Source organism: Legionella erythra, from assembly GCF_001467615.1.
Classification (GTDB): domain Bacteria; phylum Pseudomonadota; class Gammaproteobacteria; order Legionellales; family Legionellaceae; genus Legionella_C; species Legionella_C erythra.
The window spans coordinates 163,085-277,894 of record NZ_LNYA01000034.1 but is presented as its reverse complement, the minus strand read 5'-3'; the positions used below and the strand labels follow the sequence as shown (position 1 = coordinate 277,894).

Genomic DNA, 114,810 nt, shown 5'->3' with positions numbered 1-114,810 from the left:
CATGGGCTTGCGTTATGATTAGCACTTTTGCACGGCTGTGCGTGGTGTCTTGTGTTAATCAAAAATTTAAACAAAATGTTATTTAAATCACCTACTTTAAGGAAGCGAAATTGATGAAAAGGACCTTATCAGGTTTGATTATGGGCGCGTTATTCACAACCAGCCTGCATGCCAGTTTTCAAAGCGGCGCGGACAGGATTATCAATCAGGTCGATCCCGCCATGAACATCGGTGTGGAAGTGGTGGACTTAACCAGCGGCACAACCATTTATCGTCGCAATCAGACCCGCTCGTTCATTCCCGCGAGTAACATGAAATTATTTTCAGATGCCGCGGCCCTGATGGTTCTTGGGCCGGATTATCGTTTTAAAAATCAGTTAAGCGCCGGGGTAGGCACATTACAAAACGGGGTATTGAATGGCACGCTTTATCTGCATTTACCCGGCGATCCCTCCTTCAGCCGGGAACGGTTGGCCAGTTTGCTGTCTTCTTTAAAAACCTGGCATATCGACCGTATTGTCGGCAATGTTGTGATTGACAGCAGCCATGCCAATGTCAATCCTTACCCGCCAGGCTGGATGGTTCAGGATCTGGTTTACAGTTATGGCGCGCCGCTGGCCCCGGTGGTTATTGATGCCAACCGCATGATTGTGACGGTGAATCCCGGCGATAAACCCGGAGCCCCTGCCATTGTGGAGGTGGAAGGCGACAAGGGCGGTATCGTCATTAATAATCAGGTTACAACGAAAGACAAAGCGTCGCGTTGCGGGGTTGATTTTTCCATGAACAAGCAAAATCAACTCACGGTTCGTGGTTGCGTCGGGGTTGGCCAGTGGGCGGTTCAGCAGAAAATGGCCATTCAAAATCCGCTGATTTACGCCCAGGGTTTGATTAAACAACAATTAAATCAATTGAATATCGTGCATGAAGGCACGGTAACTCTGGGCAGGGCCCCCGCTGGTTCGCTGCTGCTCGCGACCGACACATCCAAACCCATTGCCCAGTTGATGGCCGATACACTGAAACCGTCAGACAACCTGTACGCCGACAGCCTGTTCCTGCATGCCGCCGCCAAATTACAGGGCACACCGGTGAATTGGGCGGATGCGCAAAGCATCATTAAGAAATTTTTGCAGCAGCAAACCAATATTCCTTTGCAGAATGCTATCCTTACCGATGGTTCAGGATTGTCACGGCATGATTTGCTGACGCCGAATCAAACCGTGAGCCTGCTTAAATTTTTATATGAGCGTTTCCCCCTGTCCTATGAATACATCGCTGCCTTGCCGATCTCGGGACGGGATGGCACCCTGCAGCGTCGCTTTAAGCGCCCTGATCAGCAAGATCTGGTACGTGCCAAAACCGGCACCATGACCGGCGTAATCAGCTTATCCGGGTATCTTTATACCGCCAATGCCCACACCCTGGCTTTCGCAATCTACATAAACCGCTTACCGGGAACCAAACCATCGGTATCCGGCCGTTATCGTTATGTTGTGGATGCCCTGTGCGCTTACTTCCTGCAGCAAAAGCCGAGCAATAATTCCTGGGCGAAGGTCTTTTCCAAACACCCGCGTATCAAGTACCAGCAAAATCCAACCCAGACTGAGTTGCAGCGCAGCCGTCAGGCGAAATGGCGCCGTTTGGAAACAGTGGTTAAACAGGCGTTGCGCGGACAGGCGGTGACTATTCTCTACCGCGGCAATGAGCTGGTTCTTAAGGATAATCAGGCGGATGCCAATCGGGTCATGAACGCCTTGCAGAGCCTTCGGAAAAAATACCCGTTTGCCGTAGCCCTGGCTTCCAAAAGCAAGCCCGCATTGACCGGCAAACCCCTGGTGATGTGGATAGACGAGGCCCCGCTGGCCGCTCAGCGTGTCTGGACTATTCGTGAAGCCACCAGTTAATCGCGGTTTAAGCGCCTGGTTACCCGGGCGCTTAACAACGCTTGTCATGAACCGTTTGATTCTGATTATATTTCTGTTAATGGCCTCATTTGCCGGCCATGCCGCTATCCACTTCTTAACGATTTCCGACATTCATTATGGCGCTCTGAATACCGATGGCGATGGTCAGGATACCGGCCAGTCGCTATTGAAACTGGCGATGAAAAAATACGCCCAATTGTCGCGACAAGCTGATTTTATCATCACGCTCGGTGACCTCCCCACCCACTTATTGGGGTATGCACCGGTTAAGGCTGACTATGAAAAAGCAGTATTTCATGCCTTGTATGAAGCCAATAAAGGTAAAAAAACCTTGTTTTATGTCCCGGGGAATAATGACGCGCTGCAAGGAAATTACCAGCCGTTTAACGCCGCGCACAAAACTCCGCTGGATTTAGCCGCCGATTGGGAGGGGGCTTGTGCTTATTGTGAAGGCCTGCTGCTCGATGACAGCGCCATGGCACGCGATGGCTATTACGCAAGCTACGTCAAACCGGGTAATCACGATATTATCCTCATTGTGTTGAATACAACCCTGTTCAGCCACACGCCGTTTTTTCTGCCGTCCTATCCGCGTCAACAGGAAGCGGCAAACAGGCAATTGCACTGGCTAAAAAGGCAATTGTCCACTTATAAAGCCAGGCAATTGCTGATTGCCATGCATATTCCTCCGGGCAACAATTTCAAGGGCGAGCCCCTTTGGCATGACGCATACCAGCAGGCATTTATCCGCCTGCTGGATGCGGCCCAGCCGCGTTATGGGCAAATCTCGTTGTTGACATCCCATACCCATATGGATGAAATTCGGCAAATCAAGCTCTCTCAGTCGACGGTGTATGCCTATTCAACGCCTTCTATCAGCCGTGATCACCATAATTATTCGGGAATGAAGCTGTTTAAACTGAATGACAAGATCCTTCTTGCCGATTTTACCACGTACTATACCCGCGCTTCGAATGCCTGGAGAAATGATTGTTATGCCGCCCTTGACGGGCCGGATACGATATTTCCCCAGTGCGCTTCGCCCACGCTTGCCTCTTGTCTGGATGCATTAAGCACGCTCGAGGTATGCAATCGCCTGGAACAAGGCCATTATTATGGCGTAAAAAGTGATAAGGTGGCTTCCAAAGTCTGCGCCCATTTTTACCAGGTTAACCCCCGCAAGGGATAATGAAGCGACGTTCCGCGTCTTGTGCGCGCAATCCAGAAAGGTGCGTGATGAGAAATGAATGACTGCCCCGGCTTGTCTGGATGCCGCGAACAAGTCGCGGCACGTCGCAGAGGCAGCCTGTTGATGTTTTGATGCTATTTTAGGTCAGCATTCCAGGGGACGTTCGCCCCGTTCCACCCTGTACAGCCATTCAGAATAACGCGGCATGGTTTTCCCACACCGACCCTTGTGGATTATTTTTTGCTATAATTCAAAGTGTTCCTAATAAAAATTAGTCAACATTATGCTTTCAACAGCACGAATAAAATCAACTACGCTGTCGAATGAAGGGTGGTTTAACAGAAAAAGCCTGTTAAACCTCATAAATGAAGTCCTCTTGCTCCTTGCCCTCGTTGCCCGCAATGAGAGCAAGGCAAATAACCTATTGGTAGAGCAATGGCTGCAAAAAGTACTGGCTAAGGTCTCCTTGTGTTTTGACAGCGACTCCCCGGAGAGCATGGGGTGTCTGGCCAAATTTATCCGCAGTGATAAAGAGGGGTGGATTGATTTTGTCGATGAGGATTGGCTGGTGTTAGAGCGGATTCTGTTGCCGTTGAACAATGAAAAAACCGCTGATATTAAGCCACAATGCCTGGAACAGCTTCAGCACTTTATCACCGCCGCCAGCCTCAATAAAAAAAGCCCTAAACCGAACGACATCATGGCGGCGGGCATCCATCAGTTATTTTTTCAGGAACAGTTGACGGTTTACCTTAAGGCATTTCATAGAACACCTAAAAAAGTGGATGATGGGCTTGAATTAACCAAAGCGGTGACGGTTTTAGTGATTTATTTTTTGAAAGCGGTGGGGATGGCGCTGACGCCGCTTGCTGTATTAAGAAAAGACAATAAATATTATGCCCATTTAAAAAGCGGCAAGCTAATCCACACCGTCACCACTCGTCTGCGCGAGGCGGCTATGGATGTGGCTGACACCTGCCGGCAAGCCATTTTTCTTCGCCAAAATCAGGCTCAAATTGAGCGCCAGGTTTTGGCGGTAGTGAATGCTGCTTCCCAGTTGGCGATTGAATTCACCATGAAATCCTCGGAGCGCTCTTTAAGTCTGGTGAAGGAGCGTCTCGCGGCGAAGAAAAAAGCCTTGAGTGAGACATCCGAAAAAGCCGGCAACCTGCAAAAGGAAATTAAAAAACTGCGCAGTGAAAATCAGCAGCTCAAGCAGCAGCTTCAAATTGAAGCAAACCTGCTGGAAGCCTTAAGGCAGGAATTTGTCACGCGGAATCAGGAAGCGCTTCATTTAAGAGAAGAAATTCAACAGGTAAAAACCGAGACGAGCGGTGTAAAAAGTGAGTTGCTGCGTTTGCAGGCCCTCATGGAGCAGGAGCAGAGCCGGCAAAGCAAGGCGGCTCAGGTTAAAAATTTTGACAAGGATTTAACGCGTTACAGCAAAAGGGCGTCAAAGCGGCTTAAATCCTAACCTGTTTTTTTCGAATGCGATGATAATTTAAAATGCGCAAAAGGTTGCGTAATTTGTCCGAATGCATCCGTATAGCCCACACCAATCGCCGATGCGTTGAATCGCAGCGGTTTAAATTGCCGGTATTCTTTAATTATAGCCGCCATGTCGTCATGGAAAGCCGCGGCTTCCTCAGCCGTTTTAAATGCTTTGGCCATCAGGGTAATGTGGGGCGTGTATTCAAAAAACACATTGGGGCTCCCATACAGACTGAAGGCCTGACGTTTAACCGCATTATTCATGGCCCAATCAGGAATGGGGGCCTTATGGTCGCGCAGGGCATTCAATTGCAGTACGACCTCATCACTCATTTGCTGCAGGTAAGGGTTGCTGCCGTCCGGCTCAGGCGCCAGATCAATGCCGAGCATGACATAATTTCCCTCTGTGACGTAAAAGGACGTGGTTTTTAACGCCACCGCCTGCCAGAATTTGGCCAGAAAGGCAACGCGCTTGACCAATTGCGGGATGTTTTTATCCGGGTAATCCGTAAGATAAAGGGTAATATGCAGCGGGTAAGCGTGCAGAAAGGGTTCCATGTCGTATTTCTTAAAAATACCCTTGCTTTTTAAAAACTGGTTAAACTGTTCGATGGATTGATAGACAGCAAGGTTATCCAACTCGAGATACACATTGACGTTTCGGCTAAAGGCTTGCGGCATCAGTAAAAAAAGAAACAGACACAGCAGTGGTTTTAGGAGCGAATAGCGGGTATTTGTTTGCATCGTGAAACCTTTCCTAATGTACGGGAAAATCAAAATAAGTTCGGGGATAAGGCTCCTGTTTTAACGTAAAGTGCCACCATTCTTTTCTGTAGGGGCTAAATCCATGAGCCATCATCCATTGCCTGAGCAGCAGGCGGTTTCGCCGCTGACTGGCTGTCAATTCAGGATAAAAAACATGCGCGCTTTTATCCAGGCAGTCAAAGCGGGTACCGGTATTGATTGAATCATCATTAATATGCTGAGTGGTTTGACTGTAGCAGGCCGCACTGGCTTTTTGGGGGTAGCGACCGCGCTCAGTCAGCTTCACGAGACTTAAATCCACCGTGCTGCCGCGGCTGTGGCCTGAGGCTAAAGAAATGTAGCCTTTGGCAAAGAGGGTGTCTTTTGCCTCGCGGGGATAATAGTAGGGTTTGGTGCGGGTGTCATTGGATTGGCTCCATTGATAAAAGGCCTTTACGGCGCGGCGGGGGCGATAGCAATCATAGACTTTGAGCGTATACCCGTTTTTTAAGGCGGTTTGTTCAACCAGGGCCAGTTGCTCTGCTGCTTCCCGAGTCAGAATGCAGCGCCCGGCCTGATAACCCGGTACGCGCTGCCCGGTGAAATTATCGGCGCTGGCGTATCGTAATTCTTCGATGATGTCAGGCGACACCTGATTCAGGTAGACAAAACCCGACGGCAGAGCCGACACAGCGGTGGTCCATGCACAGGTCAACAGGATAATGAGTCGGGGCCGCATGGCGTCCTGCCAGTGATAACAAGAGAAGAATAACTATAATCAATCTTTTCAAGCTTTGGCAAGCGATGAAACGAGGTATAACAGTCAGAAAATAAAGCTAAAACGCTTGGTTTATTCTTGTAATTTTTTTCCAAATTGACTATTTTATGACATTTTTGATGGGCGGTATGATTATGAAAAAGACATTAAATGATAAGGGGTTTAAGGGGCTGCTTTTTACCAATACTCAAAAAGAGGGAAAAAAAGAAGAGTTGAAGTTTGGACAGAATCGTCTTGATGGAGCCCCGGAAGGGCTTGCTCCCTCCTTCGAGGAGTATTCAATTACCTCGCAGAAAGCCAGTGAAATGGCTGCTAAGGATGCAAGAAAATTATCCCACACGCAATCCTACACGTCAAACAGACTAAAAGAACTCTATAAAACAAACAACGTACCCAGCGAAATCTGTGAACAGTCCGAGTCGCCCTCCCAGCAAACACAAAGGGATGTTGTTGATAGAAGCGCAGTCCTTATACCAAGTAATTACGGGCCTGCAAGGATCAGTATCCTGCCACCCAAGTCGTCCTCCCAGCTTGCACCAGGCGATGCTTACGACAAAACAGCGGTCTCTATGCCAAACCATATACCCCGCAAAATCAGTGATGCGCCATCGTCGTTTTCCCGATTCACGCGAACCAATACGGTCGATAATGCGGTTACCCCCTATGATGTTGAAGCCATCAGTCGAAAAAATTCGCAAATGGACATGTTGATCGTTAACCCTTCAGAACCGAGTCATGTGCTGTCCCGACAGGTTTCTGTTGATGAAGTGGTCTGTAAGGCTTCCGCTGATTCGATACCCCCATCACGCAAGCCCCCGGCAGAGCCTGGCAAGGTGGGGCTTGATGAAGTGGGGACTGGATCGGAGCTGGAACCCCATGACAATGGATTGTTGCAGGATATGGAACGCCTGGATCCAACGAGGCTATCTAATTCCATAAAAAGTGAAGAGGATAAAGCCACTGACGATGTAAAATCAGGCAAAGAAGAGGTGGTGCTTTTAAAAGCATCGGTTACACTGCCTCACGTTCAAGACGCTGCCAGCGAGTCAATTATACAAATACTGTCAGAACCTAATAATGAGTTTAAAAATAATTCATTACTGAATGGGTATACCTGCTGGTATGACAACATGGATTTTATCCGCGATAATGTCACTTTGTATAAACAAAAATCAAAGCTTGAATCAATTAGGGAACTGCAAAAACTGCTTGGGTATTTACTGAATGACAGACGGTTTGAAAGCCTGAAGGGCATTGAAAAAACAGCTGTTAATTATGAAGAAGGCAAGAGTCGTTTACTGAACTGGGTATTGCTTTTAATTGAGATTAGTACGGTCATTCATTTGTTTAACACCAAGACCCGGGAAAATTTTGACAAACCCTTAGGCGGGGAACTGGCACTGGTGAGTATGAATGCATGGCTGCCTACACGGCAAATGGCCAAAGTAGCATCCAGCGTAACCAGTAAGGAGATTCAGGATAGGCTGCTGTTGTTTTTTGCCTTATTTGCCGATAAGGCGTCTAAGGAGTCGCCCGAAGAGCACGACATCAGAGCCTTGTTTATAAAACAGGTGCTTCAGGATTTTAAAAAAATTGAAGACGAACTGGTACAGTCTCATCTGAATCTTGACCAATTTGAACACATCAAATACTTAACCCTGGATTCTTTTATAGAAAACTCATCAAACCGTCATCTATTCGCACCGCATGGCTATTTTAATGAATTTGCTGATCTGCTGACCTGGTTGCGAAATCTTAAATTACCACGGCTTGAAAGCGTCATCATCGATGGATTTGTTGATAATCCCTTCAAGTCCAATTTTGTGTCGTTGGTGAGCTTTTTAGAGAAAAACAGCAACAGCTTAAAAAAAGTCGTTTTGGGTAAATGCTTTTCCGAGGAGGAAAGAGAAATCCTTAAGCATAAATTGCCGACATTAAAAATTGCGCTTCAATCGGAGGAAACGCCCAAAAAAACGCTTGGATTTTTCAAGAAAGAACCCAAGCCGACGTTGAGTCCTGCTACGACAGCTATGAAATTTACCTGAATGGCTAACTGACGGATTTATCCGTCACCCGGTTTTCCAGATAAGGGATGAATAGCCGCAGCGCCTGTTGGAACCAGGGTGTGAATTGCCCTGGTTCATCGTTGACCCATTGCTTTAAGTCCGCCAGGCTAATCCAGAGCACAGCCTGCACCTCATCCTGATTAAAGGGGATGACGTCGCTCTCGTAAGTGCCTGCCAGCACGTAATCAAGTTCGTTTTCAAATAAGCCGTTATTGAATACGGCCACATAATGAAATTTACCCACGGTATGAAGCGTGGCTTTAATGCCCATCTCTTCATAGAGCCGGCGTTCGGCGGCTGAAACCACGCTTTCGTTCGGCGTGGGGTGCGAACAGCAGGTATTGGTCCATAAACCGCCGGAATGGTATTTGCCCTGTTGGCGTTGCTGTAAAAGGATTTCAAACTGGTCTTGCCGCCTGCGGTAAATAAACACCGAAAAAGCACGGTGCAGCATAGCGAATTGATGTGCAGACAACTTGTCGATGGTTCCCAAAATGTCATCATCTGGTGTAATCAGCACCACATGAGGGTTATTCATTCAAATTTTCCTTATTAAACCACATGGGTACTAAGAGTATAGACCGTACATCGCGTTTTTTTGAATAAAATTTAATCAACTTCATGGTGCTGTGCTATAGTTAATTAGGTCCATTTTTAAAGAATGCTTATGGATTTCCATACCTCTGTCCCAGCCAAATGCATACTGGCAGGCGAGCATGTCATCGTCAATCGTGGTTTTGCCTTTGTAACCCCATTTACCAACTATAAACTTACCCTGGACTACACAAAGGATGCTGTTCGTACCATACAAACAATTTCCGCTGAAGGGAACAATTCGCTGTCGATTATGCTCTGGCCTGTCATCAGCCAGGCGCTGTTGCTGAGGGATAAAAACCCGGCGGAATTAACTGGTTTTTTCAAGATAGACTGCTCCATTCCCATTGGCGCAGGCCTTGGGTTTTCAGCCGCCATTTGCGTGGCAGTCGCCCGGTGGTGCCTGTATTACGGCTTAATCAGCCAGGCGGAACTCTTTGAGTTTGCCATTCAGCTTGAAAATGCCTTTCATGTCAAAAGCAGCGGCCTGGATATTGCCGGTGTCATGTCCAGCGGGGTGATCAAATACTCAACCAACCACGACATACAACCCATTCAACCGCGCTGGAAACCGCATCTTTATGTATCGTCATCCGGTGAAAAAAGCATTACCGACAGCTGCGTCAGGACGGTGAATGCGCTTCGCAAGAGCCATCCTGAGTTGGCAAGCGGTATTGATGATCAGATGCTTGAATCCTCAAGAGAAATTCAAATGGCCCTGGAAAGCGAGGCGACTGAAGGTTTTTTGCTGTTGGAAAGCGCTTTAAACAAGGGCAATCAATGTTTTTATGACTGGGGGCTTGTTTCGGAAAAACTGCACCGGCATGTGCAGGAATTAAAAAAACACGCCAAAGCCTGCAAAATTGTTGGTGCAGGGTATGGCGGCCACGTGATAAGCCTATGGGAGAAAGAGCCGGATGTTCATTTGCCCTTTAAATTGCATCGGTTGTTGTAATTGACAGAAATCAATAACACTCCACACGCGTTGTGGTTACATCCACCGGGGCGTCTTTGACAATGGTGATGGTTTGATGAGGCGGTACCACCATGACCTGCTGATATTGAACAAATTCGGTATTACTATAGTTGCAGCCAGTCAATAAAACGAAGGGTATTAAGGCCATCCATTTCATGTTGTTATTCCTTCTTCGTCATTTAGCTCAAATTGTAGTTTGATTGATTATTATTTGCCAATTAATCATCCCTGCTGATCGTCTTCCGTGTACCCCTTAGGCTTTTTATCATTCAGATAATAAAGGAAAGCCAGTAACTGAGCGACAGCCAGATAAAGCGATGGGGGAATCTCATCGTTTAATTTGACTTTGGATAACATCGCTGTCAACTCTGGATCTTTTTCCAGCGGAATGCCATTTTCCTGAGCAACCTTGATGATCTGCTCGGCAATAAAGCCCTCGCCCTTGGCCACGACCCGCGGGGCTGATTCACCATCGTATTGCAGGGCTACGGCCTGAGGCGGTGTCTTGTTCATACTTTTAAATCCAGTAAAGAAAAGCGGCTGCCGTCGATTTTGTTGTCTTCAAGCCCGAGATGCAGACCAAAGGCGCCTAAATTTAAGCCTAAGTCGTTGACCAGTTTTGAAAATTCATCATGATGATCCTGTAAGATATCCAGGGTGGCCGGTTTATCGGCGTTGATGTGGATATCGATGGTGTTTTGATGCAGGGTTACCGTGCCCTGCAAATCGCCCAGGTCGTTTAAGCTTAAGGCAAATGAAATACTAAAGCGCGGCGGCATAAGGTTATTCTGATGTTCCTCATTAATCAGGAGGGGGATGGCTTCCTGGCCATCGGGTGTTCGTACCGGTAAATCAAGCATCAGGCTGTAAGGTTGATCCGGGGTTTTCATCAGGTGTGAATATTGACTGGTATTAATGCGAGCGAGCGCATGTTCCGTGTGTTCGCTGAGCACGGACAGCAATTTCTCCACCGGCATGTCGGCCATGGATTGCAGGGATTTGGGTTCCATGCGGTGATGGGGTTGCGGTACCGCGCCTGGGAGAGGCAGGGAGTCATTTTCTACCATTTCATACCCTGTGGTGGCCATGGGTTTGGAGGGTGGGGTGATGCCTTGTTGCGCTAAGGTATTTAAAAGATTCAGGTATTGCGCTTTTAAGTCAGCGGTTAAAACCGCCGGCGGGACGGCGGCCGGGGTATGGGCCGCTGTCAGCAGATTCGCTTCCAGGAACAGGCCGCTTTGATTGACTGCCTGCATAATCTGTTTTGGCAATTGCGAAATGGTTGGAAGGCTTGCAAGAATGCTGTTTATCTGTTCTTTAATATTGGCCGGAAGGTTGGGATGTTCGGCTAAGGTATTTAGGGTAGCCAGTAAGGCGGTTGCCGGTGCCTGACGCGGCAGGTTTTGTGCCAGTGCTGTCTGGATGGGAGAGGGGGGCGCTTTATCGCTTAACACCTGTAAAATGGTTTCTTCTCCAATTTGCAACACCTTCACATCCAGCACTTCACCCGGGGCAAAATGATGCGCTGTTTTCGCATTGATGTTCTGGCCATTAATCTGGATGGTGACCTGATCATCCTTTAATGCACCGACGACTACGCTTTTAAGGATTTGGCCGACGTACAGATCCACAGCCGGTTTGGCCAGTTTAAGTTCCTGCACCGGATTTAAGCGTACGTTTTGCACCGCACCAATGTCAAAGGCCATGATGGCATCCTTAATCTGCGCTCACCACCAATTTTTCTTGTCTTTTCTAAAGTCATTTCACTATACTGATGCCTTTGTTATCGGCTGGTAAACCCTTTTCTTGATACTTGTCCACGAAAAGGCGTCATAGGGATACTAACAAACAGGGTGTGAACATGTTAGATAGAGCGAGTGTTGTTGACGAACAATTTATAAAACGCGTTCAGAAGGGTGATTTTCCTGCTCCCCGAAGCGTACTGACTCCCTCTCAGGCCGGCATGGATAAAAAAACAAGCATCGAGATTTTTGATTCGCAGATGAAATCGCGCCTGCTTGATTTAATTGCCCGTCAGCTTAAGGAAAAGGGGTTATCCTTTTACACCATTGGCAGTAGCGGCCATGAGGGCAATGCCGTGTTTGGCGAAGTCTTCTCACCGGCTGATATGGCGTTTCTGCACTACCGAAGCGGTGGTTTTTATCTGCAGCGGGCGAAGCAGGTGGCGGGATGTGATGGGGTGAGGGACATTCTTCTTTCGTTGGTGGCGGCGGCAGAAGAACCCATTTCAGGCGGGCGGCACAAGGTATTTGGCAGCGTGCCGTTGAACATCCCGCCGCAAACCTCCACCATTGCATCGCACCTGCCCAAGGCGCTTGGCGCGGCTTTATCGATCACTCGTGCAAAAGAATTGGCTATTCCGGCAAATTTGTTGCCTGACAGTATCATTCTCTGCTCCTTTGGCGATGCCTCAACCAATCATGCGTCAACTCAAACCACGTTAAATGCCTGCTCCTGGATTACCAGTCAGAACTACCCGCTGCCGATTGTTTTTATTTGCGAAGACAACGGCATCGGTATTTCCGTGCCCACGCCGGAAAGCTGGATTGAGTCCTCCGTGAAACAGCGTCCCGGCCTTCATTACCTGTGTTGCGACGGGTTAAATATGGCTGATATTTATCTTAAAGCCCGCCAGGCAGAGGCCATCGCCCGCCATAAAAAACAGCCTGTATTTCTGCATATGCGCTGCGTGCGCCTGCTCGGTCATGCGGGTTCAGATATCGAATCGCAATACCATAGTCAGAGTAAAATCGAACACCTTGAAAGCCAGGATCCGCTTCTGCATTCCGCCCGGATTTTGTACGATAGTGGTTGGATGTCGCAGAAAGCCATGATTGATTTGTACCGCGATAACCGTGCATTAATCGAAGCCAAAGCCACTGAAGCCATCCGTCTGCCGCGCATGACCAGCGCCAGGCAGATTATGGCCTCGATTACCCCGGTCATTAAGCCAAAGGCTGATTTCCCTCTGCCTGATGAGACTCAGCGCATGACCGTATTCGGGGCGGCGGCTAATCAGTTGAAGTTAAAACGCAACCTTTGCCAGCAGATTAATTTCGCCCTGACTGATTTGATGATGCAATACCCCAATATGCTGGTTTTTGGCGAGGATGTGGGTAAAAAAGGCGGCGTCTATCGGGTAACTGCCGATTTGCAGGCTCGCTTTGGCCAACGCCGCGTTTTTGACAGCCTGCTGGATGAAACAACCATTTTAGGTACCGCCATTGGTTTAGCGCATAATGGCTTTATTCCCGTGCCCGAGATCCAATTTTTAGCTTATCTGCACAATGCCGAAGATCAATTGCGAGGGGAAGCAGCTACTTTGTCGTTTTTCTCAAGCGGTCAATACCAGAATCCCATGGTTATCCGCATTGCCTCGCTGGCTTACCAGAAAGGGTTTGGCGGTCACTTCCATAATGACAATTCCATTTCGGTTCTTCGCGATTTACCCGGTGTTATCGTCGCCTGTCCCTCCAATGGGCCTGATGCGGCAAAAATGTTGCGCACGGCTATGCGTCTGGCTTACAAGGAAGGCCGTATTGTGGTTTTCCTGGAGCCTATCGCACTTTACATGACCAAGGATTTACACGAAAACGGCGATAACGGCTGGCTGTTTGATTACCCATCGCCCGAACAAACCATTGAACCCGGGGAAGTCGGCGTGCATGGGCAAGGCGATACCGTCATTCTAACCTATGCCAATGGTTACTATTTATCCCGGCAAGCCGCTAAACTATTAGAAGAACAGTACAACATTAAAACCAAAATTGTGGATCTGCGCTGGTTAAGCCCCTTGCCGGCGGCTGCCATTATCAAGGAAGTGGCTAAAGCCAAGCGGGTGCTTATTGTCGATGAAGGCCGACGCAGCGCCTCGGTCAGTGAGGGGTTAATGACGCTGTTGATGGAAGAAGCCCCCTCGCGGTTAAAAATCAAACGCATCACCGGGGAAGACTGCTTTATTCCGTTAGGTACCGCCTGGCAGTATTTATTGCCAAGCCGGGATTCAATTATTGCGGCCGTTTTGGCATTGCATTCAGTAAAAAGGGAGAAAGAAGGTGGACGACTTGTTATTTCTTGACGAACAATTGCACGATGATGAGCGCATGATTCGCGACAGTGTCGCACGTTTTGTCAACAACGATGTGATTCCCTTAATGGCTGAATCGTTCGAAAACGGGCAATTTCCCCGTCAATTGATTAAAAAATCAGCTGATTTGGGCTTGTTGGGTTTGACTCTGCCGGCGCAGTATGGTGGTGCGGAAGCGTCTTATGTGGCGTATGGCCTTGTTTGCCAGGAGTTGGAAAAAGGCGATAGCGGTTTGCGCAGTTTTGTCTCGGTACAAAGTTCGCTGTGCATGTATCCTATTTTTCGCTACGGGAATGAAGAACAAAAAATGCGCTTTTTACCGGCTATGGCTGCGGGTGAGATCATTGGCTGCTTTGGCCTGACTGAACCGGACTCCGGTTCTGATCCCGCCAGTATGCGCACCCAGGCGAAGAAAGTCGATGGCGGCTATCGTTTAAATGGCAGTAAAATGTGGATAACCAATGCCCCGATTGCTGATATCGCTATTGTCTGGGCAAAAACCGAGGCCGGCATCCGCGGATTTATCGTTGAAAAAGGCAGTAAAGGGTTCAGCGCCCCGGAAATCAAACACAAGATGTCATTACGCGCGTCCATCACCGGCGAATTGGTGTTTGAAGATGTGTTTGTTCCGGATGAAAATCTGTTGCCCGGCACCGAAAAAGGCTTGGGTGCGGCTTTAAGCTGTCTCAGTCAGGCGCGTTATGGCATTGCCTGGGGCGCGATGGGAGCTGCCATGGCTTGCTTCAATGAAACCCGCGATTATCTGTTGGAGCGTAAGCAATTTGATCGTCCCCTGGCTTCGTTTCAATTGATTCAGAAAGATTTAGCTGGCATGTACACGGAAATCATCAAAGCTCAGTGCCTGAACCTGCAAATTGGCCGGTTAAAAGACCAGCACCGTGAAACGCCGGTTATGATTTCGCTCGCCAAAGGCAATGCCTGTCGCGAGGCTCTTAAAATTGCCCGCCAATGCCGTAATTTATTAGGCGGCAACGGAATAAGCCTTGAATACAGCATCATTCGCCACATGCTGAATTTAGAATCCGTATTTACCTACGAAGGCACGGATAATGTGCATACTCTGGTGCTTGGCCGTCATATCACCGGCATCAATGCGTTCAGTTAATAGCCCTTCCATCACCTGTAGCAACCGCCGATGCGCTATTTCAAGGCGGCGGCTACGGGTCAAATCCTTCATGTTTTTTAAATTATTTTTCAGCAGTTTGCTGATGAAACGCAAGCAATTCACCCTGTTTTAGCTATACTTTTACATATATTCTGGCTTGGATAAGAACCACTGGTTCAGGATTGATTATGAAGGGAAGCAGGATGACTCACCACATAAGCCCTGATGGTTTAAAACCCTGTCATACCGGATTACTACACGCGATGAAACGGTTGCGTGCTAACCTTATTGGTGTAGGGAGTTAATTATGGAAATCCAGGTTTTATTGGCCGGTGATGATAAAAAGGAATTATCAGGCATTAAGAACCTGTTGAGCAAGATAAAAAAAAGCCGCTTCCGAGTCAATGTGGTTGTTAATTATGATTATGCGCTGGCAGCAACGTTAAGCGGTGATGTGGATGTTTGCCTAATTGATTACGTGGTTGAACCTCTGGATGGGTTTCATCTGGTGCGTCAGGCTATCAGCAAAGGCAGTGAGGTGCCCTTTATTATGTTAGCCTCCGAGGAGGACAGTATGGGCGCTGCGGATGCGGGAGCCAGCGACTGCCTTGATAAGCAGGAATTAAGCGGACAACTGCTTGAGCGGGTAATCCGTTATACCATTGAACGCAAAAAAATGAGGATCAGTTAACGAAAGTCAACCAGCAATTGCAATACCTCGCCAATTATGATTTGTTAACGGGTCTCGCCAATCGCAATCAGTTTAATAACCAGCTTCCCTTTATTATCGAACGCTGCCTGCGGCAAAAATTATCCTTAGCCGTGATATTTCTGGATTTGGATGAATTCAAACAAATCAATGATGCCTGGGGGCATAGTTACGGTGATTTGTTATTGCGGCAATTGGCTAAACGATTAAGAAAAAACCTGCGCAAAGGCGATAATATTTATCGCCTGGGCGGTGATGAATTCATTGTTGTTGTCGACGGCCATATCACTGAGGAGCAGGTGGGTTATCTCGCCGATAAAATCATTGCCATTCTGGCAGAACCGTTTATTCTCAATGAATACAAATGTCAGATGTCCACCAGCATAGGCATCAGTTTTGCTCATTTCGATACCATGCGTCCTGCAGAACAATTAAGTAAAGAAGCGGACATTGCCATGTACAATGCGAAAAAGAATGGCCGCAACACGTATCAATTTTATCGAGCCGAATACCAGGATGATGTGTTGCGCTACACCCATCTAACGCTCGATTTGTACGAAGCCTTGTCCAATAACCAGTTTAAACTGCAATACCAGCCTTTAATCAGCCTGGATGGCGATGTGATGATGGGGGTCGAGGCGCTCCTTCGCTGGTATCATCCGCAATGGGGTAATATTCCGCCGAAAGTTTTCATTCCCCTGGCGGAAAAAAATGGTTTGATTAATTCCATTGGGGAATGGGTCATGCGCCAGGCCTGTCAACAAAGCCGGCAATGGCAGGATCAAGGTTATGCACCCATTCGTATGGCCATTAACATTGCCATCAGCCAATTGCAGCACCCCCATTTTGTGGACACAATGAAGGCAATTATTGCGGAAACCCAGGTCGATCCATCCCGGCTCGAACTTGAAATTTCGGAGTCATCGATCACCACCAATTTCCATGAGTGTGCGCAGAAAATGAGTGAATTAAAGGCAACCGGCGTGCACTTTGTCATCGATGATTTTGGCACCGGCTATTCCAATCTCGGTTATTTAAAACATTTCCCCTTTGACAAGCTTAAAATTGATAAATTGTTTATTGATGAAATTACCTCCAATAATAATGAACAATACATTGTCGAAGCCATCATTAACCTGGCCAAACAAATGAATCTGGAAGTGCTTGCTGAAGGGGTGGAAACCCGAGAGCAGCTAAAGTACCTGCGCAAACATCACAGTGATCAGGTTCAGGGCTTTTATTACAGTGAACCGTTGGATGTTGGAGAGTGTACGGACTTACTGGCGCAGGGTAATAAATGGAATCCTCTGGTTAAGAAAAACAACAACAAAATGTACAATAAATTCGGTTAGCGGAGAGCGTTGATGAGTAATCTTGAGAAAGAGACCGTGGATACACTGGTTAAGCCCGAACCTGATTTTGCCGATGAGTTGGCGCTGGATGGCTCCTCTGACGAATTAAATCAAAACCAGTTTATCAGCGGTGACGAAGTCGATTTGTTAGGCGATGGGGTCCCGGGTTATGAAACCACGGGGGAATGTGATCCCCTGGATCAAATTGGCAATGATCAGTTAGTCAATAGCCCCAAATCATAAAGCAGGCCATGCCTTACCCTTCATTTTCAAATAATTTTTGCCAAATCCCTTGAAAATCAGGCGAAAACCCCTATGTTTAATATCACCCCATGAAACGTTCAGGAGACAATGATGAATATTCGTAGTTATTATCCCTTACAAAAAGATTTAAGCAATATTTTTGACCATTTCTTTCGCGATAACACGGCAGATTCTTCCTTTGTGGATACAGGAACCTGGGCTCCGGCGGTTGATATTAAAGAAGAAAAAGAAAAATTTTTAGTTGTGGCTGATATTCCCGGCGTTAATAAAGACGACATCCATATTTCTTTGGAAAATAATATTCTGACCATCAGCGGTGAAAGAAAATTTGAAAGCAAAGAAGAAAAGAATGGTTATTCTCGGGTAGAGCGCGTACAGGGGCAGTTTTATCGCCGATTTAGCCTGCCGCAAACAGCGGATGAGGCGCAAATCAGTGCGACCTATAAACACGGTGTTCTGGAAATATCCATTCCTAAAAAACCCATGGCTGTACAAAAGAAAATTGAAGTCAAAACTGAGGAATAAAGGCTTAAAGACCCGGATTAATCTGTGGGATAGGACAATCCGGGTTTAACTTAAATGGGCTTATCTTCGCGCGCAGTGGCATCATTGCACGAGCAGCGGGCTTTTTTCTTCTCTTTGTTCATCCTTTGTATGAACAAAATGACCCTTGGTGAGTAAATTCAGCAACTGATCACAACAGGTTTCATTATGTAGAGAAAACGCTTCATCAGCCATCAGCGTATAAAGCGCCTGCACGCCCTGATGACGTCCTTTACCAAAAAAATGAGACTTTGACCAACTGCTGTCTTTACGTGACATAGCGATTTCACGCATTTTAAGGCTGAGCATCGATAATTTTTCTGTTTTAGGCCATGCTGTTTTTTTCAGTTTTTCAATTTCCGCCATGATCGCTTTCACCCCGGCACTGTTGGTTCCCGTGCAGTGTTGTTGCAAGAGGATACCCCAGGTTTCAAGGCGCGGTATTGCGTTATTAGCACTCATAGCCGAGTGAGGTGGAATAGGGCTTTCAATCTTGGTTTGTAATTGATCCTTTAAACTCTGATTTTCAGCGGCCAGCTTTATATTATTCTTCTTGAGTGTATCTATTGTTTTGTCCGATTGCTGCACGGTCTGTTGAAGATGGCTTAATTGACTCAATAAACCTTTTATCCAGGTCTTAAACGTCATTTTTAATGGATTATTCTGGGGCGTCATCAGTGATTGGGCGTCCGCCAATTCCGTGGCTTTGTCGAGTAGACCTTTATTTTCCTGCATGAGCTTATCGCATTTTGTCTGAAGCTCTTCCATGGATTGCTTAAGTGATGGGTTAGGGGCTTGTTGCAGGAGTGTTTCAATGTCAGCCTGTTTGGCTTTGATTTCCTGACGCAAAATTTCCAGTTCAGCCAAAGTTTGGTCGTATTGTTTTTTAAAGTTCTGTTGCTTCAATTTCTCATAACTGGCTTGCCAGTGTTCGCCATAAGCTCGAATGCAATCCTCAAGGGTGGCTGTTTTAGGCAGCTCTGGTGACAGGGGGCGAATAAAGTTTTCCAGTTCCGCCTGTCCTTTTTGCAAGGCCTGGTATTTTTCTAACAGCGCCTGATAATTGGCCTGGGCTTCCAGACGGACATTTTCTATACCCAGGCAGGATTGGAAAATCTGTAAATCTTTTTCCATTTTGGCGGCTTGGGTCTGCAGCTTCGAGCTTATTGGCTTTTTAAAAGCGGATACGGATTTGGTTTTCAACTTAAAAAGGTTATCTACTGCTCCTTTTATGCCCTTTTGCATACTGCTCCACTGCAAATCAGTCCCAGAGGTGGTCTTTTTATGGACATCCGCTTCTTCAAAAAGAACAGCATAGGGGGTTGTAAGAAAATCAACCACCTTCAGAGCGGAAGTCAATAAATCATTAAGATCGCTGTCTTTTGGGACCAAAGGTTCTAAATCAGTAAATAGAATGGTACGGAGGAAGGCGCAGTGCGCGTCACTCCCACTTCGTTGTTCCGTAGTAAAACTTCGCAGATAGACAGAGCCGCTGGCTGTATGCCGGTAAGGTCCTAAAAGGGCATTTAAGCCGTCCTCATCCTTAGATGTCCAATCGATTAAGCCGTCTTTTTTAATGTGACGAAAATAGGCACCGGAAAGGGCCAGATAGTTAGCATTTTCACTGCAGATGTATTGCAGAATTTTGGCGGAAACCTGTGAAAAAATCACGAATTCTTTTGATTTCGGGTTTTTCAGTGCTTTGGGCGCGCTAATTTCAATTATAAATTCGGTAATATTGATTAAAAAAGTAGACAGCTCGCTGGGAGAAGAAGCCCAGGAACGGCGTTGATTGTCAGTTAATTGTATTGGCATGATTATCCCTCTGTGACTCAGTCATTCGGATGCACCATCATACCTGAGATTGTTAAGGCTTAAAAATGCAAAAGCAAAAAATTATCGCCATTGTCTATACTCAATTAAATCCAATGACAAGGAGGTGGGAAATGAATCAACCGCAAACCGGGGAATTCTGCTGGAATGAGCTGGCTGTTGCCGACAAAGAGACCGCCAAAGCGTTTTATGGTCAATTGCTGGGCTGGACATTCACCGATCATGACATGGGTGAGTAAACCTACACGATGATAGAAAAACGTGATCAGGCATTTGGCGGCATCTGGCAGATTCCTCGTGACATGCAAGAGCAGATTCCTCCGCACTGGATGGGATACATTCTGGTGGATGATCTCGAAAAGACATTGACGGAGGCTCAAAAACTCGGCGCAGAAGTCATTATGCCCATTACACAGGCAGGCGAGATGGGGCGTTTTATTATTCTAAAGGACCCAGCCGGCGCCCACATTGCTTTCTGGCAGTCTGGCAAGGAATAAAGAAACCTAACCATGCCACGCCTGTGGGCGGGCATTAATCACAAGAAGAGGCTTGTTATTTCTCGCCGGTCAAGTTATTATTGCCATCCAGTTCGGGGCGTAGCGCAGCCTGGTAGCGTACTAGCATGGGGTGCTAGTGGTCGAAGGTTCAAATCCTTCCGTCCCGACCAATCCCAGCAAGGGTTGTAATGAATCCCCATCCCCTAATAGATATTCTTGGCTACACTTCTGGCTACACTTTCCGAAATTTAGATATCCAACGGGTTAAGCAAATCGCATTAATGTTGCAGTATCAAGGGCCAATGTATGGCGGTTATTATTCTCCAGTATTGTTGGATTATGAACCAAATAACGTCGAACAAATCACTATGATGAATTTATTTTGCAAATTAGAAAGACTGACACTTTGTTTGATTGCAATGAAAACAAGTTATGAAATACATAATCATTTTGTGGTTTTGTATAGATCATAGTGTAAAAAATGTCACCTCAACTTAATTGCCTTGATGAGATAATAAATCTATAATCGGAATCTGTTTTACAAGTAATTAATAAGGAGATGTTATGAAAGTATATTATTCTAATAGAATTGATGCCGATGAAGATAAGGACGAATATATGCCTTGGTTATCAAAGGAGATATAAGTATCTCCTTTGATAGTTTTATATTGATATGAAATTAGTTTTAAACAATGATGTTCTTGCTGTAATTGATGACTTCATAGAGCTATCAGCCTTTAAAAAAATTTGGAATTTTATTCAAACTGAAAAATTCAAGTTTGTTCACTCTTCTAGATGGGTAAATGCTTTTAGTCTTGAGGATGGTTCTCCATTATGGGGCAGTGTTACTATTTCTCATTCTAGGCCTGAAGCTTGCACAACAGAGCAAATTTACCCTACTAACACAACCATCGATTTATTTATCAAGGAACTAATTGCGGAATCCGCTGACTATTCTCATTTAATAGGTTTCAAAGATAAAGATTGGGATTTTTTCTATGCTAGGCCCTATCTGTATCCCAGAGGCTCAGGGCTTTCTTGGCATACTGATGGTAAGTACAAGATTTCAGGTGCATATGTATATTACTGCCATCCTATTTGGGACATAAATTGGGGCGCAGAATTATTGATTAATCCTACACCTCAACTGGATTTCGATTACCCTGAAGTGATGTTAATCAATAATAAGAAGAAAAAAGTAGGATACCATCTTAATAGCGCTGAGTTGAATAAATATGCTGATGATGGAATAGGCTATTATATCGTACCAAAACCTAATAGGTTGGTTATTTTTAAAAATAATATTTTACATTGTATAAAAAAAGTAGAAACTGCAGCAGGAAATCATGTAAGGGCATCGATAACTGGTTTTTTTATGAGTAATGACAGAATAGATGAAGCGAAAGAAACTGAAAAAGAACATTCAATCTTATAATTATTAGTTTAGTCCCGCCAAATTATAGATAACTCCCAATCTTAATCTGCTTGGAATTAAAAATGAATTTAGTGCACGATATCCAACCTACACAGGCTCAAGAAAAAGTAAATTTTGTTATTTTGATACCCAATACTGATGAAGTTAGTTTATATAACTTTATACTTAGGGAAGAAGATGTTCCTTATAATGAACTACCAAGTCATTATCAATTTAAAAAGTGGTCTGCTTGGTGTTCTGCTCATTTTTCCTCTTATTACTTTTTCGTTAAATATAAAAATGCTCTCTTAAGATGCAAGCAATTTTTGTATGACTTTGGTCCTTTATCAACATTAGATAATGCTGCTTTATTCGATCATTGGGTTTGGGAAATGAAGCCCCATGTATTGAATCTGGAAAATATTTGTTGGATTGGTTATGATTATTCAAAATCAAAAACGTTAAGTTTTTTATCCTATGGGACTAATATTGAACTTCGTCTTCTTGAAGGAAATTTGAAGGATGAAGAATTTTTAGAGCTTTGTAAATCTTTTTCTCCTTTTTCATCATCAAGTGAAATATTAGAAAAGAGTTTTTTTGAACTATCTTATTGGTCACGTTACAACAACTGCATAGAAAATGCGTGCATTAACAGCAATGAATATAAACCACCCTCGAGTTTATGGAATTTAAGATGGCCAATGCATAATCTCCTTAGAGCTAGCAAGCCGAATTGCTATATCAAGTATTCAAACCAACTTAACTTAGACTTTATTCCAGATAGCCAAATTATTTATGGTAATGAAAATCAAATAGAAGAAATTCAATTTGTCCTGTTTCCGAAGAATGGAAAGAAAAACCAAATGGCATGGTTTCGTGTTTTCAATAAAGCCTCTTTTCCAATAAAGAAGCCAGCACTCTCTAGATTGCCTAGTATGAATTCATTTAGTGGCTATAGTAATTTTAATTTAACCGTCCTAGATCCGAAGAGTGGCATGATTGCGAGCAATATATACATTGCAAGTCTTAATAATTGTTTTGGGCCACATGATGCTCTTTGGTGGGATAATGAAAATGCTTATCTACTACAGCTAAGTGCTAGTGCATATAATTCTATAGAGTATTTTAAGGGAGTTTTTTGTCAACTTATGGATGACAAATGATTGTTTTACGGATAAGAAACGACAAGTTTAAATTAATGGTTATATAAACTGAAATTATGATCTAGCCAGTATATTATAAAAACTCTACCATCTCGTCGCCCTACCATTGGAGCTTTTCCATCAAACCGTAATGCAATTAGCTGAGTGTCAGGTGTTACATCATGAGGCAATGGGACTTTAATAGCATGTTGTTCAATATTTTCCTGTCCTAAGCCATGTCGTGGAGCTTGTATTATTTCATTCCAGGTCATTTGGCTACGTTTTCGAAGAGCTTCTGCAAAAGCAGCTTTTTGATCTTTAGTGCAGTTAGTTACACAATAATTCGCCTGTATATGCTCTAAGGAAAAAATTGGTTTTAAATGATTGGTTGACGAACTTTTAGGATTAACTGATAAATTTTTTCCTTGGTTAATATTAGGTTTTTTAATTGTTTGCTTAGACATAATCAATTTAATTGGGTTTTAAAATATTTTTTTAAGTCTTCATGAGAAATAAGGTTATTATTATCATTGTCTAAATTATCTTTCCAAGGTGCTTCTTCATGAGTTAAGTTTCTGAGTTTCCAAGCTGAAAATTGCCCATAAACTTCATAGATTTCATCTAGTAAATCTTTTTGTTCTTTTGAGAATACAGAAGCATCAAAATTGGTGTTTGGCTCCACTGCGCCATTTTTGTATTTCTTTTTATCATGATATAAGTCCGGGCACACAGGACCATGTGTCCATGCTTCTAAAGATTCTGTGTATAATGGTTGATTATACATAGCCAAGTGAAATCCTTGGGCATAATAAACCAATTTTTGTAATTTAAGATTTGAAATAATTTCGCCACCATCTTCTTCTTTAGATGCTTTGTTAAGAAAATAATCAGCTACTTGAAATACACTATTCATATACTCTCCCATTAAAGTCATTATAGCATAGTAAAAAATTATGCATAACAGCCAAATTTAGTTAATATTTTAACGACTTGTGCATATTCACTCTTTTATGTGTAAATGCAGTCAAGTATATACAACAGTGATTTATAAACAGTTAATCTAGAGAAGATAATAGTTTTATATTTTACCATTAGCTATTAAATTGAGTGTATTAAACCCCTTTAAGGGGTTTAATACCTTGAAAAAACATGCGTCTGTCCATCAACATCCACTGAATAATAATCACTGATGAAAAGATCACGAGCAAAAGCCTCATAATCAAAATAGCAGATCAAACTATCCGGTAATTGATGGGCATAACACTCATCAAACAACTGTCTGGCAAAATCAACCTCTGAATCATAACAACCTTGGTAATGATCCTCCAACATAGTTTGTGCATCATCTACTGAATAATCACAGAGAAGGGCTAATCCTAGCTCGCCGTGTTCTTGAATAAATGAGGCATACTCCACAATATTGGTTATTGCTTCGTACTCATGGATTTGGATGCTGCCGAATCCTTCATAATCGTGTATGGCGTATTCTTCAGCATTAGATTCAGGGCTGTTATCCAGCATTTCCCAAATTTCTTCCATGATTTCATCTTCGCTTTGTGTAGCATCTATCCAGATGCCATGCAAGAAGGCATTGTTATAGGATGCTAAACAAGCGACATAGATTGAAGGGGTATCCATGGGGATTATCTCCTTATGTGAAGGAAGCAATCCCGCACGGGAGTTGCTCCCGTGATAGGGTATGATTAAAACGGAATTTCTTCTGAATCGGTTTGCAACATTTCACGCATTTGCGCCATATGGTGTTCTGCGGTCTTGTTGTTTGATTCATCAGCTGATTTGGGTGGACTGAGAAGCTGAATATGGCTGACAACAACATTTAAGGCTTGACGTGCTTTACCTTCATTGTCAGTCCATTGATTAGAGCGTAGTTTGCCTTCAAGGTATACTTGCGCTCCTTTCTTTAAATATTCAGCGACTTTGATTAGCTTTCCAAAAAACACCAGCTGATGCCATTCCACTCTGCTTTGCCATTCATCATTTTGTTTGAATGATTCATTGGTAGCCAAAGTGGCTGTGACAAAAGATTGTCCATCTTTTCGGATGATGCTTTTAGGATCAGCACCGAGATTGCCGATTAATTGAATGCGGTTTAAAGATGCAGTCATTGTATTCTCCTGTTATTGTTAAATGTGAGCGCATATCAGAAAAACATCCGCATAGGCAGGTGATTTTCTGTTATGCAGATAAGACGTAGTTTGCTTCAATTAACAAGCAATTCGTTGAGTATCGAACTGTTTGACAAAGGAAATCAGAGATTCCAGTTTGTGCAAACTTAACTCTGCTTGCTGAATGTCATAGAGATTAATTTGCAGTCGGTGACGACTTAAATCATTGACACAACAATTCAGCTCAAACAGCAAATGTTCAATTTCAAGTTGTGCTGGTTCCTGTTGTTGCATGGTAGTCTCCTTGGAAATAGGGAGGATTAGCCCCAAAGGGACTATAAATCCCGATTGGGTTATGCAAAAAAGATCACCGAAACATCGGTTGATTTACCTGATTATTAATGATGATGTGCTTAAAGCACTCCTCGGGCGTAAAGCCGTAAAGACATCTCCTGATGGATGGGTTTCCCTGCTAAACGCTCTGCCATGGAATTAGGGAACAAGATGGCATATCACAAGACCTATAGGTTTCGTCAGAGTTGCACTGACTCTTCAGTTGTGTTGCTTTTAGATTATCAAGCCAGTTCTTGAAATCAAGGACTTTTTTCAATTGATAGTAAATGAACTTATTTGAAAATTCATTGATACATAGCTCCAAGATAAGTGATACAATTTTGGGATTAGTTTCCAACTATTTGGGTATAATTTGGATGATTAAAGTTACTAAAAATGAGTTTCGTTTTTGTTTCAAACCAGTGAATAAATCACAACATGAGCTTATTCTTGGGTGGATTCATCAGCCACATATTAATGAATGGCTTCATGGTGAAGGACTAAGTAATACCATTAAAGATATTGATCAATTTTTAAATGATGGGGAGCCGTGGGCTACTCATTGGATAGCCTATGATAATGAAACCCCATTCGCTTATTTAATTACTTCTGAAATAGAGAAATCAGAAGAATATCCTGATGATGCGGTTACACTAGATTTATTTATTTGCAGATTGGATTATATCGGTAAGGGATTATCAGTACAGATGATTCATGAATTTATCTTAAGTCAATTTTCTAATGCCAAAATAGTGCTTATTGATCCTGAGATCTCTAATGAGCGTGCAGTCCATGTTTATAAAAAAGCTGGTTTTGAAATTATTGGAGAATTTATAGCCTCATGGCATCCAGTGCCACACTATAAAATGCAATTGTGTATTGAAATGCTAAAAAATAAAAAGTGTTAGCCTAAATAACTTTTGGTTATGGATACTCTGGAATGACCGAGGTTTCTACTTATAATTTCACGGGCTTCACGATCTATTGCTTTTTCTGATTGAGACAAATATTTAGACGGTTTTCCCCCTTCAATGAAACATTTAAATGGCTGTTTATCAGGCGATAGTTGGCTTGTTATATCGTGATATCTTTTTTGAGCATAAGCATGACGCAGACCATGACAATTTTTCAATCCTAGCTTTTCTGTTTCAGTTTGATATTGTCTCAGATATTGTTTATATGTTTTATTTTTTGGGATCAATGAATGTCCATGCGGTATTTGTTTAATCGCTTTTTCTAGCCATTCCTTTTGTTCTTTGTTGGTAATATCAATGGCTCTTCCAATACCGCCTTTGGTCCAGCTGGGCTTCAATATGAGACGATCTCCTCTCCAAGCCTCACTAATAACCAATTTCATTGACTCCTCTCGACGCAAACCAAAGAGATATTGAGCTTCAAGAGACAGACGTATCATTGGCTCTTCGCATTTTGAGAAGTTTATGTCAGTAATGGCTTTATTATAAGTAGGTATATAATTCCGTTTGTCAATCTGGTAATGATCATTGCTAGGTTTGATCAATTCTGGTTTATTGAGCCAGATGGATAACTTCCTCAGTTTAGACATGTAATTTTTGATAGTGGCTGGGGTTTTACCCTGTTTTTTCCAGTATTGTACTAACACATAAATGTGTTTTGATTTTAGTCCCTTAATATGAGCTACCATAAAGCCTTGCTCGTGTAGATCCTTAATGCAGCGATTCAAGATATGGCGTGTGTCAGCTTTACTGGCATGGGAATATACATTTAGTTCTTTGATGCATTCGTTAATAGAAAATAGTGCGCTTTTCAGTTTTGATTTACTCATGTAGGTATGTCCATAGTGTGTTACGGGATTTTATTCCCAGCTCATCTTGTAAAACCAAGCAGGTTTGGTAGTTACCTAGTATTGGCAGTAAGTATTGATACATTTTCTTGGCATATAAATAACGCCAAGATTTTTTTATGGGTATGTCGAGTTCTATGAGGGCATGATTCCAGCTAAGTTTGAGCCGTTTATAGCTAAAAAATTGTACTAAGCTTTGTCTGTTGGTTAGTTTTTCTAAGTCAGACAAGATGATTTTTTGAATTTCATTTCTGAGGGGGATCGTTCTATCCACCGAGTTAAAAGTGATTTCTCTCGTGAGTGAAAGTTTATGCTCTTTGATATGGACACCTGGCTTAATATGTATTGCTTCACTAAAAGTCAGCCCAAATTCTGTTTGTAAGGCCATAATAATGCGTGATGTCATTTCAGAGAACGATTCCCAGAGGTTGGGTTGCCATTTTAATCGTTGGGGTTTTAGTTTTTTGCGATGCAATTGTAGAGACTTGTTGTCTATATTGGATATTGGACAATTAATATTGTGTAAATAATTTCTGATAATTGTCATGTAACGCATAATTGTTGCGTCTTTAACAAGGTTTCTTTTCCAATATTCAATTAGTTTTTGAATATGCTCTGATTTCATGTCTTGCCATGAAACAGGAACCTCTCCAATACGGAATAAATCATCAATCATCTTTTGTATGACGTATGCGCGTTTTTTCTTTTCTTGGTAGCTCCCTCGGTTATCAAGTTGGAAGTACCGATTTGCAGCTTGTCTTAAGGAATTTTTTCTCATCATCCAATCCGAAAATTCATTTGCCCTGTCTCTGGTTTAGTGTTGGTCGAGCGGCTCACTCAAAGATGAAACCTGGCAAAAGCCATAAAGCTCGAAGTTGGGGGGCAAAACAATCGTTATAAGGCAAACGATTTCGCCGATTTACAACAGTTTTTCTGGTTATTCCTCCTTGTGTTGTTGATTAATAAAAACGACAAAACAATGGGCTTTGTCACAAGTCCATGGTCAAATTGAAATAAATTGACTTAAACTCCCGAGGGAGTTGCCCTGTCGGATGACAGAGATTCCTAGATGGTTTTCCCGACTGAACGTCCAGCCACAGAGTTAGGGAATAAAGTGGCTTTGCACAAGACGTTGCATTACGTTTCGCTGGAATCACACCAGCTCTTCAGTTGTGCTTCATTAAAAAGTAACAAAGTGGTGCTTGCTGCGCAAGGGGTTGAAGGGAAGAATTTTGTCCTGACGCCAGACTGGCGCCAGGACAAAATGCGTTAATGGTTTGATTTTACTCGGTAAAATCATGGTTGGTTTTCTGCGTCACTGCACAAAATTGCAGTGACGCAGAAAAGAGGAGTAGAATACGATGCATTAATGATTGGGTTATTTGTCAAAAGATACCCTGAATCAGACTTACGTTCATTGCCCCTCAAAAATGACACTATAAAGCACTCAATTATCAGGAAAGATACTAAAATGACAATAAAATTCGCGGCAAAGTAAAATGGTTTAATGAAAGCAAGGGTTTTGGCTTTATTGGAAGCGGTGGCAAGGATTATTTTGTCCATTTCAGCGCCCGCCATACAAGGTAGTGGCTTTAAAACGCTTCCTGAAGGAGCAAATGTTCTATTTAAAGCAGGTAGAGGACAAAAAGGGCCGCAAGCAGAGGACGTTGAACTCGTTAAATAATTAAATAACCAAATCAAGGAGGAAGGAAGATGAATAAACGAATTGCTTTAGTGACGGGTGGAACAGGTGGCATTGGAACAGCCATATGCCAAGAGATGCAAAAACAGGATTACCAAGTTGTTGCCTGTTATTTCAAACAGGGCAATCATGATTTGGCAAGAGAATGGCAGACGAAGCAAGCTACTCAGGGATTTGATATCGACATTGTCTACGCGGATATTTCTTCCTTCAATGATTGTGAAAAATTGGTGGATTTGGTTTTAGAAAAATACGGCAAAATCGACGTTCTAGTCAACAACGCAGGTGTTACCAGCGATGCCACCTTGAAAAAGATGACTCCCGAACAATGGCAGGATGTGATCAATGCCAATTTAAATAGCGTTTTTAATATGACGAAAACCGCGCTATCTAATATGTTGGATAATGGTTATGGGCGTATTATCACAGTTTCCTCCATTAATGGACGCAAAGGTCAGTTTGGACAGTGTAATTATGCGGCCAGTAAATCAGCGCTGTACGGCTTCACCAAAAGTCTAGCGCAAGAAGTGGCAAAGAAAGGAATCACCGTGAATACAGTCTCTCCTGGCTACATTAGAACAGAGATGCTCGCCTCCCTGAGGGACGATATTTTAGAGTCGATTATTGCCCAAATTCCAGTTGGACGATTAGGGCACCCTGAAGAAATTGCTCGGACTGTCGCCTTCCTAGCTGATGAACAAAATGGCTTTATCACCGGCGCTAATTTTGACATTAATGGTGGCCAATACATGTAAATAACCAAGTGCCATTCTGGGGAGCAGAACTACTTTTAGTTTATTAGGCCTTGATATTATAGCCGCCATCCACATAAAGGACTTGTCCAGTAATGGATGAGGCTTTATCGGATACCAAGAAAGAAGCCGCTTCACCAATGGCCTCTATTGTAACCAGCTGATGCAAGGGTGCTTCCTTTGCCGCCTTTTCCATCAGCTTATCAAAATCGGATAAACCTGATGCCGCACGAGTATTGATTGGCCCTGGAGAAATGGCATTGACTCGAATTTTTTTACTGCCAAGTTCCATGGCGAGATAATGCACTGAGGTTTCCAAAGCGGCTTTGACTGGCCCCATTAGATTGTAATTTTTTACAACTTTTTCGGCCCCATAATAACTCATGGTAATGATACTCCCGCCATCTACCATCAATGGTTCAGCGGCTTTTGCCAACCGAATGAGCGAATGACAAGAAATATCCATCGCCATCATGAAGCCGTCTTTCGAGCAATCGACAACACGACCTTGTAAATCAGTTTTTGGTGCAAAGGCAATCGCATGGATAACAAAATCAAGACGACCCCAGCAGTCTTTTATTTTCTGAAATAGGCCATCAGATTGTGCCTTATCCGTCACGTCTAAGGGCATAACAATGGGAGATGACACTTTTTCAGCCAAAGGCTGCACATAACTCTTGGTTTTCTCATTCTGATAAGTGATAGCTAGTTCAGCCCCCGCTTCATGTAACACTTTGCCACAACCCCAAGCAATGGAGTGCTCGTTGGCAATGCCAACAATCAATCCTTTTTTATTCTCCATCAGTTTTTACTCCCGCTTGATGTTCAAGAAGCGACATGGCATGAAGTGCCATCATGCGCTCTTCATTGGCCGCAACAACTCGTGTTTCAAAAGGCTTAAGAAATTTCAAATGACGCAAGACAGTGCTTCGCACAAAGGCTGAATTCTCACCAATACCGCCCGTAAACACGATGCCATCAACCCCACCTAGGGTTACTGCCATCATCCCCATGAATTGGGAAGTTTTGAGGCAGAAATACTCTAGTGCAAATTGAGCCCTGACATCCGTACTGTCTTGCAAGGTTTTAACATCATTGCTTAAGCCTGATAAACCAAGAAGTCCAGATTCATTGTAAAGAAGATGCTCAACCTCATCAGAAGACAATCCTAAATGACGCATCATAAATGTCACAGCACCGGCATCAAGGCTCCCGCAACGAGTTCCCATGGGTAACCCATCCAAGGCTGTCATGCCCATCGTCGTATCAACGCTTATTCCATTGCGTATTGCACACAAACTCGCTCCATTGCCGAGATGAGCCGCAATAAGCCGTCCCTCAACTAATGACGGCTCATAGCGTTGCAAGGTGTGAACAATCCATTCATAAGATAATCCATGAAACCCATAGCGACGAATACCTTGCTCCCTTATTTTTTGTGGCAATGCATACTCGGTGAACAAAGCCTCATGATGGGCATGAAACGCTGTATCAAAACAAGCAATTTGAAGTACCTCTGGTTTCAGCGCGCTGATGAGCTCAATGGCTTTCAAATTATGTGGTTGGTGTAAAGGAGCTAATGGGGCTAATTCCCATAATTTCTGCATGACATTTGGGTTGATTACGATACTGTTTTTAAAGAGGGATCCACCATGGACAATGCGATGAGCAACCACAGTTACTTGCCATTGTTCACTCCAATCCTTAATCCAGTTCAAAATAAGACATAAAGCTTCTTCATGCGTACACTCGTCAGAAAGCCTTTTTTTATCAACCTCTGTATTGCCGAGACTTGGTATTGAATCGCTAGCTATAAAAGAAGGGCTCTCGCCAATATCAGAAACTTTTCCTTGAACTAAAAGCTGCGGGTTGGATTGCCTGGAGAAAAGCTGAAATTTGACGCTGGAAGAGCCCACATTAATCACAAGGATACTGGCTGCTTGTACTTGGGTCATTTGATTCGTCCTTTCTTTCGAGCTGCCGCCAGTTTAACAGCCAGTGAGCATGAAAAAAGCCTCGTTCGCAGTGAGTCGGCTCGGCTCACCAGAATGACTGGAACACGAGCACCCAAAACAATTCCGGCAGCATCCGCATGGCCTAGAAAAGTCAATTGTTTGGCCAAAATATTCCCAGATTCGATGTCAGGAACCAAAAGAATATCCGGGTCTCCTGCCACAGAAGAAAGGATTCCTTTTTCTTTGGCTGCCTCCTTGTTAATTGCATTATCAAAAGCCAAGGGACCGTCAAGAATGCCATCATTTATCTGTCCTCGGTCAGCCATTTTGCACAAAATAGAGGCATCTACGGTAGCTTGCATCTTAGGGTTGACGGTTTCGATAGCGGCAAGGATAGCTACTTTGGGCTTTTTATCCTCGCCAAATAATACTCGCCAAAGATTAATAGCGTTTTGGCAAATATCCGCTTTGTCGGTGGCAGTAGGGGCAATATTAATCGCTGCATCCGTAATGATGAGCGGTTTGTGGTAGGAAGGGATATCCATGACATAGGCGTGACTGATTCGATGTTGGGTACGTAAACCAGATGTCGTGGGCACAATAGCCGCCATTAATTCATGGGTGCTTAGTGAACCTTTCATAATGGCGTCAATTTCTCCAGAGGCTGCTAATTCAGCAGCTTTGTTTGCTGCTGCATCACTATGCTCCGTATCAATAACTTCCCACTGTGATAAATTAATATTGGCTTCACGGGCTGCTGTCTTCATTTTGGCCAAAGGCCCCACTAATATGGGATTAAGAAGCCCAGCTTTTGCCGCATCGTTCACTGCTTCCATTAAGCTAGCACTAACCGGATGCACAATGGCCGTGCGGATAGCACCCATGCAACGGCACGCTTTGATTATGGCCTCGAAACGATCATGTCTATGAATTTCAATATGGGGTAGTTGGGTCCGTGCCACCCGTATTTTTTCAGTTGGCGCAAGCACGGTTGCTAATCCCTCGATGACCGTTTCTCCGCGCTGATTAACACCCTTGCAATCAAAAATAGCAACGGGTTTATCAGTGTGCTTGTTTTTAACAATCACAGTAATGGTGATGGTATCGCCTAAACGCACTGGTTTTCTGAATTCAATATCCTGCTTTAGATAAATCGTGCCCGGCCCAGGTAAAACAGTGCCAAGGAGTGCGGAAATGAGTGAACCAGACCACATGCCATGACCGACGATGCCGTGGAAGATATCGCTTTTAGCAAACTTGAGATCCACGTGCGCCGGATTCACATCGCCAGACATGGCAGCAAATAAATTGATATCATCTTGAGTCAGAGTCTTGCTTAGGCTCGCTTGACGACCCACAGCAAGTTCATCAAAGACCACATTCTCCAGATACTCCTTGCCCATCCTTGTTTCCTTCTATTTCTGCAGCACATAAGTCCCTGGAGCAGCAGGTAGTGACATATCCAGTGTGAGTGGTGAAAAACGCTTTGTGGTGGATTGCTGCACTAACCAGTCATGCCATTCTCGCCACCAAGAGTCTTCTCGTTTTTCTGCAATCTCAAGCCAACTCGCGGGGTTGAGATAAGCATCCCCTTTCTTGTGCTCATGGACGCGGTAAGAGCGCCCAGGATGACCCGGTTCACTCACAATCCCTGCATTATGCCCACCACCTGTCAGGACAAACGTGACATCCCCTTCGGTCATGAGATGAATTTTATACACCGACTGCCAGGGTGCTACGTGGTCTTTTTCAGTACTCACCGCAAAAACGGGCAACTGAATATTTTCAGCAGCCACAGGCTTTCCTTCAACCGTAAAGCGCCCTTCGGCAAAATCGTTCTTTAAGAACAGTTTTTCAAGGTATTCACTGTGCATTTTATAAGGCATTCGGGTGGCATCCGCATTCCAAGCGGTTAAATCAATCATCCCACGCCGCATCCCTTTCATGTAGTCTTGAACCATTTTGGACCATATCAAATCGTAAGCGCGTAACATTTGAAACGAACCTGCCATTTGCTTGGTATCAAGATATCCTTGTTCTCCCATCATGTTTTTAAGGAAAGCCACTTGGCTTTCAGTAACAAAGAGCATTAATTCCCCTGCTTCAGTAAAATCCCCTTGAGCTGCAAGAAGGGTGAGGCTATTTAAGCGTTCATCCTTATCTCTTCCCATCGCTGCTGCCGTAATCAGGGCTAACGTGCCACCTAAACAATAACCCATCAGATTAATTTTTATTTTGGGTAGAATAGCTGACACGGCATCAATCGCAGCCATGGCCCCTTGGCGATAATAATTATCCATTCCTAAATCACGGTCTTCTTTATCTGGATTGCGCCAGGAAATGATGAATACGGTATGCCCTTGTCTAACAAGCCACTTCACCAAGGAATTATGGGGAGATAAATCAAGAATATAGTATTTCATAATCCAGGCAGGCAGGATTAATATCGGCTCTTTATACACGGTTTTAGTTTGAGCTTCGTATTGAATCAATTCAATTAAATGATTTTGAAATACCACCCGCCCTGGGGTAATAGCCACTTGTTTACCTGGGATAAAATGTTCAGAACCTGTAGGAAGCGCGCCTGTTAGCTTTTCTACCCAGTCTTCAAATGCAATTTGGCCGCCATGAATGAGATTAAGTCCCCCAGTGCGAATGGCTTCATGAAATAAATCAGGGTTAGAGCACACGAAATTGGAAGGGGATAGGGCATCAAGATATTGTCGTGCCCAGAATGAAACGGTGCGCTCCACCTGTTTGGGTAGACCAGGAACTTTGGTCGTGGCACGTCGCCACCAATCCTCCACCTGCAGGAACCCTTCCGCATATAAACGCCAAGGCATAGGCTGCCAGCTGTCTTTTTTAAAACGCACGTCTTTACCATCAGCAGCACGCTCGACACAAATGATATTATTAATGCAGTCATTGGCATGAAAGACAGGATAAAAGGCCAATTCCCATAATACTTCCGGGGATTGTGCTAATTGCCAAAGCCAGGTGGAATAAGAAGAACCTATCGCTGCAGGACTTATCCCCGCAGTCCATTTAGCAAGATTTGCTTGAAATAACTGACCAAAAAAAGCAAAGAAATTATCTGAAACACCCACATCACTGGGTACACAACAAGAATCTAAACCTTCTGGAGATTCTTCCTGCGGAGTTAATAGAATTTTCTTAGGACAGCATTCCTTTTCTAGTTCATTCATAGCCGATATCCTTGGCTTAAGCTTATATTCAATAAAATATAGTAAATCATAGCACAAAATTTAACCCGCCAATTCCATTTTCAAAGGGTTCTAACACCTTTATTATTACCAAAAAGATGTTTTATAGTTTCAATATCCGTTGAACCGATTAATTCGAAATTATATTAATCATTCTAGATTGTATTTAATCTAATTTATTGTTACAAAACTTTTCAGACGTACACATCAAGCCCCTCAAAAGAATTGAAAAGGAGTTGTCTTTAAATAGCAGGAATCCAATTGATCGAAAACTTTTGTAAAAGTCCCTCCGCTGGTCCAAAATAAATAAAGAGGTTGATTATTCAGGATGGTGGTAACGCATGGACAAGCAAAACATCGACTCGCCTTATCAAATGGGGCGTGATTTTTTTTCTTATCAACTGGATTGTTGGCAGCGTTCTATTTTGTTTTTGGATGCTTTGCGTGAACGTGCCAATAATATGATGGAGCACGAACAACAAGGGTTGCCACCACTGCTTAATTTTAAATACGAATTAGTCCTGGATGGGAAATCATTAGAGCCCAAAACGAATTATGCCTTAGTTAAAATTCTTGAAGTCGGCGATGTTTGTTTTGAAGAGTGTTTTGATCCTCATGCTCATCCGGTCATTATCATTGATCCCAGATCAGGCCATGGTCCAGGGATTGGTGGTTTCAAGCGGGACTCTGAAGTGGGCATTGCACTTCATAGTGGTCATCCCGTGTACTTTGTTATTTTTTATCCTAACCCTGTTCCGCATCAAGCGCTCGCTGATGTCCTGATTACTTTGCGCCATTTTGTTGAAAATGTCCAAACTTGGCATGAAGGCAAATCGCCCATTCTTTATGGTAATTGTCAAGCCGGTTGGATGCTTGCCTTATTGGCTTCTGATTGTGTAGGAACCGTTGATTTGACGGTCATGAATGGCTCACCGGTTTCTTATTGGTCAAACAGTGAAGAAGAAGCCAACCCCATGCAATTATTAGGGGGACTCTTGGGTGGTGCCTGGAGTGCCCGCTTTCTATCGGATTTAAAGGAGGGGGTATTGGATGGGGCGTGGTTGGTCTCTAATTTTGAATTGCTCAATCCAACCACAGCGATTTGGGATAAATATTATGGTTTATTTGATGAAATCGATGAGGGGCGGGAGCGATTTTTAGAATTTGAACGCTGGTGGAATGGTTTTTACCAATTTAGCCAAGAAGAGATAATGGCCACAGTGAATAATCTTTTTATTGGTAATCAACTAGAGCGCGGTGAAATGCAGATTCATAAAGGATGTGTTTACGATTTGAAACGCATTCAAAGTCCCATTGTTCTCTTTGCTTCCCAAGGTGATCAAATTACACCACCGAGGCAGGCTTTGCATTGGATAAGAACTATTTATCCTACTACGCAAGCATTGAAGGAAGCCAAACAGCGGATTGTTTATCTTCTTCACCCCTCCATAGGGCATTTAGGGATTTTTGTCTCAGTCAAAGTCGTTCGCTTGCACCATCGCGCTATTCTAGAGCATCGTGATGCCATTGAGCAATTGCAGCCAGGGCTTTATGAAATGATGATTATTAACCCAACGGGTGATCTCGATTGCAGTAAAGAACAATATCATGTGCGTTTTGAAGAGCGCGAACTCACAGAACTTTGCACAAGTCATTCCACCCAGCCGTTTGACAAGGTTCGTCAAACATCTGAAGCCAATGATTCGATTTACCAAAAAACAACGCAACCCTGGGTGCGAAGCTTAAGTAATCCTTTCTTATCCTGGTGGCTTGAGAAAACTCATCCCATGCGCATGAGTCGCTATGTTTTTTCTGAAAAAGTGAATCCGCTGATGAAAGCAATGGAACTATTAGCCCCACCCATTCATGCTAATCGCCGAATGGCAGCAGAGAACAATTACTTTAAAAAAACAGAGCATGCTTGGGCACAAATGATAAGGGATTCGTTGGAATCGGTCAGAATAATGCGTAATGATTTGATGGCAAATTGGTTTGATGCGCTCTATAAAGACCCCGATTAACGTGCGAGGACGTTAATTCACAGAGCGTATGGCATAAAATTCGTCATCAAGGTCAATCTTATTCTCTAATTCCATGATTTCATGACGTTTTTTCTCATCAAGAAGAGGGGTAGCCTCCCTTGTTTTTTCTTCGTGCTCCTTCTCTACAAAACTATCTTTCGCATTCATAGCCATTCCTTTAGAAACAATCTGGTTTATTGTTGCTATTTCCATAGCCAACCTTTAGCATGGCGCATAACCATTTAATTGACAAGAGTAAGGAATAAAAGAGGCATCCATAGCATGTCCATTAGAATGGGGTATTTTTTATAGGGAAATCAAGGGTGAGGGGGATGTTGGTTCCCCAAACTGGAATAAGGAAAGCATCGACCATGATAGAAATTATACCTAATTGGCACCCCATTTTTGTTCATTTTACAGTAGCTTTATTCACCGTTTCAGTGATTCTTTATGCCGTCATCTATTTGGCCTCTTATAGCCGATGGAACAGGAGTTTGTTTGTTGTCGAATTTGAAATAGTGGCTCGTTGGTGTTTATGGTTAGGCGCATTGAGCGTGATTACCACCGTGTCAGCTGGGTTTTATGCTTTTTATACGGTAAAACATGGCGCTCTGCTGCATGCAGCAAAAGTGATTCACCGCAACTGGGCACTCGCTACAGCGAGTGCTATTGTACTTATGGCTTTTTGGTCAATTTGGCGTTATATTAAAGGCCAAAAACCGACTCTGACCTTCTTAATGGCGTTGTTCATTCTCCAAGTGCTGTTACTCACAACGGCTTGGTATGGAGGGGAATTAGTCTATCGCTATGGGTATGGTGTTCTGCCTGTCAAAGCAGAAAAGACGGTATCGCCGCATTAATACGATTGTCATAGAAGGATGGAAACATGTTACAAAAGGACTTGCGTTGTTCAGTAAGGAACTATTTCTTTATTTTTTCCTTTTTATTGTTCAGTTCTTCTGCTTTGTTTGCCCAGCATAAGCAACACAATGTTTCAACACAAACACTCACCTCTCCCAAGGCAACACCGTCTCAACCCAAACCTGTGAAATACAAAACGGAACAACAACCGTCTAAAAAGCAACCCATTAGTACAGTGAAGCCCCTCACCATGACAGGCGGAGCAAAGCATATCGTCAATTTGGTGGTTGCTTATAAAACGGTAAATTTTGCAGGCAAACCCCGGCGTGCCATTGCCGTCAATGGGCAAATTCCGGCGCCTACGTTACATTTTAAAGAAGGAGATGATGTCACCATCAATGTGTATAACCATTTGGATGAGGGAACATCTATTCATTGGCATGGTCTTTTAGTCCCTTGGCAAATGGATGGGGTGGACGAGGTGAGTCAAAAGCCAATTCCCCCAGGAGGGGTGTTCCATTATCGCTTTAAGCTTTATCAAAGGGGGACCTATTGGTATCATGCCCATGCCAAGGTTCAAGAGCAAGAAGGTTTGTATGGGACTTTTATTATTGACCCACCACACCCACCAAGCTACCACTACACCAAAGATTATGTGGTGGTGTTATCCGATTGGAGCAACACACCCGCCGAACAAGTGCTTGCGAATTTAAAAAAAGACGGTGATTATTACGGTCCTCGATTTCCCCTACAACCCTCTCTTATGAAATTTCTTCATGATTATCGCAAAGCCTCTCCTGAAGAGCGCAAAAAGTTAATCGCTGATTACAAAATGATGCAACAAATGCGCATGAGCATCTATGATTTAAGTGACGTGGCGTACGATGCGTATTTATTAAATGGTCAGCCTAAATCTCATCCCTGGACAGCTCCTGTGAAGGTAGGGGATACTGTGCGTTTACGCTTCATTGGCGCGGGAGCAAGTACCATCTATCGTGTCAAAATTCCTGATGCCAAAGTGGAAATGGTGCACATCCAGGGAAATGATGTGACACCTTATCCCATTGAGGATTTTTGGATTGCACCGGGTGAAACCTATGATATCCTGGTTACAATTCAAAAAAACAAACCTTACATTATTTATGCCGAGTCGATTGACACCCTGGGCAAAGCCTATGGAGCCTTAGTGACCAACTCTAACCAAGCCGTCAACTATCAGCAGGTGACTCCTTTTCCTGAACCACTTCCTGTCACAAGAGAGATGATGGCCAACATGATGAAGTCTATGAATGGCGGGGCGATGGATAGAAACCAACCGCATGGTTTGATGAGCAAAAATAAATCATCAACGGCGATGAAACCATCAATGACCATGCCTTCGCATTCTAAAACAATGAGTTCGCAAAGTGCTAATCACTCCAGGGCCTCCATGACTTCCCAAAAGAAAATGGACAATTTATCAAATCATTCAGTTCACTCCTTACCCTCAATGAAATCCAAATCCTCATTGACCTCGATGAAGAGTATGGACATGCCGGGCATGAATCATGGCACAATGAACAACAATAAGAGGCCTAACTCTACTCAATCGTCTCATTCGATGCCAAAGCATTCTTCTTCAACACAAGGGTCCATGGGCAAAAAAATGGCTCACTCTGCTAATTACAGCGACATGTCTGCAGATATGAAAATGAAGCCTGATATGCCTATGGAGCATGGCATGTCGATGAATGATTCTATGAATATGCAGATGCCTATTGAGCCGACCATCATCGGCGATAAGATAGAGCCACCTGATTCTACAAAGGCCACTACTTTAGGAACCAAATATCAAGAGTTAAAAGGAGCAGTGAAAACCAACAATCCGAATAAACCCGTCGATGGGATTATTAAAATGGAATTGTTTGGTTACATGGACCGTTATATCTGGTTTATTAATGGCCTACCGGAATACAAGGCCAAACCGATTCTGATTGAGCCAGGAAAGCGCTATCGGATTATTTTTACCAATAATTCGATGATGCGTCACCCCATGCATATTCATGGCCATTGGTTTATTTTACGCAATGGCCATGGGGCTTACGATCCTTTATTGCATACTATTGAGGTCGCTCCAGGCGCCACTGCCGTTGCTGATTTTGATACGGAGGCCAGTGGCCAATGGTTTTTCCATTGCCATCATCTTTTGCACATGACGGCGGGTATGGCGCGGGTATTTCAATACACCACCATCATAGAGATTGCCAATGGGACTCGAAAGCCAGAGAATTACGCTTTTCAACAAGCCTATATCAATCGACCTATCGTAAGAGAAGACGAAGTCATGCCACTGGATGCGTCACTCATCAAACACCCTGCAGGGCATCATCAAGGCTTCTATCGCGCAAACTATATCGAACTGGGTGAAGACCCTTTTCATAATGCTCAGGAAATGTCTTTTAGAGGACTCTATGGCCCAGATTACAACAAGCTTCAGCTGTATACTGAGGATGCGGAAATTTATAAAGGAGCTGTTGAAAATGCAGACATCGATGTGTTCTATTGGCATTTGATCAGTCAATTTTGGGCCATTAAAGGTGGGGTCAATTATTTTTATCGCCCGGGAGGACCTTATTGGCAACCCGGTATTGGTATTGAAGGGGTGATGCCTTATTACATTGATACCAACATTAGAACCTATTACCGTGATGGTAGTGTTAAGTTTGACATTCAGTTAGCGCGAGCTACCCAGCTGACCAATAACTTCTTCTTCCTAACGGGGATCCGTAGCATTCTGGCCACTCACACCGTAGTTAAGAATGAGATTGGCAATGGTTTAAATCAAATGCGTTACATCATTAGACCTTATTATCGTCTTAAGCCAGGGCTTAGTATTTTTACAGAGTACGAGCATGATAAAGAGTATGGGACTCTTAAGAGGATTCTTCAAAGCCAGGGAGAGCCCACTACTCAAGACACCGTTACTTTAGGGGTTGCTGTTCTTTTTTAAGAAAGTAAAACCCATAAAAGTACTGATCAACTGTCTTATTTGGAATTCATAAGAATAATATAGTCTAATTCATGATATTAGTCCATCAAGGATGGACATTATCTCATATCAATGAACTGGCTTGTTGATTGGAATATTAGGCTTATTCTTCCCAAGGAAGAGGGCATCCCTCCTCCATCTTTATGACGGTGACTGACTTATATGGCTGGTTATATTTGGCACAACAAACCCTTCTTAACAAAATGCTAAGACCTTTACTCACTCATCAAGATTTGGGAGTGAACTTCCCACTCTTAATGCCCACCATGTCCACCATGTTGCCAGTTTTGTTGGTGCCAATTTTGTTGGTGCCAATTTTGATGCCAGTTATGATGCCAATTTTGGTGATATTGAATCCAATGCCATCGATGTCCATTCCAATGCCACCGGCCATGTCCACCATGAGGTGTCCAGTGAGGTGCATGAGGTACATTGGCAGCCAATATCATAGAACCTAATTGTGAATCATTTTTGATTGAGGTATCAAAGGCAGCAGTTACAGCAGTTGAACCTGCCAAAGCTGCTACAGCAACAAACAGCTTCAACATCTTTAAAGTCCACATACACTGCTCCTTGTAAAGGATGTGATTATGCCATTCTAAACTATTATAAATCTAACATTTATCGCTTTAATTATAGACAAGGCATAATAATTATTCAATTTTTGAACATGTTTTGAGGCATTTCGGGTTATACATTACTGGCGCAATCCTTTATAAGAATGGACTATACTAATTAGATTAATGAGTCAAAGGAGGACACATCATGTCGCCTGCATTTGGGCATCACCCGAGGCCACCAAAACCACAAAACGAGAAGCGCTTTTGGAGTTCTCCTTCTGGCTTGGTGGCCATCGTCATTATTGGGATTATTGGCTATTACTTGATTGTAGAGCATGGTGCGCACATAGCAAGCTTTCTAGGAGCTTCGCCTTTGGTGCTCCTAGTCTTACTCTGTCCATTGATGCATCTTTTTATGCACAAAGGACATGGAAAGCATGGAGAGGACCATCACCATAAATCGGATAACGAGGACAACGATTCTTCTGAGAATAAGGATTGATCGAAATGGAACATACTGCTTATGCTTATGGTTTTTGGTCATTAGTTATTGTTAATTCAGTCATTTTCATTCTGTTTGCCTATAGTTTTACCACCACATTTAAGGCAGGGCGAGATTGGCGCACATTTGGGGCTTTCTCTGCCTTTGTGGCTGCTTATTTTACTGAAATGTATGGTTTTCCTTTAACCATTTATTTATTGTCAGGATGGCTTTCTAAATATTATCCTGGAGTTGATTTGTACGGTCATGACAGTGGCCATTTACTACATACTCTATTTGGCTTGAAAGGAGATCCCCATTTTGATGTCTTTCATATCTTAAGTTTTGTGTTCATCATCGGTGGTCTTTGGGTGATTGCATCAGCCTGGGGTACTCTTTATCGCGCTCAAAAGAATCATCAATTAGCCACGACAGGACTTTATGCTAAAATTCGCCATCCGCAATACGATGGATTTATTCTGGTGATGATTGGTTTCTTACTGCAATGGCCAACCATTCTGACCTTAATCATGTTTCCTATACTGGTCATCATGTATGTGAAACTGGCGCATAAAGAAGAAGAGGAAACTCTTAGGGAGTTTGGGGAAGAATACCAACACTATGCACAGAAAACTCCGGCCTTTATTCCTAAACTGTTTTCAAGCTAGTTCTACAAAGAAAATTATCCTGGTTGAATTTCAGTGAATTAACTGCATTAGAACTTTAAGCCTATACCCATCAATGATGCTTATAAAACCCAACGCCTTTAATATCAGTCCACAAAGTGGTTTGATGACAAAGAAAACATTGATCAACACGAGCATGTGGCTTGCCAGCAACCACTTTTGAGATCATATGAAAATGCTCCATATAATGGCTTGGTGGGGCTTGATGGCATTGAGCACAATCCATTGAGCGAGGGGAAGGGTGTCTAAACTCAGGAATGCTCCAATGAGCCGTTTCGTGGCAAGCAGAACAATCGTCACCAAATAATTTAAAGTGCTTGTCTTTGTTTTGATGGCAAGAGGCACACCGTAAAGTAAGTTCTTGAGTCGATAAATGGGGGTTTGCCAGTAACGTTGGCTTTTTGGATTCATTCTGCTCTAGAAAGAGCGTAACCTGTTCAATAATCAATCGTTCTTCTTCATCATCTGAGTTTGAAAAAAATTGGATTTGCTGAAGTCCTAACGAAACCAGCGCATTATGATCCATGTGAGTTATGCGTGTCTTGCTACCCTGATGTTCTGTATGACACTCGACACAACTGCCAATGTTGGCATGAAATGAGGTGGGTTGGCGTTTTAAAAGAGACTCGTTGTTGGCGTGGCATGCAATACAGTTTACTGCCTCAACCCCTTTTACTGGAGTATGACACGCATTACAGTTGTGACTAAGAAAAGAGTGAGCCTTGGAAAGCTCTCCGGGACTAGCCATTCTTTGCCACTCTGTCACGCTAGTCAAGCTGCTGCTCTCATCCCCATGATAAGACGTATAATAGGCGACAAAAGACAGCGTCGCTAAAACAATAAGGGCAACCAGTGTAGCCCAGCTAAGCTTCATCGAAACCACCTTAATCCAAAATAAATTCCGGACCACACGTGTAGACCCAGCAGAACATACAATGCCAGTGCTGTAATAATGTGAAACGTTAACCATTTTTGAAATACGCGTTTGAAGTGCTCATGAAAACGGATGGCGTATTCAAGCTCAGATATGGTTTCTGCTAAAGACAAAGCACGTACCTCTGAAGATTTTATTAAATGACTATCAAATACGGTGTCTTCAAGCAACCATAGAAGGAAGCGCGCTCTCATAAGACTTAATTTCCCGATTTTCTGATTGGAGTATGTGCTCGATTTCAATTCTTGGGCAACGATTTGATATTGCCTTTGCAATCCCATCAGTATGGCCTTTTTTTCATCTATTTCATGAGTAATAAAGCCCATGAGATAACGACCAATAAAACCACTGATAGTGACGATGAGTGTCATTGCAGTAAGGGCTATACCCAGAGCGCCATTGAATTTATGCCCTGTATGAATCAAGACTAAAATAGAACCAATAATGCCTGTGTAAATATGCCAGGACAACAGGGTATTCATGGAGACATACTGCGTTACCCAATTCTTCAAAAATGAAATGCGCTTAATAAAGACATAGAATAGTGGAATCAGCATCAATATTGAGCCACTAACGCCAAAAACCCCACCCCAAAAACTCCCTGCAAATCGAGGAGACACATGGACTGTAAAGCCTAGCCACGTGATAAGCATTAACAATACCAAGCCTAAAACCATCATACGTCCTGGCGCGTTCATTAAGCATCCACCTCAATATTTTGGGTGGCTTTTGCCTGACAGGCCAAGATAAGCCCCTGTTGTTTGTCTTCCTTTGAAAGGGCATCTTCACAAGCCATGGTCACCTCTCCTGACAGCAATGTCACTTTACATAATCCGCATTGACCAGTTCTACAGGCATTATCAATAGCAATACTGTTTGCTTCGGCTATTTCAAGTAGTGTGTGGTTTGGCAAAATCGGAACTGTTTTGTTGGATTTTCTAAAAGAAACCATCGCACGAGCATCTGCTTTGATGAAGTCAAAGTCTGCCTGTGTTATTTCAGGTTTTCTTTCCGGCCCAAACGCTTCCGTTACAATCAAGTCGTTTGGTACGTTAAGTTCTTTCAAGATATCCAGTACCGCGTCCATCATGGCAGGAGGACCACAAACATGAATACGACGAGAGGCAATGTCGGGGACAAGATAGCTGATGATATTCTTGGTAAACATACCTTGTAAGCCCATCCAAATGGTTCCCTCTGAACGCAGCATCGAAGCATAAACATGGAGATTAGGGTATCTTTCCTGAAGATGTTCTAATTCTTCGCGAAAGATAAAATCAACGGTTGTGCGACAACAGTAAAGCAAATAAATCTCATTGTGCCACCCAATATCAGTAAGATAGCGTATGATACCCATCATCGGAGTAATGCCAACCCCTCCACAAATCAGTACGATGCTTTTTGCTTCTTCGCCAGTAAAAGTAAATTTACCATTGGGCCCCATCACATCAAGAAGATCGCCTTCCTTAATTTCATCATGCAAATAACGAGAAAACAAGCCTTGTTCTTCTCGCTTTACCGTGATGGCACAATAATGTAATTGGGTCGGTGTCGAGGCCATGGTATAACTGCGCCTTACTGTTTTATCATTAATCACTGCGGTGAGCGTAATGAACTGGCCAGGATAATAGGTAAATGGTAAAGCCACCTGATGTTGTGACGCCAAATGAAATGTTCTTATTCCTGGGGCTTCTTGAAAAATACGACAAACGCGGAGTTTTCCTTCCCACTTCTCTTCCGGTTCGGTTAATGATCTCATGACTGGAAATTTAGGAATGAGACATTTAGGAGGGGAGGTTGATGCGGTTTCCGACGGTGCTTCAGAAATTTGAGTTGTGCCGTTGGATTCAACTGATGCTAATGAAGATGTTGGTTCAGCTGCTTTTGCAGAGGGGTGTGATGCGTCCGAAGAAGTAGACGTATTTTGTCTTATTAAACGATCAAGCAATGCAGCGGACCTTTTCATTTTGAAAAAATACATCCAAATCATGACTAAAAAAAACAGGATAAATAGGCCTATAATCGTTAAATGAAAAAAAGGACCACCTAAGATATGATTGGCTTGAGGAGCACTTGGAAGGAGATTCATTTCCCGTTTAAACCACTGTAATGCGATGTAGTGCGGATTTTTTCCCTCAGCAAGCGCACGAAGTGCTGCCAGCCCACTTTCATATTGGGCAATCCCTTCACGTAATTTCTCTAGAGCATTCTGCATGTTAGAGTAATCGTTATTGCGAGACGCCAACACCAGATCGCCAAGTCCACCTTTCATGAGCGCAATACCCGATGTTATGCGTTGGTGTGCCATTTGTTGAATTGCAATGCGTTTTTCTGGGGATAGTGTGGGTAAATTCATCAAAGAGGGGTAAAGCTCCTGAGAGGGAGTACCTATGTTTTTCATCATGCCACTCATTCCTCCGCCTTCTTTCTCTTTTCCTCCTTGATGATGTGCGGCATGCTCTTCCGTTGAGGGTTGTGCAAAAGTAAGAAAGGTCACCGCCAACATGCAATAAACTAACCCTTTTTGAAAAAATCGAAGCGGAGCAAATCCTTTTTTAATGTATTGAAACGGCATCCTCTTCCTCCAAAGCTCACTTAAAATGTCAATTCATGAAATGGTTTAAGTGAAACAGTCCTCAAGAAAGTCTTTCTTATTCGCTAAAAGACATTCTGTATTTTGAACTGAAATTATTGTTTTCCAATCTAATATTAGTTTATCCCATATTCTGTAACAAATTTCCAATGACTCAAAAGGGATGACTATGAATTCATGTAGTAATTAATTCCATTGATTAGCCAAACTCAACCAAATCGCTCTCGAACTCATCGCGATTTCGGGCCAGGAAAAATATAAGGCTTTATGTCGTGGAGAAACGAAACTAGGGCAGTTGAAACTAATAGTCGTCTGTAACCTGTATAAGAAAACGACCTCATAAAGAGGCGGTGTTACTTGTTTACCTCGTATTTTTAAGTGAGTTCCTGGCCAATAATCGCTTCCGCGCTTTGCAAAATATTCTGAATTTCTTCAGTAATTTCTTCTTGGCGCAGTAAATTGAGACGATTGTTTAATGAATTTTTTTTATTTTCTAGGCGATCTAATGCCTGGTTTAAATGAAAAAGTCTTTGATGATTCTCCGCAAAAAACGATTGATAAAAAATCGAATAACACATGGCAAGTAAATAATGTTCTACCAAGTCAGAGAAAAACTGGTCTTGGGGTAAATTTAAAATGGGTGGTATAGAAAAATGATTCACAAGACTTGGATCAAATTCTTCAAAGGGTCGCCAGGTTTTTACTTGAATTTGATTTCGCTCTTCCTCATTGAAGAGAACATTCCAATGCAAAGAATGTAATGTCCTATGTCTTTGTAATAAGACTTTTTCTAACGTTTGTAATAAATTTAAAATCACGGCTGGAATTTCTTCAATAGCATTGGGTCCCTCTATTGTTGCCATGACACGAGGATCATTAGCCATTTTTAGCGTCAGTTTATTTCCTACAAGAATGAGTACTGGCTCCAATTCAGAATTTTGCTTTTTGAGAGCATCCAGCTGATGAATTAAATTATCGTTAAAAGGGCCACAAAAGCCTCGTTCTGAGCCGATAAGAATAGAAATTAACGGGTGATTCCCTTGTTGATTTATGAGGGAAATAGGATAGAAACTTAAAAAATCACTGCTCGCCTCATGAATTGTTCTAATGACATTGTCTTGCATGAAAAGAAATTTGGTGATTTTGCCAATTTCAATTAAAGAAAGATTTTTCATGGCCGTCATGATGTTGCCAATTTCCTCTAAGGTATGAAGGTGTTCTTTCAGTTTCGTTCGCTTAGTCATAAAACCATCCAAGTGGTAAATGATACTCATTACTTTACTTTGGAATGGATAATGAGTCAGTTCTATGCCATTAGCCATTCTTTTATAGCCTTTTTCCATTGTTCTCGGGTGCTGCCCAATGACCAATTGCTCTGTTTTATTTCTTCTTCTATTTTTTTGAGGTTTTTGGGGATGTCTTCTATATTCAATTCGTCAAAGAAACCCTCATTGTAAGCAACAAGCCATGCGAGTTGAAATTCAATAGGTAGTGGTGAAAATCGTTCTTGTTTCAGAATTTCTCTTAAAATTCGCCCTTTTTGAATTTGTTTTTGCATTTTGGCATCCAGCCTTGCCCCAAAGCGAGTGAACATTTCCAAATCAAGAAATTGCATGTAATCCAGTTTCATTCGACTGGCTTCTTTTTTAATTTGCAAATGCTGAGCTTTACCACCGACTCGTGAGACCGATTTGGTGATATCAATGGCTGGAAGAAATCCAGAAGAGAATAATGATTCATCAAAAAAGATTTGTCCATCGGTGATTGAGATAAGATTCGTAGGGATATAAGTCGCAATGTCACCTTCTTTGGTTTCGATAATAGGCAACGCAGTCATACTGCCGCCTCCCATAGCAGGGGAAAGACAGGTTGAGCGCTCTAATAAACGAGAATGCAGATAAAAAATGTCAGCAGGAAACGCTTCACGTCCAGGTGGTCTACGCAGTAAAAGGGAAAGCTCACGGTAACTATTGGCATGGGCACTCAAATCATCATAGACCACCAGGGTATCCAAGCCTTTTTTCATCCAGTGTTCGGCAATGGCGCACCCTGCAAAAGGGGCCAGATAAAGTAATCCAGGTAATGCCGTTGCAAGGGCCACCACAACAGTTGTGTAGTCCAATGCATTGGCTTTTTTTAATAATTGAATGGTAGTGCTCACTGTGGAACGCTTTTGTCCAATCAACACATAGACACAATACACCTGTTTATCTTTTTGATTCATCACAATATCAATGGCCAGAGAACTTTTACCAAGCCCATTGTCGCCAATAATTAATTCCCTCTGCCCTTTGCCAATAGGAATTAAATTATCAATAATCTTATTGCCCGTATAAAAGGGACGACTGACAAAGTCGCGGTGAATAATAGGTGGCGACAACCTATCAAGTAATCCTTGTTCATCACACGGAGGAATCTCGCCACCATCCAAGGGATTGCCTAATGGATCAATCACTCGTCCAAGCAGTTTATCGCCTACAGGAATACTCAATACTCGCTTTAGAGGAAAAATAGGAGTGCCTGCCTTTAATTTTTTGGTTTGTACCAACATAACGGCGCCTACAAGGTTTTCTGTGAGATGGAACACCATGGCGATACAACAATTATCCTCTGAAATAAGAATTTCATCGATAGCGGCTCCAGGTAATCCCTTAATCCAGATAATGCCATCTCCCACAGAAACCACCTCTCCCTGTTCTGATATCTTGACTTGAAACTGATAGTTCTCAAGGCGTTGTCGTTGCTTCTCAAGAAAAGAAGGGGTGTTAGGCCAGTTCATTTTTTGTCTCTGTAAAGAATTTTAATTCATCACGAAGATTGGCTTGCAAACACATCGGACCCATTTGAAGGGTTAATCCGGCTAGAAGCTTTGGATTTTCCGTAAAATGGATTTTAAGTGTTTGAGGTACTAATTGTTCAATGGCTTGTAGCAGTCGCTGCTTTTGGTGTTCCTTGATGGGGTAGGCACTTTGTATGGAAACGGTCTCTTCCTCAGAAATAATATTCCCCCATGGCCACTTTTCCACTGGGAAATGATGGAGCTCCTCAATGGTTTTTTCGATGATTTTCTCTTCAAGATGCGCATCAGCAAAAGGTATTAACAACTTTTCAGCAAATTTCCCAGCCAAAAGGAATGCTTCTTTAGCATTGTTTTCAATGATGGTTGAGGCTCGTTGCATTTCATGGGAAAAAATCCGCTCTTTCTCTTGACTCAATTGTGTTTCAAAGCGAAGCCTCTCTTCCAATTTCCATTGTTCCATTGCCTCATGCCACTCGTTTTGCAGGGTTGCTTTCTCTTGTTGCCAATCGGTAAGACGATTTTCATAGGTTGTTTGCAATTGCTTTGCTTCCTCGTGCAGTGTTGCAGCATTCGCTAATTGTTCTTGCACCCTTTTTTTTCGTTCTAACATGGTTTTTTGTATTGGCGCATAAAGAAAGCGTTTCAAAATCCAAAGGAGAATAAGAAAATTAATGATTTCTAATGAAAAAGTGGTCCAAGAGAGTTCCATTGGCTTTATCCCTGTTGCGTTACAAAATAAGACAATAATGGATTTCTAAAGAGAATAATCAAAACAATCACCAAACAATAAATGGCTAATGATTCGATCATGGCCAAACCAATGAATAAGGTTCTCGTGATGGATTTTTCAGCCTCAGGTTGCCTTGCTAAAGCATCCAGGGCGTGACTAATGGCGCGCCCCATGGCCAGTGCCGGTCCTATGGTTCCTATGGCAATGGCTATTGCTGCAATAACGGTTGACGCTAAACTAAACCAACTCATGTCATTCATAACGATTCTCCTCGGCTTTTAAGTTCATGAGCTTGAATGCCCCCGGCGATATAAATTAAAGCCAGCATGCCAAAAATATAAGCTTGGATGATGGCTTCAATAATATGTAAAATGAGGATTGGAATAGGGGCTAAAAATCCGGCAATCATGAGGACAATCAAGGCGGTTAATTGCAAGCTCATGATATTACCAAACAATCGGACTGCCAATGCGAATGTTCGAGATATTTCGCTTATCAAATGAAAAGGCAACAAAAAAGGAGTTGGCTTAATAAAATGTTTCAAATAATCTCGCCATCCTTCGGCACGAATTCCAAACCAGTGTACCGATAAAAAAGTAATCATCGCAAGTGACGCCGTCACAGATAAATCAGCCGTTGGTGAATAAAAACCTGGAATAACACCGATTAAATTGGAAACAAGGATAAAAATCCATAAGGTGGCTACAAAAGGAAATATCTGTTCAACGTGTTGAGGCAATACTTCGTTCATCGCATCATACATGGTGCTCAAAACGCCCTCCCAAATGACTTGATAAGTGCTTGGTTGTAGGAGAGAGTGTTTTCGAGTAGAACTCCATGCCAAAAGGAATAAGGCCATCATAATGAACCACGTGGTCAATACGCTCTGTGTGATGGGTAGCCCACCGATTGAAAAGGCGAAGTGCGCTAAGAATCCTTCTTCTCCCACAGTTAATCCTTAATTAAAAGATACACGTTAATGGCGCCAATAATCACACCGACGATGATTAAATTGATGGTCCAACTAATGGAATACCCTTTTATCTTTTCATCGAGCCAAACCCCGAGATAGGCTCCTGCAATGATGGGTAAAACAAAAACAAAGCCTAAAGTACCCAAGTAAACCGTTTGGGCTAATAAAGTAGATTTTCCCTTTTTTGCTTCATTGATTTTGTGGACATTCCGTTTCACTTGTTGTTCAAGCTCCTTTTTCGAATCTTTAAATCCCATAGGTATTCTGCCGTTTTAAGTCCCATAAACGCTTTAACATTTCTTCATCTAAACGATGTAAGCTTTCTTTGATACGTGATAGATTGTTTTCTTCCCAATGTAATTCTTCCTCTATCGCCATTTGTATGGCTTGGTAATCTTTATGGCGTACATAATGTCTAGTCGCGATATGCAATTGATTATCAATGAAATAAACCACCGCTCCTGGTAAGGCTAAGTATTCAGTCTCATCATTCTCATAACGAAACCAGGCCAAACCAAATTTTAAACACGTCATCATTCGGCCATGATGAGCTAAAATCCCAAATTGCCCAGAGTGGTCTTCGCCAACAAAACTAACTACCCTATCCCTTGTTTCATATTGTGTGGCACTCTTAAGATGGATAGTAAAAAGCTCCATGTCAGTCGTTATCTCCCTTTATTCATGGCACCTATCATGTAACACTCTTCTTCTGAAAACTCATCGTAATCGCCTCTTAGGAGCGATTCGCAATCGGTTAATGTTTGTTCTAATGAAACCGACTTCCCTTCAATGCCTGTTTGTTGCTTTGTGACATGAAAGGGTTGGCTAAGGTAGCGTTGCAGTTTGCGTGCTCTTAACACGATAGCACGGTCTTTAGGAGAAAGCTCTTCAATTCCCATCATAGAAATCATGTCTTCTAATTCTTGATAATATTCCAGGTGTTCTCGTACAGCTTGGGCAATGGAATAATGTCGCTCGCCCAATAGGATTTTATCCATAAATTGGCTCTTGGAAGCTAGGGGATCTACGGCAGGATAAATGCCTTTGCCTGCTTGTGAGCGAGAGAGTACTATGATGGAATCTAAATGAGTAATGATTCCAGTCACAGCCGGATCGCTCATATCATCGGCCGGAACGTAAACCGCTTGTACTGAAGTCACTGCTCCCTTGGCAGTAGACGTCATGCGCTCTTCAAGTTCTGCTATCTCAGTCATTAAGGTGGGTTGATAACCTACACTTGCCGGCATTCTGCCGAGTAACCCCGAAATTTCACTGCCAGCTTGCACAAAACGATAAATATTATCCACAAGAAAAAGGACCTCATGTTCCAGCGTATCACGCAAATATTCCGCATAAGTTAATGCGGATAATCCTGTGCGAAAACGAACTCCTGGCGATTCATCCATTTGACCAAATATCATGAGTGTTTTATCCATCACCCCAGCGGATTTCATCTCATGCCATAATTCATGTCCTTCCCGAATGCGTTCCCCAACACCAGCAAAAACGGAGGTTCCTTGATGTAATTGAATAATAGCATGCATCAATTCCATCAGTAGTACGGTTTTTCCAACTCCTGCACCACCAAACAATCCCGTTTTGCACCCTCTGACGAAAGGACAAAGTAAATCAATGACTTTAATTCCTGTCTCAAGAATGGTTTCTTGAGTGCTCGTCATTTCAAGTGGTTCGGGTTTTGCCAGAACATCACGATATTCATTGGTTTCTAATGGCGGGGCACCGTCTAAAGGTTCACCAAAAATATTTAAAAGGCGGCCCAAGCAATCTTTAGAAACGGGAATTTGTAAGGAAGTGCCTTGATCATAGACTACTAAACCTCTTTGCAATCCTGAGGCGCGATGTAGGGTAATGGCTTTGACATGATGCTCATCAAGATGCTGACACACTTCTAAAATGTATTCATCACTGTCCGTGTGGGTTTTAAGAGACTGATGTAAAGAAGGTAAACTATTACAACTTATTTTGACAACAGGACCATTGATTTCAACAATCCTGCCGATTGGTGTTCCATGACTTTGAGTAACAGCCGTGTTTTTATCCATCATTTTCCAGTTTTATTCGTGTCACATGATATTATATGCTAGGATGTTCCTCTATTGTTACATCACTTTATGGAACAGCTTCTCACAATCATTGAAGGAAGAAGTATCCACGTAGACAATGTCAATATCAAAGCCTTGCAAGGCTTGCTTTTTCTGCCACTGCTTTCAATAAAACCGAATCCCCTGTCTTTATTAAACCACTTTACTTTACCACGAATTTTATTGGTCATTTTTGTTTATTTCCTTATAATTAAGTGGATTACATGGTGTCATGCGACGTTACTCTCCATGCCAATAGTGGTTAATCGAATAGCTCATGGCCATTTAATCAGTGATCTCTTCAGTATCTCCCTTTAATTTTTTCAATGAAACCACTTTATCACACTGGACCTCAATGGTAGTTGTTTTAGCAGCGGATACCCCCCAACATCGTATTCTTTTTCCCTCTTTACTGATGAACAGGACATGTATAACCAAATTTTTTCCATAGGTGTTGTCGATGGTGATGTCTTGAGTATCATTCGTTTTTGCCAGGAGTCTTCCTAATGAATTGCCATTACGGTGGAACTCTATTAATATTTCAGTATTTGATAAGGACACATTATTTATTTTGGAATCCTTATGGTATTTAATATGGTAGGATTGCATGCCTGCATAGGTATTGAGTGCCATACAGGAAAAAATTGCCGCAAGAATAATTTTAATAAGGCCTGTTTTTTTTATTTTAAATGACTTGATATAGTTCATGTGATTCCTATCTCTATCCTTGCCTATTTACTTTTAGTATTTTTTCAAAAAATTTATAAATCCCAAAGGCTTTAACAGTATAATTCATTTTTGTCATAATATGGTTAAGTAAACAGAATAATTCATTATGAGGTTGGATACTCATTTTAGTTTTTATTAACAACTCTTAACAAGGATTAGTTTTGTATGCGCTTACGTCTTGTACCCTTAGTTTTAATCGCAATTATCATTGGCGTGAGCAATTATTCTGGAAGTGAATGTCATTAAAGAGCCTATAGAAAATGTGGTTGTGAGGTTTAAAGGCCCTTCAGCCTGGAATAATCGTGGTGTAGATTATGCGACTGGCAAAAGAGCATCACAAAATGACTCTGAAACGGTTAAGAGCCACCTGTGATTAAGTTATTGCACTATATTGTTTTATAATGAGAATTTATTGATTCTTCATCATTGGGCATCCCATCATTTTTCGATCCATCATCGTTTGCATCATTTCCATCATCATTTGCATCATCTTCATGCGTTGTTCCGTTATTTCTGGATTTTTTGCTGCATCATCACCCATATGTTGCATCATCTTCATACCTTTTTGCATCATTGGCATTTGAGTTTGCATCAATGATTTTTTTTCTTCTGTGGTTTGGGCGTTCATGAGTTTATTATGCATGTCTTGCATTTGTTTTATGGCTTCTTGCATTTGCTTCATTTCTTCTTGTAGCTGGGTTGACTGCTGATTGTTGCTTTGCATTCCCATGTTATTCGAATTAGTACTAGAAGGCATGTCTTCGGCAAAGAGTGTCGTGGTAACCAAACTGCAAGCGGCAAATAGAATTAATGCATTCCGTTTAAACATAATGAAATCTCCTTATTTATTTTTCAATGTATTATCCTAACTTAATATTCTAGCACAGTGGTGCCCATACGACCATAAAAAGCTAAAGACAGACTAGAGAATGAATATTAATGCCAGCCTATTCCTCCACTGTAGTGTCCTTCGTAAGTATGAGAAACACTATGTGAATTACTGGTTGTCTTGGATGTGGAACAAGAGATAATTAGAAGTGTTGAGCTTACTAGGGCTACTAACCCAATAACAGCTTTAAATAGTCTGAGTGTTGACATATCAATGTTCCTTATAATGTAAAATAAAGCGCTTGTTAAATAACGATAGAAACAAATTGTTTTATTATTTATCATTATTATAATAGCACTATTAAAAACACACGCCTTACTCATTGTCATTTTATGAAAGAAAAGATCGCGCTTATTATTCTATTAATGATAATACAGAACATAAGCAGCACCACAACTCACATCAACACTCCAGGAAGAAGGGACGTGATGCTTAATCCAATGATGTAGCAGCCGTAGAGAACTCTGCGACTGGGAAGATATCCGTGATAACCTGATTACTCAACGAATAAGTAGTGACAAAACTTAAGAAGAGTAAGTGGCGCGAATTTGTTCAAGAACCTTTGAATAGGAATGGCATGACTATACAGTTTGGAGATATTCAAAACTCCCCAATAAAATTAAGCATTTGTTTTGAATTTTTATTGATTCAATAATAAGATAGGTTTCCATTTGTCGCTGTTAACAAGGAACAGTATTGTATGCGATTACGTCTGTTAGCATTCTCTTTAGCCGGAATTATCGTTGGTGTGAGCATTTATTCTGGAATGATTAATACGATTAAAGAATATGTAGACAATTATGTTGTTCTGCACAAAGATCCAGCAGCTTGGAATAATCGCGGGATAGATTATATGATTGGCAAAAAGGTACCCCAAAATTACTCTGAGGCAGTAAAGTGGTTTCAAAAGGCAGCAGAGCAAGGTGACACCATGGCTCAACGCAACCTTGGTTTAACGTACACAACCGGTACAGGTGTTACTCAAAATCATAGCAAGGCCATGAAATGGTTTCGAAAAGCAGCTGAAAAAAATGATCCCGTCGCTGAATTTAATCTTGGTGTACTCTATATAGAAGGCATTGGCATTTCACATAATGATGGGGAAGCTGTTAAATGGATCCACAAAGCAGCTGAACAAGGATTTCCAGACGCGGAACGTACTCTGGGTATCCTATATTTAACTGGCAATGGTGTAAAACAAAATGATGGTGAGGCAATAATATGGTATCGTAAAGCAGGTGAACATGGCGATCTGGTGTCTCAGCGTACTCTCAGTGCAATGTATGCAGAAGGTAATCATACTCAGCAAAATGATTTTGAGGCGATGAAATGGTTTTATCTGGCTGCTAAGCAAGGAGATCCTATCGCTCAGTATAATATAGCTATCGGTTTTCTTGTAGGGAAAGGTATGAAGCAAAATAATATTGAAGCAATGAAATGGTTTCATCTCGCTGCTAATCAAGGATTGCCTCAAGCTCAATACGCGCTTGCTGCAATTTATCATGATGGCCAGGGGGTTCCTCAAAATCATGATGAAGCACTAAAGTGGCTTCAAAAAGCTGCTGAGCAGGGGTACCCAGCGGCTCAGCAGCACTTGCAGAATCTTAGGGGAGAGTGAATCATGTGACTGTAATCTCTGATGACTTACCACCAATTTCGCTTTTATTGCCTTAATTTTTCTTCTTAAATAGGAATGTAAAAAACTAGGAACTCTCGTTATTGTTTACTGGATACGAAGGTTGTACTAATGCCTTCGAGTATGACTGGCCCAAACACGCCCAATAGAAGGATTTTTATGCTTTAGACCACTGCTCTGATTTTTGCCATTATTTTGAGTTTTTTTAGTTGTTGGAGTCAAAGACGTGCATGCTGAGACACTAAAGAATAAAAAAAGTGCTATTAAAAGAATGGTGTTCCTTAATACTGTTACAATATTCATAGCAAATCCTTATAAAATTAAAGTGTTTATTCCCCCATTAAATTAAGATATAAAAATTGGCCCAATCTTACGGTTCGTGGCACTTGGTGACACGAACCGTAAGATTGGGCCACCATGGAGGCGGGCATCATAGTGGGCATTAAATCAATTGCCTTCTGTGATTCTTATGAATGAATCCGATTGCCTTTCTGGCGAATAGTCTTATCTTTTATCCCAAAGCAGAAAGGCAGATTGTACTATTAGGCAAGTTGATTGGCTGCGAATCAAGGAGTAGCCTAGGAGCCTGAAGGAGCGTAATTGGCTCGAATGAGCGTCAGTACCTTTTGCAATTTTTGCCAGTTCGCCACAGTGCCTTTTTTATCGTTAGCATCACCGGTTTTATCAAGTCGCTTTGCTAATTGCTCAGTATAACCGACGTTTAGCTGAAGATTTTTTAATTGTTCTTCAGACAAGTTTTTGCTTAAACCAGGCAATGTTTTAACCAAGTCCCGAATCGCAAAAGCATGTTGATGAATCGTACTCAACTGATTGTTAGCAAGCGCTTTATTAATTGCTGCCGCATGTTCATCTATTGCTTCCCAAATAGCAGGAATGGTAGTTGGGATTGTCTGAGCTTCCTCCTCATGATTAGCAGCAGCATAGGCAGGTGACAACAAGAAAAGCAAAACAACAAACAGGTTGAACAACCCTATTGCTTTTTTATTGAAATACTTCGTTATTTGATTCATCATGATTCTCCTTGAGAGTTTTCCTTTAAATACAAACGCTTTTCACGCCAAGCTTCCATCGCGTTATAAACCGTTGGCACTACAAACATATTTAAAAACGTAGATGTAAACAACCCTCCGAGCAATACTTGTGCCAAGGGACGCTCCAATTCTTTTCCAGAAGGTGAGCCCCACAACAAAGGAATTAAACCAAGTGCTGCGGTCGCCGCGGTCATAAGCACAGGCACCAAACGATCCAGAGTCCCTTGAATAACCACCTGTTCCCGAGATTGTCCCTGGGTACGTAATTGATTATAGTGGCTTACTAAAATTATCCCATTACGGGCTGCAATGCCAAATAAGGTGATAAAACCAATCATCGCAGCCACACTCATGTCCCCACTTGCTAGAAACAAAGAAATCACTCCACCAATCAAAGCCAAAGGCAAATTGAACATGACCAATAGCGCTTCACGGAAGGTCCCAAACGCTTTATGAAGAAGTATCAACATGATAAAAATAGTCAGTGCACCAAATACAATAATCACGCGGGAGGCTTGCTGTTGACTTTCAAACTGCCCGCCATACTGAATAAAATAGCCACTCGGCAATGAAACCTTTTCCTTAACTTGTTGTTGTACTTCTTGAATCACACTACCCAAATCTCTCCCTTGCACATTAAAGGCAATCACTAATAAGCGCTGGACGTTCTCACGGTTAATCGCAAAAGGCTGAGGCTCCAGCTGAATTTCTGCCACCGCACGCAAAGGAATTTTAGTTTCCTGATTCGCCAATCCATGGGCATCAATCAGCATGTTTTGAATGGCTTTAATACTGTCTCGCCCTGTTTCACCCATGCGCACATACAAATCAAACGTTCGTTGGCCTTCGAGAACACTTGATACTGTTACCCCATTAAGAAGGACTTGCACATCCTCTGAAATCTGCCCCACATTAACCCCGTAACGAGACGCCTTCTCTCGGTCAATGGTAATGACCAACTGGGCCACCTTGATTTGTTGTTCTTTGTTCACATCCACTACCCCTGGAACAGTCTTTAAAATAGCCTCAACCGATTGGCCTAACTCGTTAAGGGTAGTCAGGTTATCGCCAAAAAGTTTCACCGCCACTTGTGCTCTGACTCCTGAGAGTACTTCGTCCATACGATGGGCAATAAATTGCCCGACATTAAACACAGCACCTGGAATGTTCGCCAAATCTGCTCGAATGCGACGCAACAATTCATCCGGTGACATGGTTTTGTCTTTGCCAAAATCAAGGCGCACATCAAATTCACTGGCATTGGGCGGCATGGCATCTTCATCCAATTCACTGCGCCCTGCCCGTTGAGTTATGGAAATGACTTGCGGATACTTCAGCAAGGTTTTACTGACTTGTTGTCCTAATCGCATGGTCTCATCCAGGGAAGTCCCAGGAAGCGTGCTCATTGCGATAATAAAATTGCCTTCATGAAACTCAGGCAAGAACGAAGTCCCAAAAAAAGGAAGCAAGGCTAAAGCAAAAACAAATGCGCCAATGGCCATAGTCACAACCGTTTTACAGTGCGCCAATGACCAATTTAAACCCGTTAAAAAATGTTTTTTTAACCAAATCACAAAACGAGTTTCTGCTTGAGCGTGCTGGGCTATTTCTTCTTTAGTCAATTGATAGCGTTCGCTTTGGGATAAAGCATGCATCACGACTTGAGCATCTTGCTGTTTTTCCATTCTTCCTACTAAAAGAAGATAACAAAGGGCGGGCACCGTAGTAATAGAAACCACGAGTGAGCCCATGACCGACGCAATGTAAGCAATAGCTAAAGGACTAAAAATTCGCTCGGGAATTCCTGATAAAAAGAAAATCGGCAAAAACACCAGACTAATGATAATGGTCGCATAAACCACTGAGCTTCGAATTTCCAAAACCGCGTCAAAAACAATTTCAATAGCGGGTAGAGGTTTTTTGGCCAACCGATTAAGTCGTAGTCGATGCACCACGTTTTCAACGGTAATAATGCCATCATCCACCACCTCACCAATGGCAATGGCCATCCCGCCTAAAGTCATCGAGTTAATACCAAAACCAAAATAGTGAAGAACCAGGATACCGACGATAAAAGAAACAGGCATGGAAAGAAAGGTAATGAAAGAAGCCCTCCAATTCATTAAAAACAAAAACAACACCGCAATGACAATGATGGCTCCTTCAATCAAGGCTCTAGTCAGATTGTGAATCGCTGATTCAATAAAATTAGCTTGGCGAAATGCTTCACTAATTAATTCCACTCCAGCTGGCAAAGAGTGTTTAATCTCCTGTAATGCTTGCTCTACTTTATAGGTGGTGGTTAGAGTATCCGCCCCATAAATTTTGGAAATCGTGCCAATGACCGCGTTTTCTGCATTATAAGACGCATCGCCTCGTTTGATTTCACCACCGAAAGTGACGGTGGCTACGTTATTAATGGTAATAGGAACTCCATTACGAACTACAATCAATGTTTTTTTAATGTCATCCAGTGTTTTGATGCGACCCATGGTGCTCACCACAAACTCCGTACCCGCCTGATGCACAAAAGCACCAGGAACGTTTTGGTTCGCGGACGTTAAGGCTTGGCGTACTTCTTCAATGGTGATGCCATAAGCCACCATGCGCTGGGGGTCCAGAAGCACCTGATATTGCTTGACCTCCCCGCCAACGGAAACCACCGCAGCCACCCCACCTAAAGCCAAGACGCGAGGACGAATGGTCCAGTCGGAAATCGTACGCAACGTTTCAGGGCTTGAGGTGCGGCTAATAAGTGCGTATTTAACAAGCCATCCCACCGCAGAAGTAACAGGCAACATCACTGGTGCATTGGCCCCCGGGGGAAGTCGATCGACTGCTTGCTGAAGGCGCTCATTAACCAATTGACGATTGCGGTAAATGTCCGTTTTGTCATCAAACACTACCGTAATGGTGGATAATCCCACCGAAGTTTTTGAGCGAACACTGACCACACCCGGTGTTCCATTGATGACACTTTCTAAAGGGTAAGTCACCAGAGTTTCCATGTCCTGGGTAGCCATACCAGGCGCTTGAGTTTGTACCACCACTTGGGGTGGTGCAAATTCGGGAAACACATCCACTGGCATTTGTTGTAGGGTATAGCCGCCTAGCAAGCAGAGGATAATGGTCAAGGCTAAAATTAAGGGGCGATTACGTAATGACCAGGCAATTAAATAAGTAAACATTTAATGAGGCTCCTCTTGGCCTGTTTTCGTTTTACTGCCCCCACTCAACCACAGAGTATAAAGCTCACGATTACCCTGAGTCACCACAAGGTCGCCAGGAACTAAGCCATCAGTAATTTCTGAAAACTCATCGTCCACCGCACCTACTTTCACTACAACGCGATCATAGATGTCGTCGTTTTGCACAAAAACAAAGGACTCCTTATCCGCTTGCAACAAAGCCTCATTAGGTACAGCAAGTGCTGCCTCATTATGAGCTAAAATAACGTTAGCACGCACAAACATGCCCGGTTTGAGAAACCCCTCCTTATTGTCTAAAGTAATTCTGACATTCACAGTACGAGTCAACGGGTCAAGATTCGGTTCAATTAACGTCACTTGACCTGGAAAGATTTGCTTGGGATAACTTAAAGCATGAATATTCACTTCTTGTCCGACCTTAATCTTGCCTAAATCTTCCTCATACACTTGAGCAATGACTAATAATTTATCGCGATTGCTGATGTGAAAAAGAACCGTATTCGGCTCCACCGCTTGACCTAAATTGATGTTCCTCGCATCAATGAGGCCTGCAATGGGGGCTGTGACTGCAACGCTCGGCGGAGGATTACCTACTAATCTTGATTGTACTGTGGCTAAGCGTTGCCCTTGCTTGACCCTGTCTCCTAAATTCACATCAATAGCAGTCACACTGCCACTAATCCGAATACTGACATCGGCTTGCGCATCCGGTAGGAGTTGGATTTGGCCGTTTAAACTCAATATTTGCGCCATAGGGCGATTGGCTGCTTCCACAACCTTAATTTCAAGCATTTTGGTTTGTTGCGGTGTTAAATGAACCGGACCTTTGGCTCCTCCTTCACTCACTTCAATTTCTTCGCCATGGGCAAAACATCCTTGCATAGAAAGGAATAAGCTCAAAAAAACACCAATGAAGATAATGCTTCTACTTCTTTGTCGTATTATCATGACCATCACCATTCCTTTGATAAGCTAAATAAGGGCAAAATTCTTGCGTATTTCCAGGGCCGATGGCTGTACACAAAGCCACATATACTTGTAAATATTTTTCTAGCGTCGCAAGATACGTCATTTGCAAATCATTTTGTTGCTTTTGCACTTGCAGCACATTTAAAAGCGAAATTTGCCCGTTTTCATAAGAGTCACGCGCCAGTTTGACGTTTTCAACCCCTAACTTAAGTGAAGTACTTTGCGTTTCCCTAAGGCTCATTCCAAGTGCTTTCAATTGACCATGGTTACTTGTGATTTCCGTCTCAATGCTTAAATCCAACGCACGTAATGCCATCACGGCTTGAGTTCCTGTGCGACTTGCCTCTAAGATTCGTCCCTGATTCCGATTTAAAAGAGGAAGTGGCACAGAAAGGGTAATGCCTAAGGTGCGATCGGAGGGTTGCGGTGGTCCCTCTTCCACCACAATTTTATCTTGTTGCACACCAAGCCCCACCGTCCAATCCGCAAAACGCTCGGCCTTCGCCAAACGGCGATCGGCCTGTGCACGACTCATTGATAACACAACAGCTTGGCGATCGGGTCGATTTTTAAGTGCCCATGTTTTTAGGAGGTTTAATTCTGGAAGTCTTCGCCCCGTGATGAAATCACTCTTGAGAAATAAAGGAGAATTCGCAGGGCGTCCCATCAATTGATTCAGCAAGGCATTTTGACTGATGAGAAAACTATGCAATAAATGTTTTTCTTGAGCGATGCGCAGATATTCAATGCGTGCGGCATTCTCATCCAATTTTGAAATTTCAGCGGCATGATAACGATTATGGATGACATCAACCAATTCTTTATTGATTTTTAATAAATAATTCAGTTGTTGCAGTCGACGCTCAGTAATCACCGCCGCATAAAAAGCATTAGCTGCTTTGGCACTTAATTGACGCTCTGCTTCCTTAATTTCGGCAATGGCTTTCAACACATCAAGACGTGCCACTGTTTTTTGTTTGGCAATACGCCCCGAGATAGGAAAGGCTTGACTAAAACCAGCGCTGCGTGAATACTCTCCTTCATCATTGAATAAGCGATCGTCATTGTTTGACAAATTAAGGCTTGGATTGGGCCAAAGGCCAGCTTGGATTAAGCGAGCCTCTGCAATAGCGACATTATAGCGAGCCGCTTTTAAATCCTTGTTGTTTGCTAACGCAATTGGGGTAATTTCTCGAAGAGTCAATGCCTTCTCCGCTGTCGCCAAAGAGGAATACAGCAACAGAAGCACTACCCAACAAGAAAAAAGCCAAGCTCTATTGTTTTCCATGACTGTAATACTTCATAAGGGTAATTGCTTTGTTGTCTTACACTGATACGCTTTGCCCACCATACCATGCTCTGCTACGAAATCATTTTTGGGGTTGCCCTCATACGTTTGCTGATGTTTCGTAACGAAAAGCGTATTCGCCCCTAAAAGGGCTGCTTTATTTCTTAGAATATTGAGTTCGTCCTGAATCAAATGCTCATGCGATTGATAGGATTGGCTCATGCCATTGCGATCGTAAGCGCTCACTTCCCCTAGAAAAGCACAGCGCTTTGAGGGCTTTCCAGATTGGAGAAGGCTCACTTTCTCTCCCTCAGGAGTAAGCCTAGCATTATAAGAGCAACTCATAAGGAGCGCAGGAACCAAGAATAGGTAAGTTCGTTTCATTAGAAAATGTGCCATTAATCAATACCTTCTTTTTATTATTTTATCTTTAAAGTATCTCCTATCCCATGTCATTAAACAATGACTTGCAAAATAATAACTTAAGTGATATTGAATAAAACATAGGTTCATTGTAATTTAATATACATGTTAAACTGCTCTCAATTTTGCTTGAATTTAAGATGGGTTTTATGAGTTTCACCTAGAATTTCAAATGCTAATTTTCTATTTAGCCATCTGTTTGATACAAGAAACGATGTGATTGTTTGTTGCTGCAAGCATGGGACTATAAAGACAAACGGCACCATCAATTTTTCTTTGCTTAGCGGCATAACAGGCCAAATCCGCTTCTTTAATGGCGGCATTCACGGAGTCGGAGTGACGGCTCATTTGAGTAATGCCAATGGAGCAACCCAAATCCAGTGAGTCTAATAGGCCTTCATTAATGGATTGGTTAGCAACAGTCACAAGATTCTCAGCAATCCTCTTGGCTTCACTTAAAGATGTATTTTCCATCAATACAATAAATTCATCACCACCATAACGCGCTACCACATCGTCCTTTCGCAACCGCTGTCTTAGGAGCTTGCCAAAGGTTTGCAAAACACTATCCCCAACATCGTGACCAAAACGATCGTTCACTGCCTTAAATCGGTCTAAATCGATGAAGAGAACAACCACCTCTCCACCATTGAGCTTGATTTGTTGGAAACGCGTACTCAGTACGTCAAATAGATATTCCCGGTTATTACAACCGGTCAGCGAATCATAAGTAGCATGATGGCGTAACAGATCATAGCGGTTTTTAATGTCATCCATCAATTCTATTTTTTGCATGGTCTTGGTCATAAGACGACACGAGAAATCAATAGTGGTGGCACCCATTAAAAAGACACTGGCATAAAAATAATTAAGGCAGTGGGGATCTACGAGTAGACCATAAAAAATGCTGGCCGTGTAACTTAGAATAAAGAAGCTAATAAAAGCCAGATAAGCCAGCCATTGCCAACGGTACTGATTCGTTTGTTGTAATAAGCGATTGACTAAATAAGCTCCATTGATAAGAAAGACAATACCAAACACTATCATAACAACTGGAATCACCATGATTCTTCCTTATATACAGCCTGACCTATCTCCTTGAGTATAGACTTGATTTTTCTTCATGATGGAAATTGGCATTAATTTTTTCAGCTGGGCCTATTAAGACCGTGGTAGTTTACAAAAACTCAAACCATCAATAGAAACACTTAGGCTGGCCCATAACAGGCCGGCCGTATTTCTGTTTCATAGGGTTATCCGTCGCAATCTTAGCGCATTAATAATCACGGACACCGAAGAAAGCGCCATGGCAAGAGCTGCGATGATGGGACTTAAGAGTAAACCAGTCAGGGGATACAAAATACCCGCGGCCACCGGTACACCCAATACATTATAAATAAATGCAAAAAAGAGATTTTGACGGATGTTATTCATAGTGCTTTCTGACAAATGACGTGCCTTGGCAATGCCACGCAAATCACCATGCAGCAAGGTAATACCGGCACTCTCAATAGCTACATCAGTACCTGTGCCCATAGCAATACCAATATCGGCTTTGGCCAACGCTGGCGCATCATTGACTCCATCGCCTGCCATGGCAACAACGAGTCCTTTGTCTTTTAATTCACTCACGATGCGGCTCTTATCTTCAGGCATGATTTCGGCCACCACCTTTTTAATACCGAGGGTACCTGCTACCGCTTCTGCTGTTTTTTTGCTATCCCCTGTGAGCATCACCACTTCAATACCGCCTTGCTGCAACTTGCGAATGGTTTCTGGGGTGGTTGATTTAATAGGGTCTTCTACCACCAAAAGAGCTACTGTTTTACCCTCCACTGCCATGAACATGACTGATGCGCCTTTGCTGCGAAATTCATCGGCTTTTTCAAGAAGAGAGGCCTTGTCACTGCCATGCTCCTGCATTAATTTGACATTACCAATGGCAATACGATGACCATTGACCTTCCCTAGGACTCCCTTGCCGGTAGGTGCTTCAAAATCTTCCACTGAGCCAAAGGACAACTGTTTTTCTTTCGCAGCTGCTACAATAGCATGCCCCAGAGGATGTTCACTTTGGTGTTCAAGAGCGGCGGCTAACGCCAACACTTCATCTTCATTAAAGTGTTCATCTGTTACAATGCGTGTCAGTTTCGGATGCCCTTCCGTGAGAGTGCCTGTTTTATCCACAACCAGCGTATTGACCTTTTCCATACGCTCCAAGCTCTCCGCATTTTTAATCAAAACCCCACTCTGAGCCCCTTTTCCAACCCCTACCATGATGGACATGGGTGTGGCCAGGCCAAGAGCACAAGGGCAGGCAATAATAAGTACTGATACAGCGGCAATTAAACCATAGCTTAATGACGGTTGTGGGCCTAGCCATGCCCACAGAATGAAAGACAGCAGTGCAATCAAAATCACCGCTGGCACAAACCATCCCGAAACGGTATCCGCTAATCGTTGAATGGGAGCACGACTTCTTTGGGCTTCACTCACCATTTGGACAATACGAGCAAGCATCGTATCATTGCCCACATGCAACGCGCTCATCACAAAACTACCCGTCTGGTTAATCGTCGCCCCAATGACTTTGGCTCCTGTTTCTTTAGTCACCGGAATAGGTTCACCTGTCACCATAGACTCATCGACAAAACTTCGTCCTTCCAGTACTTCACCATCCACTGGTATTTTTTCACCAGGACGAACACGCAATTTATCTCCGACATGGACCTTATCAAGCGATACTTCTTCTTCACTTCCATCCTCTTTAATAAGATGAGCACGTTCAGGAGCCAATTTCAACAAAGCACGGATGGCACTCCCCGTTTGCTCTCGTGCTTTGAGTTCCAGCACTTGTCCTAATAGGACCAAAGTCGTAATCACTGCTGCCGCTTCAAAATAAACAGCAACCACTCCTTCGTGACTTCGAAACGCATTGGGAAATATACCTGGCCAAAGAACAGCCACCACACTGTAAATCCACGCTACACCAATACCCATGGCAATCAGAGTAAACATATTTAACTGGCGTGTTTTTAGAGATTGCCAACCACGCTTAAAAAAAGGCCAACCGCCCCATAAAACCACCGGCGTGGCCAACAACAATTGAATCCAACTGGAATTACTGCCAGAAATAAAATGCTGCAAACCATGCCCACCCATCTCCAATATCACAACAGGCACAGTCAAAATCAACGCAATCCAAAATCGACGTCTCATGTCAAGATATTCAGAACTCGCTACTTCTTCTGTTGTTACTGTTTCAGGCTCTAATGCCATACCACATATCGGGCAATGGCCAGGGGCAGACTGGCGAATTTCTGGATGCATAGGACACATATAAATGATCGAACCTTCTATGCTGGAGGAGGGGCTATGAGGCTTGTGTGCTTTATGTTCCTGATGACAACCCCCATGTTTTTTGTCCGAATTAGAATGTCTTTGATGATGGTCCTGTTTCATGGGTCACCTATTTCCTATTGTTTAATGCCCGCAGGGGCCTGCGTGTCCACCAATAATAAACCTTTGTTCCAAAGGACTCTTAAATGTCCTAATGGTTCGTTTTACAATACTCGTTTTCCTTCAATTGAGGCCTAATGCCCAACACCACCATGCCCGCCATGCCCACCCGCACTGTGTCCTCCGTAGCCCCCATCAACCTCTTGTGCACTCTGCTTCAGAGTACCATCACAAGAGCTCAAAAAGAAAGTCGCGGAAAGTCCAATGACCATTCCAATTACCTTGATTATCTTCACAAGTGACATGTGATACTCCTTAGTCAGTTAAAATTTTTTCATCCCTATTTTTTTAACACCTTGGCGAGTTTGTATTTTTCTAAAGTGGTTGCAATCACTTCACTCACGTCAATCGCATTGGTGATATGACGGATGGTGTTGCACGTGATGATTTGCACACCATCCATCCCTGATAATAAAGAATAAGCCTCTTCTGCAAAAAGCGCATGCACCCCAATGCAAATCACGGACTGAACCCCTGCCATTTGTAAATGCCTTACCGTTTCCACCATGGTTCTGGCCGTGGAGATAATGTCATCGACTAAGACTGGAGTAGAGGATTCAAGATCAGGGATAGTTGGCACAGAAATAGAAACCTCTTTATCTCCACGTCGAATTTTTTCCAAAATCACATAAGGGAAATGGCCTTTTTCAGCAATGTCGGCAACCCACTGCTGACTTTCCATATCAGGACCAATAATCACAGGCTTATTCACATGATTCTTAATCCATGTGGCAATATTGGCTGTAGCATGCAAGACAAAAGTAGGAATGGAGTAGACTTCATCTAAAGAGTGATAACGATGCAAATGGGGGTCGATGGTCATGAGCCAATCAAATGAAGTAGAGAGTAATTCAGCAAAATAACGCGAGGTAATCCCTTCCCCCTGATGAAAACGTTTATCTTGACGTAAATAGGGAAGATAAGGAGCAATCAAGCCGATTTTTTTAGCTCCTAATTCTTTTGCTGTTTTAGCAAAAAACAGCAAAGGCAGTATTTTTCCATCGGGTTGGTTTAAGCTATCCACTACAATGAGGCTGCGATTTTTAACTTCTGAATTAATTTTTACGTACCACTCTGTATCTGGAAAACAATGCAACGTGACATCACCCACCTCCACTTGAAGCGCTTCTTTTAAGCGTCTACTGATTCCTGAGGTATCAAATAATGAAAATAAAATGGGCTTCAAGGCTTCTCTCCCAGAACAATGGTATTTTGTTTATCGTGAATAAAATCGCGAGCATAAGTTAGTTCCCCTGAAGACTCTGAGTGGATGGTGAACAAAGGCTGCCCTTTTTCAACTTGGTCACCAACATGAACATGCAAATCAACCCCTGCTGATTTAGACTTAGGCGCCCCTGCAAGTTTAGCAATTTTTGCGAGCATTCGATTGTCAATGAGAGATACTTTACCTGCTTTCTCAGCAACCATAGGGTAAGTAAAACGTGCCACCGTCAATTCCCTCATCCCTCCTTGTGCCTCACAAATCGCCTGAAATTTTTTAAACGCTTCTCCGCTATCTAATAATTGTTTGGCTATCGATTGACCTGAGCCAGGTGGTACTGTTGATGAAAATTCCAGTACTGCTCCTGCAAGAGTTAATGATTTTTCACGCAAATCCTTTGGGGCATGAGGCAAACCTTGTAATACCGCCAACACATCGCGTGCTTCTAAAGCCGGGCCAATACCATTTCCTATCGGTTGTGCGCCATCAGTAATTAAGGTATGGACCACAAGACCTAACTGTTTTCCTACTTCTTCAAGGGATTGCTTAAGAAGTAAAGCCCTGGACTTATTCCTGACTTTGGCGGTAGGTCCCACTGGAATATCAATAACCGCATGGGTTGCCCCTGTGGCAATTTTTTTAGAAAGGATTGAGGCGACCAATTGCCCTTCACTATCTAACTCAAGAGCACGCTCCACCCGAATAAGCACATCATCGGCAGGGCTTAAGCTCACAGCACCTCCCCAAACAATGCATCCGTTTTCCTTATCAACCACTTGACACATAGCCTCTGGGCTAAGTGACACCGGCGCTAAAGTTTCCATCGTATCTGCTGTCCCGGCTGGAGAAGTGATAGCCCGTGAAGAGGTTTTTGGGATGGTCAACCCGAAAGCCGCTACAATGGGAACCACAACAAGGGTAGTGCGATTTCCTGGTAAACCACCAACACAATGCTTATCCACCACCAAAGGTGAAGACCAGGATAAGCGATCGCCACTGTCAATCATGGCTTTTGTAAGTTTCACGATTTCAATATTGCTTAAACGTTCCGCGGCACTGGCCGCTAAAAAAGCGGAGATTTGCAAATCAGAAAGACGTCCACTTAAAACGTCATCCACGATGGCCTTGATTTGTTTAAAAGAGAGTTCGTTACCATAAATCTTCGTATGCACATAACTTAATGATTCCAGAGGTTTAGGATGCGATAATTGGATTTCATCCCCTTCTTTAGCATTTAAAGAATCCCAGGCATAATGCGACAAGCTGGCCTCACCAGGCTTAAGAAGCTCTGAGGTAACGACATTAAGCGTTGCGATAATGGAACGTTGGCCAAGGGTCACTTGAATGCGGGTCTGAACTTCAAAGCCTTCTGAATGACACACATGACAATCTTCTCGCATGTAGATAATGGCTTCGTGATAGGTTTTAATCCCCAAGTGTTTTAAACGTAACGTATGAGGTTCTTCATGGTTCACGACAAATCCTCCGTGTGCAGATAAGAAGGAATCGTGCAGCAAAAGCCTAATTGGCTTTCAATTTTCTCTTTTAATGATTGAGCGCTGTGGAGTTCGCCATGCGTGATAAAGACCTTCTTAGGCGGATGAGTAAAATGCTTTAGCCACTCTAACATCTCGAGATAATCGGCATGAGCAGAGGTACTGCTCATAACCACCACCTGAGCGCGTATGGGAACCAAACCACCATGAATTTTAACCTCCCGCTCTCCATTAACCATCCTGGCACCACGAGTACCTCCTGCCTGAAAGCCAGTAAAAAGAAGTGTGTTTTTAGGATCAGGCGCAAAGGCTTTCAAATGATGCAAAATACGACCGCCTTGAGCCATGCCACTGGCGGCTATGATGATTTGTGGCATTTTATGTCTGTCAATCTCTTTGGACTCCTCAGGCGTATTAATGTAAGTGGCCACATTGCATAATCCACGACATTGTTCCTCATTTAAGTGATGATCCTCTTTATAAGTACAGAGTAGTTTGGTTGCATTAATAGCCATGGGACTGTCTAAAAATACTGGAATCTCTTTAGGAATTTTCCCTTTGCGTTTTAATTCATAAATAAAATATAAAAGACTTTGAGCCCGTCCCACCGCAAAGGCCGGAATAATAACAGAGCCTCCTCGTTTGATGGTGTGATTAATCACTTCACCAATTTGTGGCAAGGGATCGGTGGCATCATGCAGCCGGTCTCCGTAAGTGGATTCCATCACCAAATAATCGGTTTCTTGAATCACGCTTGGGGCTTTCATGACAGGATCATGAGGCCGGCCAAGGTCCCCGGTAAACACAATGGAACCTTTTTTTGTTTTTATTTTGACCATGGCAGCCCCCACGATGTGGCCGGCACGATGAAATTCAAAACTCAACACATTAAATAATGAATGTGGCGTATCAAAATCAATGGTCTCAAAATAATTTAAGGCAACTCGAGCTTCCTGCTCAGTATACAGTGGAAGAGCAGGCCTATGCTTGGAGAACCCATATTTGTTAGCCAATCGTGCTTCTTCTTCCTGCAGATGGCCACTGTCGGGCAATAAAATGGAGCACAACGCTTTGGTACCCGTTGTTGCATAAATTTTGCCTTGAAAACCATTTTTAACGAACAAAGGAAGATAACCCGTATGGTCAATGTGAGCATGGGTGATGATGACTGCATCAATGTCGCGTGGATTGACTGGCAAGGGAGCCCAGTTACGCAGTCGTAATTCTTTGTAACCTTGAAAAAGCCCGCAATCAATAAGAATTTTTTTAGAATCTACCGTCAAAAGATATTTTGATCCGGTAACGGTCTCTGTTGCCCCTAAAAAGGTTAATTTCATTTTGCCTCCGTTAGACTTCCTTGTTGTTTCAAATCCACTTGCCAACGCCACATCACATAAACCACGGGAATGACAATGAGAGTCAGTAAAAGGGCGGAAAAAACGCCACCCACCATGGGTGCCGCCAGGCGCTTCATGACATCCGCTCCAATGCCAGTGGCCCACATTACGGGTAATAATCCGATGATGTTCGCAAGACCTGCCATCACCATGGGACGAATACGAGATATGGCACAAAGGTGTACCATTTGAATTAAATCCGGCAGGGTTTTAAGCAACCCTTTCTCTTTTTTCTCATTGTAATCCGAATCCAGGTAAGCTAGCATCACCGCACTGGTTTCGGCGGCCACACCGGCTAAAGCAATCATTCCCACCCAAACGGCAATACTCATGTTGTAACCCAATATATAAAGCAGCAAAAAGCCGCCAAATAAAGCAAAAGGAACACCCAGCATCACCATTAAAGTCTCGGTGATAGTCCGGAAGGTAAAGTAAAATAAGACAAAAATAATGACTAAGGTGAGTGGTACGAAAATCTTAAGCCGCTCATAAACCCGTTGCATGAATTCGTATTGGCCTGACCAGGCTAGCGTATAACCTGGAGGCAATTTGACTTTGGCCTTGACTGCTTGTTTTAACTCTTCCACATAACCGCCAATGTCACGACCACTGATGTCGATGAACACATAACCTGCTAACATGGCATTTTCATCGCGAATCATGGCAGGTCCTGAACGAAATGTTAACGTCACCAATTGCGCAATAGGCACTTCAGCACCACTCGGTGTTTTGACTAAAATACGATTGAGTTTATCCGGATCATCGCGTAATTCACGCAAATAGCGCACATTCACCGGATAACGCTCACGCCCTTCAATTGTAGTAGTAATGTTTTCACCGCCCACAGCCGATTCAATAATGCGATTAACATCCATGATGGTTAAGCCATAACGTGCCAGCTGGTCGCGATGGATTTCAAAATCAAGAAAATAGCCTCCAGCGACTCTCTCTGCATAGACATTACTTGTCCCCTTCACTTCTTTAGCCACCATTTCAATTTCTTTGCCGATGGCTTCAATTTTTTTAATGTCGGGACCAAAAATTTTAATCCCAACCGCCGTTCGAATCCCTGTGGTGAGCATGTCATTGCGTGCCTTAATAGGCATAGTCCAGGCATTGCTCACGCCTGGAAATTGCAAGGCTTTATCCATCTCGGCAACTAAACTTTCATAAGTCATTCCTTTACGCCAAAATTCTTTGGGCTTTAATTCCACAATCACTTCCATCATGCTAAATGGAGAAGGGTCGGTAGAGGTTTCCGCTCGTCCTGTCTTTCCAAACACATGGGATACTTCTGGAAAGGCTTTTAATTTCTTATCCATTTCTTGAAGCAAGGCGGTCGCTTGAGTTACTGAGATACCCGGTAAAGTAACTGGCATGTATAAAATGGTGCCTTCATAAAGAGGAGGCATGAATTCAGAGCCAATGAGTTTATAAAGAGGAATGATGCTTAAAGCAACCACCACCGCAATACCTATCACCAACTTTCGATAGTGCAAGGCCAGCCTTAACACGGGTGCGTACATTTTTTGCATAAACCGCGTAATAGGATGTTTTTGTTCAGGAATGATTCGACCACGCACCAAAAGAGGCAATAGTACAGGAATTAGGGTGATGGCCAACAGGGCACTCATGAAAATCGCTAAGTTTTTAGTATAAGCCAAAGGTGAAAACATCCGTCCCTCTTGGGCTTCTAGAGTAAAAACGGGCATGAACGAGATGGCAATCACAATAAGTGATGAGAAAATCGCAGGACCTACTTCCTTGGCTGAATCGATTAACACTTGGGTGCGATCGCCTGGACTTCCTTTTGCCTCCCAATCCGCTAAGCGTTTATGGGCATTATCGACCATGATGATAGCGGCATCCACCATGTCGCCAACCGCCACAATAATCCCACCAATGGACATGATATTAAGCCCAATATGCAAGAAATAAATGGGAATAAAAGAAATCAAAATCGCAAGCGGCAAGGTAATAATGGGGATTAATGCTGAACGAAAATGACCTAAAAATACGATGATGAGTAACCCAACCACCACCAGTTCTTCAATCAAATTCCAATTGGCCGTGGAGATGGCTTCTCGAATGAGATTACTGCGATCATACACAGGAACCATTTTTATTCCTTCGGGGATGGCAGTGGCCAATTCTTTTAATTTCTCTTTAATGCGACCAATCACTTGCAACACATCCTCACCAAAGCGCATGATGACAATGCCGCCCACTACTTCTCCTTGGCCATTTAAATCAACGACCCCTCGACGCATATCCGAGCCAAGCTGCACGGTGGCCACATCACGCAGCAAAATCGGTGTCCCATTGGCATTAGTGCCTATGGCAATTTTTTCAATATCCTCAGTAGACTTAATGTACCCTCGCCCACGAATCATGTACTCCACCCCTGAGAATTCAATCACCCGTCCACCGGTGTCGTTATTGCTCATGCGAATTTTTTCGATGATGTCAGGAACCGACAGGTTGTAGGCAAGGATTTTGACGGGATCCAAATTGACTTGATATTGCCTGACAAACCCACCCACACTGGCGACTTCAGACACCCCTGGAACTGCTCTTAACCAATAGCGTAAATACCAATCTTGAAACGTGCGTAATTCAGCCAGATTATGTTTCCCATTCTCATCCACCAAAGCGTATTGATAAATCCAACCCACAGGGGTTGCATCAGGACCTAGTTGAGGAGTGACCCCTTCGGGTAATTTCCCTGCCAGTTGACTCATGTATTCCAAAACACGAGAACGCGCCCAATAAATATCGGTTCCGTCCTCAAAAATAATATAGACGTAAGAAAAACCAAAATCAGAAAATCCTCGTACCGCAACCACCTTCGGTGCGGATAATAGGGCGGTCACAATAGGATAAGTGACCTGGTCTTCCATTAAATCAGGAGAGCGCCCCATCCAGGTGGTATACACAATCACTTGCGTGTCTGAAATATCAGGCAGTGCATCCATGCGGGTATTCTTCAAGGCCATATAACCCATGAAAGAAAACCCAAGCACAAAGAGCAACACAATAAAGCGATTGCGTACACAAAATTCAATAATCCGTTCAACCATAAAATCCCTTTATTTCATAGGAACCCCATACATCATTCCTGTTCTTGAAAGGAAGAGCCTTACGAGATAACACTCATAAGCAATTCATCTCTTATTATTTATGCTGCATGCCTCCCATGGCTGCTTTCAACTGGCTCTCCGAATCAATGAGGAAATTGGCAGAGGTAATAATCTTATCTCCCTCCTTAACCCCTTTTACTATCTCAAGCAAATCACCGGCTCTCACTCCAACAGTTACGTCTCGCCATTCAATTTTACCATTGCCATGATAAATAAAGACCACCGCTCGCTCACCCGTGAGCAAAACCGCATTTTTAGGTACTACAAGACGTTCACCCAAAGGAACTTTGAGTTCCAGATTAACATACATACCAGGCTTTAATTGTTCTTTTTGATTGTCTACTTCGAAACGCACCTTGGCTGTTCGCGTTTTCATATCAATGGTCGGATAAATAAAATCAAGCTTGGCTTTAAATAACTCATTGGGCAAATAGGTGAGGGTCAGGTCGGCAGTTTGTCCAAGTTTAATATAGGGCAACTCATATTCATAAATATCCCCTAAAACCCATAATCGAGATAAATCAGCAATGGTGTACAGTTCATCCCCCGGCTCAATACGCATACCGATAAGCGCCATTTTTTTAAGAACCGTACCTTGGATGGGTGAGTCAATGGTCATCGTTCGAGTAATTTTGCCGGTGCGCTTTAATTGCTCTATTTCTTTTTCAGAAATCCCCCACAGCAGCAACCGTTGATGAGCCGCTTGAAAGGCCCCTTGGACACCACGGGTAGCACTGGAAGTGGTATTTTTGCTTAAGATTTTTTGGGCGTTCAAGGCAAGTAAGTATTCTTGCTGGGTGGCCACCAACTCCGGGCTATACACTGTAAAAAGGGCTTGTCCTTTTTGTACTTTTTCGCCAGTGTAATTGATGAATAATTGTTCTATCCAGCCATCAAAACGCACATGAATGTGGGCAATGCGCCGCTCATCGGCTTCAACACGACCCACCGTACGGATTGTTTTTTCAATCAGTTTACGACATACCGGCTCTGAGGTAATGCCAATGGCTTGTAAGCGAACTGGATCAATCACAATCTCATTTTTTTGTGTGGATTGTTTCATGTCCATCTTGCTATGTGTATCCGTTGCATTTTGTGCCTGGGTTAACTGCAACAAAGCCAGTAAACTCAAAACGAATACACTCTTTCTCATCACCTTATGATTCATAGGTACGTCCCTGTGGTTTCTTCGATTTGCGCAATGGCTTTTTCATGCTCAGCGAGTTCACCATGCCATTCCAATTCGTTTTCTTGCAGTGTCAATAAATTATTCAGCATCGTTAAAAAATCGACTTTACCAACCCCATAATTGGCTTGTGAAGAGGTAAACGTCAGCGTCGCTTGTGGAATGATGGTATGTTGAATTAGATGAATGAGCTTTGCCGAGCGCTCTGCCAACAAATAGGCATTTTTTACTTGAAAAGAAAGTGTGCGATAAGTCGTCTGCAAGTCTTCCATATCTGCGTTGTAACGGGCAAGTGATTCCCGTACGGCATTATTTTGTTTTTGCATGAAATAAAGGGGAACGGTTGCTTTTAACAACACTTGATAGCCTTTGGTATGCATTCCCGTATCATGAAGCCGTCCCCCCTCGATTTCAACATCCGGGAAATAATCCATTTTACTTAACTTGATGGCTTGTCGTCCTTTTTGCACGTTACGCTGCTGCATGATTAATTGAGGCGCCCGCTGTTTAACGAGCGAATAAAAATACTCCAAATTATGGCCCATTGGTGTGATAGGGAGTGTTGTTGGAGTACTGACTACCATTTCTAAGGAACGATTCAAAAGACGGTTGATATCGGCTTGCAGGGATTGGCGTTGTTGCTTTAAGATGACTAAACGCATCTCTAGACGAGAAATCTCGGTTTGGGCGCGATAAATGTCTTGTTGGGGCGTTTTCCCTACACTGTACGTCGCTTCGGCACTTTGTTCCATTTCATGGAGAAGCTCTTGATTTCTTTGCACAATCTCGATGGATTTATTGACAAAGTAAAGGTCATAATAGAGTCGTTTTAGTTCCGCAATCACGGCAAAACAGGTGGCTTGATACTCCGCTTGCGTGCGTTTGGCTTCAAGTGTGGCTATCCTTCCGCGAACAATGAGTTTGCCAGGAAAAGGAATTTCTTGGCTCCCACCCAACATTTGTTCACGTCTTGGGTCTACATCCATGGGGATATTCTCGGCCATATTGATATACCCCGCGTTCAATTTCGGGTCAGGAAGCGCTTTCGCTTGCGGAATCACGTGAATTGCAGCAAACAGACGGTCGCGTACCGCCCGAATTTGGGGATTGTTTTGCTTTGCTTCCTGAATTAACTGCAACAAACCGGGTGTGGGCTTGGCATAAGTCAATGGCCCACTAAAACAGGCGCTTAAAACAACAGCCCACGTAATTTTTTTAATACTAAAACGCTTCATTAGGTGCCTTCCTTAACCATTTCCGGCCTTCTATAACCAGCAAAGGCAGCATGCCTAACAGTATCCAAGAAAGACACTGGTTGAATGACACCGGCTCAATGCCAAATAATTCACGCAATAAGGGAATGTGATGAATCAATACCTGCAATGAAAAACTGATGCTCACAATAAAAAGAAGTCGCAAATTAGAGAAAAACCCCACTTGCCAGATGGTCTTAGTGTCACTGCGAGCACCAAAAGCCCGCAAAAGCTCTGCCGTCACTAACACAGAAAATGCGGCATCCTGAGCCTGGATTAAATCCCCATCCATTAAATATTCATAAGCAAACACACCCAGGGTTACCAAAGCCGTTAAGCAGCCAATAAAGGTCACCCGTTTGAAAAATACCCTATCCATCATGGTTTTTTGCGTGGCTCGGGGTGGGCGATTCAAAATCCCTGGCTCGGACATATCGGTAGCTAAGGCAATAGCCGGCAAGCCATCCGTGATTAGGTTAATCCATAACAATTGGATGGGCAATAAAGGCAGCGGCCAACCGATTAAAAGGGCCACAAACACAACCAGCAACTCCCCGCTGTTGCCTGCTAACAAATAAGCGAGTGTTTTAGCAATGTTGTCATAAATCGTGCGTCCCTCTTCAATACCGGCCACAATCGAGGTGAAGTTATTATCCATAACAATGATGTCAGAAGCTTCCTTGGTCACTGCCGTTCCTGTTTTCCCCATGGCAATTCCCACAGACGCTTCTTTTAAGGCAGGCGCATCATTGACCCCATCACCCGTCATCGCAACCACCTTGTTTTGTTTTTTCCAGGCGCGTACGATTTTTAATTTATGCTCTGCTGTCACTCGGGCATAGACTGCAATGTCTTTAACACAGTGGCTAAGTTCTTCCTCGGACAGGTTTTCAAGCTCATTACCCGTGAGCAGTCGGTCTCCTGTTCCCAAAATACCGAGTTCTTGGGCAATGGCTCTGGCTGTATCAGGATGGTCTCCTGTAATCATCACCGGTTTGATACCCGCCATTTTACAGCGACTGACGGATTCCTTGCTACTGGCATGAGGTGGGTCCTGAAGACCAATGAGACCTAGGAAAATTAAGTTACTTTCAATCTCATTGTCTTCTTTTTCTAACTCGGCGGCGTCTAATGGCCTCTGGGCAAAAGCTAACAGACGCAATGCTTCACTGGCCATCAATTCACACGATTGTTGCATGCGCGCTTTGTCATTTGGCGTTAATTTTTTAACCCCAGTTTGGGTCAAAATATGAGTGCATCGCTCCAAAATAATTTCCGGTGCGCCTTTAACAAAAGCGATGAACTCCTTTTCTTCTTGGCATATCACCGTCATGCGTTTGCGTTCGGAGCTAAAGGGCAACTCCTTAATGCGAGGTAAAAAGGTTTGCAGCTCACCCCGCCAAACCCCTCCTTTGGCGGAAGCGACCAAAAGTGCCACCTCAGTGGGATCCCCTACTGTGGTCATTTGCCCATTTTGGCTACTAAACTCAGCGTTATTACAGGCCACCATGGCGCTTAGTGTGGTCTGCAACAAGGTGTCTTCGGACACTTTAATCTCTTGACCTTGCAGTGAGAATCCTCCTGTGAGGTTATAACCCTCTCCACGAATGCTATAAACATCACCGGCTGTCACAAGCTTACGTGCCGTCATTTCACCCACCGTCAACGTTCCTGTTTTATCGGTGCAAATCACTTGTAAACTGCCTAAGGTTTCAACTGCCGATAATCGCCTCACCAGCACGGAACGTCTTACCATGCGCTGCACACCAAGCGCTAGAGCCACCGTGACAACAGCAGGCAAGCCTTCAGGAATTGCCGCAACCGCAAGACTCACGGAGCTCATGAATAATTTAAAAATAGGAATGTTGCGAAGTAAACCTAAGCCAAAAATGGCAATGACAATGAAAAAGCAAAGCCATAATAACCGAGAACCCACTTGATTGAGTTTTTTCTGTAAAGGTGTTTCATCACGAGAGGCTTCACTAAGCATTTTGGCGATATGACCCATTTCGGTTTGCATCCCAGTCGCGACAACCAGTGCACGTCCCGTACCATCAGCAATCGAGGTTCCCATAAACACCATGTTTTTACGGTCGGCTAATGGGGTTTCTGAAATGCAAAGGTCCAGGGTTTTACCTACTGGCATGGATTCACCCGTGAGCGGTGCTTCATTGACCTTGAGTGCTGACAACTCAAAAAGACGGGCATCGGCGGCGATTAAATCACCACTTTCAAAAAGGATAACATCTCCTGGGACGATATCAGAGGCAGCAATCATTTTGGCATGGCCATCGCGCAAAACAGTCGCTTTTGGTGCAGCCATTTTCTGGAGCGCTGCCATAGCGCGATCAGCTCGGTATTCTAGAGCGAAACCAATAATGGCATTTAAAATAACAATGGCCAAAATAGCAATGGCATCGGCTTTTTCACCAAGTAAAAAAGAAACAATGACCGCACCCAAAAGCACCCAAGTGACCACACTACTGAATTGCTGAAAGAAGATAATGAGTGCTGATGTTTTTTTCTTTTGACTCAGCAGATTTTGCCCTGTTTCTTCTAAACGTTGTGCGGCATCTGCTTCGCTTAAACCTAAAGTCAGGTCAATTTTACACTGGGATGCGATATCCTGAATCGTTTTTTCATGCCATTGTTCTGCCATTGTAATTCATCCTATGAATCGGCTCAGCCAGTATTTTCAAATGACCTTAATTCTTCCTAAAGTAACCTCATATTAATTACAGCATCACTGATGGCTTTCCGTTGTATTACAATCCAAAGGCTATAGGTTAGCGGCCACCACCGCCACCATGCCCAACATGGCCTTGAGCCACATGACTATCTAAACTCTCTGTGTTTTTAGTAGAGGTACTATTATTCATGCAAGCAGCAAGTGCTAAACAACAAGCTAAAATTATCCAATGGCATTGCTTCATGATGGTCTTTATCCATGATTTTAAAAGGAAATATGACTACAATATAGACGGTTTCACACAATAAATCAAAGCAGATGGGGGCTGTTGATAGCCTATGAATCAAACCATGATATCATTGTACTTACTGATTTGAATCAACAACAAACAAAATCATTATAAACAATGATATTAATACATCCTTGATTGTTTTGGAGACCCAAGTTTTATGAAAAAATTGACCATAACCTTAATGAGCTTATCATCAATCAATTTATATCATCCTATTGCTTTTGCTGAGAATTCCCACCATCACACAATGACCCATGTCACGTTACAGTCTTCAAAATCAGAGACTCGTCCTACCATGCAATTATCAATTCAAAAAGTCATTGATAAAGAAAACAAAAAATTAGTATTGATTAAACTAAGCGATACTAAAAGCAACAAACCAATCACCTTAGACAATCTCATTGAGGCGCATACTCAGAAAATTCACTTGCTGATTATCGATAACCATCTCGTTGACTACAGTCATGTTCATCCAATAGAGACAAATATACCCGGTGTTTATCAATTCGAATGGCAGCCTACCCTGAAAAATGCCTCCTATCGAGCGTGGGCTGATCTATTGCCTGCGAATACAAAAACTCAGGAATACATTATTGTCGATTTTCCATCACCTAAAAATATTGAGGGATTAGGAAATCATCTAGATCGCCAGCCTTTATTTGAAAGCACTGTCGATGGTTATCAGTTCAAATTAACTTTTGATAAAACACCCTTACAAGTGGGGCAACCAGCTATGGGCAAAATAGATATTGTTGATGCCAAGGGAAACCCAGTCCATACGTTAGAGCCAATTATGGGTGCTTATGCACACATTGTAGGCTTTAATGAGGACTTTAAAACAGTAACCCATGTCCATCCAATGGGCAAAGAACCAACCAATAACGCTGAGCGAGGTGGACCTGAATTACAATTTCATATCGAACCAAATAAACCCGGATTTATTAAACTGTTTGCACAGGTACAAATCAATGGGAAAACACTTTTTGCTCCGTTTGGAATCCCAGTAAAAAGTACAATGAAATATTAGATCCACAAGACTGGATATATCACTTGAATTACGAGTCCATTCATCTCAAATTGAGCAAATAAAACTGGAGAAACTATCCATTGGCATATGATTAATTTTCTGGTAGTCGATTGATTTTCAATTTCATTGAATAGATGTCAGATGACTTATCTTTGTGACTTAAAGGTAAAGGAACTCTTACTTTATAAAGTTCTCCACCATTTACTAAAACAAAAGCCTGCCCCTTTGGCAAAGAAATAATATCCTCCACTCCAATCATAGGCACAGAAGAAGTTTGTACTCTATCCTCATTAGTTGTATTAAAATAAACCCCATCTTCACCATGAGGTGTATCATTAACCATAGAAACTTGGGTATGACCAATAACCCCAACTTGTGGGAGTACTTTAACAAGCAGATTAGCAGTTTCCTCATTTTTAACCCTAAGCATTATTAAGGTATTAAAATTTCCCTCAGATACTTCAGCCTTAGCCCTGGATCCAAGTGCAACTTCCATATCCTGAATAGTTTGAGCATAAGCAGTAACCTGAAAACCTGCACCGCCCGCTTTATTGAGAATCTTCACAAATGAATCCTGAATAATTTCGGACAACTCGTCACAATGTAGATTCAAGATATAGCGAGCATTGGGTTCTTTATAAATTTTACCAGCTGTAGAAACCAGATCTGACAAGAATGCTTTACCTACTGCTTGGGCAATATTAGGATTCGTAAGACTATCCAATCCAATATAAAGTACCTTTTTATTTTTAATGACATCCATTAGTTCAATATCTCCTGGTCCAATTTTGGATGACAGAATTTTAGAAGCATTACTTTTATTAATTTCAGATAACACAGGACCGACACTGGCTGTGATTTTGTCATAGTAGTGTTTATCCATAATAGCTGCGTCATAAAGATCTATCAGGATTTGGTCGTGTAGAGCTTCGGCATTGTTGCTTTTAATGGTTTTGTTGATATGGTCTTTGACGTATTGAATGACTGCCTGGTGGCGCTCCATAGGGGATTTGGTTTTATTGTTTTTACCAATTTTGCCGTCGTGTTCCTCGATAATATCTTCAATCTCTTGATGATAGTTGGGATAGTGATTGGGTAGGATGGAGTCAGCATAGGTCATCAATAACTGATCTAATCGACTGATATAGAAGGCTATGGATTGGTAGGTAATTGGTTGTTTCATTTCTTCAAGGCATATAGCCACAATGTTTACGTACTTCCATGCAAAGGCAGCAAACTGTTTTCCTTCACCCTCTGTGGATATTGCATCAGTAATTCGGGTTGCAACTTCACTGACTTGGTCGTAGCTCTTGAGTGGGTTGTATCTTGCCGATTGGTCTGGAAAGCCCAAGTGAACGATTTTGAAATCTTCTGTCCTGCCTGATACCTCACAGGCAGCCAACATGTCTCTAACTAAGTCCTGGTCGCCTTTAGGATCTACAACGATGACGCCATCGCCATTTCTGATATCTTGGTTAATCAGAATACTGGCTAAGCGTGTTTTGCCGACTCTGGTAGTGCCTACAACGAAGGTATGACCTACACGTACATCTTGCGGAATGTAAACGGGTTTATCTTCTTCTCCAACCCCATGCAGGAAAGGGCTTCCTCCAACAGGAGGATCGGGTCTAAATGGATTTAACTTGGAATGGTTGTTAAGCCATTTTGCTAATCGGATGTGCTCATGGTTTTGGCAAAATTGTCTGGCCAGCTGATAGCAATACCCTTGTTGCATGAATTTTTCATTTTTGACCTGTTTGATTTGATGCAACTTTTGGGTATGGCTTGGCCGCCAGCGAAAGCCTTTACCAAGGAATAACCAGTTTGTGGATAAGGGGATTTCTGTGGTAGGTAGTGCATAGGTTGGCATGGCTAAAAGTCTTCGATGATAACGTTTCACTTTTATGGCTTGCCACGCTCTATAGACACCAGGGATTAATAGTGTAATCGCTGCATACAGGCTCATAGTTTGAGTAAGCAAGAACAGATGTGGTTGGCTATAAGCCAGTAGAGCTAAAGACAAACAGGTGATAGCTGACCAGGCTTCTGTTGGTTCTCGTAACAAGTTATTAATCGGGTAATCACTCATAACATTCTCCAAATCATCAGGGCATCAATAAACAAGAAAATAGCCAGTAGATACCAGCGAGCTTTGAGAGCTGTATTTAGTTGTTCGGATTTGAGTTGATTATTAACCTGTATGCGTGTGACTAGCTTTGGCCATAACAAAATCAGGGCTAAATAAAGTAGTCCATGTAAGCCTAGAAATAAGGGTTGAATATTGGCGAATGTATCTTGCAAACGTGTGAGTAGATTTGCATTGATAAACCAAGGAGCAATCGTCAATAAACCAAGGATTGGCAAAATGGTTTGAATCAGTACTATAATGGATGAACGGATATAATGTTTAATCATAGGGATAGCTCCAAATGAGAAAGGTATTTCGTTTGTTGGCAGTGGTTCTTGATGCCCTTGTTGGTGTGGCTGAGGATAAACCTGCTAAACGCTACTTGACTGTTTATGAGGCTCAAGAAAAGTTTGATAAGGGTTTGATTAGTATTCGTGAATACAATGAATCCATTGAGTCTAAATAAGGCCTTCATCGAAGACCTCCTGATATCACTTTAATTCCTGTTTTAGCTACCTGCATACCAGACTGACTTACGTTGTCGCTATGACGTTCAGAACCGCTGACTAAATCCATAAGGCCTGCACCAGCGTCACCACCAAAATGACTAGATAATCTAAGTAACAAAACAGGTGCAACGAAGTAAAACATCACAGCCATATTCTTCATAGCCGAAATTGCATCGTTTTCACCTAATGGATCAAGTACGGAGCGTTCGAGAAATCCGACCAAATGCCAGAGGTATTGAAGAAAGATAGCCATAACAAACAAGGCGCACAAGCTGCCTAATGCTCTTGGACTATAACAACTTAGAGACAATACCATTGGTGTTAAGATAATTAAAAAGAACATGAAAAACGCCTGCATGACGGGCAGGGTTTGCATAATGGATTCTCGTTTCAATGGGGTTGATGTCCAGGATTTTGTCCATTGTCCGACATTGACCAGGCTATGGGTAATGGCAGATGCGACTTTTCCATTGTTGTTATCCATGAGGTTTTGTACTGAACTGGTCTGCATGTCTCTGCTTTCTTGCAAGAGCATCTTGGCAATAAAATCTTCTGCGCTGATGTCCGCCTTCCAGGCTTTGGGGTGTTTCACTTTATACTGACGAACCCTATCCAGCATAGCGTAGTAGTTTAGATGTTTATTAAAAACACTGGCCTGATTAGAGACTTCAACCAAGTCGGTTTTGATTTTGTTCCACCATTGCTGACAACTGGGATAACCATCTTCTGGCAATCGTTCGGGTGGAATATCGCCACGATTAGCTGCTTTTTCAAGATTGCGATTAGGGGCTTGATGAAAGGTAAATCCTGGCACGGGTTGGCGTGCATGAAGTTTGCTGTAATACATCTTTTGCAGGATTTTAGAACCCATCCAGTTTAAATCATCTTCACCACCATAGCGTTTGAGCATAGGGTCTAATTCACTTGCTTCATGCTTTTCACTATTGAATTGAGTTCTTGCTTCAATAAAACATTGTCTATGAAAATCCAATGCTTGTTTGCGAACGCTCTGGGGTAGATAGGTTGATACCAAATCGCCTTGAATGGATTGCAAACTATCGGTGCAACCCGTTACTTTCATAAGGCTGTAGGTAAAGCTCGACATAAAATTCTGGATGATGGCAAAGCCTATAGGTATTTTGACCTGGTTAGTCAGTAGATCCGCAAAGGCTTCATCATAAGTTGTTCCACTGTCGCCAATGACTGCAGTCGTCGGGTTTTTTAGTCCACATAAGGGTTTAAATTGCAGGGCTTTAGTTTCCAATGGTACGCAAGGATAGACAAATAAGCTGCATATGAGGAAAGTGACTGCCAATTCATACAGGAAATTATTTAAAGCATGTTCAACCGCATAGAAAGCCCCAGCTGGATTAAGCACATTTTTAAGAAAGCGATAACCAATGGCCAAAAAGCCAAGATATAACAGCCCTGTTTGCCACAGGGCGTTAAATAGAACCTCATACTGTTGCCAGCCTAGATAGGTTGTGTAGAGAGATAAAGGGTTAAAGACAATCATAATTAAGCTCCCTTATTTTCTTTGACGTAGATTGCACCATTTTTTACAGCTGGCTGTTCATGATCCTGGCCTGGGATATTTTGGCTTTGTGCTTGATGGCGAATGTCCATAATGGTTCCCAAAGTTTCGTTCATCATTTTTTTGCGGACATCGTTTTCAAATGACAATGAGTGAATGTCATCATCCAATTTTTTCAGTGCAAAAAGGACCATGTTCATAGCAGGCTTTAGATTTTGTACTTCTTGCACTTGCAGTCCTGCTTGTAATATACGACGCATCATTAAGGCTTTATCCAACATATTTTGGACAGCAATTTCCTCAGCTAACTTCGAGACAGTGAGCATCTGTTCTTCACGAGGTAAATGTTGAATTGTGATAATGACTTCATCAGTAATCAGTAAATTGGAGGCACTGACTTTATGCAGATTTTCTTCGGTCAGTGTCCAGGTACCATTGACTAAATTCCATAAGGCTTTGGCAATGTTCTGACTACAGGTATTAGCGTTCGCACAGCTTTGCAATAAAGCTGATAAGCCTATTCCTGCTTTTGCATCGTGATTTTGTTTGTTTTCACTGCTGCTTACTTGAATATCACCCAGAACCTTAACTGCCCAATTGGCAGCATCAGTGGGCGTTGGCCAGCTTAGTGTCATAGGGATTTTGGTACTTGGTTTCTCCAAGGAATTTAAAGGTTTTCTCTCCAAAAGAATGTTGTACCCAGCAATGACTACATCATTAATCACCTTAATGGGGCGTTGGAATTTACCGCCAGCATTACCTTTATCGCTGCCTATCCAGGGTAGACCGTACTCATCTCGTTTTTGGGCAATACTTTTTGACGTTTCGGTTACATCGACGTTTTCCTTCTTAGCCCGTTTGGCAGCATCGAGCCATCCCTGACTATCTGATACTGATAAGATGCCTTCCATAGGAGATTGGTTTTGTTCCAGTGCTTGTTTGACTTCCTGACAATCTTTAACTTTGAGAGTAAATTCATTTTGTGCGCTAGATGCAGCATTTTGTAGAACATTGTATAAAGCAGGCATGGACTGTTGTAGCTTATAAAGTGGAAATCCAGCAACAGAGCCTTTCAAATTATCAATTACACCGCCAGGGATATTTAAGGCTGATTTCTTTAAATCCTGAAAAGTATTGGTAATGGATACCACAGGATTAAAACCGCTACAGGAAAAGCCCATACGGCCATCGATATCTGCACCAATAACCAGTGTTTGATCTTTATTGACTGGTGGAATAAATAAATTGGATGTTCCTCCTAATTCATAATAGTAATCAGATTGGCTGGGCATAAAGCTGCCAGCATGGATTAGTGAGGGGATTAGTAAACTAAGCAGTAGCGATTTCTTCATGGCATCGTCCTATCGTTTTTGAGGTTGTTCTACTTTGGGAAAGGTTAAAAAATTCACGAGTTTGCCTTTGTGCTGAATACAGCCGCGGTATTTACGCCAGAGGACAAAGACATAATTGCCATTTCCGGCTTTTTCATCCTCTGTACCAAAGTCCTGTGCCTCGCCTGGATGAATATTTCGGTTAATGGGATAGATTTCCTGCCAGATGACTTTTGTGTTTTTTGGGTCATAAATGGCATTAGCCACTACACAGTTTTTCCCGCAAGAATTGCGGGTTGATTTAGTGACATGTAGGGGATTTTTATTGGTGACGATATCCACTGCGTGCATGGCTGCAACAACTGAGGCTCTATAGTTGTAGGGCTGAGTCACTCGCATTAATCTTGGAATTTCAGAACCCCAATTTTGGGTGAATGTGCCAATGTCATGGTTAATTAATAGGTGAGGATGAGTTCCCATATACAACAACTCAGCTGCTTCTGTTCTGTCCATGAGTGCATCGGCTTCGGCAAGATAATAAGGAACGCCAAAACCTGTTTCAGATCTATGTGACAGGTAGGGAATACGATAGAAAGCAGCAGGGCTGCCAATAACATCAACGATTCGGGTGCGTTCATCATTGATATGCTGATCAGTGGTTTGTCCGCTGTCATTGCCAAATCCTAATTCAGATCCAGTCGCAGCTTTATAGGCTTGTTGATACAGTGTTCTTGCTGCTTTATTTTCATAAAGCGTTCGTGCTTCAAGCCAGGGATTTTCTTCTGGTTTATTGCTGACGGTAATGATTAAATCAGGCAAGAACTGCTCAATCGCAGGCGTGACTTCAAGCCTTGGTGGTAGACGACCTACAGTCCATGTGCAAGATCCAATCACTTTGTAATGGCTGTTTTGAAATAGTTTTTGCAAGACCCGTGTGGCTATGGTGAAGGTGTTCACAGGGTGAGGCGGACTTGTGCTTTCTAAGGCAAAGGACAATTTAGTCATAAAAATAAGTCCTATTGTGAGTAGCCGTTTTAGGTTGTTCGAGTTTTTTAGCCATGATTTCAGCAGCTTCAAGGACATCATGTTCTTTCTCCAGGAGGTGGCGTTGAGCTTTTTCTGATTTTTCAGTCATTAACAGGGCAAGCAGGTAGCGAGGTGGAATGACACGAAACAATCCCTGATAACGTGACCCTAATAAAACCGCTTCTGCATACAAGCCTTTTTGCGAATCAATATCTCTGATTAAGGTTTCTTGTTGTGGTGTTAAGGATTTAAAGCGTTTTACGTCAGTGATTTCTTTTTCATCTAGCCCCAATAAAATCCAGGTTTCAATCAACGATAAAATTTTGGTGGCCTTTTCTGAATTCATGTCTGTGACGTTTTGGGTAATAGCAACTAGCCAAAGCCCAAGCTTTCTTGCCACTTTGGCAACCAGTAAACATACGGTCACAACAGAGGGGATTTGAAATTGCAAATGGGATTCATCAATAAAGAGAAAGGTTGGTCTGTTATCGTTCTGAGTGGCTTCTGCCATAGCTAATATTCTCGGTAGCAAGGACACCATAACCAAGGCCAGTTTTCCGGTATCATCCTTAATGGCTGAAATATCAATATGAAAAATATCAAAATCGCCTAAGGGTTCTGTCGGCACATTAAAAAAGCGAGATTTGGCGCTGTTAATGACATAACTGTTCAATCTGTCGTGCATATCAAGGATGCGGTCTTTTTTGCGAGCAACCGTTTCTCTATCCAGTCGTCGTTTAAAAGCACTTACGATATGCTCAGTGAGCATTTGCGGTATGTCATTGTTAAAGGACATTAAAATCGCATCACTTAACACTTCGATTAATAACGTTTCATCAGCCAAGGTAAATTGTTCTTCTTCCAAAGCATTGGCCTCAGTAATCATGGTACGTAAAGCTAAGGCTAGCTCGGCCAGATAGGAACGGTGACCATCACCACAGACCACGTCCTCTGAATTAGCGGGTTCTTGGAGGTTACTCTTTAATTCCATAATTTTTTGAGCAATTAAGGTAGCCTGCTCAGTACTTAAATTATCCGTGATTTCAGGAATAGCTTTATATGCTTCACAAAATGGATTTAATGGAACTGCTTCATCTTTCTTATTACTCAGTAATAACTGTTTGGTCTTTTTACCGTGCGCTTTGGCATGAATGAGTATCCTGTCAAAAGAGTTTCCCATTTCAAAGAGCACTACTCGGGCATTTTTCATGGCTAATAAAGATTGAATCATCCAACCCGTTAAAACCGACTTGCCACCACCAGAGTTTGCAAAAATAGCGCAATGAGAATTTTGGCTAACAAAATCATGATGCAGTAAGTCAAAGAAAACAGGTTCACCCAAACGATTGAAAAAGGGGAAACAAGGTAAATGCCTCGCTCCTTGGTTACGGCCATAAACCGGAAGTAGGGCTGCTAGTTCAGTGGCATACATAAGGCGGTCAAAGCATAAGTATTTACGAGCATAGTGAGGATCAAAATTAAACGGCAAGGCATTGAGCCAGGAATTTAGAGGATGGAGATCATAGCTGGAATGAATCAAGGGCATTTTGGCATCATTGAAAATTGTGTGCAGATTTTTTTCTATGATTTGAGCTTGTTGCTCATCTTCGGCTTGATAAAAAACGGCCTGATTAACCCAAAACAGCCGATTGCCAGTACTTAACTCATTACGGGCTGTTCTAATATCATCTCTGACTTCTTGCGGTTTTAGACTGGTTCCTACAATTCCTTTTTCCAATCGCGTTAAATGCGAATCAAGATTTTCATCATGACTAAAGACGACTTGGATTGTGTAGATGCTTCCTTCTGGCAAGGTGTCTAAAAGTGCGTATCGGTGCTTGGGATTGGCTTGTTGTCTTTCTCGTGAGACTAAACCAATGATAGGCGCTTCTTTTAATCCATCCACATATAGAATTCTTTGTTTCATTCCTTCAAAGATGAATCCTTGTTCGTCGCTTTCAGGTGGCGTAAAGAATATATTTTGCGCTAGATTAAAACCTGCTGGTATAGGATTAGGATAAGGGTATTGTTCTAATATCGCGTCAGCTGATTTGGGATTAAACCAACGTATCCACCACTGGTAATAATCTTGGCCTTTGAGGCGTTTAATTTCCAAACCTGGTGAACGCAGTTTTGTTTCAATCTGACTAATGACTTCTTGATGTTCGAGAAGAATTTGCTCTCGTGGCAAGGTGGTTTGATGTAATTGTCTATAAAACAAAACTCTGATTCTTCGTCTTCGTCCACGGTAAGGCGCGCCTGTTTTTGGATCAATAAATAAGCCTTCGGGTCGGGTCATCTTATTGTAGAGATCGTGCAGGCGTTCTAAATAATCTTGCGTTAATGGACTTTCTCTAAATTGTTGCGGGATTTGGGTTTTAATATGAGTGATAACGGGATCAAGGCAATATTCGTCTTGAACAAACATCTGCATGACCCAAGGATCAACGACATGAAGTGGGACTACCGATGCAAAGGTATCCCGAATTTTATTAAATACGGCTTGTAAATATTCAGGGGAAGCGGCTTCTGCTTGAATGTCGCCTAATTCAAACCCCGAACCTAAACTTTTACCATCAGCAAATAAAAAGACCTGCTCTTGTTCATTAAAATCAACAATAGCCAGTCTATCGGCAAAAGAGGGTAAAGGATTGGCGTAACGCTTTTTAACGGTTTGTTCCTTTATGGCTTGGGGATTCATTTCCCCAAGCAACCAGTTAGATAATCGTTTCATCATGTCTCCTTAATACAGTTCTGATGCCAAGGCATACTGGTTTTGCTTGTAAAGGAAAAAGCGTGTCGTGTAGGCAGGCTTTATGATTTGTTCATCACCCAATTGCGCTACATGAGCAAAAACATGGATAGGCACTTCGTGGTTAGGGAGTTGTTTAAACTCTTCACCCGAATCATCAAAACGTGCCTGCTGGTAAACAGGCTTTTGTATTGGTTGTTGTAGGCTCTGCTGATACAACTGGCTGACCGTTAAGCCCTGCTCAGGAATAGCGTTTTGCGACATCCTAGCAGTGGAACAAGCGCTTAATGCCAGACTAGCGCAAAGCAGTGTCAAAGTTTTTTTGTTGATGGTAACCATAATCTAATACCCTCCCTTGGTGTTCTTTATCAATGGCTATGGTTTGGCTGAAATGTAAACTGAGTTGATTAGGGACAAATCCTGAATGGCTGCGGATACTGGCAGGAACAAAGACCATATCGAAGCTGCCCTGGATTCTTTTCTCAAGCCAGTCAGTAATCTTTTGACTGCCTTCGTTGATTGCGCCACCAGCCGCAAAGTGCGCTAAGTCGCCTGTAGGTGTGGCAATGGCAGAACCGCCCTCGGCTTGATAGCTCATTTGCCATTTAGATAGAGCATTTCCTGCACCTTGAATACCGCCAGCTGCCATGAAGGCTGTTAATACTCTAGGGGCATTGGTAATGTACTGTCCTTTGATGCAGGGGTTGCCGAATTGCGTGGTTAGATAACCAATGCTGTCGTTATTCACCAGCTCTGCGGAGCTTTTCATTTGTTCCTGGCCGATACTCACAAAATGCCCATCCTCAAAGACAAATAAGGCTGAGGTGATATAGGCGCGGACACAGCTGATATTATCGAGAAAGGAACCAACGCCAATCGAATAACCGCTGATTTTCATACCAGTGATTTCTTCTGGCAGTTGCATCCCATTAGCTGTCATTAAATCCCCTCGACTGACAATTGCTGTGAAGGGAAATAAAGGCTGCATGAGTTTGCCCTCAACAGGTACTTCGCCGATTAAAGCTGATAAGAGCGTTACTTTGCTGAAATCACTGCCCGCTGGAATGGTATAAAAGGGCGTTTTAGTAGGCGCTTCTTCCTTGGTTGAGTTGTCATGTTCGGTGAAAATTTTGCTTTCTGACGGAGCCTTATCCAGCAAGGTATCCAAGTCTTTAATTTGACCGGAAACAGGGGCTTGATTGCCTTCCATGGGGTAAGATTGGGTTTGGTGCTCAGTGAGTGATGCAAATTTTTCCTTTAATGCGTTCAGTTCATCTTGCAGTGCAAAACCCACTTCTTGTTTAGGTTGTTTTAATTGTTTTTGTAGCGATTTATTCTCTTTGTGCATTTGTTCTAATTTCTTTTCTGTTTCTAATAACCGAGCGGAAACATCACGAATATTGTCATTGAATTGGCTTGCTATAGCTTCACCAAAATTATTAGGGTTGGGTGTGTTATCGCTTGCGGGTGAGCTATGTCGGCTATTGATAAGAATCATAATGACCGCAAAGACCACTGAGCCTGCCAGAATTTTAATGCCTTTATTTTTATTCATCGGCTATACCTCGCATGTTGAGTGAGTGCTGCTGCAAAAGGTTGATCAGAGACTAAAATGACAGTGGTGCTTTCATGTTGATTGCCTGGTGGCAGTTCGCTTCTAGGGTAAAAGCTGGCGGTTTGCCAATGCCCCATAAGTTTGGTGAATTGCAGCTTCACAGGCTTATTGAGCAAGTTTTTTAAATCGACTGCGGTGACATAGAGATTGCCTCCACGCCATGAAGCCAGGGGATGAGCTTCAATACTTGCACCGTAAAACAAAGGGATGGTTTTATTAGTTTGCATGGGTGAGCGATAAATTCCTTCTGGAATTTCTCTGACACGCTCAGGTGAATACAAGGCTTGAATGGCAAAGCGGGTTAATTGAATAGCGTTGTATTCATACTGACTGGCTCCTGCATTATGATTGGTTTTGGGATCATCAATCAGAATTTCAATCGGCGTGGTGTTGATTGCTTTTTCATTGGCATTAAGGTTAAGAATAACCACTTCACCTTCAGGCAATAATTGGACAATTAAACGAGAATCTTTGAAGGATTCCTTAGCTTTAAGATACAAACTGCCTTTGACTTTCAGAATATCAAGGCTGGCACTCAGTTGTTGATCAATAACCTTAATAGCTTGGGGAAATTGAACTAACCTTTCTTTATTAATAGGTAACTCAATCGTTAAAGGGACTTTTTCCCAAACCAGATGTTCGCTTTGCAGGGCATAGCTTAAGTGCATCACAGCAAAGCCCAGGGCAAATAGGCTAATTTTAATGAGTTTCATGGTGTTCCTCCGTGTCGGCCAGTAAATCTTGTAAACGTTCTTCAGGATGGGTGTAGCCATCCAGGGCTAATTGGAAAGGGTTATGGAGACGTGACAGGTTGAGTTTGACCACGCGAAGGTGATAAGCCACTACTTTGTCAGCAATGACCATGGCAGAATTATCTTTGAGCCTTTGCGTAATGCGTAGTATCAGTTTGACTTCCCAGGTATCGGGACCAATTTTTTTAATATCTTGCGGTTCCATAAAGCGATAGAGGCTTGCTACTTGAGTACGGTCAAAGAGCTGAGCGTTTTTATAAGCTGCCAGAGTTTCACGAAGTAACTGCTCATGGCGTGGTGTGAAGTAATAATGAAAGGCTTTAATGTTTTGATTGAATTCTTCTTTGCCCTTATTAGACCAGCTGTAGAGTGTCGGCATTAGGGAGGTCACATATCCTTGCACGTATTCGTTCGGTATTTCGCTTGCTTTCATTAAACCGCCATTAGCAGCCATATTAGGACTAAGCCAGAACTCATAGTGTTTAGGCATGGTCATCAGGTTAATAATTAATGCCAAGACGATGATTGATAACACACCGACAAAAGCCAGTAATAAACGATTGTGGTGTTGTAAGCTGTCGATTTTTTTCCAGTAGTTAAACATACGGCTCTCCAACAGATTTATTCTTTTGCCAATTTCCCTGATAATGAATCCAAGGTGAATGTTTGAGCCTTAATCGCACCATCCACTGAATCGTTTTCTTCATCACATAACCATAAGGTTTGCCTGCTTTGATGCGGGAAATTCCTTTAGGCCAAACGGTAATAGACAGAATGAATCCAATCACAAAACCGATGCAGCCAGAGGCCAGCGGAAACCCAATCGTTATCCCTAAGAGAATGAATAACAGGGTAGTTGCTGGGGTTGTGGTGATAACAATCCAAAACAATTCACGAAGACTTAAGCCTTTCCAGGCTGGGAAGTCATGTGATAGATGGCGCGAAGAAGGCTGACTCATGGTTTCACCTCCTATATTTTGAACTTGGTAATCATGGTGTAACCCACATAACCAGAAGCAATGCTAATGGCCAAATAGGTGATGCCCATTACGGCAAAAGTACCGAAGGCCACCATGGATCCTTCGTTCTTTTTGGACTCTTCAATACCGTGTTGTACTGTGGTTATGAATTTAATAAACGTTACGACCGCGGTAATGAAGAGCAATAAACCAAGACCTTGTTTGACGTAATTCCCTGTCACGGTCATCATGCTTTTAGAGCCGTCCCCGATGTTGTCCGCATCGGAAATTTTAGGGAACCAGTTGTCTGCTAATAGCACAGGGGCATAAAAGAGATTGATTGCACCAAGGTAGATAGAGCGAAGCATTGTTTTCATGTTGTCTCCTTAACAAATAAAACCAGAATGAAGATCATCAGACCAATCACTAATCTGATGAGCCGAGAACCCAGACGCAGTAAGTATCCATGTTGTTGTTTTTCCTCTGCGTCCATCATGTGGTTGACAGACCACATCACCGCCAATATCACCAGGGCAATGGCAATAAAGCGGATACTTCCGGAAAAGACTTGTGCCGATATGTTATTGCTTGCTTGTTTAAAGGTAGTGGCAAACATCCTGGCTATTTCGTCTTTACTCATTAGGGTTTCCTCACAAAGTCCATTTCCAAGGACTTGATCTTGCGTGGTGCAATGATGGGTTGGTTGATGTAATCAATCAGGCCATTGCGAATATTCAGTAAATCTTCTCTTAAGCCTGCATGATGTTGGCCTTGGACATCTTCAAATCCTTCAATTTGTAATTGGATATGGGCATTGGGTGTTATCTGTGTTTGTGCTTCATCAAGCAGGGGCATGATGGCGTTAATCTGGTTAATGATGCGCACCAGTGTTTCATTTAAATCAGGGTTATTCGCCCAGCTGTGCAGGCTTATTATCATTAAGGTCAGGCAAAGTAATCGTTTCATGGTTTCTCCTTATAGATACTTCTTAAAGCGACTGGCCGTCATGGCCACCATTAAACCCATCAATAAACTGATAGGAACAAAGACATAAGCCGGAGTGATGCTGACAGGCAGGGCAAGCCAGAGCATGAGTAAAATCACCAGCAGTTTTTTTAAATAGTGATTAAGCCTGTGGAAGACATAAGATGACTCACGGCCTAAACAAGCGGTGCGTATTGCTCTTTGGTTAAGACCATCAACCAGACCTGCAACCATGGTCAGGGCAAATAAAGGCATGGCAGCGAATAAAATGATGAGTTTAATTAACAGGCATTGACTGCTTAATAAAACCAGTTGGAAAAACTGTTGCGATTTTTCGAGTAAGTCTGCTGCAAAGTCGTTAATGGCTAATTTGTTTAAATAGGGAATGGTTAACGTCCAGCTAGGTTTAGCATCTAAGGGTAGGGTTGCCAGTAGTGAACCTTGATAGACAGGGGTGATGGCTTCTCTTTGAGTATTTACGAGGACATTGACCTTATCAAAGGCAAATGGGTAGCCATGAAGCAGCCATTGACTTACAGCCCAGATAATCAACGCTAACCAACCCAGAAAGAGAACCAATGTTAATTGCAAGGTCATTTGTCTTGAATATTGTTTTATTGCCATACAGCCCCCTCAGCAATAATTAAGGGGTAATGCTGTTCATGGATATAATTCAGCAGTGGATCAACATTGACGGGCAGTAATGGCAATTTGAATTTTTCTTGCAAGGCTACAATGGTTTCAAAGTCATTCACATTGGTGATGAACCCTGTAGCTTGCATGGATTTTAATTTCTCTTGATGTTGTTCTAACCATTTGATGGATTCTTTATCCACACCTATGACAAATAAGGCCATGTTTAATAAATTTGTATCCAATTTTTTATGGCTTACTTTGCCTACAGTGGCTTTGCTTTTTGCTGGTACACCTATCGGGCTAGACAGATTAAGTCTCAAAGACGCATCACTTTGTGACAGAGTTAAAGGAATCACGTTCATGCTATGAACGTTTAAAGTGACTAACAGCAATAGCAAAATCCTAATCATTAAAATCTCCCTAAATCGACAATTTGTGAGGTTTTGCCATTGGCCAGTAAGAGGAGAGGTGTTTGTTTCTTGTCTAGTTTTAATCCTTCATATTGTTGGCTTCCTGGGTTCAGTGTGATTTGCTGATTGGTAACCAAATGGATAGGGATTTGATGTTTGTTAGCCCAAAGTTGAATGGCGCTATTGTCCATATCCAGAAAGAGCAGGTTGAGTCTTGTATTTGGTGTATGGCTAATAGCATCGATCAGTTGCAGTAAAATAGTGGTTACAGCGTCATCTGGTCTTATAAAGAAATAGAGCGATTCACCCTCTTTTAATTGAATGGGTTGATGTGCATAGGGAGAGTAAGGAGATGGATCAAAATCACCGACTACAGGCACATCTTTAAAGAGTTGGTTATAGGCTTTGTAAAAGGCATTATTCCAGGCTATGTTTTGCGCAACCTTTTGGGCTTCTTGAAGAGCAGCAAGTTCAGCGAAATGCGCCCGTTCAGCATCATTCTTGGCATTTAGTCCAAGAATATCAACGGGTGTCATACGCAGATCTTTGTAGTAAATACCGCTTCTACTTTGCATTAATTGCAGATAGCGTTTTTCTTCTGCTTCACTTAATCCCCAGGCTTTAGCTTCCTGCTTTTGTAAGTCGTTAAGTTGAAAATCTTTGCCTTCGATGACTTCATCATGAAATTCAGCCAGACCTGCTTTCGTCAAGGCATTATCAGCACTTTGCATAGGTGGAGTGACAATACCTGGGATATACAAACCGGCAATTGCCTGTTGTCCCAAGAATAGTCCAATTGTCAGTGTGGACAGCTTAAGCATGACTCACCCCTTGTTGACTTAGATGAACCAGCACATGCGCTTTGTCATTATTCTCAAATTCTATGGTTTGCTTGGCAAAATCGATTTCAAAGACAGTCCATCCGGCTAAGGAATCGCCTTTTTCCAATGCTTGGGTTTTATAATGGTAGGAAGCAGAGGCAACAGAAACTTCTTGGATACTATCTATACTCAAGACCTTAAAGGGCAGTTGGCTTTCAGGAAGCATTTTGACAGGTTGTTTTTTCTCATCCAGATGACGCAACAAATCAGTAATGCCTTCAAGTTGTTTCTTAATAGCAATTTGTTCAGTCGTAAACATTTCACCTACTTGGTAATCGTCCTTGTTTTGTAGTTGCTGAATGAAAGCTCCCAATTGTTTTAGGTTTTGGGTGATAGGCGAGAAATCCGGTTGTTCAATAGGTTGATTGAGTTGTTTTTGTATGGTGGTTAATCGCTCATCCAGCGTATTAAATTTATTGTTCTCAAGAGAGGGTTGGCTTTTTACACAAACGAATACAACCAGCAATCCATTTAACAAAAGAAGACTAAGCCATTTGGCATCCAAATATTTTTTCATCCTGCTCTCCTTGCTATCAGACTAAAATTGACTTCTCTTAACAGGTCATCCTGCTTGAGATTGAATAGATGCTGACCGACCAACACCGTCAGCCCGTCTGTAATCGTTAAAGGGCCTAAATTTCTGCTAACCTGCGGCAGTGGTTGTTTAAATACTTGTTGTAGGCTTTCGCTTTGTTTTTCTTTGGGGGCAAGGTGATACCCTGAATAACGAAGCCAGTAATTCACCGCTTCCCCAATAGTCTGTATGGATTCAGGAAAATGAATTTGTTGAACGGTTTTCAATGGATTAATCTGAGCAGCCAAAGGTTGATTGTTGACCGTGGCATAGCGACTGACTTGGGTTATATTAGCTGCCTGACCACTTAGACTACATAAAACAAAACCGCAAAATAGATATTTTCTAATCATTATTGACTCCTGATTCTGTGGATTTATCCCGTAATTTTTGAGCCAGGGCATGTTGTTCCATTGCTTTTTGGATAAAGACCTCTTTACGTTCAACATCAACATGTTTTGGAGCGTCTATACCTAATTTGATTAGTCCTTCATTTTCAGAGATCAGAAGTACTTTGATTCTGCCTTTATCAATGTAAATTTCTTCGCCCATACGGCGGATTAGAATTAGCATGATGTTTTCTCCTTAGCTTCTTTAAAGAGGTAGTCTTTCATTTGGTTGATATGAATTTGGACGACTTGGGGATCGGTACGGACATGCGGTTCAGTTTTTTGTTTAAGAGCTTCTTGACGAGCTTGGATGCCTTTTTGAATGTTGGTGCAGTACTCATAAAAAATCGGCAGACAAGGAGGAACAGCTAGCTTCTTCTTTATTTGTTCTAAAGCAAGTTTCAGCACTTGATTGTCAAACTCGTTTAAGCTCTCTGACCATTCACGCTTTGAGAGTTCGAGAAAACTAGGGTTGCTGTAAGTCGAGACCCACAGATATCCATAAATTGCTGCAAGTCGCATAAACAGCGTATCCATTCGCTTATCGTACTCTGGTGTGGTCGAATGAGAGGATGTTGTTTCCTGAGTCTGATGGTTCATCAAAGTCGAAATCGAAGTTTGCATCTTTGCAGGATTCAGTAAGGATATCTGTTGCTGATTTTTTTCGAAAACGCACTTGATTGGCTTCATTTTGTTGCTCCTCTTGGGTTTTTAAGGTAAGTAATTCATCGTTCCAACATTTGCGTGAAAGCCAGGTAGCTGGGTATTTCCAGTTCGGTAGCCACTCGCCGATGAACTCCATTTCTTCACGGTTGTTAATTTGGGCTTGCAGGCCAGTTAGTATTTGTTCGACCATCTGTTCATCTGGTTGTAGATAACCAAATTCACGCCAGGCTTTAGTTCGATCTTGTTTTAAAGGATAAAGAGACCAAAATTTTTCAAATTGCTGCTTTAAAAAAATAAAACGATCTTTGGAGTTATGAGGTGTGTCGGGTTTTGTGTTTTGAACTGTGCTGGGCTTTTGATATTTTTTGTCGTAACTTGATGTTTTAATATTGTTTTTATCGTTCTGGTTTGTGACGGGTTGATGTGTCGGGTTTGTGTCGGGTTTATTTTGAGCAGACAAATCCGAATTGGCTAATAAGCATTTTAAAATGAGTTGTTTTCCAATAGATTTGATCTCCACTAATCCAGCGCGTTCAAGCGCATAGATGATACGGCGTAATTGTGGACGACTTGGGCTACCAGAATGTTCAAAACCTTGGTGGGGTTCAACATAAAGGGCTTCAGCAAGCTGTTGATAGCTGATTTTACGCTTAACACCTACCAGAAAGGTATTACGATCCATATAAGGACGAATCCCTAGCAAATAGGCGGATTGCTGAATATAAGGCAATCCCATCAGTGCAGATAATTCATCAGTATTAACAAACAAAAATCCCATTTCTATATTTCATCCTTTATAAGCACCGCTAAAAACAGCACTTGCACTATCAAATGATTTCAATTAGTATCAATCAATAACACGAAATGTGTTGTTGATAACCCATTGTAAATAGGCGCTTTTTAGAGTCAATGGGGTATTTCCGTTTGATAGCAAATGAACCTAAATGAATATGAAAAAAATTATTGGTAGTAGGATTACGCAGGCTAGAAAAGCGAATGGGTTGACGATTAAAGTTTTGGCTGAGATGACTGGATTAGGGGCTGCTAGGATTGGGAATTGGGAGCAGGGTACGAGAAGTCCTGGGCCGGAGGAGGCCATGGTCTTGTCTAAGGAATTACGAGTCGCGGCGTCTTGGCTGCTTTGTTTAACGGATGATCCTTATGGAGAACGACTTGATTATGTTGCTAAGGATTTATTGGTTTAAAACATTTTTATTCACCTCGTCTTGCCTAACTGTTATCCAGTGGCCAATTTAGTATAACTGTCACCTTGGTCAACCCCTTATCTGATTGGAGCTGTAACTGGATATTTTACATTGCCAATAGCAGTGTTAGCTCATGAAATCAGTGAGCTTATTGTCATTGCAAGCGGTCTTCGCATGTTAAAATCTTAACTTATGAAATCGACTTTAATATGGATGAATGATTACAATGCATTTAATACTCGCTTAAGTCGCTGCCTCACTTCACTGGCGACCCGATTAATTTCAGGGTTGTCTACTAATTCTAATACTGCTTTTGGATCCATAAATTCAATATAAACGTTTCCTGTATTATCTTGGCGTACAACCACATTACAGGGTAAAAGCAAACCTATAGATGGCTCCTTTTCTAAAGCTTGATGTGCAAATTGAGGATTGCATGCACCAAGAATTTGATAGGGAGGCATATCTTGATTTAACTTTTTTTTTAAAGTTGCTGACACATCTATATTTGTAAGAACTCCAAACCCCTCTTTTTGTAGTTCTTCAGTAACTTTCTTAATTGCATCATCAAATGAATACAATATTTTTTTTCCAAATCCATATTTATTATTATTCATTTTCTTCCTAATTGTTTTGATAGTTAACTATTTACTTCGTAATCGTTTTGCCCACCAAAGAAGAGCTAGAGTTATCAGTGCGTTGATAACAATTGACCAAGTATTTAAAGTGGTAGTCAAAATTATAAATTTAAGGTCTAAAGGAAGTAAAAATGCAAAAAAGACGTGCACAATTGTATGAAAAAATTCAAACCCCGCAAAAAATAGAACGATATCTCTCAGCATAAAATTTCTCCTTTTCAATTAGCCTTCATTCACTTGAGAATCTGGAATTCTAGGGATCCAAGATCATCGAATTCGGTACTCTATCCGCATTTTTGCCCTAAATCATCGTTCATCCGGAACTAAAAGAGTATAATTTCTATCCCATCTGACTTTAATTATAGTGGGTTTTGGTGGATGTCAAAGGCGAAAGCTCATTCTTCTGGATGTATTTGTTTTTTAGCGTAATGAATCCCCTGCAATGTGGTACGATTAAGTATCTTAATTTTAGGTGTTCTGATTTTAGTTCATCCACACATGCTCAGACATTCCACAGGATTTAAACCTGCAAATGATGGACAAGATATACGAAGCATTCAACATTACTTGGGACAAAAAAATATTCAAAATACGGTACGATATACGGAAATTTTTGAGGTTCCAGGCTAGAAACCATTCTAGAGGGAAAGAATACAAATAATGATCTATGTAATTGATGCAAAATAAGTTAAATTTAAAAGTAGTTTCGTATACGGAATTTTTATAAGGGAAGGGATGCATTATTTTTTAAGATTATTCATGACAGCCCTATTAATACTATTCGTTTTTAACGAAGCACAGGCTGCCATCCCGCTAACCTTTAAGCAGGCGTTAGAGATTGCCTATCGCAATAACCCTGAACTGCAGGCAGAAATAGATAAAGCGCAAGCCATGAGAGGTGCTTTTATTCAAAGTGGACTTTATCCTAATCCGCAACTGACTTTAACGGGTGAAAACTTTGGTGGTTCTGGCAGTTACTCAGGTTATGAATCTGCAGAAACAACAGCCTCAGTTACCCAACCTATCCCTTTGGGTGGTCGTCTTAAGTATTTGAAAAGAGCAACCTACGCTGATTATTTAGCATCACTAGCCCAGATTAATGTTCAGAAAGCAATACTTTATATGACGGTTGGAGTTGCTTACGTTGATGCTCTTTATGCTGGGCAATGGCATCAAGTCACCAAAAAACTGATTCGCTTGAATCAAGATATCGTTTCAGCGATTGAACGGCGAGTTAAAGCAGGTGCTGGTGCGGAATTGGATTTAAGGTTGGCGCAAGTGCGATTAGGAGAAGCGCGGATTCAGGAAAAGAAAGCAGAACGAGATGCTTTATCTCAACGAGCAAAACTTGCTCGTTTATTAGGTGATGGTTTAAGAGTTGACCGACCCTTGATAGATAAAGGTTTACCGGGTCTTACTTTGAATTGGGCTGATTTATTAAAAAAACTACCGCAGAGCCCACAGTTGATGCAATTGCAACTGCAGCTACAGGCAAAGCGTGCAACTATTACAGCAGTTAAAAAGGCCGTCTGGCCTGATTTAAACATCCAATTGGGTGGACGACATTTTTCTGATGATGGCAGTAATGCAGCAGTGATGTCTGCTTTTGCAGAAGTTCCGGTTTATAACCGCAATCAAGGGAAAATCATGACAGCAGAGGCACAATACACACAAACGGCTCATGAGTTTCAAGGCGCTCGTCTTGATGTGCGTCAAAATGCCTATAATGCCTTTTTGCAAGCGCAACAAAGTAATTACGAGGCGAATTTAGTCACGGATTCCTTATTGCCTTTAGCAAGAAAATCCATCAAATTAGCCCAAGATGGTTATCAAATGGGGCGTTACACCTATATTGAATTATCAACCGCACTTAATGCTTTGTATGAAGAAGAGCGGCACTATCAACAAGCCCATGCCGATTATCATAAATCGCTAATTCAACTTATAGGGCTATTGGGATTACATCCTTCCAAGGAGAGTAAATGAGATTACTAAAACCAGCTTTCTCTATAATTTCACTGATTATTCTTTTATTAGGATTAAGTTGTTCTTCTCTTTGGGCTTCTGAAGAATCTCATGCTACAGAAGAAGAGGGGCATCAAGAATTAATTTCCAAAGGTCCTCATGGTGGGCGATTGTTTAAAGACAGCAGTATTGCCTTAGAGCTTTTCATTTTTGAAAAAGCAATGCCGCCTCATTTTCGGGCCTTTCTTTATAAGAATGGCGCAATTATTTCCCCAGAAGCAGTTCGATTAACAGTTCAACTCACCCGATTTAATGGAAAAAAGGAAGAAATTACTTTTAATCGAATTGAGGATTTTTTACAGAGCAATCAAATCATTCAAGAGCCCCATTCTTTTGATGTGAGCATTCAATTGGCATTCCAGGGGAAACAATATCAATGGCATTACTCAACTTATGAGGGCCGGGTAAAAATTGTGGCAGGTATTCTAAAATCAGCCGACATTCAAGTGGCAACAGCACAAAGCCAAACGATAAAAACTCAATTAAAAGTGGTCGGAAAAATCGTACCTAATCGTGATACTTTGGCACCCATCTATGCTCGTTATTCGGGCATTATTAAATCACTAACTAAAAACCTTGGTGAAGAGGTGAATAAAGGCGACGTATTAGCCACCATTGAAAGCAATGAAAGCCTGCAAAATTACACCATCACAGCGCCTATTACCGGAACCATTGTGCAGAAATATGCAACCAATGGAGAGCTTGCGCAAAATACCAAACCTATTTACGAGGTGGCGAATTTAACTACTGTTTGGGCTGATTTTACCTTGTATCGCAAAGAAGCCCCTCTTGTAAAACAAGGTATGGAAGTTATTGTGACCGGCGATGAGGGAAAGCCTGAATCAAAAGGTACTATTTCTTATATTGCACCTTTAGGTATCGAAGACAGTCAAACCACTTTGGCGCGAGCGGTTCTATCTAATACCAACCGTATTTGGTTGCCCGGTATGTATGTGAATGGTGCAGTGATCATCAAAGAAAAAACAGCACCGGTTGCGGTCTTAATTTCTGCCATTCAGAGGCTCAATGATATGGATGTAGTTTTTGTCCAACAAGGGGATTATTTTGAAGCCACTCCTGTTAATTTAGGAGAAAAAGACGACCAGTGGGTCGAGGTGGTTTCGGGTCTTGATGCGGGTCAGCGTTATGTGAGTAAAAACAGCTTTTTTATGAAAGCAGAGCTTGGCAAAGAGGGCGCAAGCCATGAGCACTAAGGAATAGAAATGCTGGAACATATTATTCGCTTTTCGTTAAAACATCGCTGGTTTGTGTTGTTATTCACGCTGATTATTGCCCTTTTAGGGGTGTATAATTTTCAACGCCTTCCTATTGATGCGGTGCCTGATATTACCAATGTACAGGTACAAATTAATACCGAGGTCTCCGGGTACTCTCCTTATGAAGTGGAGCAACGGATTACCTTTCCAATTGAGCTTGCTATGAGTGGTTTGCCCAATTTGGATTATACCCGTTCTTTATCGCGTTATGGGTTATCGCAAGTCACAGTGGTTTTTAAAGATGGAACGAATATTTATTTTGCCCGTCAATTGATTAATGAGCGTTTACAAGAAGTACAAGATAAATTGCCTCCGGAAGCAGAGACCACCTTAGGACCCATTTCAACGGGTCTTGGTGAGATTTTTATGTACACGGTCACCAATAAGCCTAATGTGCCGGAAACTCAACGTTATAATCCAACCGAGCTTCGTACCATTCAAGATTGGATTATTAAACCGCAATTACGTAATGTAGAAGGCGTTGCTGAAGTCAATACTATTGGTGGTTATGAAAAGCAATTTCATATTACGCCAGACCCTATGAAGTTGGTGCGCTATAAATTAAGTTTGGATAATGTAGTCGAAGCATTAAAGCGTAATAATGAAAATGTTGGAGCGGGTTATATTGAAACCAATGGTGAGCAACATTTAATTCGCGTGCCAGGACAGGTTCAAAATATTCCCGATATTGAAAACATTGTCATTGCCAGTTTTGAAGGGACTCCTGTTCGTATTCGTGATGTGGCTGACGTTGCTTTAGGTAAAGAATTGCGTACGGGTGCTGCGACCGAGAACAGTAAAGAAGTAGTACTAGGTACAGTCTTTATGTTGATGGGTGAAAACAGTCGAACCGTTTCTCAGCGTGTTGCTGCCAAAATGAAAGAAATTAATAAATCGCTTCCCGAAGGTGTTGAGGCAGTTACCGTGTACAACCGCACTTTATTAGTCAATGCAACCATTCAAACGGTGACAAAGAACCTTTTGGAAGGAGCGCTCCTGGTATGCATCATTTTATTCTTGTTTTTGGGAAATATTCGAGCAGCGCTCATTACTGCTATGGTGATTCCCTTATCGATGTTATTGACCATTACCGGAATGGTGACTAATCAAATCAGTGCGAATTTAATGAGTTTGGGGGCCTTGGATTTTGGTTTGATAGTCGATGGGGCGGTCATTATTGTTGAAAATTGCATTAAGCATCTTGGTGAACAACAACACTCATTGCATCGCATTTTAAATCTGGAAGAGCGGTTAAAGGTCATTTCTCATGCAACCACTGAGGTGATTAGACCTAGTATTTTTGGTGTGTTTATTATTACAGTGGTTTATTTACCCATTCTCACGTTGACTGGTGTTGAAGGGAAAATGTTTTTACCCATGGCAGAAACAGTGATTATTGCGCTACTGGCCTCCATGCTGTTTGCATTAACCTTTGTGCCCGCAGCCATTGCCATTTTTTTACGCGGGCACTTGCAAGAAAAAGAAAATACATTAGTTCATTACCTATCCTTAGGTTATGGCAAAGTATTGCGTCGTTGTTTTCATGCTCGAAAAACGGTCATCGGTGCGGCTCTTGGTTTGGTAGTTATCAGTTTATTGATAGCCTTTCGTTTAGGCGGTGAGTTTATTCCAAGCCTTGATGAAGGAGACATTGCCATGCATGCGATGCGAATTCCAGGAACAAGCCTCACCCAGGCAATTACCATGCAGGATTTGGTCGAAAAACGAGTCAGAGAGTTTCCTGAAGTAAAAACTGTGTTTGCCAAACTAGGGACTGCAGAGGTGGCAACTGATCCGATGCCTCCGAATGTGGCTGATACGTTTATTATTTTAAAAACACGCAAAGACTGGCCTAATCCTAAAAAAACAAAACAAGAATTAGTTCAAGAAATGGAACTTGCTGTAAAACAAATTCCTGGGAATAATTATGAATTTACCCAACCCATTCAAATGCGTTTTAATGAACTCATTTCCGGAGTTCGTAGTGATGTGGCAGTAAAAGTCTTTGGTGATGACATGGATACCTTGTTAAAAACAGCTGAGGCGATTAGTGCCCAATTAAAACAAATACCAGGGGCTGCTGATGTGAAAGTCGAACAAGTCAGCGGTTTACCTCTTTTAACCGTTGACATTAATCGCAATTCCTTGGCTCGTTATGGGCTACAAATTGGGACGGTTCAAGACGCGATTGTCATTGCTACTGGAGGTAAGAAGGGTGGTGAGCTTTTTGAGGGGGATAAGCGTTTTGATATCGTCGTACGTTTGCCTGAATCGTTGCGAACCGATCCGAACGTATTGCGTCAAATATACATTCCGCTATCTCTTGCTAAAGATGGCGAGCAGCACTTTATTCCCTTAAGTGAGGTTGCCTCTTTGGTTCGTAGCGAAAGTCCGAACCAAATCAGTCGAGAGATTGGAAAGCGACGTGTGGTGGTTACTTCAAACGTTAGAAATCGGGATTTAAGTTCATTTGTGAATGAAGCTAAGCTTCGTATTGATGAAAACGTTAAAATACCCTCTGGCTATTGGATTATCTGGGGTGGTCAGTTTGAACAACTTCAATCTGCCTCACAACGATTACAAATCGTAGTGCCCATCACGCTTCTGGGTATTTTCTTATTGCTTTTTATGAGTTTTGGCAGAGTAAGGGATGCACTATTAGTATTTACCGGAATTCCTCTTGCACTAACTGGCGGCATTTTTGCTTTGTGGTTACGAGGGATTCCCCTATCTATTTCTGCAGGCGTTGGATTTATTGCCTTATCAGGAGTCGCCGTACTCAATGGCTTGGTCATGATTACCTTTATTAATAAGCTTCATGAAGAGAAAAAATTCTATCTAAAAGATGCAGTATTGCAAGGATCACTGGCGCGTCTAAGACCTGTATTAATGACGGCTTTGGTTGCCTCATTAGGTTTTGTGCCCATGGCGCTTGCGACTGGCACTGGAGCAGAAGTTCAAAGACCCCTTGCTACAGTGGTTATTGGAGGAATTATCTCTTCTACCTTTTTGACCTTATTGGTTTTACCGGGTTTATATTATATCTTTCATGAGCGCCGAAAAAAGGGCGAGCAAAGAAAAGAGATAAAAGAACAAAATATCTAAAGGTCTTCTTTTTTAAAAGCTAAGAACACTATGATTCATTGAATGTTTAAAAAAGCGCTCATTGACAAATGGTATTCATTATCTATATTTATAGTTAAATACTTATTTAACTATTGAACTAATCATGCCAACCCAAGACCAAATCATCGCCTTAAGTGACACACTACATCTAATGGGTGAAGCCAATCGTTTAAAACTTCTTTTGGCCTGCCTTGAGGGACCTAAATCAGTTTCTGAGTTAGCCGAGCAATTACAACTTTCAGTTCCCTTAACTAGTCATCATTTAAGCCTTTTGCGCTCTGCTCGTCTTCTTGTGGGTCAGCGGGAGGGAAAGCATATTTACCATGGCATTTTTGATATGCACGTGCGTTGTATTCTCGAAGATCTGTTAAAACATTTTACTGAAGATGAAGAGATGGAGAATTAACATGAGCTTTTTAAAACGAATTTTTGGAAATGCTCTCAATGATCAGTATGGGGACTACCGAAACTCGCATCATGGGCAAAAAAATAATTATCCATCCAACAAGGAGTTTCAAGGAATTCGCTGTCCCCAATGCCAAATCTATAATGCCCTGGGAGCTCGTTTTTTCAGTCAATGCGGGAAATCGCTATGACAACATCATTAACAGCAACAACGTTTTTTGTGGCTGGCCTTGATTGTCCAGCAGAAGAGCAGCTTATCAGAAAACAATTAAAAGATGTTCCTGAAATTGAGCATTTGGAATTTAATTTTATAGCAGAAGAAGTCACCATACATCATCGGCTTTCTGCTATTGATTCGTTGCAGCAACACATTGAATCTTTAGGGATGAGTGTACGTGCTAAAGGCAGTGCTCATTTAACAAAAGAAGGCGAGCTACCCGTTTCTGACTTTTCCTGGAAAATCATTTTATTAGCCGGTATTTTGGCGCTTTTTTCAGAATTGGCGGCATTTTACCTGGGTTCAGAGTGGTCACTCTGGACTATTATTCCTGCCTTATTGGCAATTGCCTTAAGTGGGCCGCCTACTTTTAAAAAGGGTTGGTTGGCACTGCGTACCAAAGCGATGAACATCAACAGCTTAATGCTGATTGCCATAGTTGGAGCGGTATGTATTGGCGCTTGGCCAGAAGCTGCGATGGTCACAGTGCTGTTTGCATTGGCGGAGCGTATTGAGCGTTATTCTTTAGATAAAGCACGACTTGCTATTCGCAGTTTGATGCAAATTGCACCGGAGGTTGCTCTTATAAAACAAGATAATGGGCAATGGCTTTCCATATCCATAGAGAAAGTGCAACCAGGGGCTGTTTTTAAAGTAAAACCTGGAGAACGTATTGCCTTGGATGGTGTCGTGATCTCAGGACAAAGTACTGTGAATCAAGCACCCATTACGGGAGAATCCATGCCCGTTAGTAAACAGATAGATGATAACGTGTTTGCGGGTACACTTAATGAGCATGGCGTACTTGAGGTGAAAGTAACGAAGGCATCTGGAGATACACTGCTTGCAAAAATTGGAAAGGCTATTGAGCAAGCGCAAGCAGAACGAGCCCCAACACAACGTTTTGTTGACCAATTTGCACGCTTCTATACGCCTATAATGGTTCTTATAGCGGTTCTTATCGCGTTGATTCCTCCTTTGGTCTTTGGTTATCCCTTTTATGATTGGCTTTATAAGGCGCTCACTTTGTTGGTGATTGCATGCCCCTGTGCTTTAGTCATTTCCACTCCTGTCACGGTGGTGAGTGGATTAGCTTCTGCTGCCAAACACGGGCTTTTGATTAAGGGAGGAAGCTATTTAGAAACAGGGTATCGTTTAAAATTAATTGCATTGGATAAAACAGGCACTTTAACTGAAGGTAAACCTGTAGTCACTGATTTTATTGTTTATGACACGAGCAAAACGAAAGCGGAGTTACTTTTATTGGCTGCAAGCCTTGATAGTCACTCAGAGCATCCTGTAGCGCATGCTTTGGTATCGTATTGGCAAAAAGAACAACCCAATACCAGGTTGTTGGAGGTTGAACAATTCTCAGCACTGCCTGGACGCGGTGTCAAAGGCTTTGCTCAACAAAAACTGTATTTTGTGGGAAATCACCAACTCGCTGAAGACAATCAAGTCTGTTCGCCTGAGATTGAACGAATTCTTCAGCAACTGGAAGAGGAGGGGAAAACAACAGTTGTTTTAAGTAACAGCACGACAGTACTCGCTCTTTTTGCAGTGGCTGACACGCTGCGTAAGACCAGTCAATGGGCTATCTCAAAGCTCCATGAGCAAGGCATCAAAACGGCGATGCTAACGGGTGATAATGCAGTAACCGCCCAGGCAATTGCCAAGCAAGTTGGTATTGATGAGGTGAAAGCTAATGTGTTGCCCACCGACAAATTACAAGAGATAAATCGCTTATTGGACCAATACAAAAATGTGGGAATGGTCGGGGATGGCATTAATGATGCGCCAGCACTAGCGAAGGCAAGCATTAGTTTTGCTATGGGCAAGGGAACCGATACGGCTTTAGAAACAGCCGATGTGGCATTAATGAATGATAATTTAGCCATGCTTCCTTTATATATTGAGTTAAGCCGCAATACCGCCAGAGTTCTTCGCCAAAACATTAGCTTATCCATTGCCATTAAAGGGGTATTTTTCATTCTAGCGCTTGCAGGAGTCGCAACCCTTTGGATGGCTGTTTTTGCTGATATGGGGGCTAGTTTAATCGTAGTGGCTAATGGCTTACGACTGTTGAATTCCCATAAAGGTCATTCTGAAATTCAAGAGACTTAGGTATTAGAAAAGATAGTGATTCGATTTATAGAATAAGGTTAAACATGGATAATTCTTTATTTTTATTAATTGTGGATGAGTCGCTTGGCGAGCGCATTCTTATTCGTGCTCAATTGCAGCAATTAAACCACCGTGTTGACATGGCATGGGATGCTCATTCCGGATTGGAATTAGCATTAATGAGACGTTATGATTTTATTTTAATTGACAGAAATTTAGATGGTGGGTTTAATTATCGTGAGCTCATGTTGCGCATCCAAAATGATTCGGAACTTAATAAATTAACCCCCATAGTAATCCTTTCGAAGGAGCTTCACAGGGACAAAATGAATCAAGACTCTGAAACGTATGGCGTGAAACCGATTACACAAAATGATGCTTTAAAATTAATGGAATTATTAAAACAATTAAAATCAAGCTAAGAGGAAGAAAACGATGAGCAATTTAAGATTATTATTTTTAATAAGCATTTGTTGTTTAGGATTGGGATTAATGTCCTGTACTTCGACCCAATCAACCTCCACAGAAAATCATCCAGAACATGGATATAATGGTGGTTTTGGAGGTGATGGTGGTCATAATCATCAGCCATCAGAATAAATAATCAAACCAGTTAAGGGATAAGCAATGTTAATGAATTTATGGGGATTGGCAATTCTTTGTTTGTTGATTGGTTTATTGTTGAGTTTAATGATTTTTTTTCGAAAAAAGAAGAAAACCACACCTTTTTTTATTTCATTAATTATTTTCTTTGTTTTATTGGCAATTTTTTTACATGGTGTTGCATTTTATATGCATTTGACTTGATTAAAGAAAGGCATGCTAGATGGTTTATAGAATAGTTCTTCCATGAAAAAAATTGCTCTATGCAGGATACTTTTTTTAAAGATGTCTCTACGTCTAATTCTGTCCATTCATAATGAGCCAAGGCAGTATTCTTATGTGGTTTTCTGGTAACTCTTTTTAATTGAAAGAAGTTTGAAAATTATTATTGCAAATGTAATTGCTATGAGCACAAAAACCAAAATTGATGGCGAAGACGCACTATTGGTCTTTTTAACCAGTGCAAATGAGAGCAATGGAGCTAGACCTGCTGACAAGCTCGCTGCGGTGGAATATAGTACCGATAAAACTGTACAACGTAGCTTGATAGGGAACATTTCGGCTAGCATTACTGGTACTGTTGCATAATATGTTCCAGCGGGGATAGCAATTAAGGCTTGGTTGAAAACTAATCGATAGAAGTCTTCATGTGATAATGAATTGAAAAAAGGCTGAGAAAAGATTAAAAATCCTATACTTGCAGTAATTACAATCTTTTCTCGGTTAATTTTATCAGACAGCTTTCCAACTAAAGGAAATACACTCAGTAACACTATTAACGAGATTATGTTAGAAGCAATAATTTGATAATCCTGAAAATTTCCATATAGATGAGCTTGCATGGGTCCATAAATGTAAATTTGAAAAGTGGTTGTAACACCTAGACAGCTTAGAACGAATACATATAGTGATTGAATTTTATTATTCTTGATATAGTTAACAGACTCTGTAAGTAAATTTTTAAATTTAGGTTTGGGTCTGTCAGCATAATACATGATGTACTCCATACTTTCAGGAATACACAATCGAATATATAAACCAATGGACGAACCTAGTAGAGCCAGGATGAAGGGTACTCGCCAAATCAGCCAATCGTGCTCAGGATAGTGGTTGGTAAAGTAAGTAACAATCAGTGTCACCAATGACGCTACTAGCATCCCTGACATAGCGCCAAAGGATGCCCAGCTTCCCGAGTAACCCTTTTTTGAGGCTTCGGCATTTTCAACTAGGTAAGCAGAGGAATTTAGATATTCTGCGCCAGAGGAGAAGCTCTGAATAATTCTCAGCATTAATAAAGTAATAACAGAAAATGTACCTATGGTGCTGTGAGGGGGAATAAAACCGATAAGGGTTGTTGATATGCCCATAGTTAGGATCGAGCCTGCAAGAATAATTTTTCTGCCATAGATATCGGACAGTAAGCCCATCACCATAGCCCCAATAGGTCTGGCAAGGTATCCAGCAAAGAAAGTCAAAAATACTAGAAACAAACCCTTTGAAGCATCACCAATTAGGTATTTGGCAATGTAGACTGAGAGTAGGCCGCAAATGGCCATATCAAAAGATTCTATTAAATTACCTAATGTGCCAGCCAGTATAATTCGGGTTTGGTGCTTCATACGATTATCCTTTATTTTGCATTGCCGATAGAGTGGTTAGTGACTCTTGATCTTCCACTCGGTCTAAAAATAAAAATCCATCCAGGTGATCAATTTCATGTTGAAGAATACGAGCTTCTAAGCCGGAAGCTTTTTTGGTAATTCTATTTCCATCTATGTCAAAGCCTGAATATTCAATTTCCATGGCTCTTGGAACCTCTCCCATTAATTCACCGCAATTAAGGCAACCTTCATACCCAGTTTGAATTTCTTGGGACAGGATTTTTAATGCAGGATTAATTAATGCAGTATCCGGGATCGGGTATTCTGGTTTCCTCCGTTTGGTATAATCAGTACCAAATACAATAACTCGTTTGCTGATACCAATTTGGGGAGCAGCTACACCGACGGCACCTTTGTCAGCCATAATGCCGAACATAGTCTCAATCAGCTCTTTTAACCAACTGCTACCAAATTCTGATTCTTTAATTGACTCAGCGGTTTGTCTTAAAATAGGGTCGTTTTTATCCAGTAGTGTCTTCATAGGTCACCTGATTGTTGATGATTAATGTCAGTTTGGGTTTAGCCGGCATGCAGGGCTGTTTGTCAGGGAAAGTTAAATACTCTTGAATTCGTCTTAACGCAAACTTGCCCATGGCTAACAGTTTTTCGCAATGAATGGAGCTTTTATTCTGGATATAGGGATTTAACTCTTTTAATCCAAATGAAAAGATTGCTCTATAAGAGTCATATTCAGTGGGAATGGAAATGCCTGTGATAAGTCCAGGTTCTATTTGCTTGTATTTTTTAATTGCTTCTATACGGCCTAAATGTGGGAGTTCATTCCATAATTTTGGCTGCTCTTTGTTGAAAAAAGTTGGTTGATAGCATCCATCAAACAGCCAGAGACTTTTCTCAATTAAATTTTGCTCTATTGATGGATTCGAGGACATGAAAAAGATCTGTCCTGCTTGGTTAATAAGGGCAATAGAAGCATAGTCTGTTTCTACTTGTCCAAGTACATCGGAGAACACTTTGCGCATAGTGACAAAATGTTCAAAGAGAAATTCCTTGGCTTTAGGGTGAAGCCTTATTTCAACATCTGTTACATCCATATCTACAAACTTCTTAAACTGCATGGCTGTGCTTTTTTCTTTTTTCTTCATAGGAAGAAATAGAGCCAATGGCCAAGTCAATGATTTTTAGTAAATTAACTTCCGAAGTGTCGATTGCACGCACTTCTTTGATCAATCCTAACACAAAATCGGCATAATCGTCATTATTCCCATGGGAAACAGGGTATAAATGATGGCTTTGCTTCAGGATGTAATGAAGTAATGTTTCATCAACTTCATCTTTCTTCGAAGGGGTGTGTCCTTCTTCACCAAATAATAGCCAGCCTGGGTTTACGTGAAGATGATGAGCTAGCTGTTTAATTTTCTCGTAATCAGGTAGAGCATCACCTCTTATGTAACGACGGCAAATTTGTTCAGATGCCCCAGCAAATTCAGCTAAGGTTTTGATACAGATCCCACTAGGTGAACGAGACGCAATATGTCCCTTAACTTTGAGGGTATGAATCAAGCGATTGGCAAACGATTGATAGGGTCCCTTACTCATAAAATTATCCTTGTAATCGAACGTCGTAAAAAAATTATCATATAAAACGCTATCATTCAATATCATATCGTATCTTAATTTAAATTTCTTTAAAACACGTATTGATAATAAAATTAATATCGTATTAATATAAGTTTCGCCAAATGATGCTAAATGTTAATTTGGCGCGAATTGGACTTTAATACACATGTTTTACAGGAGTATGTCGCATGTTTTACGATCAAAAGATCACCATCTATAAGGGTATTATTCAGTATCTGCTGGATTCAACCAATTATTCTCTGCATCGAATCGCTAATTTATCGAACTCGCCAATTGCTCATTTGCAGTTAATCTACCAGCACAATCGTTTACCTAAAGAAAGTAAGGTTGAATTGAATTTGCTGAAGCTATTTATCACCGTCATTGATATGGAACACAAGGGTGAATGGAAGGCTCGTTTACAACTTAAATAACAGAAGGATTTGGAGAATCAATGATGCAACCAGTTAATGATCTATTTACACAACAGATTTTGTTTATCAATGACGTAGAAGTCATTATCGGAAAGGACCGGTTGACTTTACGCCGTTGGTGGAGTGAAGGAAAGTTTCCTAAGCCAGTAAAATTACATGGCAGAACTTTAGCCTGGCATAAAGACGTGATTGATAACTGGATTAATCAACATGTCAGATAAATCCATTTTCATTGTCTGAGTGGTCAATGACTGCTTTAGACAATGATTAATTTCCAAAGAGTTACAAGTAATACTTATCATCTCCTTTCTCTAAAATTACTTTAAAACCGCAAGTGTGAGAGATGTTAAGGAAGTTACTAAGCTTTACATCCTCTTGCTCACCTGAGCGAATTTTTTGAATTATAGTTGGAGATAGTCCTACTTTTTCGGCCAGTTTTCTCACGGTCATTTTGCCATTCTTCATGAGTGCTTTGATGATTTCAGATAGCAAAAACTCATCATACTCTTTTTCAAATTGCTCACGAAAAAGAGGGTCTTGCATTTCTCGCTCAAAAGTAGATAAAAGTTTCTTAGTCATAATAATCACCCTTTTTTACTCTACCAATATATTGTTCCATAACCTTTAAGGCTTTTTCTTTTTCAGTTAAAGGCAACTTATCCTGTTTCTTCCTGAAGGCATTAGTTAAAATTATTTTTTTGTCTTCAAAAAAGAAGCATAAAAATCTGTCTGGCTTAGGTTTGAAGGCATAAATTTTGTCTCCTTCATGTCTAAACTTAGTTTTATCGTGAATGATACCGGCATCTCCCATCCTCTTTAAGAGCTTCAACAGTTGAATACGTTCATCTTTATTCAAAGAGTAATAATATTCTTGAGATTGGCTATGCTTCTTTTCGTCAAAGTACCATTCAATCGTAAACTTCTCACCTTGATAGGCAATATATTCAATATCTCTATCCATTATAGTGTACCACTATAGTTGCACAAATTCAAATTTGTTATTGTTTGGTTATTGTTAGTTCTTCTATCAGGCTACTCCATTTATCTAAAGCCTCTTTGCGTTGATACAGCATTTCATCTTTGTTATAAGTGGCCATGATTTTAGGCATTTTATGCCCAAGACATTTTTCTATAACTACTGGGTCGATTCGCAATGTTTCGCCAAGCTGAGTGGCAAAAGTACGTCTGAGATCATGGGCAGTCCATTGAGGGATTCCTACTCGTTTTTGAATGCGTTGAATCGCTTTAGATATGGATTTATCGCCTAGTGGGGAGTCATCATCGACCCCAGCTAAAACAAAATTAGATAAAGTAATTTCTTTTATTTCCAACAGAAGCTTTTTAGTAAGCTCGCTCAGATGAATTTTCATACTAAGTCCGATTTTATTATTCTCGGGAGGAATAATCCAAAGAGATTTATCGAAATTAAATTCAGACCATTTCGCTAGTCTTAACTCACCAGTCCTTGCGCCAGTTAATAATATGATTTTAATGGCATTTTTAATCTGAATCGACATAGAGTGCTCATCGCCATCCAAAAATAACCATATTTTTTTTATTTCATCAAGATCGAGATTGCGATCACGAGGTTTTTCTAATCCACCTATGTCTCTTGCTCGAATATTTATAGCAGGATTAATTGTAATTTCTCCTCGGCTTACCGCGTAATTAAATGCTTGTTTCAAGGTACTAAGTACTTTATTGGCGTGAACAGGGGAGCCTCTTTGAACTATATTATCCAAGGCCTTTGATATGTCTCGAGGCTGTATTTTTTCAATTTCTAATGTACCTAGTAAGGGGATAATATCAGCATCAATTTGTTGTTTAATCTGTTGGGGTTGTTTACGGTGTTTAACAATATAATTGTTGTACCAATCAGAAACTAAAGTTTTCACATTATTATTTTTTTGGAGCAATTTTTTTTGGATAATTTCTTCTGGGTCTTGGTCAGACTGCCTTATTTCCCATAAATCATTAAAGGCTTTTCTGGCTTCAGCAACACCCATTACTGGAAAATTACCAATAGTGAGCCATTTCTCTTTACCGCCAAATTTATAACGATAGAACCAAGTTTTTGTTCCTTTAGGAGAAACTCTTAAACAAAAGCCATTACCCTCAGTAATATGGTAACGATTTTTTTCGGCACTTAAATTAGCAATTTTGTTATGGGTAAACTTTTCCATAATTATATCCTTGTATGGCTCCAGTTTCTGGCTACACCTTTGGCTACACTTTTTTGTTTGCTTGTATGAAATCGATTTATATCATTTGAAATATGAAAACGCAAACAATCCTTTATATAAAAAGGTTTTATGGTTATAATTGAATTTGTTTGAAATTAAATGAAATTGATTGTCACTAGCATGGGGTGCTAGTGGTCGAAGGTTCAAATCCTTCCGTCCCGACCATTAAATCTCGGGTCTTTCGGGTCTTTCGGGTCTTTGGGTCTTTCCCAATTACGGGGGCACTCAATCAGCAGCATAGTACTCTAACTCTTGTTCTATAATTTTCAAAGTTT

The 114,810-nt window shown here is 42.1% G+C and carries 115 protein-coding genes, 1 tRNA gene and 2 pseudogenes (1 of these 118 running past the window's edge); 40 read left to right on the top strand and 78 right to left on the bottom strand.

What is annotated here, in order from left to right; all coding sequences use genetic code 11:
• From Lery_RS12515 to Lery_RS12500, 4 genes are all read left to right on the top strand, one after another.
• Positions 1-22, top strand: the 3' portion of a protein-coding gene (locus tag Lery_RS12515) for a ParB/RepB/Spo0J family partition protein (protein WP_058527573.1). The gene continues 773 nt to the left of window position 1, outside the view; 22 of the gene's 795 nt are visible here — the last part of the coding sequence; its start codon lies off the left edge, out of view; it ends in the stop codon at positions 20-22.
• 91 nt (positions 23-113) lie between these two features.
• Positions 114-1,907, top strand: a complete 1,794-nt coding sequence (dacB, locus tag Lery_RS12510; protein ID WP_058527572.1) for a D-alanyl-D-alanine carboxypeptidase/D-alanyl-D-alanine endopeptidase — start codon at positions 114-116, stop codon at positions 1,905-1,907.
• Positions 1,891-3,117: a metallophosphoesterase gene (locus Lery_RS12505; RefSeq protein WP_337589166.1), complete on the top strand. Its 1,227-nt coding sequence runs from the start codon at positions 1,891-1,893 to the stop codon at positions 3,115-3,117. The genes dacB and Lery_RS12505 overlap by 17 nt, the downstream gene beginning before the upstream one ends.
• 283 nt (positions 3,118-3,400) lie before the next feature.
• Positions 3,401-4,591, top strand: coding sequence for a hypothetical protein (locus tag Lery_RS12500; protein ID WP_131750963.1), 1,191 nt, complete (start codon positions 3,401-3,403; stop codon positions 4,589-4,591).
• Here the strand turns inward: Lery_RS12500 and Lery_RS12495 are convergent.
• Positions 4,588-5,352 carry a 2'-5' RNA ligase family protein gene (locus tag Lery_RS12495; RefSeq protein ID WP_058527570.1) on the bottom strand — a complete coding sequence of 255 codons (765 nt, stop codon included), beginning with the start codon at positions 5,350-5,352 and terminating at the stop codon, positions 4,588-4,590. The two genes, Lery_RS12500 and Lery_RS12495, sit on opposite strands and share 4 nt — an antisense overlap.
• A gap of 13 nt (positions 5,353-5,365) precedes the next feature.
• On the bottom strand, positions 5,366-6,091 hold the full coding sequence (locus tag Lery_RS12490) for a M15 family metallopeptidase (protein ID WP_058527569.1): 726 nt from the start codon (positions 6,089-6,091) through the stop codon (positions 5,366-5,368).
• A gap of 173 nt (positions 6,092-6,264) precedes the next feature.
• On the opposite strand from Lery_RS12490, the gene Lery_RS12485 reads away from it, so the two are divergent.
• Positions 6,265-8,175: a hypothetical protein gene (locus Lery_RS12485; protein ID WP_131750962.1), complete on the top strand. Its 1,911-nt coding sequence runs from the start codon at positions 6,265-6,267 to the stop codon at positions 8,173-8,175.
• A 4-nt stretch (positions 8,176-8,179) separates the two neighbouring features.
• Here the strand turns inward: Lery_RS12485 and idi are convergent, their stop codons facing one another.
• Positions 8,180-8,734 (bottom strand): isopentenyl-diphosphate Delta-isomerase, encoded by a 555-nt coding sequence (idi, locus tag Lery_RS12480; RefSeq protein ID WP_058527567.1) that lies wholly within the window; start codon positions 8,732-8,734, stop codon positions 8,180-8,182.
• Between the two features lie 129 nt (positions 8,735-8,863).
• Here idi and Lery_RS12475 point away from each other — a divergent pair, with 129 nt between their 5' ends.
• Entirely contained in the window at positions 8,864-9,745 is an 882-nt protein-coding gene (locus Lery_RS12475; RefSeq protein ID WP_058527566.1) for a mevalonate kinase family protein, read from the top strand.
• Between the two features lie 10 nt (positions 9,746-9,755).
• Here Lery_RS12475 and Lery_RS15370 read toward each other — a convergent pair whose 3' ends face one another.
• The 3 genes from Lery_RS15370 to fliK all read right to left on the bottom strand — a co-directional run bounded on the left by Lery_RS15370 (position 9,756) and on the right by fliK (position 11,472).
• A complete protein-coding gene (locus Lery_RS15370) occupies positions 9,756-9,923 on the bottom strand; it encodes a hypothetical protein (RefSeq protein ID WP_156412490.1) in 168 nt (55 codons plus the stop codon).
• A gap of 65 nt (positions 9,924-9,988) precedes the next feature.
• On the bottom strand, positions 9,989-10,279 hold the full coding sequence (locus Lery_RS12470; RefSeq protein ID WP_058527565.1) for an EscU/YscU/HrcU family type III secretion system export apparatus switch protein: 291 nt from the start codon (positions 10,277-10,279) through the stop codon (positions 9,989-9,991).
• Positions 10,276-11,472 carry a flagellar hook-length control protein FliK gene (gene fliK, locus Lery_RS12465; RefSeq protein WP_058527564.1) on the bottom strand — a complete coding sequence of 399 codons (1,197 nt, stop codon included), beginning with the start codon at positions 11,470-11,472 and terminating at the stop codon, positions 10,276-10,278. The genes Lery_RS12470 and fliK overlap by 4 nt, the downstream gene beginning before the upstream one ends.
• A gap of 155 nt (positions 11,473-11,627) precedes the next feature.
• Here fliK and Lery_RS12460 point away from each other — a divergent pair, with 155 nt between their 5' ends.
• The 6 genes from Lery_RS12460 (at position 11,628) to Lery_RS12435 (ending at position 17,850) form a co-directional block, all read left to right on the top strand.
• Positions 11,628-13,865, top strand: coding sequence for a thiamine pyrophosphate-dependent enzyme (locus Lery_RS12460; RefSeq protein ID WP_058527563.1), 2,238 nt, complete (start codon positions 11,628-11,630; stop codon positions 13,863-13,865).
• On the top strand, positions 13,843-15,000 hold the full coding sequence (locus Lery_RS12455; protein ID WP_058527562.1) for an acyl-CoA dehydrogenase family protein: 1,158 nt from the start codon (positions 13,843-13,845) through the stop codon (positions 14,998-15,000). The genes Lery_RS12460 and Lery_RS12455 overlap by 23 nt, the downstream gene beginning before the upstream one ends.
• A gap of 307 nt (positions 15,001-15,307) precedes the next feature.
• The gene (locus tag Lery_RS12450) at positions 15,308-15,691 is read left to right on the top strand and encodes a response regulator (protein ID WP_058527561.1); all 384 of its coding nucleotides are present in this window, start codon (positions 15,308-15,310) and stop codon (positions 15,689-15,691) included.
• A 17-nt stretch (positions 15,692-15,708) separates the two neighbouring features.
• On the top strand, positions 15,709-17,061 hold the full coding sequence (locus Lery_RS12445) for a putative bifunctional diguanylate cyclase/phosphodiesterase (RefSeq protein ID WP_058527560.1): 1,353 nt from the start codon (positions 15,709-15,711) through the stop codon (positions 17,059-17,061).
• A gap of 12 nt (positions 17,062-17,073) precedes the next feature.
• A complete protein-coding gene (locus tag Lery_RS12440; RefSeq protein WP_058527559.1) occupies positions 17,074-17,304 on the top strand; it encodes a hypothetical protein in 231 nt (76 codons plus the stop codon).
• A 108-nt stretch (positions 17,305-17,412) separates the two neighbouring features.
• Positions 17,413-17,850, top strand: a complete 438-nt coding sequence (locus Lery_RS12435) for an Hsp20/alpha crystallin family protein (protein WP_420324168.1) — start codon at positions 17,413-17,415, stop codon at positions 17,848-17,850.
• 81 nt (positions 17,851-17,931) lie between these two features.
• Here the strand turns inward: Lery_RS12435 and Lery_RS12430 are convergent, their stop codons facing one another.
• Positions 17,932-19,683, bottom strand: a complete 1,752-nt coding sequence (locus Lery_RS12430) for a hypothetical protein (RefSeq protein WP_058527557.1) — start codon at positions 19,681-19,683, stop codon at positions 17,932-17,934.
• A gap of 131 nt (positions 19,684-19,814) precedes the next feature.
• On the opposite strand from Lery_RS12430, the gene Lery_RS15815 reads away from it, so the two are divergent.
• The 6 genes from Lery_RS15815 (at position 19,815) to Lery_RS12410 (ending at position 22,775) form a co-directional block, all read left to right on the top strand.
• On the top strand, positions 19,815-19,940 hold the full coding sequence (locus Lery_RS15815; RefSeq protein WP_272946896.1) for a VOC family protein: 126 nt from the start codon (positions 19,815-19,817) through the stop codon (positions 19,938-19,940).
• A 9-nt stretch (positions 19,941-19,949) separates the two neighbouring features.
• A complete protein-coding gene (locus Lery_RS15740) occupies positions 19,950-20,198 on the top strand; it encodes a VOC family protein (protein ID WP_237759226.1) in 249 nt (82 codons plus the stop codon).
• 93 nt (positions 20,199-20,291) lie between these two features.
• Positions 20,292-20,368, top strand: a tRNA-Pro gene (locus tag Lery_RS12420).
• 18 nt (positions 20,369-20,386) lie between these two features.
• On the top strand, positions 20,387-20,671 hold the full coding sequence (locus Lery_RS15365; RefSeq protein ID WP_061477142.1) for a hypothetical protein: 285 nt from the start codon (positions 20,387-20,389) through the stop codon (positions 20,669-20,671).
• 200 nt (positions 20,672-20,871) lie between these two features.
• A complete protein-coding gene (locus Lery_RS12415; RefSeq protein ID WP_058527556.1) occupies positions 20,872-21,633 on the top strand; it encodes a 2OG-Fe(II) oxygenase in 762 nt (253 codons plus the stop codon).
• A gap of 62 nt (positions 21,634-21,695) precedes the next feature.
• Positions 21,696-22,775, top strand: a complete 1,080-nt coding sequence (locus Lery_RS12410) for a hypothetical protein (protein WP_058527555.1) — start codon at positions 21,696-21,698, stop codon at positions 22,773-22,775.
• A gap of 32 nt (positions 22,776-22,807) precedes the next feature.
• Here the strand turns inward: Lery_RS12410 and Lery_RS12405 are convergent, their stop codons facing one another.
• From Lery_RS12405 to Lery_RS12385, 5 genes are all read right to left on the bottom strand, one after another.
• On the bottom strand, positions 22,808-23,218 hold the full coding sequence (locus tag Lery_RS12405) for a hypothetical protein (protein ID WP_027229141.1): 411 nt from the start codon (positions 23,216-23,218) through the stop codon (positions 22,808-22,810).
• 2 nt (positions 23,219-23,220) lie between these two features.
• Positions 23,221-23,667: a Panacea domain-containing protein gene (locus Lery_RS12400; protein WP_027229142.1), complete on the bottom strand. Its 447-nt coding sequence runs from the start codon at positions 23,665-23,667 to the stop codon at positions 23,221-23,223.
• Between the two features lie 218 nt (positions 23,668-23,885).
• The gene (locus Lery_RS12395; protein WP_058527554.1) at positions 23,886-24,392 is read right to left on the bottom strand and encodes an antirestriction protein ArdA; all 507 of its coding nucleotides are present in this window, start codon (positions 24,390-24,392) and stop codon (positions 23,886-23,888) included.
• A 65-nt stretch (positions 24,393-24,457) separates the two neighbouring features.
• Complete coding sequence (locus tag Lery_RS12390; protein ID WP_058527553.1) at positions 24,458-24,880, bottom strand: single-stranded DNA-binding protein; 423 nt, start codon at positions 24,878-24,880, stop codon at positions 24,458-24,460.
• A 99-nt stretch (positions 24,881-24,979) separates the two neighbouring features.
• Positions 24,980-25,174, bottom strand: a complete 195-nt coding sequence (locus tag Lery_RS12385; RefSeq protein ID WP_058527552.1) for a hypothetical protein — start codon at positions 25,172-25,174, stop codon at positions 24,980-24,982.
• A gap of 416 nt (positions 25,175-25,590) precedes the next feature.
• Between Lery_RS12385 and Lery_RS12375 the strand changes: the two genes are divergently transcribed.
• A complete protein-coding gene (locus tag Lery_RS12375) occupies positions 25,591-26,121 on the top strand; it encodes a GNAT family N-acetyltransferase (RefSeq protein ID WP_058527969.1) in 531 nt (176 codons plus the stop codon).
• Here Lery_RS12375 and Lery_RS12370 read toward each other — a convergent pair.
• Together Lery_RS12370 and Lery_RS12365 are read right to left on the bottom strand one after the other, a co-directional pair.
• Positions 26,118-27,017 (bottom strand): phage integrase N-terminal domain-containing protein, encoded by a 900-nt coding sequence (locus Lery_RS12370; protein ID WP_058527550.1) that lies wholly within the window; start codon positions 27,015-27,017, stop codon positions 26,118-26,120. The genes Lery_RS12375 and Lery_RS12370 overlap by 4 nt on opposite strands.
• Entirely contained in the window at positions 27,010-27,813 is an 804-nt protein-coding gene (locus Lery_RS12365) for a phage integrase N-terminal domain-containing protein (RefSeq protein WP_058527968.1), read from the bottom strand. Before Lery_RS12365 ends, Lery_RS12370 begins: the two co-directional genes overlap by 8 nt.
• A 291-nt stretch (positions 27,814-28,104) precedes the next feature.
• On the opposite strand from Lery_RS12365, the gene Lery_RS12360 reads away from it, so the two are divergent.
• From Lery_RS12360 to phbB, 3 genes and pseudogenes are all read left to right on the top strand, one after another.
• Positions 28,105-28,308 (top strand): hypothetical protein, encoded by a 204-nt coding sequence (locus tag Lery_RS12360; RefSeq protein ID WP_058527549.1) that lies wholly within the window; start codon positions 28,105-28,107, stop codon positions 28,306-28,308.
• Between the two features lie 209 nt (positions 28,309-28,517).
• Positions 28,518-28,719 (top strand): annotated as a pseudogene (locus tag Lery_RS15110) (cold-shock protein).
• A 29-nt stretch (positions 28,720-28,748) separates the two neighbouring features.
• Entirely contained in the window at positions 28,749-29,492 is a 744-nt protein-coding gene (gene phbB / locus Lery_RS12350) for an acetoacetyl-CoA reductase (RefSeq protein WP_058527547.1), read from the top strand.
• 43 nt (positions 29,493-29,535) lie between these two features.
• On the opposite strand, the gene fabI is transcribed toward phbB, so the two are convergent.
• From fabI to Lery_RS12330, 4 genes are read right to left on the bottom strand one after another with little or no spacing between them, the layout of a single operon-like run.
• A complete protein-coding gene (gene fabI, locus Lery_RS12345; RefSeq protein WP_058527546.1) occupies positions 29,536-30,291 on the bottom strand; it encodes an enoyl-ACP reductase FabI in 756 nt (251 codons plus the stop codon).
• Positions 30,281-31,444 (bottom strand): acetate/propionate family kinase, encoded by a 1,164-nt coding sequence (locus tag Lery_RS12340; protein ID WP_058527545.1) that lies wholly within the window; start codon positions 31,442-31,444, stop codon positions 30,281-30,283. Before Lery_RS12340 ends, fabI begins: the two co-directional genes overlap by 11 nt.
• Positions 31,441-32,847 carry a bifunctional enoyl-CoA hydratase/phosphate acetyltransferase gene (locus Lery_RS12335; protein WP_058527544.1) on the bottom strand — a complete coding sequence of 469 codons (1,407 nt, stop codon included), beginning with the start codon at positions 32,845-32,847 and terminating at the stop codon, positions 31,441-31,443. The genes Lery_RS12340 and Lery_RS12335 overlap by 4 nt, the downstream gene beginning before the upstream one ends.
• Before the next feature lie 12 nt (positions 32,848-32,859).
• Positions 32,860-34,650, bottom strand: coding sequence for a PHA/PHB synthase family protein (locus Lery_RS12330; protein ID WP_058527543.1), 1,791 nt, complete (start codon positions 34,648-34,650; stop codon positions 32,860-32,862).
• Positions 34,651-35,009: 359 nt separating this feature from the next.
• On the opposite strand from Lery_RS12330, the gene Lery_RS12325 reads away from it, so the two are divergent.
• Complete coding sequence (locus tag Lery_RS12325) at positions 35,010-36,689, top strand: DUF3141 domain-containing protein (RefSeq protein ID WP_058527542.1); 1,680 nt, start codon at positions 35,010-35,012, stop codon at positions 36,687-36,689.
• A gap of 12 nt (positions 36,690-36,701) precedes the next feature.
• Here the strand turns inward: Lery_RS12325 and Lery_RS12320 are convergent, their stop codons facing one another.
• Positions 36,702-36,902, bottom strand: coding sequence for a hypothetical protein (locus Lery_RS12320; protein WP_058527541.1), 201 nt, complete (start codon positions 36,900-36,902; stop codon positions 36,702-36,704).
• A 119-nt stretch (positions 36,903-37,021) separates the two neighbouring features.
• Here Lery_RS12320 and Lery_RS12315 point away from each other — a divergent pair, with 119 nt between their 5' ends.
• Complete coding sequence (locus Lery_RS12315) at positions 37,022-37,549, top strand: DUF2231 domain-containing protein (protein ID WP_058527540.1); 528 nt, start codon at positions 37,022-37,024, stop codon at positions 37,547-37,549.
• Positions 37,550-37,575: 26 nt separating this feature from the next.
• Positions 37,576-40,539, top strand: a complete 2,964-nt coding sequence (locus Lery_RS12310) for a multicopper oxidase domain-containing protein (protein ID WP_058527539.1) — start codon at positions 37,576-37,578, stop codon at positions 40,537-40,539.
• Between the two features lie 293 nt (positions 40,540-40,832).
• Here the strand turns inward: Lery_RS12310 and Lery_RS15105 are convergent, their stop codons facing one another.
• Entirely contained in the window at positions 40,833-41,141 is a 309-nt protein-coding gene (locus tag Lery_RS15105) for a hypothetical protein (RefSeq protein ID WP_061477146.1), read from the bottom strand.
• 202 nt (positions 41,142-41,343) lie between these two features.
• On the opposite strand from Lery_RS15105, the gene Lery_RS12305 reads away from it, so the two are divergent.
• Both Lery_RS12305 and Lery_RS12300 read left to right on the top strand, forming a co-directional pair.
• A complete protein-coding gene (locus Lery_RS12305; protein WP_058527538.1) occupies positions 41,344-41,640 on the top strand; it encodes a DUF2933 domain-containing protein in 297 nt (98 codons plus the stop codon).
• A 5-nt stretch (positions 41,641-41,645) separates the two neighbouring features.
• A complete protein-coding gene (locus Lery_RS12300) occupies positions 41,646-42,287 on the top strand; it encodes a methyltransferase family protein (RefSeq protein ID WP_058527537.1) in 642 nt (213 codons plus the stop codon).
• A gap of 70 nt (positions 42,288-42,357) precedes the next feature.
• On the opposite strand, the gene Lery_RS12295 is transcribed toward Lery_RS12300, so the two are convergent.
• From Lery_RS12295 to Lery_RS12235, 14 genes and pseudogenes are all read right to left on the bottom strand, one after another.
• Positions 42,358-43,179, bottom strand: coding sequence for a cytochrome c3 family protein (locus Lery_RS12295; protein ID WP_058527536.1), 822 nt, complete (start codon positions 43,177-43,179; stop codon positions 42,358-42,360).
• A complete protein-coding gene (locus Lery_RS12290; RefSeq protein WP_058527535.1) occupies positions 43,176-43,937 on the bottom strand; it encodes a hypothetical protein in 762 nt (253 codons plus the stop codon). The genes Lery_RS12295 and Lery_RS12290 overlap by 4 nt, the downstream gene beginning before the upstream one ends.
• Positions 43,937-45,814, bottom strand: coding sequence for a 2Fe-2S iron-sulfur cluster-binding protein (locus Lery_RS12285; protein WP_058527534.1), 1,878 nt, complete (start codon positions 45,812-45,814; stop codon positions 43,937-43,939). The genes Lery_RS12290 and Lery_RS12285 overlap by 1 nt, the downstream gene beginning before the upstream one ends.
• Positions 45,815-46,206: 392 nt before the next feature.
• On the bottom strand, positions 46,207-47,076 hold the full coding sequence (locus Lery_RS12280) for a F0F1 ATP synthase subunit gamma (RefSeq protein WP_058527967.1): 870 nt from the start codon (positions 47,074-47,076) through the stop codon (positions 46,207-46,209).
• 62 nt (positions 47,077-47,138) lie between these two features.
• A complete protein-coding gene (locus tag Lery_RS12275; RefSeq protein ID WP_058527533.1) occupies positions 47,139-48,611 on the bottom strand; it encodes a F0F1 ATP synthase subunit alpha in 1,473 nt (490 codons plus the stop codon).
• Entirely contained in the window at positions 48,598-49,341 is a 744-nt protein-coding gene (locus Lery_RS12270) for a F0F1 ATP synthase subunit delta (protein ID WP_058527532.1), read from the bottom strand. The genes Lery_RS12275 and Lery_RS12270 overlap by 14 nt, the downstream gene beginning before the upstream one ends.
• A 5-nt stretch (positions 49,342-49,346) precedes the next feature.
• On the bottom strand, positions 49,347-49,622 hold the full coding sequence (locus Lery_RS12265) for a F0F1 ATP synthase subunit C (protein WP_019235654.1): 276 nt from the start codon (positions 49,620-49,622) through the stop codon (positions 49,347-49,349).
• The gene (locus Lery_RS12260) at positions 49,619-50,311 is read right to left on the bottom strand and encodes a F0F1 ATP synthase subunit A (RefSeq protein ID WP_058527531.1); all 693 of its coding nucleotides are present in this window, start codon (positions 50,309-50,311) and stop codon (positions 49,619-49,621) included. The genes Lery_RS12265 and Lery_RS12260 overlap by 4 nt, the downstream gene beginning before the upstream one ends.
• Positions 50,312-50,313: 2 nt before the next feature.
• Positions 50,314-50,592, bottom strand: a complete 279-nt coding sequence (locus Lery_RS12255) for an AtpZ/AtpI family protein (RefSeq protein WP_027228232.1) — start codon at positions 50,590-50,592, stop codon at positions 50,314-50,316.
• The gene (locus Lery_RS12250; protein WP_058527530.1) at positions 50,582-50,992 is read right to left on the bottom strand and encodes a F0F1 ATP synthase subunit delta/epsilon; all 411 of its coding nucleotides are present in this window, start codon (positions 50,990-50,992) and stop codon (positions 50,582-50,584) included. The genes Lery_RS12255 and Lery_RS12250 overlap by 11 nt, the downstream gene beginning before the upstream one ends.
• An 8-nt stretch (positions 50,993-51,000) precedes the next feature.
• Positions 51,001-52,401 carry a F0F1 ATP synthase subunit beta gene (gene atpD, locus Lery_RS12245; RefSeq protein WP_438357009.1) on the bottom strand — a complete coding sequence of 467 codons (1,401 nt, stop codon included), beginning with the start codon at positions 52,399-52,401 and terminating at the stop codon, positions 51,001-51,003.
• A gap of 149 nt (positions 52,402-52,550) precedes the next feature.
• Positions 52,551-52,628, bottom strand: a pseudogene (locus tag Lery_RS15830) (cold shock domain-containing protein); the annotation flags it as partial.
• A 94-nt stretch (positions 52,629-52,722) separates the two neighbouring features.
• Positions 52,723-53,145 (bottom strand): hypothetical protein, encoded by a 423-nt coding sequence (locus Lery_RS12240; protein ID WP_058527528.1) that lies wholly within the window; start codon positions 53,143-53,145, stop codon positions 52,723-52,725.
• 430 nt (positions 53,146-53,575) lie between these two features.
• Positions 53,576-53,995 (bottom strand): hypothetical protein, encoded by a 420-nt coding sequence (locus tag Lery_RS12235; RefSeq protein WP_058527527.1) that lies wholly within the window; start codon positions 53,993-53,995, stop codon positions 53,576-53,578.
• 760 nt (positions 53,996-54,755) lie between these two features.
• Here Lery_RS12235 and Lery_RS12230 point away from each other — a divergent pair.
• Positions 54,756-55,673 carry a tetratricopeptide repeat protein gene (locus tag Lery_RS12230; RefSeq protein ID WP_058527526.1) on the top strand — a complete coding sequence of 306 codons (918 nt, stop codon included), beginning with the start codon at positions 54,756-54,758 and terminating at the stop codon, positions 55,671-55,673.
• Between the two features lie 596 nt (positions 55,674-56,269).
• Here the strand turns inward: Lery_RS12230 and Lery_RS12225 are convergent.
• The 14 genes from Lery_RS12225 to Lery_RS12160 form a co-directional block, all read right to left on the bottom strand.
• The gene (locus tag Lery_RS12225; RefSeq protein WP_058527525.1) at positions 56,270-56,722 is read right to left on the bottom strand and encodes a hypothetical protein; all 453 of its coding nucleotides are present in this window, start codon (positions 56,720-56,722) and stop codon (positions 56,270-56,272) included.
• Entirely contained in the window at positions 56,722-59,931 is a 3,210-nt protein-coding gene (locus Lery_RS12220) for an efflux RND transporter permease subunit (protein WP_058527524.1), read from the bottom strand. The genes Lery_RS12225 and Lery_RS12220 overlap by 1 nt, the downstream gene beginning before the upstream one ends.
• A complete protein-coding gene (locus Lery_RS12215) occupies positions 59,932-60,900 on the bottom strand; it encodes an efflux RND transporter periplasmic adaptor subunit (RefSeq protein WP_058527966.1) in 969 nt (322 codons plus the stop codon).
• Positions 60,878-62,209: a TolC family protein gene (locus Lery_RS12210; protein WP_058527523.1), complete on the bottom strand. Its 1,332-nt coding sequence runs from the start codon at positions 62,207-62,209 to the stop codon at positions 60,878-60,880. Before Lery_RS12210 ends, Lery_RS12215 begins: the two co-directional genes overlap by 23 nt.
• A 12-nt stretch (positions 62,210-62,221) precedes the next feature.
• Positions 62,222-62,608, bottom strand: a complete 387-nt coding sequence (locus tag Lery_RS12205; protein WP_058527522.1) for a DUF4156 domain-containing protein — start codon at positions 62,606-62,608, stop codon at positions 62,222-62,224.
• A 207-nt stretch (positions 62,609-62,815) separates the two neighbouring features.
• Positions 62,816-63,697 carry a GGDEF domain-containing protein gene (locus tag Lery_RS12200; RefSeq protein ID WP_058527521.1) on the bottom strand — a complete coding sequence of 294 codons (882 nt, stop codon included), beginning with the start codon at positions 63,695-63,697 and terminating at the stop codon, positions 62,816-62,818.
• Positions 63,698-63,877: 180 nt separating this feature from the next.
• The gene (locus Lery_RS12195; RefSeq protein WP_058527520.1) at positions 63,878-66,094 is read right to left on the bottom strand and encodes a copper-transporting P-type ATPase; all 2,217 of its coding nucleotides are present in this window, start codon (positions 66,092-66,094) and stop codon (positions 63,878-63,880) included.
• Positions 66,095-66,431: 337 nt separating this feature from the next.
• Complete coding sequence (locus Lery_RS12190) at positions 66,432-67,337, bottom strand: ribose-phosphate pyrophosphokinase (protein ID WP_058527519.1); 906 nt, start codon at positions 67,335-67,337, stop codon at positions 66,432-66,434.
• Complete coding sequence (locus tag Lery_RS12185) at positions 67,334-68,887, bottom strand: thymidine phosphorylase family protein (protein ID WP_080441833.1); 1,554 nt, start codon at positions 68,885-68,887, stop codon at positions 67,334-67,336. The genes Lery_RS12190 and Lery_RS12185 overlap by 4 nt, the downstream gene beginning before the upstream one ends.
• Positions 68,845-70,206 (bottom strand): MBL fold metallo-hydrolase, encoded by a 1,362-nt coding sequence (locus tag Lery_RS12180; protein WP_058527517.1) that lies wholly within the window; start codon positions 70,204-70,206, stop codon positions 68,845-68,847. Before Lery_RS12180 ends, Lery_RS12185 begins: the two co-directional genes overlap by 43 nt.
• Positions 70,203-73,346, bottom strand: coding sequence for an efflux RND transporter permease subunit (locus Lery_RS12175; protein WP_058527516.1), 3,144 nt, complete (start codon positions 73,344-73,346; stop codon positions 70,203-70,205). The genes Lery_RS12180 and Lery_RS12175 overlap by 4 nt, the downstream gene beginning before the upstream one ends.
• Positions 73,347-73,440: 94 nt before the next feature.
• Positions 73,441-74,574 carry an efflux RND transporter periplasmic adaptor subunit gene (locus tag Lery_RS12170; RefSeq protein WP_058527515.1) on the bottom strand — a complete coding sequence of 378 codons (1,134 nt, stop codon included), beginning with the start codon at positions 74,572-74,574 and terminating at the stop codon, positions 73,441-73,443.
• Positions 74,571-75,827 (bottom strand): TolC family protein, encoded by a 1,257-nt coding sequence (locus tag Lery_RS12165; RefSeq protein ID WP_058527514.1) that lies wholly within the window; start codon positions 75,825-75,827, stop codon positions 74,571-74,573. The genes Lery_RS12170 and Lery_RS12165 overlap by 4 nt, the downstream gene beginning before the upstream one ends.
• Positions 75,814-78,504, bottom strand: coding sequence for a cation-translocating P-type ATPase (locus Lery_RS12160; protein WP_058527513.1), 2,691 nt, complete (start codon positions 78,502-78,504; stop codon positions 75,814-75,816). Before Lery_RS12160 ends, Lery_RS12165 begins: the two co-directional genes overlap by 14 nt.
• A gap of 479 nt (positions 78,505-78,983) precedes the next feature.
• Here Lery_RS12160 and Lery_RS12155 point away from each other — a divergent pair, with 479 nt between their 5' ends.
• Positions 78,984-79,853, top strand: a complete 870-nt coding sequence (locus Lery_RS12155; protein ID WP_058527512.1) for a hypothetical protein — start codon at positions 78,984-78,986, stop codon at positions 79,851-79,853.
• A 91-nt stretch (positions 79,854-79,944) separates the two neighbouring features.
• On the opposite strand, the gene traD is transcribed toward Lery_RS12155, so the two are convergent.
• Entirely contained in the window at positions 79,945-81,942 is a 1,998-nt protein-coding gene (gene traD, locus Lery_RS12150; RefSeq protein WP_058527511.1) for a type IV conjugative transfer system coupling protein TraD, read from the bottom strand.
• The gene (locus Lery_RS12145) at positions 81,939-82,268 is read right to left on the bottom strand and encodes a hypothetical protein (RefSeq protein ID WP_058527510.1); all 330 of its coding nucleotides are present in this window, start codon (positions 82,266-82,268) and stop codon (positions 81,939-81,941) included. Before Lery_RS12145 ends, traD begins: the two co-directional genes overlap by 4 nt.
• 14 nt (positions 82,269-82,282) lie before the next feature.
• Here Lery_RS12145 and Lery_RS15495 point away from each other — a divergent pair, with 14 nt between their 5' ends.
• Complete coding sequence (locus tag Lery_RS15495) at positions 82,283-82,447, top strand: hypothetical protein (RefSeq protein ID WP_080272202.1); 165 nt, start codon at positions 82,283-82,285, stop codon at positions 82,445-82,447.
• A gap of 5 nt (positions 82,448-82,452) precedes the next feature.
• Here the strand turns inward: Lery_RS15495 and Lery_RS12140 are convergent, their stop codons facing one another.
• Genes Lery_RS12140 through Lery_RS12045 form a run of 20 tightly spaced genes read right to left on the bottom strand, consistent with a single transcriptional unit; the run spans position 82,453 to position 97,777 of the window.
• Positions 82,453-84,006 (bottom strand): conjugal transfer protein TraG N-terminal domain-containing protein, encoded by a 1,554-nt coding sequence (locus Lery_RS12140; RefSeq protein ID WP_058527509.1) that lies wholly within the window; start codon positions 84,004-84,006, stop codon positions 82,453-82,455.
• 2 nt (positions 84,007-84,008) lie between these two features.
• The gene (locus tag Lery_RS12135; protein ID WP_058527508.1) at positions 84,009-85,376 is read right to left on the bottom strand and encodes an integrating conjugative element protein; all 1,368 of its coding nucleotides are present in this window, start codon (positions 85,374-85,376) and stop codon (positions 84,009-84,011) included.
• Between the two features lie 9 nt (positions 85,377-85,385).
• On the bottom strand, positions 85,386-86,360 hold the full coding sequence (locus Lery_RS12130; protein ID WP_058527507.1) for a TIGR03756 family integrating conjugative element protein: 975 nt from the start codon (positions 86,358-86,360) through the stop codon (positions 85,386-85,388).
• Positions 86,353-89,115, bottom strand: coding sequence for a conjugative transfer ATPase (locus Lery_RS12125; RefSeq protein ID WP_058527506.1), 2,763 nt, complete (start codon positions 89,113-89,115; stop codon positions 86,353-86,355). Before Lery_RS12125 ends, Lery_RS12130 begins: the two co-directional genes overlap by 8 nt.
• Before the next feature lie 9 nt (positions 89,116-89,124).
• On the bottom strand, positions 89,125-89,472 hold the full coding sequence (locus Lery_RS12120) for a TIGR03751 family conjugal transfer lipoprotein (RefSeq protein WP_029345718.1): 348 nt from the start codon (positions 89,470-89,472) through the stop codon (positions 89,125-89,127).
• On the bottom strand, positions 89,429-90,688 hold the full coding sequence (locus tag Lery_RS12115; protein ID WP_058527505.1) for a TIGR03752 family integrating conjugative element protein: 1,260 nt from the start codon (positions 90,686-90,688) through the stop codon (positions 89,429-89,431). The genes Lery_RS12120 and Lery_RS12115 overlap by 44 nt, the downstream gene beginning before the upstream one ends.
• Complete coding sequence (locus tag Lery_RS12110; protein WP_058527504.1) at positions 90,685-91,461, bottom strand: TIGR03749 family integrating conjugative element protein; 777 nt, start codon at positions 91,459-91,461, stop codon at positions 90,685-90,687. The genes Lery_RS12115 and Lery_RS12110 overlap by 4 nt, the downstream gene beginning before the upstream one ends.
• Positions 91,448-92,104 (bottom strand): TIGR03746 family integrating conjugative element protein, encoded by a 657-nt coding sequence (locus Lery_RS12105; protein ID WP_058527503.1) that lies wholly within the window; start codon positions 92,102-92,104, stop codon positions 91,448-91,450. The genes Lery_RS12110 and Lery_RS12105 overlap by 14 nt, the downstream gene beginning before the upstream one ends.
• Complete coding sequence (locus tag Lery_RS12100; protein ID WP_058527502.1) at positions 92,097-92,459, bottom strand: TIGR03750 family conjugal transfer protein; 363 nt, start codon at positions 92,457-92,459, stop codon at positions 92,097-92,099. The genes Lery_RS12105 and Lery_RS12100 overlap by 8 nt, the downstream gene beginning before the upstream one ends.
• 11 nt (positions 92,460-92,470) lie before the next feature.
• Complete coding sequence (locus Lery_RS12095) at positions 92,471-92,836, bottom strand: hypothetical protein (RefSeq protein ID WP_058527501.1); 366 nt, start codon at positions 92,834-92,836, stop codon at positions 92,471-92,473.
• Positions 92,833-93,099, bottom strand: a complete 267-nt coding sequence (locus Lery_RS12090; RefSeq protein ID WP_010652870.1) for a hypothetical protein — start codon at positions 93,097-93,099, stop codon at positions 92,833-92,835. Before Lery_RS12090 ends, Lery_RS12095 begins: the two co-directional genes overlap by 4 nt.
• On the bottom strand, positions 93,099-93,425 hold the full coding sequence (locus tag Lery_RS12085; RefSeq protein ID WP_058527500.1) for an RAQPRD family integrative conjugative element protein: 327 nt from the start codon (positions 93,423-93,425) through the stop codon (positions 93,099-93,101). Before Lery_RS12085 ends, Lery_RS12090 begins: the two co-directional genes overlap by 1 nt.
• Positions 93,426-93,434: 9 nt before the next feature.
• The gene (locus tag Lery_RS12080) at positions 93,435-94,067 is read right to left on the bottom strand and encodes a TIGR03747 family integrating conjugative element membrane protein (RefSeq protein ID WP_058527499.1); all 633 of its coding nucleotides are present in this window, start codon (positions 94,065-94,067) and stop codon (positions 93,435-93,437) included.
• Positions 94,058-94,489 carry an integrating conjugative element protein gene (locus Lery_RS12075; RefSeq protein ID WP_058527498.1) on the bottom strand — a complete coding sequence of 144 codons (432 nt, stop codon included), beginning with the start codon at positions 94,487-94,489 and terminating at the stop codon, positions 94,058-94,060. The genes Lery_RS12080 and Lery_RS12075 overlap by 10 nt, the downstream gene beginning before the upstream one ends.
• On the bottom strand, positions 94,489-95,310 hold the full coding sequence (locus Lery_RS12070; RefSeq protein ID WP_058527497.1) for a TIGR03759 family integrating conjugative element protein: 822 nt from the start codon (positions 95,308-95,310) through the stop codon (positions 94,489-94,491). Before Lery_RS12070 ends, Lery_RS12075 begins: the two co-directional genes overlap by 1 nt.
• Complete coding sequence (locus Lery_RS12065; RefSeq protein WP_058527496.1) at positions 95,303-95,887, bottom strand: hypothetical protein; 585 nt, start codon at positions 95,885-95,887, stop codon at positions 95,303-95,305. The genes Lery_RS12070 and Lery_RS12065 overlap by 8 nt, the downstream gene beginning before the upstream one ends.
• The gene (pilL2, locus tag Lery_RS12060; RefSeq protein WP_058527495.1) at positions 95,884-96,297 is read right to left on the bottom strand and encodes a PFGI-1 class ICE element type IV pilus protein PilL2; all 414 of its coding nucleotides are present in this window, start codon (positions 96,295-96,297) and stop codon (positions 95,884-95,886) included. Before pilL2 ends, Lery_RS12065 begins: the two co-directional genes overlap by 4 nt.
• Positions 96,290-96,517, bottom strand: a complete 228-nt coding sequence (locus tag Lery_RS12055) for a carbon storage regulator (protein WP_058527494.1) — start codon at positions 96,515-96,517, stop codon at positions 96,290-96,292. Before Lery_RS12055 ends, pilL2 begins: the two co-directional genes overlap by 8 nt.
• A complete protein-coding gene (locus Lery_RS12050) occupies positions 96,511-96,870 on the bottom strand; it encodes a hypothetical protein (protein ID WP_080445614.1) in 360 nt (119 codons plus the stop codon). Before Lery_RS12050 ends, Lery_RS12055 begins: the two co-directional genes overlap by 7 nt.
• A 4-nt stretch (positions 96,871-96,874) precedes the next feature.
• Positions 96,875-97,777, bottom strand: coding sequence for a hypothetical protein (locus Lery_RS12045; protein WP_058527493.1), 903 nt, complete (start codon positions 97,775-97,777; stop codon positions 96,875-96,877).
• A 166-nt stretch (positions 97,778-97,943) separates the two neighbouring features.
• On the opposite strand from Lery_RS12045, the gene Lery_RS12040 reads away from it, so the two are divergent.
• A complete protein-coding gene (locus Lery_RS12040; protein WP_029345736.1) occupies positions 97,944-98,204 on the top strand; it encodes a helix-turn-helix domain-containing protein in 261 nt (86 codons plus the stop codon).
• Positions 98,205-98,425: 221 nt separating this feature from the next.
• Here the strand turns inward: Lery_RS12040 and Lery_RS12035 are convergent, their stop codons facing one another.
• On the bottom strand, positions 98,426-98,821 hold the full coding sequence (locus Lery_RS12035; protein WP_058527492.1) for a DUF302 domain-containing protein: 396 nt from the start codon (positions 98,819-98,821) through the stop codon (positions 98,426-98,428).
• 519 nt (positions 98,822-99,340) lie between these two features.
• Between Lery_RS12035 and Lery_RS15090 the strand changes: the two genes are divergently transcribed.
• The 7 genes from Lery_RS15090 (at position 99,341) to Lery_RS11995 (ending at position 108,438) form a co-directional block, all read left to right on the top strand.
• Positions 99,341-99,472: a tyrosine-type recombinase/integrase gene (locus Lery_RS15090; RefSeq protein WP_080445623.1), complete on the top strand. Its 132-nt coding sequence runs from the start codon at positions 99,341-99,343 to the stop codon at positions 99,470-99,472.
• A gap of 129 nt (positions 99,473-99,601) precedes the next feature.
• Positions 99,602-100,828 carry a TolC family protein gene (locus tag Lery_RS12025; protein ID WP_374188627.1) on the top strand — a complete coding sequence of 409 codons (1,227 nt, stop codon included), beginning with the start codon at positions 99,602-99,604 and terminating at the stop codon, positions 100,826-100,828.
• Complete coding sequence (locus Lery_RS12020) at positions 100,825-102,081, top strand: efflux RND transporter periplasmic adaptor subunit (protein WP_058527489.1); 1,257 nt, start codon at positions 100,825-100,827, stop codon at positions 102,079-102,081. Before Lery_RS12025 ends, Lery_RS12020 begins: the two co-directional genes overlap by 4 nt.
• Before the next feature lie 9 nt (positions 102,082-102,090).
• A complete protein-coding gene (locus tag Lery_RS12015) occupies positions 102,091-105,249 on the top strand; it encodes an efflux RND transporter permease subunit (protein ID WP_058527488.1) in 3,159 nt (1,052 codons plus the stop codon).
• Positions 105,250-105,373: 124 nt separating this feature from the next.
• Positions 105,374-105,676, top strand: coding sequence for an ArsR/SmtB family transcription factor (locus tag Lery_RS12010; RefSeq protein ID WP_058527487.1), 303 nt, complete (start codon positions 105,374-105,376; stop codon positions 105,674-105,676).
• A 186-nt stretch (positions 105,677-105,862) separates the two neighbouring features.
• The gene (locus Lery_RS12000; RefSeq protein ID WP_058527486.1) at positions 105,863-108,016 is read left to right on the top strand and encodes a heavy metal translocating P-type ATPase; all 2,154 of its coding nucleotides are present in this window, start codon (positions 105,863-105,865) and stop codon (positions 108,014-108,016) included.
• A gap of 44 nt (positions 108,017-108,060) precedes the next feature.
• Positions 108,061-108,438: a response regulator gene (locus tag Lery_RS11995; RefSeq protein WP_058527485.1), complete on the top strand. Its 378-nt coding sequence runs from the start codon at positions 108,061-108,063 to the stop codon at positions 108,436-108,438.
• A gap of 516 nt (positions 108,439-108,954) precedes the next feature.
• Here the strand turns inward: Lery_RS11995 and Lery_RS11985 are convergent.
• The 4 genes from Lery_RS11985 to Lery_RS11970 are packed head-to-tail and all read right to left on the bottom strand — an operon-like array spanning position 108,955 to position 111,837.
• Positions 108,955-110,238 (bottom strand): MFS transporter, encoded by a 1,284-nt coding sequence (locus Lery_RS11985; protein ID WP_058527483.1) that lies wholly within the window; start codon positions 110,236-110,238, stop codon positions 108,955-108,957.
• A 4-nt stretch (positions 110,239-110,242) separates the two neighbouring features.
• Positions 110,243-110,761, bottom strand: coding sequence for a peptide deformylase (gene def / locus Lery_RS11980; RefSeq protein WP_058527482.1), 519 nt, complete (start codon positions 110,759-110,761; stop codon positions 110,243-110,245).
• A complete protein-coding gene (locus Lery_RS11975; protein ID WP_176713846.1) occupies positions 110,742-111,356 on the bottom strand; it encodes a flagellar biosynthesis protein FlgJ in 615 nt (204 codons plus the stop codon). Before Lery_RS11975 ends, def begins: the two co-directional genes overlap by 20 nt.
• Positions 111,346-111,837, bottom strand: coding sequence for a helix-turn-helix domain-containing protein (locus tag Lery_RS11970; protein WP_058527481.1), 492 nt, complete (start codon positions 111,835-111,837; stop codon positions 111,346-111,348). The genes Lery_RS11975 and Lery_RS11970 overlap by 11 nt, the downstream gene beginning before the upstream one ends.
• A gap of 209 nt (positions 111,838-112,046) precedes the next feature.
• Between Lery_RS11970 and Lery_RS11965 the strand changes: the two genes are divergently transcribed.
• The gene (locus Lery_RS11965) at positions 112,047-112,292 is read left to right on the top strand and encodes a hypothetical protein (protein ID WP_058527480.1); all 246 of its coding nucleotides are present in this window, start codon (positions 112,047-112,049) and stop codon (positions 112,290-112,292) included.
• 23 nt (positions 112,293-112,315) lie between these two features.
• Positions 112,316-112,513: a helix-turn-helix transcriptional regulator gene (locus tag Lery_RS11960; RefSeq protein ID WP_028379486.1), complete on the top strand. Its 198-nt coding sequence runs from the start codon at positions 112,316-112,318 to the stop codon at positions 112,511-112,513.
• 61 nt (positions 112,514-112,574) lie between these two features.
• Here the strand turns inward: Lery_RS11960 and Lery_RS11955 are convergent, their stop codons facing one another.
• Genes Lery_RS11955 through Lery_RS11945 form a run of 3 tightly spaced genes read right to left on the bottom strand, consistent with a single transcriptional unit; the run spans position 112,575 to position 114,475 of the window.
• Complete coding sequence (locus tag Lery_RS11955; RefSeq protein ID WP_058527479.1) at positions 112,575-112,871, bottom strand: AsnC family protein; 297 nt, start codon at positions 112,869-112,871, stop codon at positions 112,575-112,577.
• Entirely contained in the window at positions 112,864-113,253 is a 390-nt protein-coding gene (locus Lery_RS11950; protein WP_027228169.1) for a type II toxin-antitoxin system RelE/ParE family toxin, read from the bottom strand. The genes Lery_RS11955 and Lery_RS11950 overlap by 8 nt, the downstream gene beginning before the upstream one ends.
• A 37-nt stretch (positions 113,254-113,290) precedes the next feature.
• Complete coding sequence (locus Lery_RS11945) at positions 113,291-114,475, bottom strand: tyrosine-type recombinase/integrase (RefSeq protein ID WP_058527478.1); 1,185 nt, start codon at positions 114,473-114,475, stop codon at positions 113,291-113,293.
• Positions 114,476-114,810 lie beyond the last annotated feature (335 nt).

Excerpts from the sequence above, each read along its gene's own strand:
- dacB (WP_058527572.1), top strand. The coding sequence starts at position 114 with ATGAAAAGGACCTTATCAGGTTTGATTATGGGCGCGTTATTCACAACC.
- Lery_RS12500 (WP_131750963.1), top strand. The coding sequence starts at position 3,401 with ATGCTTTCAACAGCACGAATAAAATCAACTACGCTGTCGAATGAAGGG.
- Lery_RS12495 (WP_058527570.1), bottom strand. The coding sequence starts at position 5,352 with ATGCAAACAAATACCCGCTATTCGCTCCTAAAACCACTGCTGTGTCTG.
- Lery_RS12490 (WP_058527569.1), bottom strand. The coding sequence starts at position 6,091 with ATGCGGCCCCGACTCATTATCCTGTTGACCTGTGCATGGACCACCGCT.
- Lery_RS12485 (WP_131750962.1), top strand. The coding sequence starts at position 6,265 with ATGAAAAAGACATTAAATGATAAGGGGTTTAAGGGGCTGCTTTTTACC.
- idi (WP_058527567.1), bottom strand. The coding sequence starts at position 8,734 with ATGAATAACCCTCATGTGGTGCTGATTACACCAGATGATGACATTTTG.
- Lery_RS12475 (WP_058527566.1), top strand. The coding sequence starts at position 8,864 with ATGGATTTCCATACCTCTGTCCCAGCCAAATGCATACTGGCAGGCGAG.
- Lery_RS15370 (WP_156412490.1), bottom strand. The coding sequence starts at position 9,923 with ATGAAATGGATGGCCTTAATACCCTTCGTTTTATTGACTGGCTGCAAC.
- Lery_RS12470 (WP_058527565.1), bottom strand. The coding sequence starts at position 10,279 with ATGAACAAGACACCGCCTCAGGCCGTAGCCCTGCAATACGATGGTGAA.
- fliK (WP_058527564.1), bottom strand. The coding sequence starts at position 11,472 with ATGGCCTTTGACATTGGTGCGGTGCAAAACGTACGCTTAAATCCGGTG.
- Lery_RS12460 (WP_058527563.1), top strand. The coding sequence starts at position 11,628 with ATGTTAGATAGAGCGAGTGTTGTTGACGAACAATTTATAAAACGCGTT.
- Lery_RS12450 (WP_058527561.1), top strand. The coding sequence starts at position 15,308 with ATGGAAATCCAGGTTTTATTGGCCGGTGATGATAAAAAGGAATTATCA.
- Lery_RS12440 (WP_058527559.1), top strand. The coding sequence starts at position 17,074 with ATGAGTAATCTTGAGAAAGAGACCGTGGATACACTGGTTAAGCCCGAA.
- Lery_RS12435 (WP_420324168.1), top strand. The coding sequence starts at position 17,413 with ATGATGAATATTCGTAGTTATTATCCCTTACAAAAAGATTTAAGCAAT.
- Lery_RS12430 (WP_058527557.1), bottom strand. The coding sequence starts at position 19,683 with ATGCCAATACAATTAACTGACAATCAACGCCGTTCCTGGGCTTCTTCT.
- Lery_RS15815 (WP_272946896.1), top strand. The coding sequence starts at position 19,815 with ATGAATCAACCGCAAACCGGGGAATTCTGCTGGAATGAGCTGGCTGTT.
- Lery_RS15740 (WP_237759226.1), top strand. The coding sequence starts at position 19,950 with ATGATAGAAAAACGTGATCAGGCATTTGGCGGCATCTGGCAGATTCCT.
- Lery_RS15365 (WP_061477142.1), top strand. The coding sequence starts at position 20,387 with ATGAATCCCCATCCCCTAATAGATATTCTTGGCTACACTTCTGGCTAC.
- Lery_RS12415 (WP_058527556.1), top strand. The coding sequence starts at position 20,872 with ATGAAATTAGTTTTAAACAATGATGTTCTTGCTGTAATTGATGACTTC.
- Lery_RS12410 (WP_058527555.1), top strand. The coding sequence starts at position 21,696 with ATGAATTTAGTGCACGATATCCAACCTACACAGGCTCAAGAAAAAGTA.
- Lery_RS12405 (WP_027229141.1), bottom strand. The coding sequence starts at position 23,218 with ATGTCTAAGCAAACAATTAAAAAACCTAATATTAACCAAGGAAAAAAT.
- Lery_RS12400 (WP_027229142.1), bottom strand. The coding sequence starts at position 23,667 with ATGAATAGTGTATTTCAAGTAGCTGATTATTTTCTTAACAAAGCATCT.
- Lery_RS12395 (WP_058527554.1), bottom strand. The coding sequence starts at position 24,392 with ATGGATACCCCTTCAATCTATGTCGCTTGTTTAGCATCCTATAACAAT.
- Lery_RS12390 (WP_058527553.1), bottom strand. The coding sequence starts at position 24,880 with ATGACTGCATCTTTAAACCGCATTCAATTAATCGGCAATCTCGGTGCT.
- Lery_RS12385 (WP_058527552.1), bottom strand. The coding sequence starts at position 25,174 with ATGCAACAACAGGAACCAGCACAACTTGAAATTGAACATTTGCTGTTT.
- Lery_RS12375 (WP_058527969.1), top strand. The coding sequence starts at position 25,591 with ATGATTAAAGTTACTAAAAATGAGTTTCGTTTTTGTTTCAAACCAGTG.
- Lery_RS12370 (WP_058527550.1), bottom strand. The coding sequence starts at position 27,017 with ATGAGTAAATCAAAACTGAAAAGCGCACTATTTTCTATTAACGAATGC.
- Lery_RS12365 (WP_058527968.1), bottom strand. The coding sequence starts at position 27,813 with ATGAGAAAAAATTCCTTAAGACAAGCTGCAAATCGGTACTTCCAACTT.
- Lery_RS12360 (WP_058527549.1), top strand. The coding sequence starts at position 28,105 with ATGGTTTTCCCGACTGAACGTCCAGCCACAGAGTTAGGGAATAAAGTG.
- phbB (WP_058527547.1), top strand. The coding sequence starts at position 28,749 with ATGAATAAACGAATTGCTTTAGTGACGGGTGGAACAGGTGGCATTGGA.
- fabI (WP_058527546.1), bottom strand. The coding sequence starts at position 30,291 with ATGGAGAATAAAAAAGGATTGATTGTTGGCATTGCCAACGAGCACTCC.
- Lery_RS12340 (WP_058527545.1), bottom strand. The coding sequence starts at position 31,444 with ATGACCCAAGTACAAGCAGCCAGTATCCTTGTGATTAATGTGGGCTCT.
- Lery_RS12335 (WP_058527544.1), bottom strand. The coding sequence starts at position 32,847 with ATGGGCAAGGAGTATCTGGAGAATGTGGTCTTTGATGAACTTGCTGTG.
- Lery_RS12330 (WP_058527543.1), bottom strand. The coding sequence starts at position 34,650 with ATGAATGAACTAGAAAAGGAATGCTGTCCTAAGAAAATTCTATTAACT.
- Lery_RS12325 (WP_058527542.1), top strand. The coding sequence starts at position 35,010 with ATGGACAAGCAAAACATCGACTCGCCTTATCAAATGGGGCGTGATTTT.
- Lery_RS12320 (WP_058527541.1), bottom strand. The coding sequence starts at position 36,902 with ATGGAAATAGCAACAATAAACCAGATTGTTTCTAAAGGAATGGCTATG.
- Lery_RS12315 (WP_058527540.1), top strand. The coding sequence starts at position 37,022 with ATGTTGGTTCCCCAAACTGGAATAAGGAAAGCATCGACCATGATAGAA.
- Lery_RS12310 (WP_058527539.1), top strand. The coding sequence starts at position 37,576 with ATGTTACAAAAGGACTTGCGTTGTTCAGTAAGGAACTATTTCTTTATT.
- Lery_RS15105 (WP_061477146.1), bottom strand. The coding sequence starts at position 41,141 with ATGTGGACTTTAAAGATGTTGAAGCTGTTTGTTGCTGTAGCAGCTTTG.
- Lery_RS12305 (WP_058527538.1), top strand. The coding sequence starts at position 41,344 with ATGTCGCCTGCATTTGGGCATCACCCGAGGCCACCAAAACCACAAAAC.
- Lery_RS12300 (WP_058527537.1), top strand. The coding sequence starts at position 41,646 with ATGGAACATACTGCTTATGCTTATGGTTTTTGGTCATTAGTTATTGTT.
- Lery_RS12295 (WP_058527536.1), bottom strand. The coding sequence starts at position 43,179 with ATGAAGCTTAGCTGGGCTACACTGGTTGCCCTTATTGTTTTAGCGACG.
- Lery_RS12290 (WP_058527535.1), bottom strand. The coding sequence starts at position 43,937 with ATGAACGCGCCAGGACGTATGATGGTTTTAGGCTTGGTATTGTTAATG.
- Lery_RS12285 (WP_058527534.1), bottom strand. The coding sequence starts at position 45,814 with ATGCCGTTTCAATACATTAAAAAAGGATTTGCTCCGCTTCGATTTTTT.
- Lery_RS12280 (WP_058527967.1), bottom strand. The coding sequence starts at position 47,076 with ATGACTAAGCGAACGAAACTGAAAGAACACCTTCATACCTTAGAGGAA.
- Lery_RS12275 (WP_058527533.1), bottom strand. The coding sequence starts at position 48,611 with ATGAACTGGCCTAACACCCCTTCTTTTCTTGAGAAGCAACGACAACGC.
- Lery_RS12270 (WP_058527532.1), bottom strand. The coding sequence starts at position 49,341 with ATGGAACTCTCTTGGACCACTTTTTCATTAGAAATCATTAATTTTCTT.
- Lery_RS12265 (WP_019235654.1), bottom strand. The coding sequence starts at position 49,622 with ATGAATGACATGAGTTGGTTTAGTTTAGCGTCAACCGTTATTGCAGCA.
- Lery_RS12255 (WP_027228232.1), bottom strand. The coding sequence starts at position 50,592 with ATGGGATTTAAAGATTCGAAAAAGGAGCTTGAACAACAAGTGAAACGG.
- Lery_RS12250 (WP_058527530.1), bottom strand. The coding sequence starts at position 50,992 with ATGGAGCTTTTTACTATCCATCTTAAGAGTGCCACACAATATGAAACA.
- atpD (WP_438357009.1), bottom strand. The coding sequence starts at position 52,401 with ATGATGGATAAAAACACGGCTGTTACTCAAAGTCATGGAACACCAATC.
- Lery_RS12240 (WP_058527528.1), bottom strand. The coding sequence starts at position 53,145 with ATGAACTATATCAAGTCATTTAAAATAAAAAAAACAGGCCTTATTAAA.
- Lery_RS12235 (WP_058527527.1), bottom strand. The coding sequence starts at position 53,995 with ATGTTTAAACGGAATGCATTAATTCTATTTGCCGCTTGCAGTTTGGTT.
- Lery_RS12230 (WP_058527526.1), top strand. The coding sequence starts at position 54,756 with ATGCGATTACGTCTGTTAGCATTCTCTTTAGCCGGAATTATCGTTGGT.
- Lery_RS12225 (WP_058527525.1), bottom strand. The coding sequence starts at position 56,722 with ATGAATCAAATAACGAAGTATTTCAATAAAAAAGCAATAGGGTTGTTC.
- Lery_RS12220 (WP_058527524.1), bottom strand. The coding sequence starts at position 59,931 with ATGTTTACTTATTTAATTGCCTGGTCATTACGTAATCGCCCCTTAATT.
- Lery_RS12215 (WP_058527966.1), bottom strand. The coding sequence starts at position 60,900 with ATGATAATACGACAAAGAAGTAGAAGCATTATCTTCATTGGTGTTTTT.
- Lery_RS12210 (WP_058527523.1), bottom strand. The coding sequence starts at position 62,209 with ATGGAAAACAATAGAGCTTGGCTTTTTTCTTGTTGGGTAGTGCTTCTG.
- Lery_RS12205 (WP_058527522.1), bottom strand. The coding sequence starts at position 62,608 with ATGGCACATTTTCTAATGAAACGAACTTACCTATTCTTGGTTCCTGCG.
- Lery_RS12200 (WP_058527521.1), bottom strand. The coding sequence starts at position 63,697 with ATGGTGATTCCAGTTGTTATGATAGTGTTTGGTATTGTCTTTCTTATC.
- Lery_RS12195 (WP_058527520.1), bottom strand. The coding sequence starts at position 66,094 with ATGAAACAGGACCATCATCAAAGACATTCTAATTCGGACAAAAAACAT.
- Lery_RS12180 (WP_058527517.1), bottom strand. The coding sequence starts at position 70,206 with ATGAAATTAACCTTTTTAGGGGCAACAGAGACCGTTACCGGATCAAAA.
- Lery_RS12175 (WP_058527516.1), bottom strand. The coding sequence starts at position 73,346 with ATGGTTGAACGGATTATTGAATTTTGTGTACGCAATCGCTTTATTGTG.
- Lery_RS12170 (WP_058527515.1), bottom strand. The coding sequence starts at position 74,574 with ATGAATCATAAGGTGATGAGAAAGAGTGTATTCGTTTTGAGTTTACTG.
- Lery_RS12165 (WP_058527514.1), bottom strand. The coding sequence starts at position 75,827 with ATGAAGCGTTTTAGTATTAAAAAAATTACGTGGGCTGTTGTTTTAAGC.
- Lery_RS12160 (WP_058527513.1), bottom strand. The coding sequence starts at position 78,504 with ATGGCAGAACAATGGCATGAAAAAACGATTCAGGATATCGCATCCCAG.
- Lery_RS12155 (WP_058527512.1), top strand. The coding sequence starts at position 78,984 with ATGAAAAAATTGACCATAACCTTAATGAGCTTATCATCAATCAATTTA.
- traD (WP_058527511.1), bottom strand. The coding sequence starts at position 81,942 with ATGAGTGATTACCCGATTAATAACTTGTTACGAGAACCAACAGAAGCC.
- Lery_RS12145 (WP_058527510.1), bottom strand. The coding sequence starts at position 82,268 with ATGATTAAACATTATATCCGTTCATCCATTATAGTACTGATTCAAACC.
- Lery_RS15495 (WP_080272202.1), top strand. The coding sequence starts at position 82,283 with ATGAGAAAGGTATTTCGTTTGTTGGCAGTGGTTCTTGATGCCCTTGTT.
- Lery_RS12140 (WP_058527509.1), bottom strand. The coding sequence starts at position 84,006 with ATGATTGTCTTTAACCCTTTATCTCTCTACACAACCTATCTAGGCTGG.
- Lery_RS12135 (WP_058527508.1), bottom strand. The coding sequence starts at position 85,376 with ATGAAGAAATCGCTACTGCTTAGTTTACTAATCCCCTCACTAATCCAT.
- Lery_RS12130 (WP_058527507.1), bottom strand. The coding sequence starts at position 86,360 with ATGACTAAATTGTCCTTTGCCTTAGAAAGCACAAGTCCGCCTCACCCT.
- Lery_RS12125 (WP_058527506.1), bottom strand. The coding sequence starts at position 89,115 with ATGAAACGATTATCTAACTGGTTGCTTGGGGAAATGAATCCCCAAGCC.
- Lery_RS12120 (WP_029345718.1), bottom strand. The coding sequence starts at position 89,472 with ATGGTTACCATCAACAAAAAAACTTTGACACTGCTTTGCGCTAGTCTG.
- Lery_RS12115 (WP_058527505.1), bottom strand. The coding sequence starts at position 90,688 with ATGAATAAAAATAAAGGCATTAAAATTCTGGCAGGCTCAGTGGTCTTT.
- Lery_RS12110 (WP_058527504.1), bottom strand. The coding sequence starts at position 91,461 with ATGAAACTCATTAAAATTAGCCTATTTGCCCTGGGCTTTGCTGTGATG.
- Lery_RS12105 (WP_058527503.1), bottom strand. The coding sequence starts at position 92,104 with ATGTTTAACTACTGGAAAAAAATCGACAGCTTACAACACCACAATCGT.
- Lery_RS12100 (WP_058527502.1), bottom strand. The coding sequence starts at position 92,459 with ATGAGTCAGCCTTCTTCGCGCCATCTATCACATGACTTCCCAGCCTGG.
- Lery_RS12095 (WP_058527501.1), bottom strand. The coding sequence starts at position 92,836 with ATGAAAACAATGCTTCGCTCTATCTACCTTGGTGCAATCAATCTCTTT.
- Lery_RS12090 (WP_010652870.1), bottom strand. The coding sequence starts at position 93,099 with ATGAGTAAAGACGAAATAGCCAGGATGTTTGCCACTACCTTTAAACAA.
- Lery_RS12085 (WP_058527500.1), bottom strand. The coding sequence starts at position 93,425 with ATGAAACGATTACTTTGCCTGACCTTAATGATAATAAGCCTGCACAGC.
- Lery_RS12080 (WP_058527499.1), bottom strand. The coding sequence starts at position 94,067 with ATGGCAATAAAACAATATTCAAGACAAATGACCTTGCAATTAACATTG.
- Lery_RS12075 (WP_058527498.1), bottom strand. The coding sequence starts at position 94,489 with ATGATTAGGATTTTGCTATTGCTGTTAGTCACTTTAAACGTTCATAGC.
- Lery_RS12070 (WP_058527497.1), bottom strand. The coding sequence starts at position 95,310 with ATGCTTAAGCTGTCCACACTGACAATTGGACTATTCTTGGGACAACAG.
- Lery_RS12065 (WP_058527496.1), bottom strand. The coding sequence starts at position 95,887 with ATGAAAAAATATTTGGATGCCAAATGGCTTAGTCTTCTTTTGTTAAAT.
- pilL2 (WP_058527495.1), bottom strand. The coding sequence starts at position 96,297 with ATGATTAGAAAATATCTATTTTGCGGTTTTGTTTTATGTAGTCTAAGT.
- Lery_RS12055 (WP_058527494.1), bottom strand. The coding sequence starts at position 96,517 with ATGCTAATTCTAATCCGCCGTATGGGCGAAGAAATTTACATTGATAAA.
- Lery_RS12050 (WP_080445614.1), bottom strand. The coding sequence starts at position 96,870 with ATGGATACGCTGTTTATGCGACTTGCAGCAATTTATGGATATCTGTGG.
- Lery_RS12045 (WP_058527493.1), bottom strand. The coding sequence starts at position 97,777 with ATGGGATTTTTGTTTGTTAATACTGATGAATTATCTGCACTGATGGGA.
- Lery_RS12040 (WP_029345736.1), top strand. The coding sequence starts at position 97,944 with ATGAATATGAAAAAAATTATTGGTAGTAGGATTACGCAGGCTAGAAAA.
- Lery_RS12035 (WP_058527492.1), bottom strand. The coding sequence starts at position 98,821 with ATGAATAATAATAAATATGGATTTGGAAAAAAAATATTGTATTCATTT.
- Lery_RS15090 (WP_080445623.1), top strand. The coding sequence starts at position 99,341 with ATGCTCAGACATTCCACAGGATTTAAACCTGCAAATGATGGACAAGAT.
- Lery_RS12025 (WP_374188627.1), top strand. The coding sequence starts at position 99,602 with ATGACAGCCCTATTAATACTATTCGTTTTTAACGAAGCACAGGCTGCC.
- Lery_RS12020 (WP_058527489.1), top strand. The coding sequence starts at position 100,825 with ATGAGATTACTAAAACCAGCTTTCTCTATAATTTCACTGATTATTCTT.
- Lery_RS12015 (WP_058527488.1), top strand. The coding sequence starts at position 102,091 with ATGCTGGAACATATTATTCGCTTTTCGTTAAAACATCGCTGGTTTGTG.
- Lery_RS12010 (WP_058527487.1), top strand. The coding sequence starts at position 105,374 with ATGCCAACCCAAGACCAAATCATCGCCTTAAGTGACACACTACATCTA.
- Lery_RS12000 (WP_058527486.1), top strand. The coding sequence starts at position 105,863 with ATGACAACATCATTAACAGCAACAACGTTTTTTGTGGCTGGCCTTGAT.
- Lery_RS11995 (WP_058527485.1), top strand. The coding sequence starts at position 108,061 with ATGGATAATTCTTTATTTTTATTAATTGTGGATGAGTCGCTTGGCGAG.
- Lery_RS11985 (WP_058527483.1), bottom strand. The coding sequence starts at position 110,238 with ATGAAGCACCAAACCCGAATTATACTGGCTGGCACATTAGGTAATTTA.
- def (WP_058527482.1), bottom strand. The coding sequence starts at position 110,761 with ATGAAGACACTACTGGATAAAAACGACCCTATTTTAAGACAAACCGCT.
- Lery_RS11975 (WP_176713846.1), bottom strand. The coding sequence starts at position 111,356 with ATGCAGTTTAAGAAGTTTGTAGATATGGATGTAACAGATGTTGAAATA.
- Lery_RS11970 (WP_058527481.1), bottom strand. The coding sequence starts at position 111,837 with ATGAGTAAGGGACCCTATCAATCGTTTGCCAATCGCTTGATTCATACC.
- Lery_RS11965 (WP_058527480.1), top strand. The coding sequence starts at position 112,047 with ATGTTTTACGATCAAAAGATCACCATCTATAAGGGTATTATTCAGTAT.
- Lery_RS11960 (WP_028379486.1), top strand. The coding sequence starts at position 112,316 with ATGCAACCAGTTAATGATCTATTTACACAACAGATTTTGTTTATCAAT.
- Lery_RS11955 (WP_058527479.1), bottom strand. The coding sequence starts at position 112,871 with ATGACTAAGAAACTTTTATCTACTTTTGAGCGAGAAATGCAAGACCCT.
- Lery_RS11950 (WP_027228169.1), bottom strand. The coding sequence starts at position 113,253 with ATGGATAGAGATATTGAATATATTGCCTATCAAGGTGAGAAGTTTACG.
- Lery_RS11945 (WP_058527478.1), bottom strand. The coding sequence starts at position 114,475 with ATGGAAAAGTTTACCCATAACAAAATTGCTAATTTAAGTGCCGAAAAA.